The organism is Serratia fonticola, assembly GCF_001006005.1.
Taxonomy (GTDB): domain Bacteria; phylum Pseudomonadota; class Gammaproteobacteria; order Enterobacterales; family Enterobacteriaceae; genus Chania; species Chania fonticola.
In genome coordinates this window covers 747557-862899 of record NZ_CP011254.1, presented here as the reverse complement: position 1 = coordinate 862899, position 115343 = coordinate 747557, and the positions used below count along the sequence as shown (strand labels likewise).

Here is a 115343-nt window from a genome sequence, read left to right as displayed (position 1 = left end):
CTGATGAGTTTGGCTGTTCTGTGTTTGCCCAGGCAGCGCGTATACCAGTGTAGGATCGTACTGGCGCGGGGTATCATATCGTACGTGCCCATGCCTTTATTAGGCCTGCATTGCGAGGTTTAGGGCGCGGTTGGTAAAAGAGCCTTATAAAGGTGCATGTGAGAAACCTCCGGCTATGCCGGAGGATATTTATTAGCTTTTTCCGTCTTTGGCCACGTCAAATCTTAACGTTTCCGTAACGGTTTCAAATCCGTCGATGTTGGTTTCTGTCCAGTTCGGCGGGAAATTTTCCGCATCACTATCGATATAATCCGTAACCGGATTGTTCTCAACATCAGCCTGAGGGGTAAAGTTCCTCCGTGTGTGAACAGTTCCGCTTTACTGTAAATTCGCTGTGGACGGCACCGCCCCGCCGCGTCAGCCGTTATGGACGGCGGACAACCTGGGCTTCACACAGCATCCTGTGCGCCAGCGTCAACTTTATCACCCCATCCTCCTCCAAAAAATGCCCCCCGCTGTCGTGACGTTTCAAGCCCGCTTCCAGTACATAGAACGCCCTGCGAGCCCCGTTGAATGCCACTTTCCAGTCTATCTGCTGCCCCCGCACCGGCGCGGGGAGCACCCGTTCAAGCTGGCGCAGGTTGAGCGTAAACTCGCGCATCATGTTCATGACCCCCATGCGTTCATGTTCGCTGATCCGCCCCCCGTCGGTCAGTGGCTGCAATATCCCACCCAGTGTCCTTTTCAGCACGCTATAATCCATGAATAAATGGCCGAACAGCGTCTGCGGTGTATGAACTTGGGTATGGATGATAAAAGGCAATGCCCCGTGGCGTAAGATATACTGATACAGCCCCGTGATGGCCATCGTCGGCTTGATACCCAACCCCCGCAAGATGATGTCCACATCCTCTTTCAGGGCCTTGTCCAGCTTTATCCCAATCTGGGCTTGTTCATTCATGATATATTCCTTGCTCTCCCTGACTTATTCTTTCTGCTTATTCGTAAATGATATTCAGTGTGGCCGTGGTACTTATTTTTCCTTTTCCTGCGGCGGTGAGATTATAAGGATAATAATAAGCCCCCATCTGGAGTGTAAATTGAGGCTCAAGAGGATGACCTGCCGTAATAGTAAACAGTGATGTTGCATTGCCTTTATGGGTATTGGATGAAGACATGGTAACAGGGAGGGCTGGTTGGCTGGCCTGTACCAGACGAATACCTATTCCTTTTGCTGAATCCACGCCAGTATCTATCATTACGCTACTATCGGAAGCCAGCAGGTTATTGCTTGATAAAAACATGTCAATACCACGATCGGTGGTGCCGTTCTCCAGTCGGTTATCGCAGCGCATATTCAAACTGAACGGGGTATATCCAGGACGATGTTGATCGGCTAACTGGGCAAGACCTAATCGGGGTAATTTAACCATCAATCCTGCATTTTCAAACGAGCAGGTTGTGGCTTTCGGTTTGTAGATAATATTGACAGGTTGCATATACATATCACGCTGGTCTGTCGGCCATCCATTGCCCAGCAGCCAGGATAAAAATTTTCCCGCCTGGACGATGGGCCAGGTAATGATTTCCCAGAGTGTCATGCCCGTCCAGTCTGAAACCATCATGGAGTTATCGATATAATAATGTTCCGCTGCGGTGGTACTCCCTGATTTCTTTACCAAGGCGGCTTTAATGGTATAGCCAATATTCAACTCCGTGGCGGAATGTTCACCTTTTTCCGGGAGAGTGATCTCTTTTCTTTCTGGTGCTGATGTTTGTATTCTCACCCAGTGTTTACCGTCGGAAAACCCGACGGTAAGGGTATTTTTTGACGTGTCATCGATGGGGGAGAAATACCCTAAGCGGCTATTGCGACTATTGCAATTAAACAGGCCGGAGAATTGAGTGTGAACTTGTCCAGACCATTCCGGGTTGTTTTCATTGATTTTATCAGATAGGTCAATGGTAATAGGGGGGGCTGTCACCAGAGAATTACCGTAGCATTTCGCGTGGATATCGCCGGCATACAGCGTGGAGATAAATAGAGAAAAATAGATGATTTTCATAAGGACCGCAGATCCGAGATTAATGGCAAAGGGATGTCGATGGAGTAAACACCGCGGATGTCACCGTGATGACGCATTCTTTTGTATCGCGTTTATTGAGTTTTACGGTGAGAGAGGAGGGCGGTTGCGCCATTTTGATATGCAGAATGCTACTTTGGCCGATATAACCGACGGGCTCTCCCGCATGATCGACAACCTCGGCACCGAAAGGCAAAGGAGACCCATCTGGGAACGTGGCTTTCAGGGTATAGGATTGGCGTTGGTCGGTGGCAAATATGACGCGGTTTACGGCCCCACGGAAGGGAACGGTATAGCCGATGTTATTGATTATTTCTGCTCCGGATGACTCGGGGGTATCAGACAGGGTGAGTGAGTTTTGACGATAAGGTGTTGCATAAGGTACCAGGGCCAGGCCCTGTTTGTTGGTGAGGATACTGCTGTCCCCATTGACCATCAGGCCCGATGCCTGAGGGGCGTCAATGATGGTCAGGGTGTGTCCAGTCTCATTGGCGGCGAGCAGGTGTCCAGGAATGGCTACCACGCTGCCGCGTGCACTCAAGCCGGCTTGTCGATAAGAAGTTGCCTCACTGTAGGAGCCGCCCAGCGTAGACAGCGGGGTGCGGTACTGAGTGTTCACACTGGCCATATTGTTGCCGCCAGGTTGATTGGCGCCGGACAGGGTATAACTGAGTTGGTTGGCATCGCCGGATACGCCGCTGATGCTGAGCTGACTTTGTTGGTAACGGCGGTCAGTCATGGCCAGACTGCTGCTTAAATAGGCGGACTTGCCGAAGGCATCAAAGGGAATAGCGACCGACATGTAATAGCGGGTTTCCTCATTGTGGTGGGTATTGCGGATCCGACTCGCAGACACATTATAATCTACAGGGCCCAATGCGTTGGAGTACCCTAACTGGTATTCCCTGCTGTGACCCGGTTCGTTCCAGTAATCACGCTGAGTTCCGGAGAAAAAGAGGGTGCCCAGGTTATCGTCGAGTCGTTGATTCAGGTTCAGGCTAAAAGTATTGCGGGGACGTGCGGAACGCAAGCCGTCCAACGTATTCATATCCAAAGACGGGGTCAGGCCATCGCCGGCAGTCGACGCTTTGGCCGCGTCATCAGAGTATTGACGATAGCCATCGTGGGCATAGAGAGCATCAGTAAAGCTGTAATAACCCCGGGTCGAATACCGGTATGCCGCCAGAGTAAAATTGGTTGCCGTGGTATCCAGGTATTTGCTGTAGGCAATACGGTAGCTTTGTCCCTTTTCGTTACGCCCGTAGAGGTGTGTATTCGCCTGGGTGATGTCGACGGAAAGGGCGCCAATGGGCAGATTCCAGCCGCTGCCGAGCAGGTAAGCACGATAGTCGTCGCTGAACAGGATCCCGGCATAACCGGTGACCAGATTATTTACCCCGTATTGCAGCGAGCTCTGAAGGAACGTCGGTTCATAGTGGGTGTGACTTTGTTTAACCTTACCAGCGACAACATCATAACGGCTCACACCTTGCTTCAACATGTTCGGTACGGAAGAGAAGGGGACGGTAAAGGATTGCTCACTGCCATCCGCTTCTTTTACGACAACGACCAGGTCTCCACCGGATCCCGTGGGCTGAATGCTGTTGAAGGTAAAGGCGCCAGGCGGCACATTTTCCTGATAAATAACGTTCCCCCCTTGAAGCACTTTGACCAGCGCGTTGGTTTGCGCGACCCCCTGCACAACCGGGGCAAACCCTTGTTGAGAATTGGGCAACATATTGAGATCGGAAGCCAGCGCTATCCCTCGCAAACGGAGAGAGTCAAAGAGGTTACCGGGCGAGTAGAAATCACCGCCGGTCAGTGTGGAGGTGAAGGAGGAAAAGCTACGTTGCAGATAACGGGTATTGTTTCGCCATTGACTGCCTCGGTCAGAATGATGAGAAAACGTACTGTTATCACGAAACTGCCATCCCCCGATATTCAATCCGCTATTCACACCGCTGTACAGGTCATCCCGGGCGGTTTGTTCACCGAGTTTAAACCGGGAATGGTAGTAGGTCGTATTATATGAGAGCAGTAAGGCTGATTCCCCTTGCTGCCAGAGTTGCGGGTTAACATAGCCCTTCTCTGCGTGGAGAATATACGCTTGGGGGACCTGCAATCGAAGGCTGAGAGTCGCGGTTTCTTGCTGGAAAGTCCCGCCCTGAAGTAGTGCATTGAGGGATATGCGCTGTGAGGCAGGGCGTCCGGATAATGCCGACAAGTCGATGCCCAGCAATGTGGCATCGCGATAGCGTAACGTGATGTCGTGTGGGTCATCGCCGAATAGTAAGGGGAAGCGGCCTTTCCAGGTGCCATTCACATAAATGTCAAAGGTATGCAGCCCCGGGGGCAAATCAGACTGACGATAAAAGCGCGAGAGATCGGCCTCCCTCGATGCTCCGGCTAATAAGCGGGTATCAAATTCAATTGCCAGAGCCCTGTTCGTGAGCGCCAGCGCAACGAAGGCCAGAAGCGGGGTAATATTATTTTTCATCATCATTGTTGATTAACCTTATCAATGAGACGTCAGAGTTTTTTCTTTATAAGCGCCAAAGTCATCAACATATATCACGGAGAGGCGCTCATTTTTCTTTATTGCGGCCTTGCTTTTGACGATGGCGTGAGAAAAAGGCGCAACCATGGTGGCATCGCTAAGCAGTTTCTTATGATCCGTTCGGTCAATATTGGCCAAGGTGAAATGATAAGGACTGTCATTCTTGATGGTGAGTTGAGTGCCTTGGGCATAAATGGAAATATTATCGGTCATCTTTTCTGGGCGTATTTTTAGCCCCGCAGGTCGATAAAACAGTTTGATCCGTGACTTGACGGCAAGTTGAAGTGTATTGAGACCCCGCATATTTTCTGGTACGGGAGGGATATCAAGAACATTTAAATAAAAAACGGACTCGCGATCGTTAACATGTGGTGTCGAGCTCTTTTTTATGCGCAGTTGTTGTCCGTTTCTGCCTGCAATTCTAACAACCGGAGGTGACAGTAAAAATGGTACGTTAGCGGTTTCTGGTGTGGAGCCAATATCGCCATCATCGAGCCAGGATTGAATAAGTGAAGGTGTATCTCCATTATTGATCAGTTGAACAATAACGTCTTTGTTGGGTTCCTGATAAATGACACGGGTCGCGTTTATCACGACATTAGCATCGGCTTGCCCTATGGCCAAAGCCATCCCTGCGAGTAACATATATTTAATCATAATACTCCCGGTTGTCGGGCTCATCCTGTGAGCCCGACGGATAATGAAATTACAGGTAAGAAATGGTGTACGTGATATTAGAATGTAAGGCCCCGACTTTTGCCGTTGCCGTATTGGTTTTGTAATAGTATGCATCCAATGTTAACGTTTCCGAGTTGGGGTCGGAACTGTCACCTTTGATATCAGTGATAAAAGGCTGATTCAATGGGATGGGGGTGGATGACGTTGTTTTAGCCAGGGAGAACCCGACATTTTTTGCTACTGTGGCATCATTTTCGTTGACCGTATCATTGAGCAGGTATTTCCCGTCGTTAGAAATATTATCTGCGGATGAGAAATATATTTTTAGTCGCTGATCCGCTTCACCAAGACCTGGCGCGCAATTAGAGAATGTCAAGGAAAATGATTTCTTGTTTTTGGTGATAGGCCCAACAACATCACCTGCATCGGTGATGGATATAGGGCTAAGCGCGACGGTTAAATCAGCGCTTTTACCTCCATTGATTGTACAGGTGGTGTCAGTTATTGCCCCTGAAAAAGAGATTATCCCGCCCGAGGAGGTATTATCGGCAAACGCTGAGGATGAACTTAATGCGGTGGCCAGTAATGTCAGAGAGAGTATTTTGTGACCCATATTGACTCCAGTTCCATGTCATGGAATGTGATGTTTACGTAATTAACTAGAAAGGTACGTCACCCTGTTTTCGATGAAATTAATTCATAGCCTGAAGTTAAAAATCGAAAGCGTGGTGTTTTCTTACTGAGTATTGACACGTTTTCTTACTCAGGAAGGCATTATAAAACATATGGTCTTTACATTCATGCATATATCTTATGAATTCATGACATGAAATGTCCTTATAAAACAAAAGGTAATATCATTATTGCAGTGACTTTTTATTTTTATATGTTATTTTCAATATCCTGCATCACGAATATAGATAAAAATCTATATTTTAGTTTCATCTCTTCTTCGGTTACTCTCTGTGTTCGATAATTCCCCTTCTGTTTTCCGTTAATATGCCACTGTCCGGGACTTGTGAGGATCACAATAGAACGGTAACAGACCGGCTCGCGCGTTGTTGTATTGGCACCCTGTGGGCAGATAATTCGGGAGGCATTACACATCACGCGCGTTATTGGTGGGGACGCCAGGGAGAATAGACCGTTTGAGGCCACACTTCATGATGCGTTCAGTGCGGAACCCACCGAATGGCCGCTCCCGCTTAAAACGTCCCGGGCTTGCCCGGGCGCGATAGCGTCATCATCCGATAGCCCTCGGAAAAGCGAGGGCTATCGGATGTGCCGTGATGAGTGTGCATTGTCACCGACGGCGTTATTCGGGGACATGGCTATTGTCAATACGCAACGTATAGACCATGGTCGCGTTGGGGGGCACTTTGGGCGGATACCCGGTTTCTCCATAGGCCAGGGCGGGCGGCACGACCAGGGTCAGTGAACCATGATTGCGCAGGTAGCCTATCGCCTCCCTGAACAGCGGCGGGAAAGCCGCAAGCGGTTGTGAGAGGACCTTTCCGTTGAGCTCCATGTCCTGAATGACGGTGTTGTCGGTCAGGGTTTCTTTTACCACCACGTCAATGATTGCCTCCTTTGCCAGTGCACTGTCGCCAGCATAATCGATTCGATACCAGAACCCCGAGGGAGACTGGGTCGCCCCTTTCTGTTTTTTGAACCTGGCAAGGTAGACGTCATCCTGAAGGCTTTGCGCCTGATGCCGTTTATCACGCGCTGCATTGGCGGTGGCATCGGCTTTTGCCACGAGTTGGGTCAGTTGTTCCTGTGGCAATTGCAGGTGCCCCGAGACGCTGTCGACAACGCCAGCCAACAAGGCAATCTTGTCCACAGGGACGCCCCATTCCTGGCGCTCCGCTATCATCGTCTGGATATCCTGACCCAGCGTCGAGCCTGCCGCATAGGAGAGGCGGGTTTTCTCCTGCGTCAATTGCGCCGGCGTCATGTTCCAGGACGTTCGCTGACGCAATGCGGTCAACTCCGTTTGCGCCTGGTTCGCGCTCGCTTGCAGTTCCGCCTGTTTCTGCTCCGCCTCTTTCAGGGTGGTGCGCAGGGTCTGCACGGTATCCTGGGTCTCACGCAGTCGCCGCGCCTGTATCCCTTCGGTCTTGAGCACCGCCTCTTTGAGTATCCTGACCTGTTCGTTGGCCTGGACTGTCGCGTTGTGTGCCTGCGCAGTCTGCTGTTTCGCCTCGCGAAGCAGGGCCGCCGTGCGTTGTGCGTCGGGTGAGCCACGCCAGGCATCGCCGAGCGTGGCGACCCAGTGTTTTAACGGTGTCAGGTCGGGGTGTGCGGGGGGCGCCACAACGGGTACTGCCGTTTTTTCTGCCCGCAACGCATTGAGCTCCTGGCGAAGCGCCTCCAGTTCTAGGCGTTGATGCGCCAGTTGCTGCTTGCTGGCGAGCAGCAGTTGATGGGGCGTGCCGGTGTTGACGTTCGCGGCCTTGGAGGGCTGTTCATCCGACCGGCGAACGGGATGCACCGTTTTTTTTGTCGTGTTGACGGCTTTCGATGTGGATGTTTTTTCTGGGGGGGCCGGTTTTTCGCTCACCTGTTGCCGGTACTGCTCAGCAAACTGCAATATCGCGGGCACACCGTCGTCCGCAGAGACGCTGCCGGCCAACACCAGGGCCGCGAGGGCCGTGTAATGCGTGGGAAGCCGCCACTTTTTCAGTCTCATTTAACCGGCTCCTCTTTACCCAGCTCAACGCGCTCAGCAAGCCCGGTCAAGACGGCTTGACTGACGTTGGCACACAGGTAGTTGATTTTGTAGCGGTATAGGGCATCCATCGTTTCCTGCGTATTCTCGTTTACCTGAACACGCACACGAGCATACTGTGCGGCGCCCTGCATCAGGCCGTCGAATGCCTGTTGGTATTGCTGATGTTGTTTGGGGGTGATCTTGCGCAAGGCCCCCATTTGTTCCTGGCACAGCGTTAATTGCGCGAGCTCACGCTGTTTAAGTCGCTCTTCTTCGGACTGGGTAGCGCCTGTGGCGGTCGGTTTCCCGGCGGGAGCCGTGCCGGGTTTTGGGGTTTGGCAGGCGACGCCACCGAGGGCAATGAGAAACAGAATGCCCCCGCGAAGGGAGCGATTGAGTGGTGTGTTCATGCGGGTTGCGTATCCTGTTGGGTGGGCGTGTTGTTGTTTGTCATGAAGACCTCTCTGTCGCTGAAGGGGCATGAGGGGAGATACTCCCTCGGGGAGCACCTTGATGCGATTTCTGATAGGGGGGCAACGCCTCGGCGTCGTGGAGGCAGTGCGGTAACCCGTCCAGATTGTTCAACCAGAGACATAATTCGTGATTGCGCGAGAACCCCAGCTTGCGCATGGCGGAACATTTATGGTGGCTGACCGTTTTGATGTGCACGCCGAGCAGTCTGGCTATGTGGTTAGCTGACAGCCCCTGCGCCAGGGCAGCCATAACTTGGCACTCTTTGCGTGTGAGTGTCGGGCGGATGCGCGGGGCATCGCAGATGATGCTGTCATTGTGTTTCTTGACGACGGCTTCAATGACCTGCCGCACGGTGTTTATGCTGTCATGCCGTTTAATGATGCCGGTCTCGTATCGCCTGTGTGAATATGTTCGGTATCGGTGGTTATCCTGGATCCGCAGGATACTCCGCCGGGTATACGTATTCGTCGTGGTCCGACAGGTGTTGAGAAAAGAGGAGAAGTCATCCGTCACGATAAACAGGTCGGCCAAATGGCGCTGATGCTGGGTTAAAAGGGTGACGTTTGTGTGTTTGCACAGGTCCTCGGTCTGCAGCAGGGTGGTGAGGCCCTGTGCAAAAAACTGGTTGGTGTCCTGTATCAGGATGTTGATGTGGGCTTTTTTCATGGCCAGTCCTGGTAATGTTGCGGTGCTGGGGTATCGACTGAGGAGGCAAAACGCCTGTCGGTCGGGAAAAGCAAGGCGGCCTCACGGCGATAATGCTCGGCCGTTGCCGGGTGTTTCTGGTGCCGTAAGATGGTGATCAGGTTGGCATATACGTGCTTGTCGATGCGGTGTTGCAGGTAGGTTTGTGCCCACCGGCTGTAGCCTTCCAACAGCTGTTCATCCCGCGTCCGGTTGTAGGTCATCAGGGCGCCTACCTGTTCATCAAAGGTGATACGTTCCAAAAGCAGATGACGCGCCGGGGAAGATAACGTTGTTAAGGGAGTGACATCTTCCATGCCAAATGTTTCTACTTGCGTGAGCGTCACTTCCCCTTCAATGGTCACCATGGCCAGTGCGGCAATACCCAGTGTCAGTGCCGTCATGGCCAGGTTCAGACGTTGGCTTGCCCTGTCCGCCAGAGTGGGCAGGGTTGACGTAGTTGTGCCGAGGCTGTCCGCCATGGCGAGCAAAAGCAGAAAAATGACAAAATGCAGTGTCGAGAGGTAGAACGGAAACTCCAGCAGGCTGTGGATAGCCATGGGCAGCAGGGCGATACTTAACGCGGTGGCTACCCCGGCCATGCGATGCCCGGCGCGCAGGGCAAGGCGGTCCCGTTTTATCGCCTGGCGGACGATAATTCCCGCGCCGGCGACCATCAGGAGCACGCCGACCAGCCCGACGACTCCGCCCTCAACGGCCCACAGCAAGATTTCGTTGTGGGGATGGCGGGCAATTTCAGTCACCGGGGTGGGGGGACTCTGGTTTACGCGAAAGTGCTGGAAGTCGTACTCGAATCCGCCATATCCCCATCCCAGCAAAGGCCGTTCGGCAATCATGGCCAGGGTGTCACGCAGCATGGTCCAGCGGGCCATGTTGCTGCCCGAGTGGTCTGTCAGCGGAAGCAGTGCCTCTCCGGAGAGCAGCCAGGCACTCCCCAGGGCAACACCACCGGTCAGGGCAGCGACGGCATTGACGGTGTTCGGGGCAGTGATACGGCCAAAACGAAAAAGCAGCAGTACGGCGGCGAGGCCTCCCAGCCAGCCGGCCCGGGACTGAATGCAAATCAACAGGGCCGAGAGCACGACCAGCAGGGCATTGAGGCTGTACTGACGGGCGCGTTCAATCCCCGCGTGTTTTGAGGCCAACCCGGGCAACAGCAACAAGGCAAGGATGAGGGTAACGCCGGTCGCAATAAAGCTGGCAAGCACGTTGGGCTGAAAGAAGGTGCCGTAGATACGGTGACCATAAAGGGGGACCCAGGCATTATCAGGCATGAGCCACTGCTGACCGGCAATAATCGCCTGCATACCAACCAAAAGAAGCACGCCATAGAGGACTGTGAGCAACGTGCATCGGCGCCAGCGTAGCTGCAGGCACGAAAAAAACCAAAGGATACCCAGCACGGCGCCAGCAACCCGCCATGCCGCTCCCGGCACGCGGACATCGGTGGTGTAGGCCAGGGGCAGGGCTAACATCACCATTCCCGCCGTAAAATAGCGCAGGGCAGGCGAGATGAAAATCGCGCGACGGTCTCTGATACGCCAACACCAAAATCCAAGGGCTCCGAGAGAAAGCCCCTGTAATATCAGAATATTGACAAGAAAGGTCACTGTGAAGTCCTCATTCTGTTTTATTCCGTCATGGCGTCTGTCGGTAATTCGGTGCCGAAAATGGTTTCGGGGTATTGCTCCCAATCGGAAACCAGCGAAGTGAATTATTTATGGCACTGTCACTGACGACGATATAATTTTTATTCACCATGTCGAGCAATAAATAACGCGCTCGGTAAATTCCGATATCAATGGCCATAGCCAGTTGGCGCGTAGAGGGCCAGCTCTTTTCCGGGGGTAACGTATGGTTCGTTACAGGGGGGGCCAATTGTTGCAATACATTAAGTAATGCATGTTGTAGCCGAAGGCTTTCTTGGTGAGTGGTTTTTCTCTTTGTCATGTTTTTCGCTCCATGTTTCTACCCCAAAAGTGGTAGAGATCTCGGTGGTTATGGGGCAATCCTGCATTTCACGGATCATTATATCGTTTATTTTGACTAATCAGATCGGTTGATTTGATGTTTGATGTAATTACAGCATAATATATCGCAACAATCATTATCACGATCGGATGTTTCGATTTTTAATGTGAAAGTAAAGCTTGTTAGTTTTATATATTTTTTTTGTTATATCCTGATGAAAATATTTGGTCTAAATGTACTTTCTTGCAATAATTGATTTCAGAACGAGGGTGTCCTTTGTTCTTGCTCTGGATCTATTTTGATATTGTGACGTGAGTCGAATCGTCACTTTTTTATTGCTTTCGGGGTGCATTGCGTAATGGATTATGCAGTCCGAGGTCCGGAATTAAACATCAATCATTAATCATGCTTAGGAAACTATAATGAACCTGAATAAGACACTTCTGGCTGCGGTAATCGCATTTGGCTCTGCCTCAATGGCGCACGCTGCTGACCAAGGACACGGTAAAGTGACCTTCACCGGCTCTATTATTGATGCACCGTGCTCTATTTCCCCGGACACTGTAGATCAGACCGTTGAGCTGGGTCAGATTTCCAACGCGGCGCTGAAAAACGGCGGCAAGTCCACAGCACGTAACTTTAATATCCAGCTTGAAAACTGCTCGTTTGGTGATCCGGCGGCGAAAAACAAGGTGGCAGTCACCTTCACCGGGATGGAATCTGCGGCGGGCAACGGTTTGCTGGGTATCACCGGGACGGCCAAAGGCGCCAGCATTGCCATCACTCAGGGCGATGGTGAAGTGATTAAACTGGGTAAACCGACCAAGCAACAGCTGCTGCAGGACGGTAACAATACCCTGAGCTTCGGTGCCTACATGCAGGGTGACGGTGCCTCTGCCGCCATCACCGAAGGTAATTTCCAGTCCGTCGCTGACTTTACCCTGGCATACAACTAAGTCCGATTTTTCCCTCTATTTTATTTTAAATATTGGCGTGCCTGTGCATGCGGGATCCCCGCATGCCTTTTTAAGACTGATTGCCCAGGAGATGAGTGGAAAATGCCCATTAATAATAAAACGTTAATCGTATTTTCCTGTCTGTTATTTCCCGCCACGTTTTCTTCTCATGCTGCCGCTGGCCTGGCGGGATGGGGACGGGTCAATATGCAGGGAAGCATTATCGATACGGCCTGTGCCATTGCGGTCGAGAGCCGCGAACAAAGTATTGATATGGGGATTATTTCCGTGGCCGATATTCTTCGTGACGGCCAGGGGCGCAGTAAATCCTTTTCTATCCACCTGGTTGATTGTGTTCTGGAGCGTCCGGGAAAAACAGGCTGGAAACAATTCCAGGTGACCTTTGACGGTGATGCCGAAGAGACATTATTTGGTGTTCACGGTGACACGTCCGGCGTTGGTCTGCAGATTTCAGATGGCGTAGGCAATATTGTCTTGCCAGGAAAAGCATTGTCGTTGGCCGATATTTTTCCCGGAGATATGAAGCTGAATTATTCCCTGAAATTGGTGGCCAATAATCACGCGGTCAAGTCCGGTGATTATTTTTCTTCGATACGTTTCAAGCTGGATTATTTCTGAATATTCCGCGCAATGGTTTCTAAAATAACAAGGTAAGGATATGGGATTGTCACCGACAGGAAAGCGGGTTCGTATTCAGGCGCTCGGGTTGTGTGTTTCGCTCGCGCTGAGTACGCCGATGACAGTGGTTTTCGCGGCCGATGACATACAGTTCAATACGGATGTGCTGGATGTCAACGACCGGAAAAATATCGACCTGAGCCAGTTTTCCCGTGGTGGTTACATCATGCCGGGTACCTACGGCATGGTGGTGCACATCAACAAGAATGAACTGCCGGAGCAACAAATTCCCTTTTATGCCCCGAAGGATGATCCGAAGGGCAGCCGGGCATGTATCACCCGGGCGCTGGCGAATGAGCTGGGGTTCAAGGAAGGCGTGCTCGGCAAGGTGACCTGGTGGCACGGTAACACGTGTCTGGACGAGGGCAGTGTGCAGGGGATGGAGGTCCGGGGCGACCTGTCGACCAATGCGCTTTATCTGAATATCCCGCAGGCCTTTCTGGAATACACCGATGAAAACTGGGATCCACCGTCACGCTGGGATGAGGGTATTCCAGGGTTGCTGTTTGATTACAACGTGAATGCACGAAGCCAGCAACAGCTGAAGCAGGGGACGCGCGGGTACAGCCTCAGCGGTAACGGCACGGCCGGCGCCAACCTGGGCGCCTGGCGACTGCGTGCGGACTGGCAGGCCAGCCTTGACCATCAGACCGGGAGTGGGCGGTCGTCCCGTCAACAGCTGGACTGGAGCCGTTATTACGCCTACCGGGCCGTGCCGGCGTTGCGTTCGAAGCTGACAATGGGGGAGAACTACCTGGACTCCAGCATGTTCGACAGCTTCCGTTTTACCGGGGCCAGCCTGGTCTCGGACGACAACATGCTGCCGCCGAACCTGCGGGGCTATGCACCTGAGGTGGTGGGGGTCGCGAAAACCAACGCCAAAGTGGTCATCAGCCAGCAGGGCCGCGTGTTGCACGAGACCACCGTGGCATCGGGGCCGTTCCGCATCCAGGACCTCAACGATGCCGTGACGGGTGAACTGAAGGTCCGGGTTGAAGAGCAGGACGGCAGCGTGCAGGAGTTCGTGGTTAACACCGCCAACATTCCGTACCTGACCCGCCCGGGTTCTGTGCGCTTCAAGCTGGCGGCGGGTAAGCCGTCGGACTGGCAGCACCATTCGCGTGGCCCCATGTTTGGCACCGGCGAGTTCTCCTGGGGGGTGAGTAACGGTTGGTCACTGTATGGCGGTGCCCTGGCGGGCGGCGATTACAACGCCCTCTCGCTCGGGGTAGGTCGCGACCTGATGGCGCTCGGGGCACTGTCGTTCGACGCGACCCAATCGCGCGCCCGTCTGCCACAGGAAGGCGGCACGCTCAGTGGCGGATCGTACCGCCTGAGCTACTCGAAGAATTTCGACGAGTTAGACAGCCAGGTGACGTTCGCCGGCTACCGCTTCTCGGAGCAGGACTTCATGAGCATGAGCGAGTACCTCGATGCGCGGTACTACGGCACCCGTACCGGCAACGGCAAGGAGATGTACACCATCACCTTTAACAAGCACTTCCGGGACTGGGGGCTGAGCAGCTACCTCAACTACAGCCATGAGACCTACTGGGACCGGCCGGCCAACGACCGCTACAACCTGACGGTGTCGCGCTATTTCGACGTCGGGCGGTTCCGTAACCTGAGCCTGTCGCTGTCGGCGTACCGCAACACCTATAACGGTACCCATGACGACGGGGGATACCTGTCGCTGTCGATGCCGTGGGATAACAGCTCGACCGTCAGTTATAACACCTCGGTCAATCGTAATGACACCACCCACCGGGTCGGTTACTCGGAGCGGATTGACGAGCACAACAACTACCAGCTTAACGCCGGGACGTCGCGCAGTGGGGCCAACGTGAGTGGGTATTACAACCACGAGGGTGACACGACGCGTATGAGTGCCAACGCCAGTTATCAACAAGATCGCTACAGCGCCTTCGGCATGTCAATGCAGGGCGGGATGACGATGACGGCTGAAGGCGGGGCATTGCACCGCGCCGGGATGGCGGGCGGTACCCGGATGCTGATTGACACCCAGGGGGTACCGGAGGTGCCGGTACGTGGCTATGGCAGGAGCAGCAAGACCAATGCCTGGGGCAAGGCGGTCATTGGTGACGTGAGCAGCTACTACCGCAACAAGGCCAGCATCGATTTGAATCAACTGGGTGACAACGCCGAGGCCACCACATCGGTGGTCCAGGCCACCTTGACCGAAGGGGCGATTGGTTACCGCAAGTTTGAGGTGATTGCGGGGGCCAAGGCGATGGCGGTCATCAAACTGGCCGACGGCAGCGAACCGCCGTTTGGGGCAAGGGTGCTGAACGCACGCAAACAGGAAACCGGCCTGGTCAACGACGGCGGCAGCGTCTACCTGAGCGGCATCAACGCCGGTGAAACCATGACGGTGCACTGGGACGGGGCGGCGCAGTGTGAAGTGCGGATGCCGACGCCGTTACCGGCGGACATGCTGATGAACACCTTGCTGCTGCCGTGCCATCCGACACATCAGGCTCCGGATAAAACGCGTGGGCCTGCGTTAACTGAAACCCTGTTGAAAGCGGCCGTGGAGGCCGGGGAAGAAAAAAATGCGTAATAACTCGTTGAACATGAATGCCGCTCTTTTACGAACGCCCGCCGTGCCGGGGGCGCTTGCCGTACTGCTGCTGGGTACTCTGGTGGTGCCGCAGGCGCAGGCCGCCATCGCGCTGGACCGGACCCGGGTGGTGTTTGACGGGGGGCAGAACTCGGTGAGCCTGAACGTCAGCAACCAGAACAAGCAGTTGCCGTACCTGGCGCAGGGCTGGATTGAGGACGAGAAGGGTAACAAAATTCAGAGCCCGTTGACGGTACTGCCCCCGGTGCAGCGCATCGAGCCGGGCAAGCCGAGCCAGGTGAAAATCCAGGCCCTGCCGGCGGCGAAGCTGCTCAAGCAAGACCGGGAGACGCTGTACTACTTCAACCTGCGGGAAATTCCGCCGAAGAGCACCAAGCCGAACACGCTGCAGATTGCCCTGCAGACCCGAATCAAGCTGTTCTACCGCCCGGCAGGGATTGCGATGGACAAGAACGGGGCGCCGCCGCAGGAACAACTGACGCTGACGAAGCAGGGGGACAAATACGTGGTCAACAACCCGACCCCCTACTACGTCACGATAGTGGATGCGGGCAGCAACAAAAATGCCGGTATCAAGGGCTTCGAACCGATGATGGTGCCGCCGAAGGGCAGTCTGCCGCTGACGGTGAGTGCCGCCAGCGTGGGGGCCAGCCCGGTGCTGACCTATGTCAACGACTACGGCGGCCGGCCGCAGCTGAGCTTCCGCTGCAACGGCACTACCTGCACCGTCGCGCCGGAAAAACAGGCGTAACCGGATAACCGTGGCCGAAGAGCGGCAAGGCGAGGGAGAAAAGGAATGGGTATGACACACGAGACGGGCAGGGACCGGCAGGGCCCCGTTTGGTCAGACGACCTGAAATATTACGGCACGCTGGGCGGACTGGCGCTGATGGTGCCGCTCACACTGGGCATGATGCTGTGCCTGCTGCCAGCGGCGCAGGCCGGGGCGGATATCGAAGGTAGCTACGGCACCCTGTATGTGCACGGGGCACTGACCGAGAGCGCCTGCCGGCTGGAGATGACCAGTGCCCGTCAGGACATTGCACTCGGCGAGACGGCTACGGGGCGCTTGCAGACCCTGGGCGCCCGGGGCACACCGGTGCAGTTCGAGCTGCGGCTGAGGGATTGCCTGCGCAGCCCGGCCGGCAGCCGGGATGGGCGCACGGGCGGCCTGACCTGGGCAAGCAACCAGCCGGCGGTGACGGTGAGCTTTAACGGCGTGCGCGATGCGGACAACCCGCAGTTGGTGAAAGCCCAGGGCGTCTCGGGACTGGGCTTGCGCCTGGAGGACGAGCACGGCCGCGACGTGCGTCTGGGCAGCCGGGGAGCCCCGCTGCTGCTGACGCCGGGGCAGGACGCGTTAACATATCGCGTGGCGGCAGAGCGTACTCCGGCCGGACTGGTTGCGGGCCGTTATCGGGCCGTGGTGGATTTTCATCTGAGTTATGACTGAGGCAGCCATGAACGGAACACTGCGATACCGGACGTTGGCCTGCTTATTGTGCGGGGTACTGGTCACCTTGCCGCTAAGGGCGGGCGCGTCCAATACGGCCACCATTACCATAAAGGTCACGGTGGTTGCCCCGCCGCCGTGTACCGTCAATGACAACAAGACCATCACGGTGGAGTTCGGCGACGTGATGACCACCCGCGTGGACGGCAATAACTACCGTATGCCGGTGAATTACACGCTGGACTGTCGGAGTGCGTCCGCCAACGCGATGAAACTGCAGGTGCAGGGCAATGGCGCGGCGTTTGACGGAACTGTACTGAGAAGCGACAAGGCGGGCTTGGGCATCAAGCTGTTGCAGGGGAGCAACAAGCTGCCCATCAACACCGCGCTGAACTTCACTTACCCGAACAAGCCCGAATTATGGGCCGTGCCGGTCAAGCAGAGCGGAGCGACCCTGACGGGCGGTGAGTTTGCGGCCACGGCCACGATGAAAGTGGACTACCAGTGACGGAGCTGAGTGTGAGCACAACCCCAAGGATAGTACATACCCTGTTGCTGACCGGCTGCCTGATGGGCATCGCGGGGGCACAGGCAAAGGACGGCGAAGCGGAAATGACGTTTCACGGCACGCTGATAGAGCCGCCGCCATGCACCATCAACGATGGTAACCGGGTCGAGGTGAACTTCGGCGAACGGGTAGGCATCACCAAGGTGGATGGTGCGAACTACCGCCAGGTGATGAACTACCAGATAACCTGCACGGGGGCCGTCAGCGCCGGCTGGGCCCTGACGCTGAGCCTGAGTGGCAACGCGGCGGCGTTCGACAGCGAGGCGCTGCTGACCAGCAAGGACAATCTGGGTATTCGGATTTACCAGAACGACAAACCCTTTACCCCGAACAGCACGTTGAACATCGACCGTACCCGACCGCCGCGTCTGGAGGCCGTGCCGGTGAAGAAAGCAGGCACGACCCTGACTGAAGGGGCCTTTGAGGCCTGGGCAACACTGCGTGCCGACTATCAATAAGGAGTGTGAGATGGAACGCAAAACGGGGCACTATTTTGGCCGGGCTATGAGAGGAGGGGGTCTGGCTCCGCTGCTTGCAGCGCTGATGACGTCACCCGCGGGGGCCGCCGGGGAGAACAACGTTCACCTGTACGGCGCCCTGGTGGCCGAGCCGTGCGTGATTGCGCCGGGGGATGACGATATCCGGCTGGATTTTGGGACGATTATCGACAAGTACCTGTACCTGAACACCCGCACGTTGGGGCAGGCGTTCGAAATACCGCTGGCGGAGTGCGACCTGTCTTTGGGCAACACGGTGACGATTACCTTCAAAGGGACGGAGAACGCGGCCCTGCCGGGCCTGCTGGCCATTGACGGGGGGGGCGGGGCGACGGGTATCGCGATAGGCCTGGAGACAATGCAGGCCAGACCGCTGCCCCTCAACAAGGCCAGTAGCAAGATGGTGCTGCAGCCTGGGGGGAACGTGATTGCCTTGAAGGCCTATGTGCAGGGTGAGCCTCAGGCGATTACCAACAAAACGATAGGGCGTGGGCCGTTTACCGCCACGGCGACGTTCAACCTGGAATATGAATAAGGGGCCTGTCTCACGCGAGGGCGACAGGGATATCCCGTGGGACGGAGCAGCACAACACTGGGAACAGGCGTATCGGTGGTTGTGTCAGCGCCGACAGCATGCGCCGGTCAATGCCGATATCTGGGACTTGCGGTTCAGGTGGCCGCAGCAGCAGGTCCGGTGGCTAAACAGGGTGCTGGCAGGGGAGTACCGGCTGTCACCGATGCAGGTTTATCGGCGGCGGCACAGGTGCTGGGTGCAGTGGTCTGCCCATGATGCCCTGGTGCTGAAGTGGGTGGCTATGTGCATTGAGGCGCACCTGCCCCGCCCCCGGGATTGCCATCACCTGAGGGGGCACGGCGGCGTCAGCGGGTCGACGCAGCAGGTTTCCTCGGCCTGGCGCAATGGGGAATGGCGGTATGTGTACCGTACGGATATCCGGGGGTATTACCGGCATATTTTAAAGCCTCAGGTGGCAGGGCAACTGCAATGGCATGTCCACAACAGGGTCTGCCGGGACCTGTGCCTGCAATGGCTCCATTACAGCATTGAGGACGGCGGTGAGATACACACGCCGGAGAAAGGCATTTGTCGTGGCAGCGCACTGAGCCCGCTCATTGGCGGCAGTCTATTACGGCATGTTGACCATTATTTTGGTGGCAGGGAGGACCTCTTTTATGCCCGCTATATGGACGACTTTATTATTTTCACCCAAACGCGGTGGCATTTACGCAAGGCAATTAAACGTCTGCATGAGTTTTTTGACCTGGGCGGTTTTGAGGCACACCCGAATAAAACACAACTGGGGAGAATTGAAAATGGCTTTGACTGGCTGGGGGTGTGGTATGCCCCCGAAGGGCCCTGGATAGCGCCGAGGGCAATCGAGAACTATCGGGAACGTATCGCGCGGCTTTATGAGCAAGCCCGGTATCGGAAGCTGTCAAAGACAGAGACCGAGCTGCGGGTGCGGGAATACGAGGCCCGGTGGAGTACATGGGCAAAACACCTCTTGCAGAACGCGGGGTGATTGCCTGCTTTTTTTGAAACAAACTACTGGTGTTCTATGAATAAGTTCCTCGCTAGTATCTGGGCTGTCGCGTCAATATGGACAGGGAGCGCCACCGCTGTGATGCATCCTGTTGTACTCAATCCACGTATCACCGCGTGTAAGGATACTACCGCGCAAGGTCCGTGCAGCAGAGACGTGGCTTATGCGATCGATGGGACGACCTTGTCTGAGACTCCTGCTACGACTACTCCTGATAAGACCCAATCGAAGGTCCTGACGCTGTATGGCATGCATTGTGATTTGGGCTCTCGTCTGACTAACACACCATTCTCGAAGTGTTTCTTCACCAACGCACTAGACCATACACCCGGTGTTACTAATTGTAATCTTATTAGTACGGACACATGGGAACTGACACCCGCGTCGACGTGTGCGCCCCGGTCTACAACGTGGGGGTACCACCACGGGGCTGGGCCCGGTGGGGAGTGCCTTGTTATAGCCCAAGATTGGTTAAACGTGGCTTATGAGTTGCATACTATCCATGGTTTAATAAGTGCCGACACTGCAGCGAATTCCGGAAGCACTTTTTGCCAAAAATTCGTTCCGCCGGACGTTCCCTGTGAAATCCTGCTGCCCGGGGAAATCGACCACGGGATTATTCCTACTGACATGGTTGATATGAAAACGGTAACGGGTGGCGTTAAGTGTGGACCGAAACCCGTGCTCTCTGTCGTCGGGGGGTCTAAGGTGACGATCGCTCCTGGGTTAACCACGGACCTATCCTTTGATATAAGCGAAGGCGGTATATTCCGTGCGACCTCCTCACTGAGAGCGGTAAAAGCTGTCGCGGGGACATATAGTCGTGCCGTAGTGGTGCAAGTCTCACCGTATTAGTTAATTACCGGGACGGTAGCACGGCCACGGCGACGGGCCGCCCTGGGGGGGGTAGTGGGCGGACGAAACGGGTGGAGGATGGACTACGGCGGGGCTGAAGTGGTTATTTCGTACTTCTATTTTCGTCGAGGGGATATCAGGTGAGAGCGGGACCACGCCCACGCCTGGTATGAGACTGCGCGGTATGGTCCGGACTTAACGGGCTATCCTGCATGAATAGATGGGGGGCACGGACGATGGGGGTGGTACGTCGTGGTTGACATAGTGGACGCCGTGTGTCGCAAAATTGGGTCCTGGTGATGCTTCGCAATAGGGTGCAAGGTTAAATTAGTCGCCGGTGAATAAGGAATTACCTGACTGTCGTTATGATGGTAGTAGAGAGGAACTCCAAGCGCGAATGGACTCTCGGTGAAGTCGTCTCTCTGGGGTTGAATTATAACAAGATACGAAACGATTTATTCCTGCACCTGTTTATCAAAACACTTTGGGAAATAGGGCTTTCCGTTATTTATACAGAGTGCTTTGGTTGAGCTTTTAACCCAGTTGGGGAAGGAGTTATATGATACTGGTAATACGATGGATTCGTTCGTTTTGTGATGGCTTTCGAAGATATCTATCTCAATGATAGAAACCGGAAAGGGGGTCTAGACTCCGAAAAATCCGTCTGGAACAGATTTAACAATGCTATGCGTTGACCCGCAACGGGGAGCTACAGGGATGTAGCTCATAACCGAACGTAGTTCGATGAAGAGTCCACACTCAGAAAGCAAAAAACCCGCCATAGGCGGGTTCTTCTAAATGATGGTGCCCGGACTCGGAATCGAACCAAGGACACGGGGATTTTCAATCCCCGTGTAGGATGTGGTTAACGTTTTACCAGTTTTTACTATTACTCGAATGATAAATTCGGGTAATAAATATGCATGTAATTTCAATCATTTCCACCAAAGGTGGGGAAGGAAAATCCACCCACGCAGCTAATCTCAGCGGTTTCTGTGCAGATGCCGGTCTCAAGACTCTGTTGATCGACGGTGACTACGCTCAACCGACAGCCTCCAGTTATTATCACCTGCAGTATGAAGCCCCCTGCGGCCTATATGAATTGTTAATGCAGACGGCGGATCTCAACCAACCTCAACAGCTTATTTCTCATACCAGCATTGTCAACCTCGATCTGATCATTTCAAACGATCCCCACGAACAGCTTAAAACGGCCATGATGCACGCGCCGGATGGTCGTTTTCGCCTGCGTAATTTACTGCAACACCCTCTGTTTACCGATTATGACGTGATAATAATCGATTCACAGGGTGCCCGATCCATCATGTTGGAGCTGGTCATGCTGGCAACGAACCATACGGCGCTAGCCATGATCAAGCCGGTGGTACCTGATGTGCGTGAGTTTTTACGCGGTACTATCCCGCTGATGGAAGGGTTGCTGCCTTATAAAGACTTTGGTATCGCATTGCCCCCGGTGAAAATCCTGGTGAACTGCATGGACTACACGGTTCTGGCAAGAAAAGCGCTGGCAGCGATAACACAGATCATTAACGAAAGCTCATACAGTGCCGCTGATATCCCAGTCAGTATGTTGGCAACGCAGATCTACGATTTAGAGGTTTATAAGCTGGGGCACAGCCTGTCTCAACCTGCTCATAGGTTGGAATATCAAACAGATCGTAAAGCCCCGCCTGCAGCACAGTCTATATGTGATCTGGCCTGTGAGCTCTTCCCAGAGTGGAAACCCTTGTTTGATGATGTTCTTGCTCGGGAGGTTCGCGTATGAATCGCAATCAAATTTGGCGTGCCGTCGCTTATTCCACTGATACCTATAAGGGACACGATGAGGTTCATGTGTTCGTTGACGCACCTGATTACGAAACGGCAAAAAGCCGGATTTATGAGCGTCTAGCCGATGAATGGGGGCTGGCGCGGGGTTTTATCGATTTCTGCAATCTTTGGAGTGAATCAGAACTTCGTGATATGGCTGTAGGTCCGCAAACACCGATTGGGCTTCCGTTGCTGGAGTCTGGCGCGAATTATGATCAGGAACCCCTGATCCTGGTCGCTTCTTCCCAACTCCGTGAGGTTCTGGAATGCGCGTTGCGCGAGGTTCAGAGTGAGGATACTTGCCATGCGTAACACTGAACAACGGCGGGTTCTACCGCATTCATTAGAGGCTGAACAATCAGTACTTGGCGGGTTAATGCTGGAAAATGATCGTTGGGATGAAATTGCCCCCATCTTGACGGCAGACAGCTTTTTCTCTCCGCCTCATCAGAAGATTTTTGCCGTTATGCAGGCGTTACTTGGCCGCAATATGCCTATCGATCTCATCACTGTTTCAGAGGAGCTTGAGCGGGGTGGGCAACTTGATATCGCCGGTGGCTTTGCCTACCTGGCCGAGTTGTCCAAAAACACCCCCAGTGCGGCCAATATTGTGGCCTATGCGCAGTATGTCTCTACCAGCAAACAGAAGCGCCAGTTGTTAGCGCTAGGGCATGATCTTGCCGGGCAGGCTGAAGATGCTCGTACAGATGTGGATGAACTACTGGCACAGGCAGAACAACGTCTCTTTGATATCGCCGGTCTGCAGGCGTCCGGCAAGCCGTTTGATCTCATATCATCGCTGGAGACCTATCTTGACCGTCTGGAGTTGCGTTGTAGCAGTGAGGACCTGATCACTGGTACCCCTACGCCTTTTGAGCAACTTAACGGGATGACTAGCGGGCTGCAGGACAGTGATCTGATCCTGTTGGCGGCACGTCCCTCAATGGGTAAGACCGCACTAGCTTTGAGTTTATGTGAGGGTGCCCTGGAGACCCGGAAAGATAAGCCGGTGCAAATCTACAGCCTGGAAATGCCCATCGACCAACTTTTATCACGGTTTATTGCCATGCTGGGGCGTATCCCTTTACAGAATTTACGTAGCGGCAATATGGGCGATGAGGAATGGGCCAGGGTGGGGGAGGCGCATAAAATTCTGCTGGAGTGGAAAGATCGTTTATTCATTGATGACGACAGCTTTATGACACCGTCAATGCTGCGTTCTCGGGTTCGTAAAAACGTTCGAAAATACGGGAAACCGTCGTTAATCCTGTTGGACTATCTGCAGTTGATGCGTTGCCCTGGTCAGGAAAATCGGACACAGGAAATTGCCGAGATTTCGCGTTCCTTGAAGGCGTTGGCGAAAGAGATTGGTTGCCCGGTGGTAGCCCTTTCACAGCTTAACCGTGCCCTTGAGAATCGGATGGATAAACGACCCAATAATGGTGATCTTCGGGATTCCGGCGCTCTAGAGCAAGATGCCGATATGATCGTGTTTATCTACCGTGATGAAGTTTACGACGAGCATACTCCAGATAAGGGCATTGCCGAGCTGATTATTGGCAAGCAGCGCAATGGTCCTATTGGCACAATAAAAGTGAAGTATCAGGCTGAAATAACCCGATTTGAAGATTTCTCGGGAGGCCGCTATGACTTCTAAAAAAGTGCAGACCTTGAGTGAGCAGTTGTTGCAACGGGGACGTTCACCAACGTCCAATGCCGTGGCCGTATTGCCGGTCAGTGAGATGCCAATGGTATTAACGCTGGATCAATTACGGCCCAACCCGGATAACCCGCGTACCACTCGCAATCCCAAATATGACGATATTAAAGCATCGATCCTGGCGCGTGGATTGGATTCAGTGCCAAAAGTGACGAAGAACCCAGACAGCGCCGAAGATGTGTATATCTTCAGTGATGGAGGGAATACACGCTACGCAATTTTGAATGAACTATGGGAAGAAACTCGCGATCAGCGTTTTCTTCGAATTCAGTGCATTTTCAAGCCCTGGCCGGGGCGGTTGAAGTGTCTCATTGGGCATTTAGCTGAAAATGATGTTCGAGGAGACCTGTCTTTTATTGAAAAATCGTTTGGTGTAGCCAATGCCAGAAACATTCAGGAGGAACTATTAGGGCGTGAGGTTAGCCAGAGGGAACTCGCAGAGCTGCTCAAATCTGAAGGGTATCCGATACATTACTCCACTATAAGCCGAATGGAGTATGTCATAAAGCAACTGTACCCCTATCTTCCGAAGGTTTTGGAGTCTGGATTAAGTCGTACCCAAACTCTTCCCCTTATAAATCTCCGTATGGCGGCAGAAAAGGCCTGGGGGGAGTTCAGTGTAAATACTGATGTGGGTAAAACGTTTGATGAGGTGTTTAGTGAGGTTTGTCGCAATCTGGATGATCCAGATCATTATGCCCTGGAAACGTTCAAAGACGAGTTGATCGCGGCATTACTCCAGGCAATACCCAGCTCGGAGATCACTTATGATCGCTGGTTGATTGAACTTGACCCGAAAGAACAGAATCGCCGGAAACTGTTTGGTGAACCCGTGCCTTTACCACAACATATTATCAATGCAGATAAAGGCATCGAAGAAAAAGATGAGTGGGCTACACCCATTGTTGCGCCAAGGTCTTCACTTGCGGTCTCTCCCTCTGATGATCGTCAGATTAAAGACAAGATCCCGACACAACATAGCCAGCCAGTACCAGATATCGATCCTGGTGAGCAGCATAAGGAAGAGCATAAGGAAGAGGAACAGCTTGATTTGTATGGACTGCCTGATAAGCCCAGGGAGTCAACGCTACCGGTGGCCTTCCCATCCTCTGCCTCAACGGGCGGTGTATTGCAAGAGCAGCAAAATAATAACCCGTCTCCCGTGTCGGAAAGCGCCATCTCGGACTCTTCGGTTTCATTCGCCAATACGGGCTTGGAGCCGGTGACCGATATCTGGCACATTTCTGCCCTGCAGGACGATATTGAGCATTTGCAGGACGCGGCTTTTCGTCTGGCGTTTGAACTGGCTGAAGTGCTTGAAGCTGAGCAGGAGCTGTGTGAAGACAACTTGCCTGGTTCGGCGGGGTATCGCCTACGGGTGAATACTCACCAGGCTTCCCCGATAACACGATTGCTGGCAGGGCTATCAGGTGATGCTGCCGTTTCCCTGTCTGCTACTGAACTGGCGAACATATTAATCGGTGCGGAGCAACCGGCTGATTGGCCGTTGCTGGATGATATTCAGGTGGTCAAGTTTTTACGGTTAATTCGCGTGATACGGCGTTTGCGTGAGATCCAACGCCAGTCACAGGATGGGGAGGGTCAAGGATGAGTCAATCACAGCGTCAGGTTCGCCTGGTGAAGTTAATTCGTAAACTGCTGGCGTTAGCTAAAAGTAACAGTAATGCCCATGAGGCCGGGCAGGCCTTATCCCGTGCTCGAAAGTTGATGCAAAAATATGGTATCAGTGAACGGGATGCTGAGTCTTCTTTGGTGCAGGAGTCTCAGACGCAGGGAGCCCCGTCCGATGCGGTGAAAGTCCCTCAGTGGATGAACAGCCTGGTCTGGCTCATGAATCGGGTATTTGGTTGTCGTGCTTATTATAGCTGGCAGCAAGCATGGTCTGGCGATAACCATCGTGTCGTGGTGTTCTGCGGTTTTGGTGAGCGTCCAGCAGTGGCTGCGTATTCGTTTGATGTCCTTTCCCGCCAACTGAAAATGGCAACAATTGCCTACCTTAAGACACAAAGCAAGCGTCTTAAACTGGCAACTCGCCGTGCTCGTGCCGACCAATTTCGCGAGGGGTGGGTTGAAGGAGTTCGCCGTGTCGTCGTTGATTTTGGTCCCTCTCAGCAGGAAGGCCAGATTATGGCGCATTACCTTGAATCTTTGTCGTTAGATCAGACCAAACTTCGGGAGGCCAGGGAATGTCGCGGGGCTGATATTGCCAGAGGAAACGGTTTCGTCGCCGGGAAAAATGCTCGGTTGTATCACGGTGTCGATGGCGCAGATCAAGGAAAACTGACGTGTAAACCTGAGGTGCCCTATGAATAAGGATAGATCAGGTATCACGCTGGTCATGCTCTGTATTGTGGCGTGGGTGATTGATTTAGGGATGCTTTTGGGAGGGAACTACTTATGAATCCGCAAACCGGTATGACGACAAATGTGCTGTTGACTCAAGTCTTGATGGAACTGAAGTCAGGCAATATCCGGCGTTGCGAAGCGATGGGGTTGACGCTGGAGGAGATCCAGGAACTGAACCAACTGACGGTTGAAGATTTGCATTACCTGGTTAATTCTTCAGTCTCAATACTGACGTTCCATATCAATCACACTAATCTCAACATGATGTTGGCACAGGCCCGGCAGGAGCAGGTACGGGTACAGCGAATAGACCGTGCTTTGGCTCTTGGCGGGTCGATAGAAATGACGCAGTACTATTTCGGGTTGACGGCGGCAGAGGTCAGTACCCGTCGTCGCCTTGCTGGGATACCCACCCGGCAGGGTCGTAATCAAACGCCTGCCGAAGCTGAAGAAGTATCGATTTGGGAGCAGTGGCGTGCTGCCAAGATAGACAATTTGGATTCGCTGGAAGCGCTGGAAGTCATGATGTTGATTGCTGAACAACAAGATATTGCCTTAACGTCTGTGTGGACGCTGGTAAAAGGCTGGGTTGAGCAACAGCGGAGAGTGGGTTGATGGCCTTGGCAGTAGACAGTGTCATACAACATACATTAAGCAAGATGACAGCCCGGATTGTGCAAAAGGCACAGTCTGGTGCTGTGACAAATGAACAAAGTGGTTTGCTCTATCTGGGGAATGTGCATGATGCCATTCCCCGGCAGCTTTATATGGATAATCGTCTATCGCCATTGGATAAAACCGCCTGGGTGATGATCCGTCTCTATGCGCAGCAGAATGACGGTGCTGTGTTCCCAACCTATGAAGAACTGCAGTTCCAACTCGCCTCTCCCCATTCAGGTAAAGCCTCCCGAGAAACAGTCAGTCGTGCTTTGCTTATGTTACGGCTCACGGGCTGGCTCAGTTTGTGCAAGCGCGTTAGAGATGACGGTGGCCGTGTTCGTGGCAACATCTATGCACAGCATGATGAACCGTTGGGATTATGTGATGCTGAGCATTTTGATCCGGGCTGGCTGGATGCGGTGGCGCAGGCCTGCCAGCACGGTAATAAAACTATCCGGTTAACGGCGCTGTCCGTGTTGAGCGAGATCAAGCAGGATACGTCCATGCGTCACCGCCACTCGCGTATTGCGTTAATCGAGGCCCGCTTGTCTTCGCCACAATCCCCCCAGAATTTGGCCTTGCGGCAGCAGGCTTCTTCGCCGGGTTCGGTTTCCGAACTCAGTCAAAAAATGCCTTCCCTCCCCCAAAGATCACCGGGTTCGGAAACCGAACTCAGTACCAATGGAGGGACTGTTTTACCGAGTTCGGAAACCGAACTCAGTCTAGAAACAATGGGTTATGACAGAGTTCGGAATCCGAACTGTTACGTACGTAGTTTTACACAGGGTGTAAAAGATACATACGTAGGGGCATCAGGAAAAAACGACAATCGGCTTATCTGGCCGTCAGTGCTGATTGAAAATCTGACTACGTTTGACCGGGATAACGTGGAGCAGCAACTGCAGGTGTTGCCGGAGTTAGGGCAGCAGATCTTGGATGAGGTTGCGGATCGTGTCGGTACTGGTGAGATCAAAAATGTTATTGCTTACCTGCTTGCCACGTTAAAACGGGCTAGGAATGGACAATTCAATTCGACCGCTGGTGTGGCTAAACGAGTGCAGCAGCCAAAAATACAGCCTGTAGAACCTGTTAGGTTTCAAGCCCAGGGTCAAGGGAAAAGCCAGAGAGCATCAGCGGAAAGCATTGCTCGGGTGATGGTAGAAATACGCGCCGCTCGTTGCGAGGTACAGCGGTGATTAAAAATCATACAGTGTTGCGGGGCGCAACAGTGGCTAAAAATCATACAGTGTTGCGGGCGAAGTAGATGTAAAAAGAATTGTAACGGTTGGGAAAATACTTTCTCGTTGTTGGAGCGGGCGCAGATCTTTGACTATCTCACTCTGCGTCAACTATCAATAGAGGCTGTTATGACTGATAATGCAGAGAGAAAGGATGGTAAGAAAGTAGGCTCACTACATTCAGAGCTGAGGATTGATTTGCATACCTTCTACGCCATCAGTACGTGGGAAGGTAGAGGGAAGAGCGAGAGGAAAGGTAAAATTATCGGGATGTCACAATTTTTCCGCCTGGTATCTAATATCAACCGAGATTCTCTTGCCGATAACCCCTATGCGGATGCTGTAATGTATCAACTAGAGAAATTGATTGATGATGCTCATCTGAATATTCAGAAATTTCTAACCGAAGCTGATTGTCATATGAGTCAGCAATTTCCTGGTATTACATTATCCAAAACGGTATCCGATATTCCCCTGAACATCGGGGTTCATAGCCATACTCCTCTAGGGTATCGTTGCGTTTACCTTCTTGTCGGCTTTGACCAACTGGCGCTGAAGTTATTCCAGGCTCATCATTACGGGTTTATCTCTCTGCAGCATCGTGACTATCAGTTGCGACAGGGTGGATACCAAATTCGAAAAATATTTTCGGCAGCTCAGAATTACAAATCATTCCCTGTCAGCCGTAGAGATATTGCCATGAAGGCTGAGATCACACACCTGGCGCAGCAGTATTTTGGTGATGTAGATCGTGGGGTGCTATTAGGTAAAAAACGCTCTCGTTTCTCACCAGCAGTAAATGCTGAGAGTCTCCGCTTACTAAATAATCGATTGCGGCATAAATCCAGGGATCATAAGGGAGAGGGAGACATTGATAAACAAGGAGATAAGAATGAAAGGAATGGGTCAAAGTCACTTTTATAATACCGCTGGTGTGGTGCTATCTGCCATTTTATTGGGGGGTGTGCAGGGAGCGATGTTGCCGAGTTGAACAAGAAAGTCAGTGATATGAGCTACAGCTTACTTTCACTGGGTAAGAAAACGGACAGCAATGAGAATAGTGGTTTGCCTACGTTGTCCAAGAATTCACCGATTGTTGATAAACAAACCATTCGGGAACTCGCAGTTCCGGTTGACGTCGATACGGCGGCGGCAAGGGTAAAGAGGTATTACAATTTCACCTCCAGTGATGCCGTGAACACCCTTAAGGGGCAGGGCTTGGAAGGCAGTATGAAGGCGGCAGCGATTACTCAGGGGGGGTATGCCTGGGATGCGCAACCTGGTGCTTACTATAAGATGGGCAGGGATTGGGGCGCAGATGAGGGGATTGAGGACAATATCCTGATTGAGCTTGAGAAAAATGGTGCGGGGAGTCGTATGTATATCACGTTCCGCTCCAGTGAAGCCTCACATGTCACTGAGGCTTATACCGGCAAACTGTTTGCCGAAGTAAAACAGGTCGCGGAAGGTAAAATCCGCTAACAGTGTCTGCATCCTGTGATGGTCCGGCTGGGCCATCACCGAGTTTTCTTTTTTCACCTGTCATTTTTATTGCCATGCCCTTTTGGGTAGGGCGTTGTGCATGCTGAATCTGGCGGGTTCGCTTTCATGGAGAATGGAATGAAACTCTTTTTGTGTGAAAAACCCAGCCAGGGACGGGATATTGCCGCCGTACTGGGCGCAACGGAGAAGAAGGGCGGTTATCTGTCGGGTGCAGGGGTAACGGTAACCTGGGGGTTTGGGCATCTGCTGGAGCAAGCCAGCCCCGATGTGTACGGCGAACAGTTTGGTAAACCGTGGCGTGCAGAGGTGTTGCCGGTGTTGCCCACGCAATGGAGAATGCAGGTCAAACCCGAATCCAAAGCGCAGTTTGAAGTGATCCGAAAACTGTTACTCAAGGCGGATGGTGTTGTGATTGCGACAGATGCCGATCGTGAAGGTGAAGTGATTGCCCGTGAAATCCTCGATTATTGTGGCTATCAGGGTAACATCGAACGGCTTTGGCTTTCGGCGCTCGATGAGACCAGTATTCGAGCTGCACTGGCCGCGATAAAACCGGGACATGAAACCTATCCTTACTATCTTGCGGGGCTTGCCCGTTCGCGTGCTGACTGGCAGATCGGCATGAATTTGACCCGACTGTATACGGTCAAGGCCCGTGATAGCGGTTACGGTAATGTGCTTTCTGTCGGGCGGGTACAGACACCGACACTCAATCTTGTTGTTGAGCGCGACCGGCACATCGCGGGTTTTGTGCCAAAGCCCTTTTTTGTGGTCGCGTTGGCGCTGGCGTCTAATCAACAGGCTTTCCACGCGCAGTGGGTGCCAGCGGCAACGTACTGCGATGAGGAAAAGCGCTGTATTCAGCAAGGGGTTGCACAGCAGGTTGCCCAGCTCTGTCAGCAAACGGGTGTTGCCTCGGTCACCGAGATAGAGACCAAACGTGAAACCGTTTCGGCACCGCTCCCGTTTGATCTGGGGACGTTGCAGCAGCAGTGCTCAAAGCGCTGGGGGCTCGGTGCTCAGCAGGTGCTGGATATTGCCCAGGCGCTGTATGAAACCCATAAAGCGACAACTTACCCGCGTACAGACTGCGGGTTTCTGCCGATCTCGATGTTGTCTGAAGTGCCTGCCGTTTTTTCTGCCCTGGTAAGAAGTGACCCTGCGCTATCGACAATGTTGGCACGATTGCAGCCAGATTTTGTTTCCCGCGCCTGGAACGATAAGAAGATCACTGCTCACCACGGTATTATCCCCACCAAACAGCAGTGTGATCTCGGTAAAATGAGTGAGGTAGAGCGTCAGGTCTACCAAGTGATCAGACAGCACTATCTGGCGCAGTTTCTGCCGGTTTATGAACAGGATGCAACCCGTGTGTCATTGCTTTTCGGCGGTCAACTGTTTAAATCCCGTGGTAATGTGGTGGTGGTGCCAGGCTGGAAAATCCTGTTTGAGAAAGAGCCGGAGGGCGATGAGGCGCAAGATGATACCGATAATGCGCAACTTCCTCCTCTACAGAAGGGATTGGAGTGTCGGGTGACGGGGGCAGCCATGAAGCCCCAGCAAACCAAACCACCGGAGCATTATACGGAGGGTACCCTGGTTGCGGCGATGAAAAATGCGGCGCAGTTTGTGACCGATCCCCGGCTGAAGAAAATCCTGAAAGAGAACGCAGGGCTGGGGACGGAGGCGACTCGGGCCGGTGTCATCGAAACCTTGCTGGCTCGTGGATTTATCGTGAAAAAGGGTAAATCTCTGCGTGCAGCCGTAGTTGCCGGTGAACTGATGGATGTGTTGCCAATGCCGTTGAAAGATCCGGGTATGACCGCCCTTTGGGAGCAGGCGCTGGATGATATCGCCGCAGGAAAGATGTCACTGGATGAATTTATGGCTAAGCAGTCAGCCTGGACAGCACAGTTGGTCGAGAAAGGGCGTCATCAGGCGGTCAGCATCACCGTCCCCCCTTCGCCGCCGTGTCCTGTGTGTGGTGGTGTAACTTTGCAGCGTACAGGAAAATCAGGGAGCTTTTGGGGATGTCTGCGTTATCCAGACTGTAGCGGGATAGTGAGTCACCCTCAACGGAACAAGCGGCGAGGTTTCCCGAAAAAGAAAGTGTGTTGAGGTAAAACTAATAATTCATTGCACTCGGTGCGGGGAGTTTGCTATTTTTCCGTGGCTTCTGAAGCACCCCGTGATTACTGCGGTCACCAGTAATAGACATCATTCTTTTTACCTGGGGAATGGATGTATAAGACGCAAAGTCTCAGTGAAAAATGCGTCGGGTTCGAAGGCTCGGCCTCTGAGTAGATGTATAATTTACAACAGCCTGTGGTGCAGGCATGGCGGGAACGTGTCGGGAAGATACTGTTCCCGTTTTTTTATGTGGTATAGGGAGTGTTTGTATGAAGTTAAGTCATGATTTCAGTGGGGCTTTGAGAACGTTTGCGTACTTCATGGCAAGTGGAACGCATTACATGCTTAAAGATGTGGATTACCTCGATTTATATGGAACAGAACCGAGTGCAATTGAGATGGTCTTCGCAATATTTGCGAATGTAATAGAGATTGATGATGAAGGCAATGTGCTAAATTTCACGTATGCCCAAAAAAGAGCGACTGATTACCTGAAGTCTTATTGCGAGCCATCCTTCCAAGTCATGCCGCCGCTTGAGGACTGGGAAATGGAGCTCTATTGTCCTCCCTCCCCCGGAACCAATTTATTGGGCGAATAAATGTAAAGCCTAATTGATTTGGTAAAGTGTTGACTTCTTTTTTAGTTCATTTAAATAATGATTGGGCTTACTCGTTGTTTCTGACAACAGCCAATGTCCTGGTGATTTGAGAAGGACGCCCTCGGGCAATCACAAGCCAAAGTGACCCTAACCTGAGAGGTCGCGCTTTATAGCGGTAACCCCCCTGAACCTTTGAAAGCGGGGATCGCAATCACTGCGATGAAGGTTGATCTTACCCAACTCAACAGACAGTCAGCGTCTTCATGCTGATACCCTGCGGGAAAATCCCGTTGGGGATGTTTCTCTGCATATCGATTTATTCCCATGGAGAAACACCATGTCTCAAGCGACCCAATCTACTGTTACCCACAATCAGACCGGCTATTTCAATCTGCATGTTGATGGTATGGGGTATCTCAGCAATATCCGTGAGATCACTACGGCCAATGGCTCATTCCAGACTTGCGTGATCAATGCCTTGCACGGCTCAACTGAGAAACCTGATTACACGCGATTCGATGTGACAATTTCCGGCAAAGAGGCCAGTAGTCTTATCCGGCGTTGTCAGAAATCCGTCGATGAAGAGAAGAAAGTGCTGGTAGGCTTTAAGCTCAGTAATCTGACAGCGGATGTATTTACGCTCACTAAAGGTGAACACGCAGGTGAACCTCGGCCTACTTTGAAAGCCAGATTGATCAAGATCAGCTGGATTAAGGTCGGGCAGGAAATGGTTTACAAAGCAACAAAAGCAGTACCAACACCAGAGGCTCCGGCCAGTACCACAAAAAAACAATACCCAGACAATACATTTTAGTTTGTCCATGTAGCACCATCCTTTTGCGCCAGAGTTTCTCTGGCGTTTTTTTATTTTCGGGAAATGAGTTGTTCGTTGAGGGATGACATGAAGATTCGCACAGTGAGCACGTCTTTTTGACTGTTTACTGAGGATATTCATGAAACCACACTATGCTTTTTCCCTTTGTCTACTGGCCGCTGCGGTTCTGAGCGGGTGTGCAAAATCGCCAAAAAGCCTGCAGCGCGACCCTGTTTCTCCGGTGGTCGGTGTCACCCTGTCCAGCAACGTACAATCTGCACAGCACGATGTGTTTGCTACCCCGTTAGAGGTGGTTCGCTACGACCGCTATCTGTTGGTCAGTACCTCGCCTACATTGGCACAACGAGCTCCGCTTGAGCAGGTAATTGATATCCGCATCCCGGCGTCAGTGACGCCAACGGTAGCGGATGCAATGCGCTATGCACTGCGCCAGTCAGGCTTCAGCCTGTGCAGTATTACCTCAGCCAATCGCGTGCTCTACAGCCAGACCTTACCCGGCGTGCAGTATCAACTGGGGCCAATCCGCTTGGTTGAAGCCCTGCAAATCCTAGCCGGTCCAGCCTGGCAGTTGGACGTGGATTCGGTGCAACGCGTGGTTTGTCATTCACTGCGTGAAGGATTCCGCTTGCCGGCAGAGCCGACACCTGCGCCTATCGTCAGCAGCACCTTTCTGCAACCGCCTGTATTGCAGACCGTCACCCCGGCAGTGCCCCCTCAGCCCACCCCGGCCCCCACCCGGCAAAGGATGCTGAAATGATTGAGTTGAAAGGAAAGAGCTGGGATAGCGAGTCTGTGCGTCCAGGCAAGGTGATGCAGCTGTTGCGCTACAGCGCCTTTACGCTCCTGGTGCTGTCTGTCACCGGTGTGGGGATCAAGGTGATGAGTCAGTCGGCTGAGATAGCTTCGCTGCAGATGGCGCTGGGGCAAGTGCCGGGCCGGGATGCGGTGCAGCAGGAGTTGGACAAGCTAAACGAGCAGGTCATCAGCAATAACGAGACGTTGAAAACGCTGTCAGCCTCACTGTATACGATGAAGGCGGCACCGGCGGTGGATAAACCGGCGTTTGAGCAGTTGGCGCAGCAGGTTCGTACACTTGAGACAAAAGTCAGCCAGCCGGTGTCGTCAGATTCGCTGCAGGGTGTGCAGGCCACGATGGCACTCCTGCAGACGCGTGTTGCTACTCTGGAGCAACGTGCCAATGTCGCGCAAACCCCTTCAGTTCCCTCTGCCACCATTCCAGGATCAACTCCTTCAGCAGTCAAAAAAACAGCAACCCGCAGCACCAGCGTTCGGGCGGTGACAGCACCTTTTCGCCTGACCAGTATCGAGCGGCGGGGAGGTACGGTGTTGGTCGCCGTGGCTCCGCTGCAGGCGTTCAATCTGGCTGATATCCGACTGGTTGAAACCGGCGAAACCGTCCAGGGCTGGACACTGTTGTCTGCCGGGTGCAATCAGGCCCAGTTCAGCGTCGCAGGCCGGACGCAGACGCTGACCGTTCAATAAAGGAGGTTCAGGATGAAATTGACATCAATCGCGCTGGTATTGGGCCTGGGTATGACCCCGCTTTTCCCGGCAACAGCCGCATTGCAAACCGAGCAATCCCAACTGGGAAACACCGCCAGTGTCAGTACCACCCTGCAGGCTCTGGAGGAAGAGCAGTCGAAAAAAAGTGCGCAGGAATGGGGGCTGACAACCGAGGAATGGCAACGTTATCAGCAGTTGAGTAAAGGACGGCGGGGGATTTTATCGCCTGGCTTAGATCCGATCACCACGCTGGGTATCGAGGCGCGGACGGAAGAAGAGCGCCGCCATTACGCCGACCTGTCGGTTAAGCAAGACTTTCAACGGGTGGAGGCCGAACTGGCATTCCAGCGTGAAGTGAATGCCGCCTGGGTGCGTGTTTATCCCGGTATCCTACCGGTGCAATCTGCTGGGGATGCCAGGCAGGGCAACGGGCGACTGGCGTTGTTTGTCCGGTCGGACTGCGGGGTTCCTTGTGAAACCAAGGTCGCTTCGCTGTTGGCGACCCAACGCCCGCTGGATATCTATCTGGTGGGGAGTGGTGGGAAAGACGAGGCAGTGCGGGACTGGGCGCGAAAACTGGCTATCCCAGTTGAGCGTGTGAAGGCAAAAACGCTGACGCTCAATCATGACCGGGGGCAGTGGATCAAGTTCGGCCAGGGACGTATGCCGGTGGTACTGCAGCAGGGGGAAAACGGATGGCAAGTTACCGCGTATTGAGTGCGCTGGCGCTGCTCTTGTGCAGTACGGGCAGCCTGGCAGCCGTATCTTCTCAACAAATACCGTCAGGCTATTACCAGGTGGCGGTACAAGAGCGGGTGCCCGCCGAGGCGTTGTACAGTCTTGCCCTTACGGAGTCGTCCAGAAAACTTCCTCACGGCGTTCGTCCCTGGCCGTGGACCATTAACGTAGCAGGAACGGGGTATCGCTATGCGACTCGACAGGAAGCCTACCAGGCCTTGCTGGGGTTTATGCGCAGCCATTCACTGAAGCGCATCGATGTCGGAATTGCCCAGGTAAACCTGGGTTGGAACGGTCACCATTTTCGCTCTGCCTGGGAGGCTTTTGATCCGTACACCAATCTGCATGTGGCGGCCCGTATTCTGCGGGCCTGTTACGACAACAAGCCGGGGAGCTGGATAACGGCAGCCGGGTGTTATCACCATCCGGCAGGCGGTCAGCCTGCCCGGACCTATCAAGCTATCGTCAAACGGCATTTGAACCGCCTACAACCGGCTACCGGCGTACTGGCATCGAATGTCATCATTGAACCTGCTGCAGGAGCTGCGCCATGAATCCCCGTTTATTGACCCGTCTGAGTGGTGTGCTGGTATTGGGTATTGCCAGTTTTACCGTGCAGGCCAAGCTCACGGTCGTCGCCGATTTGGGCGGCCAGTCTACGGCAACGTATTTCGAGGGCATCAACAGCCAGGGAAGGGGAGTGGAGCCGGAGCCTTTTTCCGCGCCGGTGATGGCGATGACGGCGTTACCGGTCACGACCCCCGAACTGACGCCGGGCAAGGTAGAGTCCAAGGCGCTGAGTCTGTCGGGTATGCGCCCGATTTTTTTGATCGGTGACGATGAGCTTTCACGCCGTTGGCTGTCGCTACGCCGGGATATCCTGGGGCAGTTAAATGCCGTAGGCCTGGTGGTGAATGTCGCCAGTGAGGCGGCGCTCAATGAGCTTAAGAAACATGCCGAGGGGCTTGATCTGGTGCCGGTGTCGGGCAGTGATCTGGCGAAGCGCCTGGGGCTGACCCATTACCCGGTGCTGCTAACGGAAAAGGGACTGGAGCAATGAGATCGGGCCTGATGTTGGAGAGCCTGGGACCGGTGGTGTGGTGGCTGCTTTTGCTGAGCGTACTGAGCTGGATAGCGCTGCTGATTGGTGCGGAAGTCAGTCGCCACCGGCGTTATCAGCGTCAGGCTCAACGTATTCTGGCGCGTCTTCCCCAACTGGCCGGTAACGGCCAGCGTCTGAATTACCTGCGCAAAGTGAACCCCTATGTGTTTGAAGAGTTGCTGCTGACTGCATTTGAACGCCGGGGGTATCGCATCAAACGCAACTGGCGTTACAGCAGTGATGGTGGACTGGATGGGCAGGTATGGATTGAAGGTCAACGTTACCTTATCCAGGCCAAACGCTATGCCTGTGCGATCACCCCGGATCATGTGGCTGAGTTCGGGGTATTGGTGCGCAGTGAAGGTTGCCGGGGACTGTTTGTTCATACCGGACGCACTGGCCCTAAAAGCCGCGCCATGCTGGCGCGGATCCCCGAGGTTGAATTGTTCAGCGATCAATGCCTGCTGGACTTACTGGTAAAGGATATCCCCTTATGAGTGACCGCTATGTGATTGAGGCAATGCTGCGGCCCGCTGTTGAACTAAATACGGCAGTGGTGGCTGCCTGTGCCAGCTATATCTGCGCGACGGCTCCCTGGGCTGTGGCGTTGGCCCCGACGGTCAGTTACGTCACTGCCGGTGGTTTTGCCTTGTTCGCTCTAAAGCGTACGCGTGAGGGGCTCAGGGTACTGCGCTACCGGCGCAATATCCGCCGTTTACCGCGTTACGTGATGACCAGTGCCCAGGTACCGGTAAGTCATCAGCGTCTGTTCCTGGGGCGAGGTTTTCTGTGGGAGCAAAAGCATACCCAGCGCCTGCAGGCAACACTACGCCCCGAAGTGGAGCGTTATGTAAATCCCCCGGCGCTGTACCAGGCGGCTCGCCGTTTTGAGCAACGCCATGAATATCGTTATCCCGCCCTGTGCAAATGGCTTTCCAGCCAATCAGCACTCAACCCGGTGCGACCGTTGCCGGATGTCGGCGGCAAGCCCGCGTTGCATGGTATAGAACCTGATGAGGTCAATGTATCGCTGAGTCTGCTGGAGCGGGTCGGGCATATGTTGGTGCTGGGCACAACACGCGTGGGCAAAACCCGACTGGCAGAGCTGCTGATCACCCAGGATATCCGGCGTGGCAATGTCACCATCGTATTTGACCCAAAAGGGGATGCGGATTTGCTCAAGCGTATGTATGCCGAGGCTCATCGCGCTGGCCGTGCCAGCGAGCTGCAGGTGTTCCACCTGGGGTGGCCGGATATCAGTGCCCGCTATAACGCTGTGGGCCGTTTCAACCGTATTTCAGAGGTTGCCACCCGAGTGGCCGGTCAACTGGAAGGGGGCGGTAATAATGCGGTGTTTCGGGAGTTTGCCTGGCGGTTTGTCAACATTATTGCCCGTGGCCTGGTCGCTCTTGGGCGACGGCCTGACTTTGGTCTAATCATGCGTTACGTCAATAACATCAGTGATCTGTATGAAGAGTATGCCGAGTTCTACCTGACGCAGAACGCCCCTGCGTTGTGGGGACAGATTGAAAACTTGGTGCCCATTATTGATGAACGTGATGTACCACGCCATATGGAGGGGCGCTCTATGCGTGTGGTGGCGATTGAGCAGGTGTTGGGCAGCGATGAGGGTAAACGGATTTACGATCCTATCCTGGATGGCTTGCGTTCGTCCGTTCGCTACGACCAAAAATATTATGACAAGATCGTCGCGAGCTTGTTGCCGTTGCTGGAAAAACTGACATCCGGCAAGACTGCGCAACTGATCTCCCCGGACTATACCGATCTGACCGATCCGCGCCCTATTTTTGACTGGCAGCAGGTGATCCGCAAAAAAGGTATCGTTTATATCGGTCTTGATGCCTTGTCAGATCCAGAAGTGGCTGCAGCGGTAGGCAACAGCATGTTTGCCGACCTGGTTAGCGTAGCTGGTCATATCTACAAGTTTGGTATCAACGATGGGCTGCCAGGAGGTGAAGGGAAGAAAACGCCGATCAGCCTGCACTGCGACGAGTTTAACGAGCTGATGGGCGATGAGTTTATTCCGCTTATCAACAAAGGTGGTGGGGCTGGTATTGAGGTCACGGCCTATACTCAGACCCTACCGGACATCGAGGCGCGCTTGGGCAGTGCCGCCAAAGCAGCCCAGGTGGTGGGGAACTTCAACAGCCTGGTGATGCTGCGTGTGCGGCATACCGAAACGGCAGAGTTGATGACAAAACAGCTTCCTGAAGTGGAGGTGTACACCAAAACACTGGTGTCCGGGGTAACGGATATCTCCAACCCGGAGATGGGCAGCGATTTTACCTCCAATACTCAGGACAGGGTCAGTTCAGTGCGTACGCCACTGATCACCCCTGCCAATGTGATCAACCTGCCTAAAGGCCAGGCCTTTGCCTTGCTGGAAGGGGGCAAACTGTGGAAGATCCGTATGCCGTTGCCAGCGGTGGGGAATGATGCCTTGATGCCGGAAAGTCTGGGGAAGATTGCTGAGTATATGAAGAAAAATTATCGCACGGGGGATACCTGGTGGTCGGGCGCTGCATTGCCGGGAGACCGGGCACCCGAGATTGACAATAACGTGGTTTGATGAGGGAAGTGCAATGAAACAACAGTATCGTGTCAGTGCTGTACTGGCATCCAGTCTGGGGCAGTCTGCCGAGGTGCCCCACGATATCATGACGGTGTTGAAGGCCCGGCATTGCTCAACGCCGTTTGCCCCGGAGATCGTGACAGTGTTGAGTGAGCTAGGGTATGACGCACGACGAGAGCAGGAGCCGTGCCCGGCCAACCAGGTGGGGATCTGGATCACGGTCAATACCGAGCCCATGCTGCTGCAGTGTGAGCTGGAAGTCTTGGGGCTACATTAAGGGGCAGGGTAATGGCACAAGCATCTTCTTCCCCGCAGCCAGTTCAGCAAAATCTGCCTGCTAAACGGCACAGTTTACTGATGACAGTCCTATGGGACATGCCTTGGCGGGTTGTTGGCATGTTACTGGTTTCCCTGTTGTTCAGCCTGATAGTGGAGTACATCGGTATTGCCTTCTTTTGGCCGGAGCAGGGCGCTGAACACAGCCGGGCGGTGATGGTGACGGAAAGTGGCTATTTTGCTGAAGGCTTTACTCGCAGCCTGCTGCTGTCTGCGCCGGTGACCACGGTGAGTACCTGGATAACCATCGGTTACCAGTGGCTGTTTGTGAACAGCGGTTTTCTGGGGTGGCTCCAGTCAGCGCAGTCAAGCAACAGCGGCAATGCGCTGACGGATGGCCTGAATGTCGGCGGGGCCTGGCTGATACAGGTGGCGCGTGAATACCTGATGGCCTCGATGTATGTCACGCTGGTTTTTCTGATGCGGGTCACCATCCTGATGCTGTCGGTACCGCTGTTTGTTCTGGTGGCCCTGGTGGGGATTGTTGACGGTATGGTGAGGCGAGATCTGCGGCGCTACGGCGCGGGGTATGAGTCGAGCTTTCTGTATCATCACGCCAAGCGGTTTGTGAAACCGGCCGTCTATATTCCCTGTATCCTCTACCTGTCCGCGCCGTTCTCAGTGTATCCGAACTTACTGCTGCTGCCTGCTGCGCTACTGATGGGATTAGCGATTTCCGTGACGATGGGGAGTTTTAAGAAATATCTTTGAAGGACAAACATAGCCTCCAGTCAAAGTGGAGGCTATATAGGTTTTAGTTATATAAACAGATATCTTTTTTAAATATGATGTTCTTAAATAGTCCAGACACCAGCATCATCAATAAAGTAGCTTCCTACACCAGCTGTTGATGAATTAATCTCGATCTGGAAATGTGTAGCCCATGCTGGCTTTGGTGATTTAAAGCTCTGCATGGTCATGTTTACCCAGTCAGTAGCCTCAGATAATTTAATTGTTCGGTAACTAATGCTATCGGAAGTTTTATGGATGACGGGTCTGCCGAGTTGGTCAAAATAGCTAACTCCTACCCATTTAAGTAATACGTTAATATTGCCAGTGATACCAGCAGATTTTACCCATAGAGTAGCACTTGGCTGTTGATAGGCTGCAACCGGTACTATACAGGATATACCATGATTAACGCCCCTAATAGTGCTGGTAACTTCCAGTACCTGTTTTCCACTTCTAGGAGTGGTATTTGTATTGTTATACAACTGAATATTCTCAGCTGTTGTACGGCTTTCTATCTTCCCATGATGACGTGAGATATACCAATCACAAACATTGGTGCTCTCATTACATCCATCGATCATTAGGTTCTGGACTTGTGACTGAATGACTGTGGTATTAGTATTACCACTGCCATTTAGGACTCCAGTGTTCCTAATGGAAAATACCCCGTCGCCACAATTTAACCTTCCAGATGCCGTTTTTATGTTATAAAAACTGGTCTTGTCGAAATAAACGCCATCACCACCGAGATTTGAATTAACCAAATAATCCTGCAACAAGCCTTCGTTTCGCAGGCAAACCATAGTCACACTATTGAGCTCTATACGACAGGTTTGTGTGGAACCACAGACATAAGGTGTATCTTTGAGTTGGTTGCTTTTATTTTCAAACTCCTGGTGGCCACCATAAAACACAATCGCTCCAGCCTTACTAACGGCTACTTGGCCGACATAATCGACACTGCAATTAATCAAATTAAAACGGCCATTGGGGTTTCCATTGTAAACTGCTATCCCACCTGATGTGGCGAGCGTGCAATCACTGAAGGTGATATTCTCTCCGTAGTTGGTGTAACCATGTGGCATTTCTGCATGGATTCCGCAACGTGCAATATTAGAATGGTGAATAGAGATGATATAGGCGTTTTGACGAAATGACATGCCAACACCAAATCTTTGACAGGTTAGTGATGCAACAGAAAAATTACCTAATGAAGCCTCTGGGCTATCAAACAAAAAAGCAGTTACTTGAGTGTTGTTGCCGGGGCCGATGACGTTGATTCCAACAGCTCGATGACCTGTAATAAAAGGGATGTTGGCTATATTCGCTTTACCTGAATGGTAAAAACGCAGAAAATAATTGCCTGTAACATCAGGAATGCCGCTGGCATCGATGCTGGTCCCTTCGGCTGAACCACATAATGTCACCCATGCTAGGTCGATATCAGTTTTCGCTGCATTCCAGGCGGAGAAATTGCGAGTCAGCCTAATCTCTGTTCTTTTCTTAATAGTGTTGATGATAAAGGATTGTGCGGCTAAGAGTTCGTCACGTGAACTTACTAAAATATATCCATCATCAAGATAGTTGTTCAGTTTAAAGCTTCTGTTGACTTGATTAATATAGTTGACATTCGAAGCGTCAATGTCTGTGGTTGATGTTGTCATGTGTCTTTCCTCGTGTAAAAAAGTGCTTTTAAACAGGGGGGGGCTGATGAAATAGAATAACTTCTGTATGGTGATATAGCACTCATCACATTTTGTGCTGGCGCTCAGTAAACATATATATTCGTTTATCCCAGTTATTCTCTCCGCCTGCGGGACACATAGATGCTGTACAGTATGTCCCATGTTGAACCCCCAAAATTTTCAACATCCCCTTTCTAGTTGTTTGCTGACCCTTTCCCCCCTTTTCGCCAAGCTCTGTCCTGCATCTATTACTCGAAAAGGAGGTATCCATGCACACAGCACCACTGCGGGCGTTGTGTCTCGCAGGCAGTCTGTTCACCGTGTTGTCCGTTCAGGCCGGTGAGAAAGACGAGTTGGCTCTGGTCATGAAGCAACTGGACCAGGTACAGGCCAGCCTGGATCGCGCCAGAGTGGTTGCGGTCCAGGACGGTCAGGCCGGACGTTTTCATTTTGACTACCTGAGGGCCACACAGGACGTCAATACGATGCGTCGGGGGATTGAGTTCTACCTCGAACCTTCCCGCGCTCAACCCACCACATCGTCAGTCTCCGGGCAATACCGCCAGGAGCGTCGGTAATGAATGAAGCACAGACCGCCGCGTTTAAAGCCGCTGCTGGCAACGTCGAGCCTGCCGTCCTGAACCTGCTGTTTATCGGTTCATTGATAGCGCTGTTGACGTTGTGGGCGGGGTGGGGATTTGTTCACGTTTATCGGGGTTATGCGGCAGGCAACATCAAAGGTGCTGCAGTTCAACGCTTCGTAGTCCGTGTCGTCATTCTACTGTTGGTCAGTCTGTATTTGTTCGCCAGTTAATCATTTATCTCTTCTTAATTTGTAAGGAAACAACCATGAATCTGCAGTCTATCTTCTCTTCCGCCCGCCGTGTTGCGCAGCGCGTTCGTCAGTCCACCGCGCTGCTGACCTTGACGGCGGTTACCTCAGCCGAGGCGGCTTTACCGACCGTTGAAGGCCCTAAAACCAGTACCGACAGTTCATTCTACGGCCAGATTTCTGGCTATGTGAATGATGGCATCGTGCTGGGCGGGTTGATCCTGGCTGCCGTGGCATTGCTTGTTGTGGCTAATGCCATTATTGCCACCTTTGCAGAGGTTCAACAGGGGAAATCCACCTGGGCCAAATTCGGGATGCTGGTCGTGGTGGGTATCGTGCTGGTTGTCGCGGTCATCTGGCTGGCAACCAAAGCGGCTACGGTTGTCGTGGGCTAAGGCAGGTACGGTATGGCGACCATCTCGTTTTTGCCTGACAGGCTCAATGCCGAGCCTATCGTGTTCAAGGGCTTTACCACGCCAGAGCTGTTTATGACGGCAGGGTTGAGCGTACTGGGCGGCCTGGTGGTCGCCATACCCGTTGCCCCGTTTATCGGTTGGCTGGCTTTTCCTACCGTCAGTTTATTGATGCCACTGTTTACGGTGTTTTTCGGTGGCAAGTTGATGTCCCGCTTCAAGCGTGGCAAGCCGGAGAACTACCTGTATCGGCGTGTTGAGCTGTGGCTGAGCCGCCAGCGGATGGGCAATCCCCACTTGATACACCGTAGCCAGATCTGGGCGTTGCGCCGTTCAACGCCGGTCATTCGCCAGTGTCAGGAGGAGTTTGATGAGTAAGTACAGAAGTGCGGTCAATGCGCGTGACCGCCATATTTCCACTCTGCGCGGAGCCTGCGGGGTGTTGATGGTTCTGCTGATGGTGGCGCTCGCGGGGTGGATGTTGTCGCCGCGCAATCTGACCGTTCATAACCCGCCCGACCTGCGCTCGGGCTCGACCCGAGCGTGGTGGGAGATTCACCCGTCCACGGTTTACAGTTTTGCCTTCTATATCTTCCAACAGTTGAACTCCTGGCCGAAGGACGGCAATACCGACTACCCGTACCGTATCAGTACGCTCTCTGCGTACCTGACGCCGACCTGTGAAGAGTGGCTCAACAAGGATGCGAAACAGCGCAAGTCTGCCGGGGAGTTGCGTGAGCGTGTCCGGGGGATCTCTGAAGTCCCTGGGCGCGGTTACAAGGACGACAGTGTCACGGTGGTGAGCCGCGATAGCTGGATTGTACGCCTGGATCTGGTGGCCGACGAGTATTACCACACCGAACCGGTGAAACGCGCCCTGGTGCGCTACCCGCTGAAGATTGTGCGCTGGGATCAGAACCCGGAAGCCAATCCCTTCGGTCTGGCACTCGATTGCTATGCCGATATTCCGCAACGCCTGGAGGCGGCTCCGGTCGCGCCGGTTGAGAAGAAAGGACTGTTCTGATGCGTATAAAACATTGTCATTATCTGCCGCTGTACCTGGCATTGTTGGGGGCTGCAGGTACGCTGGGTGTTCCTCTGCCGGTCGAGGCAGTAGAGCTGATGAAGTGGGAGCGTATCCCGCTGCAGGTGTCGCTGACCGTGGGGCAGGAGCGCATCGTGTTTGTGAACAAGAACGTCCGGGTCGGTTTTCCCCCGGAGCTGAACGGCAAACTGCGGGTGCAGAGTACCGGCGGTGCCGTGTACCTGCAAGCGAGTAGCGCCTTTGCCACCACGCGGTTGCAATTACAGGATGTGGAAAATGGTGAGCTTATCCTGCTGGATATCACCGCTCTGGAGGGCAAACAGGTGCGTGAGCCGGTGAGCTTGGTTTACCAAGGCGAAGTCTCCAGTGCTGCAGCCAGCAACAAGACCTCAGTCAGCCGCGATGAGACTGCGACGTCCAGGAGCAAGACGTCTTCGAAAGAGAGGGCTTCACGTATCACCACCCCGTTGCCGATTGCGCTGACGCGCTATGCGGCACAAAGCCTGTATGCCCCGTTACGTACCCTTGAACCGTTGCCTGGTGTTCATGCCATTTCGCACGGCCTGTCATCAAACATTACCTCACTGCTGCCCTCTGAACCGGTCACGGTACGTCCTCTGGCCGCATGGGGAGTGCAGGGGTACAACGTGGTCGCCCTGAAGCTGACCAACCAACGGTCGGGAAAAGTGGTGCTCGATCCGCGCCGCCTACAGGGTACTTTCCATTCGGCGACTTTCCAGCATCGCTGGCTGGGTGCAGCCGGTACGCCGGAAGATACCACCACGTTGTACCTGGTGATGCAGGGACGCCCGGATGCGGCATTTCTGCCGGAGCCGGTGGCCCCGATCATGAAGGGCAAGGCGCGAACCGCGTCAGGAGGGCAGGCCCATGCAAATTAAATCCAATACCTTGCTGAAAGTCCTGGTGCCGGTGGTGCTGTTTATTGCCATCACCATTGGGGTGAAATCCTGTGGTTCAGGCCCGGCACAAGAATCATCGGCAGTGAAGTCGGGCACGGTGGCCGATTTGACCGAAGAGGAGTTGCAGATCCTCGGTATTGAGGGGGATACCCCGGAAGATACCCTGCGTACCCTGGTGGCGCGTTTGAAGGTTATCCAGGACAAGCAGACCAGTCTGGAGCGGCAGAACGTCACGTTGTCAGAAGAGAATGCCACCCTCAAAGAAGGCGGGGCGAATGTCGATAAACGCATTCGTGACGCAGTTAATGTGGCAAAGCAGGAAGAGTCACAAGCCCGGCAGAAACTCCAGGCGGAACAGCAGCGCCTGGCAACGCTGATTGACAGTCTGAAGGGAGGCACGTCAGGTCCGGCACCGTCTGCCGGTGTATCTGGGCAGGGACATTCGGGGCAGGGTGACCTGCCCATTGGTCTGGGCCTGGAGGGCAGTGACGGGGCGGTGGGCACCGTGAGCGGTGGTGTGATGTGGATTGAACCACAGGACGCCGTACAGCTTGACCGTAATGGTAAACCGGTCATTGGGGCCGCTGCCGTGGGCACGGCGGCAGGCACCGGCAGTTTTCAGTTCCCGAGTTCGTTTGCCAGCCTGAATGATAATGAAATTTCCCGCCAGAAAGCCGAGCTGGATCGGGTGGCGAAAAATCAGCAAGCCATCGAGGAGGCGACCCCGGTGTATACGTTGCCGGAAAACTCAACGCTGATTGGCAGTCGCGGCATGACAGCGTTGCTGGGCCGGGTGCCGATTGATGGCAAAGTGACCGACCCGTATCCGTTTAAGGTGCTTATCGGCAAAGAGAACCTGACGGCTAATGGCATCGAGCTGCCTGACGTGGAAGGGGCGATTGTCTCCGGCACCGCCACCGGCGACTGGGTGTTGTCCTGTGTCCGGGGTGAAGTGCATTCCATTACCTTTGTGTTTTCCGATGGTACCGTGCGCACTGTCCCATCGCCTGCGAAATCCAGCGACAGCAGCAATGGTAAGACGAATGGCGGCAGTATCGGTTGGTTATCTGATGAAAGTGGGGTGCCGTGTCTGTCCGGGGAACGTAAATCCAACGCCTCAACGTACCTGCCGACCCTGTTCGCGCTGTCCGGTGCCGGTGCGGCGGCGGATGCGATGGCGAACAACCAGACCACCACCTCGGTAGATGGCACTACGGTGACCAGTACGCTGACCGGCAGCGCCGGGCAAGCGGCACTGGGTAAAGCTTTGTCTGGTGGCACCAATGAATTGGCTTCCTGGGTGAAAGCGCGTTACGGGCAGATGTTTGATGCCGTGTATGTGCCACCGGGTGCGCAAGTAGCCGTCCATATTACCCGTCAGATCCCAATTGATTTTGAGAAGCAAGGCCGCAAGGTCCGGTACGATTTTGATATCAGCCAGCAGCGTGAGCTGGATTGAGGAGGGAGAATTGATGAAACAGCACGTTTTACCGTTATTGTACCTGGCCGTGTTGCTGACTGGCTGCAGTACCACCAAAGATGAAATGCTGCCGCCGGGGAACTCGACCATGCTGGAGCTCTGGCAGAACAAGGGCTCATCAACCCGCACGGCCACCGAGGCTCGTACTATCTTGCGCCGGGGATTGACCGATGATGACCAGGCTGCGCGTCATGCCCTCGAGGAGAGTTATACCCGAACGGCAGAAAACGAGATCCAGCAGGTGTTCCCGCGTCTGCCGAACCCCGATATGGTGATCTACATCTATCCGCACATGGCGGGAAATACGCCCGCACCGGTACCGGGTTACAGCTCGGTGTTCCCGTTTTACAGCCTGGTGCAGTATGCGCTGCCGGGTGAACGCACGGAGGCGCTGTAATGTTCTCATTGTTCAGCAAGAAGAAAATCGGCAGGCAGGGTCCCGCTGTCGCTGAAGATGACGGCCAGGATAAGACGGTCTTGGCGCGTGAGCCGCAGGTAAAAGCGGGCAAACTGACGGTGGCCGAGGAAAAGGCGCTCTACCCGAACAACCCGACCTTTGTGGACTACCTGCCGTGGGCAGAATACCTGCCGCGAAGCCAGTGTGTACTGCTCGATGACGGGGTGTCGGTGGGGGCGGTGTTCGAGATTGTGCCAGTGGGCACTGAAGGCCGGACGCCGGAGCGGCTGGAGGAGATCCGCGATGTGGTGGAAGACGCCCTGCAGGACAGTTTTGAGGAGCGAGACTCGCACCCGTGGGTGGTCCAGTTCTTCTGTCAGGATGAAACCGACGTCACCGAATACCTGGACCAGTTGCGTGGCTACGTTAAACCCTGGGCGCAGGGAACGGCGTTTACTGAAGCCTACCTTACCGAGATGGAACGGCATATGCGTGGTATTGCGGTACCCAAGGGGCTGTTTATCGACAAGGCGATCACCGGCGCACCCTGGCGCGGCCAGCAACGTCGTACCCGGATGGTGGTCTACCGTTATGTCAATCCGGCCCTGCGCGAGCCTCATGCCCCCGAAGAGGCGTTAAATCAAGTCTGTGAGCGGATCTCGTCAGCGTTGGCCGGGGCGGGTGTCGTGGCAGCCCGTCAGAATGGGCAACAGATCCACGCCTGGTTACTGCGCTGGTTTAACCCCGAACCTGACTGGGTCGATAAAGAGACCTTATATCGCACGGCAGCGCACCAGGATAATGAAGCCGGAGTGTTACCAGTAGAGAATGATTTTAGTGAAACACTGCTGTTTTCGCCGCCGCGCTCTGACGTGGAGCGCGGCGTGTGGTGGTTTGATGATGTTCCCCACAAGGCCATCACCCTAGACCGGTTACGCCGGGCACCCACTGTGGGACATCTCACCGGCGAGACGCGCAAGGGTGAGAATATCAATGCGCTGATGGATTTATTGCCGGAAGGAACGGTGGTCTCGCTGACTCTGGTGGTGCAGCCCCAGGACGTGTTGGAAGAGCGATTTAATCACCTGGCGAAGAACGCCATTGGCGAGAATACCGAGTCTGAGCGGGTACGTGAAGATTCGGAGACAGCCAAGCGTTATCTGGGGGAAAAGCACAAGCTGTACCGGGGCAGCATGACCTTCTATCTGAAGGCCCCGACCGTCAAGGTGCTGAATACCCGTCAGCGTGACCTGACGGCGGTGTTGCTGAATGCCGGGCTGCAGCCGGTGAAGCCGGAGTTTGATGTCGCCCCGCTCAATGGCTACCTGCGTGCCTTGCCGATGTGTTTTAACCCGATGCACGACAAAAAGCACTGGTATACCCGGCTGACCTTTGTCCAGCACATGGCTAACCTGTTGCCGGTGTTTGGTCGGGATACCGGTACCGGGCACCCGGGCTTTACCTTCTTCAATCGCGGCGGCGCACCGCTGACCTTTGATCCGCTCAACAGTCAGGATCGCTCCAAGAATGCCCACCTGGTGCTGTTTGGTCCCACCGGTTCGGGGAAATCGGCCACATTGAACAGCCTGTTTGCCCAACTGATGGCTATCCACCGCCCCCGGCTGTTTATTGCCGAAGCCGGTAACTCGTTTGGTCTGTATGCCGATTACTGTGAGGAGCTGGATCTGACGGTGAACAAAGTCAGCATCAAGCCAGGTTGTGGCATATCTCTGGCTCCGTTTGCCGATGCGCACCGGTTGATCGAGACGCCTGCGGCGATGGTGAGCGAAGAGGAACTGAGTGAGCGTATCGAGACCGATGAGAGTGATGAGGAGGATGACGATGAGGAGCGTGACATCCTGGGTGAGCTGGAGATTGTGGCACGGCTGATGGTCACCGGCGGTGAGGCCAAGGAAGAGGCCAAACTGGAGCGGGCTGACCGGGGCATGATGCGTGAGGCTATCCTGGTGGCGGCAAAAGCGGCCTATGACGAGGGGCGGCAGATGATCACCGGCGACCTGCAGGCGGCGTTGTACCAGTTTGCTGCTGATCCGGCACGGCCTGAGGTTCGCCGCACCCGTGCGCAGAATATGGGGGAGTCGCTGGGCGTGTTTATGCAGGGGTTTCTAGGCGAGCTGTTTGATCGCCCAGGAGAGAACTGGCCGGAGGCGGATGTGACGTTGATTGACCTGGGCACGTTGGCGCGGGAAGGGTATGAGGCGGCACTGGCGGTGGCTTACACCTCGTTGGTGAACACCATCAACAACATTGCCGAGCGCGATCAGTTTCTGGACCGTGAAATCGTCTTTGCGACCGATGAGGCGCACATGATCACGACCAACCCGCTACTGGCCCCGTTCGTGGTCAAGATAGTGAAGATGTGGCGAAAACTCGGTGCCTGGCTATGGCTGGCCACGCAGAACCTAGAGGATTTCCCCAATACCTCGAAGAAAATGCTCAACATGATCGAGTGGTGGCTGTGCCTGGTGATGCCACCGGAAGAGGTGGAGGAAATCGCCCGCTTCAAGAAGCTGACGGCGGAGCAGAAAGCCATGCTGTTGTCGGCGACCAAAACCCCGCGCTGTTATACCGAAGGGGTGGTGTTGGCGAGCCGTATTGAGGCGCTGTTTCGGGCGGTACCGCCGAGCTTGTACCTGGCGCTCGGGATGACCGAGAAGGAAGAGAAGGCGGCCCGCAAGGCGATTATGCAGGCGCAGGGCGTGACGGAACTGGCGGCGGCGAAGCAGATTGCACATCAACTGGACGTGGCTCGCGGTATCGCTAAGGCGGTGGCATGATGCAGTTGAAAAATAGGGTACTGGACATTGTTGCCGGTGAGGGGAACGTCTGTGGGGTGTTGTTTGAGGCCCCGCCGCAAGGTAATCCGCGTATCAGTGAGGTTCATGCCGAGCAGTTGGCGGAGCTGTGCGACCACATCCGGGCACGTACCCCGTCAGTGCTCACTATCACCTGCTCACCGCACCGGGTGGGGCATCACAGTTGCGTGGCAGTGAAACTGGCCGGTGCCGATGACTGCGTTAATCTGCTGTTGACTATCACCGGCACGCTATGCTGGCCGACCTCGCAGGATTATGCCCAGGCTCCGCGCTGGTATATCAACCTGCCGGATGCGGTCGATGCTGTGTACCTGGTGATGCAGTTGGAAGAGCGTCTAGGTATTCAATCATCGTAGCCTTTCTCGCAAACCGGTCAAATGACCGGCTAGCTGTACTGACTCCTACTTAATCTGACACTACTTTGGAGTCAATCATATCTTGCAATCAGCTCAGTGTTAAAAATGGAAGTGTATTGGGGAAGAATCATGTACTGTGATAGCATACGCTTGTTTGCAGAACTAGCATATAAAATGGAGTATAAGTGAAGAAAGAAGAAGGTATCTCAAAGTATAAGCTTAATAAAATCGCCACTGAGTCATTGAGAAATACTATCCGCCTTCACTTTGATTCAATATTGCTCTATGAGAATGGATCTTATCCAAGTGCATTTCAGCTTTCTGTCTTGGCTCTTGAAGAATTCTCAAAGGCCAACTGGGTAGATCACTACATCTGGACATCTGAAACTAATGAAGGTTACCCAAATGCTGAATTCGAGCAGGAATGGTTAAAACTTCTGTATCTACATCCAAAGAAACAGTGGAACTTTGTAGCAAGAGAAATACATGATTACTCTCCAATTTTTATTTCTCTGGTTCAGAGCAGGAAACTAGAAGAGAAAAAACAAAATGCTATATATGTTGGTTTGTCTCGTGCCAAGGGGGGGATTGATGTGGGTAGTCGAGTTTCTACTCCGTGGGAAATTAAAAAAAAGGATGCAAGGCAGTTTATTTCGATAATCAATGATGAATTGATTAGGATATATTCAAGGATTGAAAAGGATGGTTTTTATTTTGAAGGTGTGCAAGGCATGAATGGTGTTTTTGGCTGTGAAATTTATAATAATCTTTTGAAGTGGCCTCACGAAAGTGGAATGAAAAATAATGACTGGAGAAAGAAAGATGGCCAGCAAGGCTAACTGGTGAATTAGTTTTTCGCTACGTACGATATTTATCTCAGAGTGCGGGAGTTAAGACCACTCCTCGCTCACAACAGCCCAACATCCCTTTTTGACGGCTTGGTGCCTTATGCGGGTATTAGAAATGATTTAGTGTTTTGTTAAGGCGTAAATACCCTTTATCAATACCCGAAAAACGCAACGTTTAGCAAAAAAACTAATCGTTGCGCATTACACCTAAGTGGTTTATTAAACCCTTTTTTCTATTCCGCCGAGAATCTCAATCTTTTCAAACGCATTCTTATCGTGGCTAAACTAACAGGATCTATTGATTTTACATAGCGTCCATAAGAGTCCAGTTCAGATATTAAATCTAACAACTCTTTCAAAACAGAATGTTCAATTTGAATATCTTCACGCAGTTTCATCTGTTTTCTTTTCATGCCCATAAGTGTGCTCGCAAAGGGAAATATCATCACAATGCTTGAGGTGAAAAGAATAACAAAAAAATAACGATAATACTCATACTGTGTTATGTTGAGAGAGAATGCTATTATTGCTAAGGCATTTGCATAAAAATAAAGCGCCCCATATAGCCAGTAAGTTTTTTGTTTGGTTTTACTTATTTCTATGTTTAAATATTTTACTTTATTTGATGCATCCTCCGCTAATGATAAAAGTTTGTCAAGTTCTTCCACAGTGGTCTTTTTTTCATAAGGCGATGAATAAATATCTTTATATGAATCATTGTCCATTTGAAACCTCCGCCATTATTAAAGCGAAATTTTTCATAAATTTTGCTGGCTCATCAAATGTTTCAAGAGAAGGTGTTTGTTTTTGCCCGGCCCATTCATACGGTCTTGGCTTAGGGCAAACTGGTACTACTCGGCACCTGAGATGATTGGAGCCGACTCTAGCCATAAGCCGGTTAAGTGTTTCTACAAAAGGTCCTGAACCGTCTGGGTGATAATATCCCTTGGCTTTTGCTAAATCTGAAAGGAATAAATCAGCTTTGTTAACAGCAATAATGATCCACTTTGGCCCACGCCCATTGGCACAAGCATTAGCTATTAAATCGCAAACCCTTCTGAACTCTTCTAACTCTTTCTGTAAATTATAATCACGGACCGCTTGGATTGAGTCAACTCCTGATTCAACTAATTTTTGTTCAGCAACGGATGAACGTATTGTTGTGTAACCATAATCTACAACGTGCACTACGCCTTCTAAGTTGGAGTGCTTGTGAAAAGCTTCATTCAGCGCAATCTCCCGTGCATGTATGTCTTGTCCTGGTACAACTGAAAATACTTTAGTCCACTCTCCAACTGTAATCGCTTTTTTTTCAACCATCGTCGAAGCGTTCGGTTCTTCCCATTCTTGATCTTTTACTTCGCCATGATGGCAAGTGGTTAAGACTGTCTTACCTGCGCCAGCACCTCCAGTTACAACTACATTTGTGTCACCAGTTCCGATAAAAACTAGCAACTTTTTCCACCATTTGTTAATGATCTTTTTGTTTTGGTAGATTGTAATCGGTGCTCGCACCGCTGTAGGCAAAAAATCTGTCCAGTCAGCCATAATTAATCCCATTTTCAAGCTATAAACCAAACTATTGTAATAGACTTCAATAGGTCAGTCACCTTTTACTGAGCTAATAAAATTAGCGACCCTGGCTCCTTAAGCCGCAGTAATCACTATAGATGCAGTGATGACGGCGTGAATTGCTATGGCAAATCTAGACATTTCAGGGCTGTTGCTGCTTTGAGCGGTTTTGGACAGAAAATGTGCTCGCTTCTCGCTCTTAGCAGATTTACTCACCTTTCATTATAGGGCTGGTCAGATTTTTCAGCTTCTCACCCAGAATCACTATCTTGATCAACTATCAATAACGATCTCAGTGGTTACCCTCCCAAATTTCCCCCAACGCATTTAGAGTTGTTTGCTGTTTTTGTCGCCAGCGCACGTCACCCTGCGGTTTTGTCCCACAGGAGTGAGATGTGATGAAGAAATGCAACGTTGTGTTCCTGCTGGCTATCGGGTGCGTTGCTGTGTCGGCACAGGCGGCTACCGTGGTGTACACCGACAGTCAGCATCCCCCGGCTGGATTAGGCTCCGGGCATCAAGTGATTTACCTAGATGCACCGGAGGTCGTCCAGCGCGAGGTATTCGGTGAGTTGTCGGCTGACCCGCGTCAGGCTGAGCAGCAGGCTAAAGTGGTACTGCAGTCCCCGGACTGGCAACAGAAAGTGCAACAGATAGCGCAGGCCTACCAGGGAGTTATCCAGGCCTACGGTCTTGGCTTGAAGAAGTACCCCGCAGTGGTATTTGACGACCTCTATGTCGTGTACGGCACGGCAGACATTGCCCTGGCCGAAGCGAAATTGGCCCAGTACCAGGGGGCGCAATGAAACGACTCCCCTCTCGTCATAAGTTGGCGACGGCTTTGTTGCTGTGTAGTGCGGCACAACCGTTGACGGCCAGCGCCATCAACTCGGCGCAAATCATTGCCAGTGCCCTTTCCCCAACCTGCCTGGAGTACCGGGTGGTCGGTATTTGTTACTGGCTGTTCTGTACTCCCTGGGGATGTAAGGTACGAACCTCCGTCAAGGTGAAGCACTACATCCCCAATGCCGTGGTATCCAGCTACGCCCAGACTGGGGAGAACCCCTGGTCTGAAGTCGCGATGTTGGGAACGGGCATTCCTGGGGTGGCTGAAGGCGGTGGCCATAATGAGCAGAAGCGTGTGCAGCGTAAAGACAACCTGCGTTTCAAGAACGCCGATGCGATTGGTCACCCTGCCTTGGCTGCTCCTTCATTTAACAACTTTTTGGGGGTGATGGGTTACACCTGTCCAAGTTCAGCCACGGCGTTTGTGCCGTATTTCCTCAGTACCCTGGATGCCTTGATGTGGCGTACCGGCCTCCCGGAGAGCCTGTACCCAGAGGCTCTCACGCCAGGACTGCGGGAGGTCGGCTCCAGCCTGAATATGTGGGGCAATGTGTATCCCCGCAGCGGATTTGTTACTCAGGTGGATGACTACAAGGCGGCGGCTGTTGTCGCACAACGTACGGCAGACATCATCACGCGCACCGGGCAGGTACATGTCTACAACCCGATGACGGCCAGTAAACGTGAAGGTTACTGGCCGCCGGGGTCGGTGACCGAAAACACTGGCACTAAAAACCATAAATGGCAGCGCTTGGCCCCTTCTATCTCTTCTTCCTGTGCCGTATTCCCAGACAACAGCAACCCGATAGCAGCGGATGGGGCTTACGCCTGGGCGTTGTGGCAACCCTATTCCTGTTGCCAGAAGCGTGGACAAAGATTTCTGTACAGCACTGATTTTTAACTTAAGGGAGTGTACGCAATGACATTCAAGGCAATTTTAAAAGCCGGGGCACTGGCAGGTGTAGCTCTGCTTTCCCTGAATCAAGCCGCTTTTGCTGCGTTTGATATCACGGCAGAGGAGGCTAATACCGGTTACGGCAAGGGAATGAAGGGGGCGATAAACGACAATCTGTTTTATTCCATTGGTGGGGGTACGGTGATATCCCAACCCCCCAGTAGCAACAACATGGAGAAAATCGGGCTCGGTATCAGTTGGAACAACGATCTGATGTGCGGCAACTTCGATTTGAGTACCACGGTCAAGAACCAGCTCAACGGGGCGACGGACGGTTTCAAGAACATGATGGGGGATGTGATTAACGGGGCTACCGGCGCGGTTGCCAGCCTTCCGGCGATGATCATCCAACGAGCGAACCCCGGACTGTACGAGCTCCTGACCAATGGTGTCCTGCAGGCCAATGTGGCGTTCGACAAGGCCCAGCTCAACTGTCAGACGATGTCGAAGAAACTGGCTGATTACTCCTTGTCAGGCAAGTTGACGCAAACGGCGATTGGCGAGGAATTTCAGAATGTCATTTCCAGTACGTCTGATGCGATCCGTGCAGATAACAGCTTGAAGAAATCCACGGGTAAAGAAGGGGTGAAATGGGTGGGGGGGCAACAGCGAGGAGGGACGGGGCAGAAGGCTATCAAACCCACGTATGACATTGCCAAAGCAGGTTACAACATCCTGAATAAACAGTCTGCCACCAGTGATGCAGCGGTGAGTTCATCGGCGTGTAATGGCTCGTTATGTCAGAAGTATAAAACCAGTGCTGAAGCAGCAGATGCGGTATCGAAAGTTCTGGGGGATCGCGCGCTACGCACTTGTGTGAGTGGCAGCGAGTGCAACAGCGGTGGGCTGGAAAATGAGCCGGGTACCTCTACACCGGGTGAGGGCTTTTCTCCCATGCTGGAAAAAACCACCAAAGAGAACCAGGAAACCCTGATCAAGCTGGTGAACGGTAATCTGGCTCCCAATGCGACCAATCTGGCAACGTTGAAAACCGGCGATCTGGCCGTGACTCGCGGAGTTATCCAGGCCCTGAAGGATGACCCGGACAATGGTGCTCTGGTGCAGCGCCTGGCCGGGGAACTGGCAATGGCTGACACCATCACGACGGCATTGGCGATGCGTCGGATGTTGATGGTGGGGCAATCAGAACCGAGCGTGGCAGCTCAAGAGCCTATTGTAGCGGAATCTGATCGGCGTCTGGAGTTTTTAGACCGGGAGATCCAGGCGCTGAAAAATGAGATGGAGATACGAAAATCCATCAGTAACAATTCCATTCTGGTGGCGATCACCCGTCAGGAGGCGCGTGAGGTGGATAACAGCCTGCGTCAGGATCGTCAACAAAATGACAGTGCTGTCCAGGGACTCAGCAAGTCCACGGAGGAATAATCATGGTGATTGCAAGAGTTTCGAAGGCCGAAAGCCCGTCCAAGGAAAGGGGGCCGCGCCGGTGGCGTAAAACGGTCGGCTTTATTGCTGGCATGGTGGTTATTCTGGTTCTGGGAGGGGGAGCTACGGCATTGGGGCTGTATCTTGCCGGAAATGAGACCGCATTGACAGACTGGCTGCAGCAGGCGCGTGTGCCGCTGTTTATCTGGCGCGTGATGCTGTACGGCACCGTGGCTGCAATGTGGTTTCACCGAGTCCGAGCAACGTTGCTGCGTCAGGCTCCCTCGCGGGGCGTAGTTTACCGTATTGAAGTGATGATGGTATGCCTGGCTCTGCTGATTGAATTCACCAGTTACCGTTGGGGGATGTGATGACGACGGACAGTTATCTGGAATTCTTCCTGGTGTTCCTGGGGTGGCTGATTAATAACGCCCTGTGGATCATCATTACTACCACCGGACTGTTTGCCTTGCCTCTGGCTCTGAAGGTGGCTGGCGTCTGGCTAAAGGTGCGCACTGAGGGGGATGACGAGGGGAACAAGGGGGCGCTGGCGCTCCCCCGCATTGAGCAGGTGCTGTATGTGGCGTTCGTGGTGATTATGTTCTGTGCCATGCCGTTCAAGGAGGTGGATCTAACTGTGATGAAGTTTGATCAGACACGCTCCCGGCAATGCGGCACCAATGTGCCCAAACCGGAGGAATCTGGGTATGGCGGGTTGTTGACCGACTTTAACGGCCAGGTTGCCCAGGTACCGATGTGGTGGTATTTGGTTCACAACCTATCAAAAGGGGTGACACATGCGGCCATCGCGTCCATCCCCTGTGGCATGGAACTCCGCCAACTGCGCTTTGAGGTGCAGCATACCCAACTTATTGATCCGGTGATCCGTCAGGAAGTACAGGAGTTTGCCAGCCAGTGTTATGCCAAAGCCTATTTCAAGCTGAAATCCACCAATAGCCAGCTCAGTGACGCCACAATCAATTCGGTGGGTTGGATAGGTTCAAGCTACTTCCTGAATACCGGCGGTTACTATGACTATTACACGTCTACCTTACCCCGTTCGCTGTGGCCGTACAGAGAGAGTCGGGATAGCGGTTATCCTGATGTAGGACGTGGGGGATATCCCACCTGCAAGGAGTGGTGGAACGCATCCGGCATCGGGCTGAAAAGTCGGTTGGCGGGGGCATATAACGTTAAAGTCGCCAACCGGATGAAGTTCGTTGATGGTGAAAACTGGGAGGAAAACCTGTTGCGTTGGCTGGTTAGCCCGCAAAATACCCTGATGTCTGGTGGTCACGAAACTTATCTGGCGGGAAGCCAGCGGGGTACTGGCATAGACCTTGATACTAGCTTCAAGCAGATGATCAGTGGTCTGGGGGCATTTTCGGCTCAAGCGACTCAGCTACCAGCGTTCGATGCGCTGCGCCAGGCGTTGCCGATGGTGCATGGCATTTTGATGATGGCGATGGTGATCTGCATCCCTCTAGTAATGCTGTTCGGTGCCTATGACCCCAAGGTGGTGGTAACGCTGACTTTTGCCATGTTTGCGATGATATTCGTGACGTTCTGGTGGGAACTGGGCAGTTGGCTTGACGATCGGCTAATCGAAATTGTGTATACCGGCGCTCGCGGATATTATAACTGGTTCAGCAGTGTTGGGGCCGAAGGCTGGATCATGAACCTGGTACTGGGGTCGATGTTTGTGGTGCTACCTGCATTTTGGTTTGGAGCGGTAAGCTGGAGTGGTATAAGTATTGGGGGGGCGATATCTCAAGCAATAAATAAATCAAGTGAGGGAAGCCAAACTGCTGGAGCTAAGGGAGGGAAAATCGCTACTGATATAACTAAAACAGCAGTAATAAAGGGCATGAAATAGAATCAATATCTTGTAATCTAGGTAATGGCTGAGGCGTTTCAGCTATTACCTAGTCTTTATTCATCATCGTCACTTCTAATATCACCAACGTAAAAACCATATCCACTATGCCCATCTCGCCATCCATCTTTATGACCATTTTCTAAGGGGGCATTTGATGTTTTGCTTGAACTCGCTGTAAAAATAAATGCCGAGACAGAAAACACCATTTTGACAGCTTCCACTAACCCTTTAGCGATAACGCTCCAGATATCATCCTTTTGATTTGATGCTTTTTTGGTCATGGTCATTAATCTCCTGCGTTTTGTTACTATTACATTACGGCAGATGTGATGCCAGGACAACCTGGGTTGTGTGTTTGTCATTTTCATTTGTTTTTTTCATTGTTGAATTTTATTTCAAATGATTGGCCGTTTTTATTGTAAGTAAATTCTGATTTTCTCCCAATCTCCTGTTGGGCACTATTCATTGCTACGGGTTGATTGAATTCATTGAACTGGGCATGATTTTTTAGATAATTAATCATTCCCTCCCAACTGGAGTCCATAGCAGAATCTTCATTTATCTCTTCTATTTTTTTTATTAGTAAGCTAAGTATCTGGCCTTTTGACATATCATGTGATTTTTTGTAGAGTTCAGTAAGGATTTTTATTATTATTTTTTTCTTGGGGGAAATAGCCTGGTATGCATTTTTTAGTTCATTGTTTTCTTGTGTTAGTTGGGATATCTCACTATCTTTTTCTTTACCTTTTCTATAAACTCTATACGTGGTAAATAGACCGCTAAAAAAAGCACCTGCAAGATAGGATAGTATGGTTATTCTATCTTTATAATCAGCTGATATAGTTGGGGTGTTTGTGTTTATATATGATACAAGCATTATAGGAACGGCTACGGCAAAAAAAGATGCAATCCACCCAAAAATGAATATTAATATTTCATTGCTTTTTATTGTATCAGTTTTTTTCTGCTTCATTGTCACCGGCCACTGAAAGAAATACACTGGGGGCATCTATTACAATAGACAAAGATAACATGACTCTCTTTAATATAAAGTTTTTATTTCTAGTGTCTTCTTGCGAGATAATTTCTTCTCTTGAGAACATAAATTTGAAGGCTGTATTACCTATAGCTATACATTTTGTAGCGACAGCATAAGTATTAAATTTATTTGAAAGTTCGAAAGCATTCGTGCTTTCATCAATCTCACCAAGCTCACTAAAGTTTACGGGGTTGTTTACATTTATAACGTAGTGATTTCCAAATGCTTTTTTTATCATTACTAGGAATATTTCTTTTTTGTATTGTATTTGTAGGGCTATAGTATCCTGTAATTTTTCTTTGTTAATGATTTTTACTTCTTTTGCTGATCTTATTGCTTTTTCGATGAAAAGTATTTCGCTATCCATATTTTTCCTTGTTTAACTCATTGGTTGGCCTGTGTGCTACGTATGATAAAAAGCGCTTAATGTACTAATTAGCAAGAGCTCTTTAGTATCTTAAAAGTAATTGGTTCAAATGGAGCACATTTACATTAACCAAATTACTCTCTTTTAGTATAGCTGAAAAAGGGTAAACCCTTCAAGAGGTTTGAGGGCCAAGGAGGTAAAAGATACGTTAATTAGTTGCAAAAATCGAAATAGAGACAGGGAACATCAACATAGTCGAAAACAGGTATTTGAAACCATTTTTGAGAAATTAAATTACCATAACTTATTGTATTTAATTGGTTTTTGATGAAATTACTTTTTTGCGCCGCTGAAAATCTCTATGAAATAGGAAAGTACAAAAATAGACTCGCCGTGTAATGCTCTCCAATTGGAGGAGTATAAAATCGGAAACCAAATTGGCGGAGAAAAAAGCCATTGAGAGCTTGTCAATGTTGAGAAAATAAATTGAGTTATGCACATATCCACGGTCAGAAAAGCCAGTGAAGCCGGGGCCACCCAGCACCCCGGCAAACGGGAGCGGTCTGTGAGCGGGGCAAGCGAACAGACTCTGGCGGTGGGTATGTGCAAAACTCCGTCTCTTTTGCTGCATATATCCCCGCCTTGTTTCTGTTGAAGATTTCTGGACTCTCCTTTATGATCCCCCTGTTCTATCGTTGTCGATGACAACAGTCAATGCTTCAGCGCAAGGAGTGCGCAGGTGATCTGAGAGAAGTGCCCTAGGGCGATCACAAGCCAAAGTCATACGGAGAGAAGCGTGGTCTGAGACTGACGCTTTCGAGCGACCACAGCCAATGCGACCTTAACCTGAAAGGACGCGCTTTAGAGCGGTAACCCCCCTGAACCTTTGAGAGTGGGGATCGCAGTTTATTGCGATGAAGGTGCGTTTATCCACTCACAGACAGTCAGTTTCATCACGACAACTGACACCCAGCGGGAAACTTCCCGGTGGGATAGTTTCTCCATTACCAGGAGAAACATTATGTCTACGCCCTTATCTTTTTGGATCGACGTCCAGCAACCCCGGCAACATTTGCGGCGTTCTGCTATGCCAATCGGAACATTTGGCATCTGCAGAAGCAGCATTTGGCGCGGGAGCTGCGCAGCGCGTCACTTGTGTAATTGCGAAGCATATACCAAGTGACGCGCAAAGCGCATAACGGACAAACCCACGTAATACGGGCTTTACCAACGTCTTCTACGCTCTGACCGACACGTAGTACTCTGGTCGAACCACGGACTATGGACCATTCAGCGCATGTGAAATGACATTTTTCCAACCATCGCGTCGTAAATACGGGGTAACCCATGAAGGCGCTTATTTATGTAATGAAGGAGAACAATCGACTCGGTAACGATGGCAACATTAGCGAAAGCTGATGGATGGAGGTGACCTGGCAGTAGTCAGGTACCGGCGAAAGCCGCAAGCAGCTCAGCGAGCTGTGGATACCTCACAAGAACTCAACATTTTGCCACTCCGACGCACAGTTATCAGTCGAGCCGCAGGAAGCGCAAATCACACCGTGTCGTCGGGCCAGGATGTATCACCGTCGTGCTGAACGTTGTTCAGACGTTTTGGCGTACATCAAAAATGCAGTTCGGTACGTCCTTCATCCCTCGGGGCGAAGGCGGTAATGTCGTACGTTTTTCATGACGAAAGGAGGAGGGAATGTCGAGAGCCAATAAGCAGTTAAGCAAGCAATTAATCACGCTGGCTCGAAAGTCGGGTGGGAGTTTTAAAACCGTTTCAGATCGCGCCAGAATAGCGTCGCGTTTCGCCGAAAGTATGTTGAAATTAAATATCCAGATCCGAGATGTCAATAATTTAAAAACTAATCATGTTGAGCTCTATATAAAGAATCGTCTGTCAGAAAATATCTCCAAACGTACTCTGCAAAATGAAATGGCGGCTATTCGGGCGATGTTTTCTACTGCTGGCAGGACGAAACTCGCCGATCCAAGTCATGAAAGATTAAGTAATTCGGCTCTCGGCTTATCTGGGGCTAGTCGTGACGGCTCTAAAATAGCTATTACAGACGAGCGCTATCACGCAGCGCTCGCCCATATACGTGATAAAGACGACGGTGTCGCCGCTGCAATGCAACTGGCTCGTTATTTAGGATTGAGGACGGAAGAAACGGTTCAATCTGCCAAATCATTAAAGACATGGCGGAAGGCATTAAATAAAGGTGATGAGCGTATACGGATTATATTCGGAACCAAAGGTGGACGCCCGAGGGATACCACAGTTGTAGATCGCGAAACGGTTATTCGTGCAGTCAATGAGGCGATAAAATATGTTGATACACACAATGGACGTTTAATAGACAAACCTAGTCTGCATTCTGCTATTGATCGGTACCGAAATACGCTCAAAGAGGCAGGGTTAACGGGGAAAGAATCTCCGCATAGTCTGCGTTATGCCTATTCCAAAGAGGCTACGGACTATCATATGAGTAAAGGATTAAGCCGGAAAGAAGCAGAGGCAATGGTATCGATGGACCTGGGGCATGGTGATGGGCGCGGGCATTATGTTGCCAGAGTTTATAATCGAGTGAGTGATGATGAGTCTTAATAGTGAGAACGGCAAAATACATGCAGAAAGGGGCTTGTCGAGTATGTTTTATTTATGTACGATTTTAACCGTTAAACCGTTGTCTCTGACAACAGCCAATGTCCTGGTGATTTGAGAAGGACGCCTTCGGGCAATCACAAGCCAAAGCGACCCTAACCTGAGAGGACGCGCTTTAGAGCGGTAACCCCCCTGAACCTTTGAGAGCGGGGATCGCACTTCACTGCGATGAAGGTGACTTGTCCAACATGCCTTGATTGGCATCCTATCTGATTGACTCATCCCCAAGGGAACATGCTTCCCTCCAGGGGATAGATGTTCCCTTATTTTTTGCGTAAGGAGACATCTATGGATTCACAAAAAGAACTGGCATTCTTACCGGTATCTATCACGTTATCTGCATGGGATCGCGCCGTAGACCGCTTCAGCATTGCTGAGTGGGAACGTCGGCAACTTGCGTTGATAAAAGCAGCGCAGGACGCCTGGAACAAGCGGTCGGTTTCTTCCGATACAACCGTGACATTTTCGCTAACCCTATTTGTTCGTCTGGGCGAGGAAACAACCGAACTTACAGAATATTTCACTGTGAAGTATGACGATTACAAACTGATAATTACTTCAGCGAGCTAATGGCTCTTATATCTGCCAGGGAGAATTTTTCCCTGGTAGATATCCTTTAACCTATTGGGGGGTAGCTCTCCCACAAAGGGACTACTCCCTGTCATGTTTGATACGGAGTGACTTATGACAACCTTTGTTCTTGTTGCGGAATACCGGAATGCGACGGACCGTATGTTTACCTTGGCTAATGCTCACTTTTGCGCATGTGTCGGGAATGATGAACGACGGTCATGGCGTGGTTGTGCGCAACGTCATCTTGCTGAACTGGAAAATCTAAGTTGTAAGCGAGCGAGTGAACGGGATCGGCGTTGTTTTAGCCATGCCAGCCGTTTATTGCGGGAGCGTATACCGATGGTCAGTGAGCAAGGTGAAATATTGTCATCGAAAGGTGTGGTGGGCCAGGCCTAGCTGTGGCCACCATTGCGATAACAAGACAGCACTGCCCTGGTGGCTAGTATTTGTATCTTTACAGGGCGTGTCCCCTCAAAGGGCGGGTCCTGCGTTTTTAACAAGGACTTGGAATGACACAGACAAGATCGGCAACACCTGTCGTTACCTTGGAAAACATTGATTGGGACAACGGCTACAACGGGTTTGTCTCACTCATGATGCAACAGGGTTTTTCTCCAGATAAATCATTTATTGCAGCAGCCGCGTTTACTCGATTGTGCTATGGCTATGCTCGGAAATTCAGCCAGGATTATCAGGGTGACTTTTGGTGCTGGTATACGCAGTCTGATGAGGGTTTTTTCATCTGTCCGCAGACTGAGAAAATCTACCGGATTGAGGTTCATTCGGACTACTACCGTGGTGAGATGAGTACCCAGGCACTAGGAATAACGGTATCACTGTATGTACTGTGCATTATGGCAGAGTCGGGCCATGAATTTTTTATCGAGAGCTACCATCGACTGCGTGGCTTTGCGGTTCGACACCCTGAATGGGCCGCTATTGGTGGCGCGATTGACTGATCCCCACGGTTACTAAGCCTTTTACTCACCCCATAGGGACTGACTTCCCTATCGGGGGGTAAGTCCCTTTTTTAATTCTAGAGGACTTACCATGATGACGATAAACCAGACCAACAGCACTTTTTCTCTCGATGATCTATGTGAACTGGCAAACCTTGAAGGTGAATTACGGGCGATTGCCGCATACGAGAAATTAGGCATTGGCAAACAGCCGGATGAAGACGGTTTTACCGATAATATCTGGACGGTCGCCTGGCTAGCACAAGAACTTGCTAAAAAATGTGGGTTGGAGCCATACCGCTATACCCATAATTCATGCAAGGTTTTGTTCGACGACATTGTTGCCTTAGGCAGAGCGGTTTGCCCTGGAGCCTGGGACCACTTCTTTAATGTGGGTCAGGAGGAAGCAAGGGCGATTTTAGAGGGATGGTAATGCGCCGGTGTTACTTTTTCACCCATATCAAAACGATCCCCCATGAGGCTTGGCGCGAGCTGTGCCGTGCCGTAACTCGAGTGCATCATGGGGTACGCAACGAGGCGGGTTTTCGCTGGCTGGGTAAACCTTTGACTGTCTTTGACCTTAGTGGCACAAAACCGCTGAGGTATGACGACAGTCTGATTGGTGTCGGCATTATCTCCTTTAATGGTGATGATGCCGCAGGCCTGTCAGGCGACCCCTTTTGCCTGCTTCGGTCGTTATCCTCCGAACGACGGCAAAGTCAGTGTGATACCGGTCATCACCCTTACGATTTTTTGGTGATAGCGGTGTTGCTGCTGGTTAATCACTATTGCCCTACATGTTACGTCATTCATTCGACGGTCGGACGTGCCGAGTGGCAACAGGTTTCTGATTGGTTAGATACCCACCTTCACTTGGCGGTGACGTTACCACCAGGACTTTAACACACTGACGCTGTTATCGATTAACGCGACTTTAGCACTAACAACCCTTACGGGGATTTACTCCCGTAAAGGGGGAAGTCCCCGTTTTTTATGGCGAGGACTGACCATGACAACGAAACAACCCCGGCAAAAGGCAACTTCACGTTCACGTCACCAGGATAAGGTGGATCTGTTCCAGGTGGTGACGGATAAAATCATCGCGGTGCTGGAAAAGGGGACATCTCCCTGGCGCAAACCGTGGCGAACCGTTGCCGGTGGCATGAGCGGGTTACCGGCCAACGCTATTACTGGACGGGCTTACAGCGGTATCAATGTGTTGTTACTGTGGATCGATGCGGCGGACAAGGGGTTTACCTCTCACCGTTGGTTGACGTTCAAACAGGCACAGGACGCTGGTGGTAACGTTCGCAAGGGCGAGAAATCGACGCTGGTAACCTTGTTCAAGCCGTTTGAGAAGAAAGAGACGGATGAGCAGGGCAGGCCGATGTTTGATGAACAGGGGAACGCTGTTGTTTCCCAGCGGAATTTCATGACCAGTTTTCATCTGTTCAACGTTGAGCAGTGTGAGAATTTACCCGAGAAATTGCTGACGCCGGTGAGTGTGGCCGGTGATACTGAGGAAACACCCGAGCAACACGATATTGAGCGTATCCAGCGGGCAGAACAGGTGGTTGCCTGCAGTGGCGTACCGGTGGTACACCGGCATCAGGATCAGGCGTTCTACAGCCCTAGAGCCGACCGTATCACGGTGCCAGAAGCGGTGCAGTTCAACTCCCCTGCTGATTACTACAGTACGCTGCTGCATGAATTGGTGCATTCCACCGGACATATTTCCCGACTGGCGCGAGAAGGTATCACGTCTTCTTCACGCCGGTTCGGGGAACCGGTTTATGCGTTCGAAGAGCTTGTGGCGGAAATCGGTTCGGCATTTTTGTGCGCTGAAGTGGGTATCCAGGGGGACGTTCAGCATGAGAGTTATATCGCATCATGGCTGAAGGCACTGAAGGAAGACAAGAAGGTTATCTTCCAGGCAAGCCGTTTTGCCCGTGAAGCCTTTGAGTACCTTATTTTACGTGAACAGGCCCTGGCTGCCGCTTGAGCGGCTATTGGAGGAGGACTCGATGGACACTGCAATTCGTGAATACCAGACGATAGCGGCCTATTTGCTGGAAAAACATTTCGGGCTGACGCTGAACGATACCAACCTGCATGACGATGCCGTTGTGCAGGAGCTGGTCGAGCTTAACGTACCGGTGTTTGAAGCGATTAACCAACTGGTGGATAAATATCACCTGGATCGGATAGACCTGAATACCTGGTCTCCCCGGAGTCCCTTGTTGACCCCGAGCAACTTCTTGGGTGCCGTATTGGAAATTGTGCCAGAAAAAGTCCAACTCGTCTGTATCGATGAGAGAGGCGACAAACTTACGCGGCACTGATTTTACACAGGGTTACTAAGTTAACCTGCCACTCCCCAGGGGAAACATCTCCCTGGGGGGATGTTTCCCTCTCTTCAGGAAACATCTCTATGACAAACCACAATCCGCATGTTGCGGAGTTTATTGCATTATTTAACCAAACTGCTCGCTATCATCATCGTTACGAGGTCTTTCGGGATTTCGTACAGATGGCCGCGTGTGCAGTCCATAATCAGGTGGCTTTTTCGCAGTTGCTTGAGGATGAGTACCTTACCTTGGTGAAACGGTATGAGCGTGATGACGTCAATCGTATGGGGAAACTGTTGGGCATTCTCTGCAACGGCCTTGGCCAGCAGCAGCCGATTTACGATGATATGCTTGGCAGGATATTCATGAACCTCGAACTGAGTGACGCACGACGTGGGCAGTTTTTCACGCCGTTTGACATTTCGCGGATGATGGCAACGCTGTCAGTTCAAGATCTGGAGAGCAAACTGAAACAAGCGACGTTCCTGACCGTGGGGGAACCAGCTTGCGGTGCCGGAGGTATGGTAATCGCAGTGGCCGAACAGTTTAGCCTAGCGGGATACCCCCCTTGCCAGCATATGTTTGCTTCCTGCGTTGATATTGACCCTGTAGCTGCAGCCATGTGTTTTTTGCAGTTGGCGTTGTTGCGGGTACCGGCAGAAATCATCACCGGCAACTCGTTGACGATGCAATATAATCGGGTTCTACGAACGCCAACTTACTATCTGAATGGTTGGTCAGTACGTTTAGAAAGTAAAGAAAAATCAGTGGGATAATACTTGGTTCGGCGCCCCAGCAACATAGGGGCGTTTTTATTAGAAATTGCTAATTAGAGCTTTCCTTAACTATCTCACTTGTTTAGAAAGATAGTAGGCATTTTTTTTGAAATGCTATTCTGGATATAATTCAGGTGTTCGTTATTGAACGTCTTATTTCTAAGTCGCGATTCTTTTCTTCTTCAATACGAATAAGGAAATTATAAAGAGGTGCCAACTGAGTGAAGGCCTCAGCTAGTGTGTTGACCAAGGTATGATCAAATATTTCAGCGATGTCATTATTTTCTTTCATTACAGAAAAGGATTTTTTGTTATACCAAATGGCAATTCTTTCGGGCTGGTTTGGTTTTAGTGGACGTTTGTAAGAGTCACCAGTTAGCGTAAAGTTTTGTAAAAGATGTGAAGTGGCATTCAAAAAGTCTTTTTCTCGACAGGAAATGCTTTCCCTTACGCGATCCATAGTTTCACGTGTTGCAGCATAATAGCCTAATCCATAATAAAAAGCATGGGGTCTAATTTCGAAGAAAAAAACCGGTGAATCAATCCAATTTTTTTTATCACGCTTAAATGTTAACCACATTCTATCCCGGAAACGCGATTTGTCTTTTGAAAATCGAGTGTCACGATAAATACGAGAAATGGTCTTTCCTATTTTTGGACTCACCTCAATATTTTTGTCTATTTCTTGTACAATGGGTGTTAGTGACTTAACAAGATGTTGGAAAGGTTCTAGTAAATATTTTTCATATGCCGTTTTGTTATTTTCATACCATTCCTTGTTATTCTGAGATTTGACCTCGGTTAAGAAAGCTATGCTTTGACTGCTGAACATGTTGCATGGGGAATTAGCATCATTCATGGCGTAGCACTCCATTCATCATTTTTCATGTTAAACATATCTCATGTAATAACTTAAGCAAAGTATTTCAATCAAAAAATATGCTATGAATCTGTTTTTTTGACCTGGATCAATAAATTGTGATATATGCGCATGTTTTATAGACACTATAAGGTTTTTGAGGCAATTTTATTTTGTAATAAATAATTGGTTTCACTATCTGGCATTAGTGTGATTGGCATTAATTACTAATGATTTCTTTCTAATGCATAAGTATTGTGAATGGTTTTGAGGGTGGAGAATTGGTTACCTGTATGAGGTAAGCGCAGCATTTGTGACTATGCTTATTGTAAAAAACAAAGCATATTCTTTCATAATATAATGGTGATTTACTTACTTAGGACAAGGTTTCATAGGAGAAATAGTATGTTCAAACCTAACAGTGTTATTTTATATGTTGACGACGTAGATGCCAGTACTGCATTTTATAAAGCTATCTTTGGCGAAGATCCAATCGAAGCTTTTCCTGGGTTTTCAGTGTTTTCGCTAAAAGATGGCTTTATTTTGGGGTTGCAAACCAAGCACGATATTGAACCAAAACCCCAGCCAGCATTCGGCGGGTTTGAGTTGTGTTTGAGCGACATTTCGATCGAAGAGGTCGATGCCATTTTCAATGACTTTAAAGCACGTAATGTTCCGATGGCGCTACCGCCAACAAGACTTGAGTTTGGATATACTTTTGTTGCGTTAGATCCTGACGGACATCGAATCCGTCTGTGTGCGACAGATACTAGTGGGATTGAGAAATTGTAAGTAGCAGGACCGATTTTCATATACAAGTGTTGTGAATAGTATCTGTTTTTATAATGATTATTATTCCTGAATTGGGATGAATATCGGTCCATAACATCATGATTATAATCAAGGAAACATATGTGAATAAAGTATGGTTTATCACTGGTGCGGGTCGTGGCTTTGGCCGCGTCTGGACTGAGGCCGCCCTAAAGCGTGGGGATAGTGTAATCGCAACGGCGCGTGAGCCGGAAAAATTAACCGATCTTGTTACTCAGTTTGGCGATAATCTCTTGCCGGTGATGTTGGATGTGCGCGATCGTGCCGCCGTTTCTGCAGCGGTAGATACTGGCTTTCGCACCTTCGGACGCATTGACGTAGTGGTAAATAATGCTGGGTACGGCCTGTTTTGCCCTCTGGAAAACGTGCCAGAAAATGATGCAAGGCAGATTACTGAAACTAATATACTGGGTTCGCTCTGGGTTATTCAGTCGATACTACCGTATATGAGGCAACAGAGGCATGGGCATGTTATTCAGATTTCGAGTATAGCCGGTTTAATGGCACTACCTGGTATGGCCATGTACAACGCAACTAAGTGGGCGCTAGAAGGAATGGTTGAAACGCTTGCGAACGAGGTGAAAGAATTTGGTATCAATGTCACATTGGTTGAACCTGGTCCCCACCTTACCGATTGGATCGGCAGCTCGGCTGTACGTCCGGAACGTGGAGAAGCTTACCCTACACATGAGCAGATGATGCAACAGAGTTGGCCACACATGGTACCGGCTGATCCTAGCCATGCAGTAGAGCCAATGCTTAATTTGGTGGATACGAATACACCGCCGTTACGGATGTTATTAGGTGAGTCATTGAATGACATGATTATCCAAGAGGGACAACGACGCCTAGCTGAAATCGAATATTCATAAAAGAATACCGGTATATCTCATACTGTCTTACAGGAGCTGTAATGATGGAAAATAATATGCGTAAGAACAATCGTAACATTGTTGAGCAATATATGAATACTTATGGTCAGGCGCGTTTATCCAGACATGAGCTATTTGATGAGGAGGGATGCGGAGGACTTTGGACTACGGATACAGGAGAGCCAGTTGTTATCAAGAGTAAAAAGCAACTGGCTAAACATGCACTCTGGTCGCTGGACTGTTTTCCAGACTGGCGATGGTACAATGTACAGATATTTGATACGCAGGATCCGGATATTTTTTGGGTTGAATGTGACGGGAAAGGTGAGATTAATTTCAAAGGTTATCAGAAAGGTTTTTATCAAAATCATTTTATTCATTACTTCCAATTTAAAAATGGTAAAATAATTCTTCAACGTGAGTTTATGAATCCTTGTCAGCAATTCCGTGCTCTTGGAATTGATGTTCCAAAAATAGTAAGGGAAGGCATCCCAACTTAATATTTTTTTAAATTAAGGTCACTCAATCTTTATCGCTTATTTATGTGATTAATTTTTGCGTTATTATAAGACTTGAGGAATGACGGATATGGCTATACCTGAAATTGAAAACTATGATCTTGCTTCTCTGGTGTTAACGGAACCCAATAAGGTGGACTGGTTAATCTCTCCTTCGAGGGGGATTCTTTTGGTCCATGATATGCAAAATTTTTTCCTTAACCCCCTACCTGAATTATTACGTAATACCTTATTGGAAAATTGTAAACGGCTAATTAACTGGGCCAGGGAAAACTCAATTCCCGTGGTCTATACCGGCCAGAAAGGTAGTATGAGCGCTGAAGAGCGTGGCTTGCTTTATGATTTCTGGGGCGCTGGCATGCAAGCTGATCCGATACACACGGCAATAACGCCATCATTGTTACCTCAACTGGGAGAGCCTGTGCTAAAGAAATGGCGATATAGTGCTTTCTTCTCTTCCGAACTCGCCGATATATTCGCTGCCCAGAAACGTGATCAAATCATTATATGTGGTGTTTATGCGCAAATCGGTATTCTAACTACTGCTCTGGATGCCTATTCCAGAGATATCGAAGTTTTTTTAGTGCAGGACGCGATAGCTGATTTTTCACAGGATGCACATCAACGTATGTTGGCTTATGCCGCGTCGTGCTGTGCATCGATATTATCGGTGGGAGAGGTATTAGCATGAGTACAGATATGGCGATTACCTCCTTACTCCAGCATGGCAGCAAAAATGAGTCGTTTGCTCTGTTATTCAGATGCGGGCGCGGCGCTGCTCCTGAAATAGAAGTGATTGTGGGAGATGAGCGGCATCTGAACAGTCTTCAAGATTTATCTGAATTACAGACAAGTTATCATGACAGCGATGATCAACAAATGTTGCTAGTCGCACCTTATCGACAGATTGTAGAGCGAGGCTATGCTGTTAATGACGACGCTAAACCGCTCATCGCTCTCGTCAATACGCGCTATAGCAAAGTACCACTCCATGAAGCATTGGCTCTGCTGCCTGATAGTTCATTGAAGGTCAGCAATACTGCTTTTGAACCTTGCGACGAAGAATATGCTCGAATAGTAGCTCGAGTCATTCAGCAGGAGATCGGTTCCGGACAAGGAGCCAATTTTGTTATCCGCCGCTCCTTTACCGCTGCTTTCACTGATTATGCTTGTGAAACAGGGTTAACTGTCTTTAAAAATCTGCTCCTGCAAGAAAGCGGCGCTTACTGGACCTTCTTCATTAAATGTCAGGACGTGACGCTTATCGGTGCATCTCCGGAACGCCATATCACTTTGCAGCAGCAGCGTGTCTCTATGACGCCGATCAGCGGCACATATCGATATCCTCCGACCGGGCCAACCCGTGAGGGGCTCATTGACTTCTTATCTAATGAGAAAGAGAAGGACGAGTTATCGATGGTGCTAGATGAAGAGTTGAAGATGATGACCCGCATCTGCGACGCCGATGTCAAAACTTTTGGCCCATTCTTAACACCCATGTCGCATTTGGTACATACCGGATATCGGCTTGAGGGGCACTCATCGCTGCCAGTACCTGCGATTTTGCAGCACTCAATGTTCGCTCCGACGGTTACTGGCAGCCCATTGGAGAACGCGACTCGAGTCATCGCTAAATATGAGACATCTGGGCGAGGCTACTATAGCGGTTTTGCCGCATTGCTGGGTTCTGATGGTGGTGAGCCGACGATCGATTCGGCGATCTTGATCAGGACGAGTGAAATTGAATCGACAGGTAAATTGACCATGGGGTTGGGGGCAACGTTGGTGCGTACTTCAAATCCCGCCTCCGAAGCGGCTGAAACTCGGGCTAAAGCCGCTGCGCTGCAGTGTGCTATGGGGCTGAAAGGTAGTTCCCCCTCTATTTTCCAAGACGAGGAAGTCGCTGTCGCGCTGCAAAAACACAATCATCGCCTAGCTGCATTCTGGTGTGATGATGTTGCCAGTGTGAGGCCAATACGCTGCCAGGGGAGGGTACTCCTAGTTGATAATGAAGACGCTTTCACCTCCATGATGGAGTATCAGCTGCGTTCGATGGGATTCAATGTCCGTCTTGCACATTACACTTCCCCCCTCCAACTCAACTCACATGAGCTGTTGGTTATCGGTCCCGGGCCAGGAGATCCGCGCGATCTAGGTGATGAACGGGTAGCTCGTAGCCGCAAGCTAATTCTGGATGCCATACAGAGGGAGCAACCCTTTATAGCGATATGTTTTGGTCATCAGATCCTATGTGCAGCACTGGGATATCCGATCGTCGCGCTAGATTCGCCCAATCAAGGGATACAAAAAGAAATCACCTTCTTTGACAAAGTTGAAAGAGTCGGTTTTTACAACACGTTCACAGGGCTGGCTGCCAGTAATGCGATGGCCTGTGAGTATGGCGAGATCCGCGTCGCACGAGATGAAGCTACTGGCCAAATTTATGGTCTTCGCGGACCACATTTTTCATCCATGCAATTTCATCCCGAATCTGTACTGACAATTGATGGACCACGGATCCTCTATGAATCGATCAAGCAGGTGGTGATGTCATGATAATGGAATGCGTATGGTGGGAATTAGCGCCGGGAGAGCTGGGCATTGAGCAACTACAAACGCAACTAGAGCAAATAGATCTCGCCGTTTGGCAGCGGATCGAAACGTTACATAGCAAATACTGGATTATGAATGAGACTCCGCCACGTTGGGGGGCGGTGATGGTGTGGCGTGGAGATAAACCAGATCTTTCTTTATTGCCGTTAAATGTGGCTGCCGAGGCTATCGGGCGACCGCCGGATGTACGAATGCAGTTTAGTGTGACGGCATCTTGTCTAAATGAATCGATTATCACGCCATGGGCGTCTCTGATAAGTAGGGAGGGAACATGCACCATTATGTCATCGTAAATGCGTTCAGCGATCGTGTGTTGGCGGGGAATCCAGTCGCTGTATTTTTTGATTGTGACGATCTAGAGCCGGAAACCATGCAACGCATAGCCGCTGAAATGCGGTTATCGGAATCTACTTTCGTGTCACGTCCCCGCAGCGGTGGTGATGTACACGTTCGTATTTTTACCCCAGTGAATGAACTGGGTTTTGCCGGTCACCCGTTGTTGGGTACGGCGCTGGCGCTGTCCCTTAGACTGCAGAAAACGACACTGAATATCGAAACTGCGAAAGGCGTTTTCCCCTTTGCGTTGGAATACACCAAATTAGGCGGTGATCTCCCAGTTGCACATGTCGATATGCGCCAACCATCCCCCGTAATCCAACCCTATACACAAGTTGAGGCGCTTCTTAATGCGCTTGGTTTGTCACATAGCACGTTGCCAGTTGAACAGTACGATGTCGGACCGCGCCATGTCTTTGTTGGTGCAGCTGATATGGCGACGCTGACGGCACTCAACCCCGATCAGCGCGCATTAGCGGAACATGAAAATATGGCTGCTCTCTGTTTCTGTCGCGACAGGGATACCTGGCGCTTGCGAATGTTTTCACCTGCATATGGTGTAGTTGAAGATGCTGCGACCGGCTCTGCCGCCGGGCCTCTAGCGCTTCACCTAGCCCGGCATGGTTGGAGCGACTATGGTCGGTCGTTGGAGATTTGGCAGGGGATTGAGATAGGGCATCCGTCAAAAATGTACGGTATGGCGCAAATAAATGGTGCGAACTACCGACTGCATGCTGGTGGCCACGCTATCCAGGTTGCACAGGGAACTTACGCGATTTGAAGGGGAAGAGAATATGGGGAGCAGTGCATTCGAAAGTGTTAGCGGCAAAGTAGATACGGAATTTCCACCCTTCCATTCACAAGTAAACCAGCCAATTGAACTTGCCTGTGCTTGGGTACAGGAAGCGATACGTGAAAAGGTCAGAGAACCTCGAGCGATTGTACTAACTACTGCTAATGCCCAAGGAGAAATGAGTTCGCGCGTTATGGCGATTCTCGATTTTTCAGGGAGCGGCATTCTATTTGCCACCCACAGTTGTAGCCGCAAGATTCAGGATATCAATAGTAATTCCCACGCATGTGCCCATTTCTACTGGAAAGAACTGGGGCGGCAATTATCGGTCAGCGGCAAAGTGATCAAGTTACCGCACGCTACCGCCAGAACTGTGTGGGAAAAACGGCCGATTCCGTTGCACGCGATGTCGACTGTTTCTCACCAAAGCGAACCGTTGCTGGATAGCGATGAGTTGCGTAGATCGGCAGAAGCCCTTGAAGAGGCTGGCGCATTGCCCTGCCCTGAACGTTTCTCCGTCTACCAGTTGGTTCCGCAGGCGCTGGAGTTTTGGGCCGCCAGTTCGGATCGCCTACACCGGCGTTTGCGAGCCGAATATCACCGGAACGAATGGCGCAGCGCTTGGCTACAACCGTAACAATGGGAAAAGATGATGAATTTACCTGACTTTACCTCCCACTTGACGGGAATGATGAAATGGCATTTTTCACCACAAACCGGTGCGCCGTTCTGGCTAGATATGCGTCAGAGGTTCGATTTTGATCCGCTGCATGACATTAATACTTTCGAAGATTTAGCGCATTTTCCCGATGTTGCCGACAGTTTGCGCGACGTTCCCGTCGAAGCTCTGATTCCGCGTGGGCTGCATGACGCAACCATTGCGGGTGTTTTTGAAAGCGGTGGCACTACCGGAAAACCCAAACGCATCGTGGTGTTCCAACAATGGCTAGATGAGCTGGTGGACTGGCGGCTGTGCGATCGACAGTTTGGTGGTGATAACACATCCGGCAATACGTTGGCGCTGATTCCTACGGGGCCACATATCGTCGGCGCAATCAACTCCCGCCGCGCGAAGGCGAAAGGTGGACTGTGTTTTACCATCGATCTGGATCCGCGCTGGGTTAAAAAATGCATCCAACAAAACAATATGGCAGGGATGCAAGCCTATGCTGCACATATCGTCGAGCAGGCCGAGGATATCCTTTACACGCAATCTATCCAGTACCTTATCGCCACACCGCCGATTCTGGAACGAATGGCGCAGCGCCCCGCGCTGGTTGCTCATTTAAACAGAACGCTGAAGGAGATAACTTGGGGGGGAACCCAAATGGATCCCGACACCCTTACATTCCTGCAAACAGAAGTGTTTCCGACAGTGCCGATCACTGCCAGCTACGGTAGCACGATGATCCTGGGTGAAGCTAAAGCGCGTTGTTCAGTGGATGCCGCCAGCCCGGTTATTTTCGACAGTTTTGCGCCCTATATCATACTGGAGGTGGTCGATCCGCAAACGTTGAACCCCGTGAATTTTGGCGAACGTGGGCGGGTGGTTATGCATCATCTAAGTCGTTATGCCTTCTTCCCCAATACTCTGGAGCGGGATACCGCAATTCGTCTGCCGCGAAACGATGATTTCCCCGGTTCATCGGTCAGCGACGTCGGCCCGTTGCCGACTATTGACGGGCGGGCGGTGATCGAGGGGGTCTATTAAACATGAATATTCCTCTTGAGCCGTTAGCGGCTACCACAGATCGGCGGATTGAGGCCATAGCATTGGGACGTACGTATACCACACAACGACGTGCCATAGTCCACGATCTGCTCAGTATCCCGGTTGCGGAGATGACTGTCGCTCCACCTATTTATATCCATAAGGCGATCAGCTCGATGAGAGAAGCACCCTCGCTCTCTTTGGCTGAGATTCATGCCGCGATGGCACGTGCAGCGGATAGCTACCAATATGACACGATCGCGGGATTATCGCCCGATGAATACTCTAGGTTGTTGCAGCGCACGACCGGTTTGCCTGAGACGGTGACGCAAAATGCTTTGGCCACGGTCGCGGATGCTTTGCGAAATATGCCGGATATTATCAACGCTGGTAGACCACAAGGTGCTAGATGGTCATGGGATGATGCGGACGCGTTGGCTGGCTACAGCTTATTCAGCCGTAAAGGTGATGTTTTTGCAGTACTGGCCGCAGGCAATGGACCAGGCATCCATGCGTTATGGCCACAAGCAGTAGCATTAGGCTACCGCACTCTGGTCAGGCCCTCGACCCGCGAGCCGTTCACGGCGCAACGCGTGATATGCGCGATGGTACAAGCAGGTCTAGAGCATTATGTTGCTTTGATCCCCACGGATTATCGTGGGGCGGATGAGTTAGTCGCTTCTGCCGATCTGGCATTGGCATATGGCGGGCAAGACATTGTGGATAAATATCGCCACCATCCTCAAGTGCGTGTGCAGGGACCCGGACGTGCCAAGATTTTAATTGGCGCTGACGTTTGCATGGAAGAAGCTGTATCACTGGTGGCAACATCAATGACTGATCTTGGCGGTGCCGCTTGTGTGTCGGCCAGCGCGGTTATGGTAGAGGGGGATGTGAGCGATTTTTGTCGGCGTTTAAGGCAGACGTTGCAACAACTGCCGGAGAAGGTGCTGCCGCGAGCTTCACAACAAACGGTAGACTGGTTGAACAGCGTAATTGATACGCCTATTGAAGCTAGCTTGATGTCTGAAGGCTATTTGCTCCGTCCTGTAGTTACCGAAGTCGCTGAACCTGACGATCCTCGGATTCACCGCGAATTGCCTTTCCCTTGCGTTACAGTTGCGCCTTACCATCCAACGCGCAGCGCTCAGATACTGTCTGGTTCGCTAGTCGTGACGGTATTTTCACGTCAACCCCAACTGCTGAAGTCGATTATAGCCGATGCTAGCATCAGCAATGTCTATGTCGGTGATATTCCCACAACTTGGATGTCCCCTTTGGTTCCCCACGACGCTTACCTGAGCGATTTCCTAATGTGCAATCGGGGATTCCGCATAGCTGCATCCTGGATTGAGGCTGAAAGTAAAGGAGAGAAACTGTGAATATGCCTTATGCGATGATTTTTGGACCTGCGGATGTTTCCCACATGATGAAGGACATGCAGCGTCTTTATGATATTCACCCACAGGTTCGTACTCGATTCGGGCAGGTCGCGAGTTCCGCTGGCATAGATGTCGATGTGATTTTACGCAAGACGCCGTTGCTTGATGGCGTTTCATGCATGCAAGTGGTTTCGCTAGGGCTGCTTGCCGGCATGCTGGGCATCGCCGATGGCATTATTGAACAACGTGGGACGCCTAGCTGCGTCGGTGGCATCAGTTTGGGAGAAGTGGTCGCGCTCTGCGTAGCTGGCTCATTAACACTGGACGATGCGACGGAACTGATCCGCCTGAGAGTCGATATACCCGAGTCTGAGGAAGAAACGGTAGGGTTTGTCATGCTGATGGAAGAGAGCGATCGTGCTTTTTATCACCAGCCGCCAGCGATGCGCATCGCGGTCGATTACGGTCTGATTCACCAAGGCATCGGCTCTCTGTTGATGGTTGCCGGTTTGCGTCGGATGTTGGAGGGGCGAGGACAGGAAGGTTCCGGCGTGCTGGAAGTATTACCGCCAGAGTTGTGTAACTCAGCATACCACACCCCTTATCGTCGGCGGATTGCTGGGCAGATTGAGGAATATCTGCATGGATGCACGTTGCCTGCTCCTGTTTACCCAGTAATGACCTGTCTGTCGGGATTGGGGGTAGTTAACGATTCGCAGGGAATAAAAGAGATGTGCTTGCGTGGTGAAACAGAAACCTTGTCTGTTCCGATGATGATTCAGCAGATGCAACACTTTGATGTAGCAGAAGTCATCTGCATCGGACCGTTTTTACGCAGTCTCAATATGGATTTTGGTGGTATACCGGCTTCATTTCGCGATGAACAGTGGGTCGACGATATATCTCTGTCGCCCTCGACAATCTCATAACGACGTAAACGGGTTTATTCAATGAGTTGCCAATAGGAGCACACATGTCACACACGATGACAGGAAACAACCGAGTAACTTTCACCGAAACCGGCAATGTGGCTGAGTTGATTCTTCAATCAATTATTCAGTATCCAGAGAGAACAGCACAAATCAACGGCGAAATCCGTATGGATTATGCAGAGTTCGAACGACATGTTGTCGCCGTACAACAACAGCTAACGCGAGCTGGTGTGGAGCGTAATGATGTCGTTGGCCTACTATTGCATCGCGATCAGTGGCTGATTCCGGCAATGATCGCTACCTTGGCTCTTGGGGCGACGTTTGTCCCTCTGGATCCCGCTTATCCGCTGTCCAGATTGGAGCGCTACGTTGATGTAGCTAAACCGAAAATGCTGCTCGCTCATCCTGAAGAGAGTGTTCTGGCGGAAAAATTGAATAATAACGTCATTTATCCCTCGCTTACCACGACAGGGAAGATGGTTTGTGTTGCAAGACAGTGTGATGAAGTTGCTTATATTCTGTTTACCAGCGGTTCGACTGGGCAACCCAAGGGCGTCAGTATTAGCCATCGAGCATTGCACAATTTCTTAATCGCTATTGCAGATCGGCTGGAGGTTCAGTCGTCACATGTATTTCTGGCACATACGACTGTGGCTTTTGATATCTCCATTCTTGAGTTGCTGTTGCCGCTTAGCGTTGGAGGGACTGTTTTGCTGGCGAGTAACGACGACGTGAGCACCATTGAAGGCATTCTTCCGCTGATCGAGAAAAGCCATTTTGTTCAAGCTACTCCCAGCTTATGGAAAATTTTGTGGGCGACAGACTGGAGGCCTGATTCGTCAGTGACGCTGTTATCCGGTGGAGAGGAGCTACCGATAGGGCTGGCGAAAAAATTGAATCAGACATGTGGCCGGTTATGGAATCTGTATGGTCCGACCGAGGCGACGATATGGACTTCGTGCGAATGTGTTGAGCGGGATGCGGATTACATTTCTATTGGCGAGCCTTTGGCGAATACTCAATTGCATGTGCTTAATGAGGTGCTTGAGCCTTGCGAGCATGGCGAACTCTACATTTCTGGTTATGGTTTGGCGCAAGGTTATCACGGCAACCGCGAAGGAACGGAACAAGTATTCATCACTCATCCGAAAACTGGCATGAAGCTTTATCGCTCAGGCGATCGCGTCCGCTTGCGCGAACAGGGAAGAATTGAATGGCTAGGACGCGGGAACGGAGAGATTAAAATCCGTGGCAATCGTATTGGCGTGAGCGAAATAGAAACGGAGTTGGAAAATATCCCAGGTATCGCTGGGGCGGTGGTGCTGGCTAGACGGTTTGAAGGGCGTGGGGACGATATGCTTACCGCATACGTCGTTAGCCAGGCTCCGTTGACTAAAGCGTCGTTGGAAAATATGTTGGGTGAAAGGTTGCCAGATTATATGGTGCCGGATCTGTTTGTCGTGTTACCTGAATTTCCTCTACAACCAAACGGTAAGTTTGACAAAAAATCCTTGCCAGACCCGAGTTGGAATAACACGTTGCACCATCATACTGATAGCGCTACATCCGCTCAGGGTAATGCCCAGCTTCAAGCTATTGCCGCGACGATTTGCCAGGTGTTCGCCACCGCGTTAGGCTGCAAAGAGTTTGATGAGGCATCGAGCTTTTTTGATCGTGGCGGCAACTCGGCACTAGCCTTAATTTCTTCAGGCATTATCAGTGCTAAGTTGAACAAAAAGATCCCGGTATCGTTGATCGTAAGTGGCGAAAACCCCAATGCGATTGCTAAGCAAATATTGCAACATACCTAATGGCGGAAATTTAATATCAATACATCCAGAACACTATCCAAAGATTATGCTAAGGAGGGGTAATGAACATTGAAAAGCAGTTGCGTGAAATATGTCATTTCATTAATCAGGAACGAGTGTTAACGTTAAGTGTCGCTGCTGAAGGTGTAGTCTGGTCAGCAAGCTGTTTTTATCAATTTCAGAAAGACCAGATGGCGTTATATCTGATGAGTGATATCAATTCACGCCACTCCCAGTTAATGCTGAAGGCACCGATGGTTTCTGGAACTATTATTTCATCAGCGAGTTCTATGATGTCTATGAAGGGAGTGCAATATCAAGCCCACATTACGCCTTTGTCCGATGAACATGAAGAACAGGCACGGAGCTTCTATTATGAGCGTTATCCAATTAGTCGAGTTATGGCTTTTAAAATATGGAGGCTGCAATTGAGAGAAGTAAAGCTGACACAAAGGCGTATGGGCGTGAAGCGGTGCCTGCATTGGGTATGTACACAGAAACTTGAGGTGCTCTCTCAATGAAAAAAAAGAATATCGCCATTATCGGCGGCGGCGCAGCAGGGACTGTAGCAGCTTGGTTATTGCGTGATAAACATAATATAACGTTATTTGAGGTAAACGATTATATCGGCGGACATGTTTATACTTGCCATATTGATACTAATGAACACGGCCGTATCCCCGTAGATATGGGGGTGGAATATTTTAACGAGCGGATTTCACCAAACGTATTTAATTTGCTGAAGTATTTAGGCATTGAAAACTACGTGGCACCTTCATCATTCCATGCTCGCTTTCCTGGGGAGGCGCAATACTGGAGCAATGTTCATTTGGATGGCCCTTTACGCCAAGCCATGCAGGATGAGTTTAGTCGCTTTCAACTGGGAATGTCGGAGGTTATTAGTTCCGGCGAAGAACGTTATAAAACAATGTCGATTTCGGATTATCTTGATGAGAACAGTTATTCGTCAAGGTTTATCTACCAAGCACTCTACCCGATGATCAGTATTTCGACTGGTTGTAATGTCGACCTGTGCAGCTATCCGCTGATGTTTTTTGCAATTTCGTTCAATGCAAATTTGGTTTCGTTTTTTTCGCCCGGTTATTGGCGCAAAGTGGAAGGCGGTATGAGCCGCTATCTACAAACTCTGGCAGACATGTTAGGGGAGAGCTTAAAGCTGAACACACCTGTGCAGCGAGTGAAACCCTATGGCAAACGTGTTGCGGTATACTATAAAGGAAAAGAAGAAGTATTCGATGCAGTTATTTTCGCTACTTCGGCAGAGGTCACCTTATCCCTATTGGATGAAGCAACGACAAAGCAAAAGGAAATTCTTTCTCATTTCGCCTACCACGATATAGAAAGCATTGCCCACCATGACACTCGCTACTTGGGTGAGAACGTGGTACCACACTATTTCAATTTCCGGCAATTTACTGACATCCAGCCGAGAACGCCAGCCGGAAGCGTCACACGGGTGATTAACGCGCTGTCGCCGTACAGGAATATTATCGAACCGCTGCTGGTAACTCTCGATCCCAAAGTGCCCGTCGATCCGCTAAAGCTGGTAAGAACCTGCCGTTGGCGTGTGTCTAAGCAGCAACCCGACGATTTCTTGCATAAGGCCCGTTTAGGAGAAATACAAGGCGGCAACAACATGTGGTTTTGCGGCGTAGATACCAGTTTGGGCGGGCATGAAGGGGCAGTAGTTTCTGGAATGGTAATCGCCGACCGGTTAGGTGCTTATTACCCTTATAAGCATGACCTGTTGGCGTATATTCAATTCAAAGTGACTAAAGATATTATGGGCGTTAAAACACGCGGAGAGGGAGTGAAAGATATGCTGGCTAGCCTATTATTTATCATAGCCAAAAAATTCTCTCTTCATAAAAGCCTTTCTTACAAGTTTATTAAGGATTTTATCGTATAAACATGTACACCAGTGTTTGCATTAAGGAACGTTATGTACAAAATAGATGAGTTCTGTATTGATAGTTTAGAGACACCAAGTAATCTAGCAGCTAGATTACCAGCCCCTGTAGAGGTAATTGATAATGTCATTACAGCACGTAAACGGATCGAGCGCATTCTTTACGGGGAAGATAAACGTTTACTGGTCGTCATTGGCCCATGTTCGATTCATGATCGGGGGGCTACGCTGGATTATGCCAGGCTGCTGGCTGCGCAGCGGGAGCTCTATCAGGATAGGTTGGAAATCGTCATGCGTACCTATTTCGAAAAGCCACGTACTGTTGTTGGCTGGAAAGGGTTTATCTCCGACCCTGCGTTAGATGGAAGTTGTCAGGTCAACCGCGGCCTTGAAATGGCTCGTAAACTGCTGTTGGATATTAACCAACTCGGGTTGCCAACTGCTACAGAGTATTTAGATGTGGTTGTGGGAAGGTATATTGCTGATTTAATTAGCTGGGGTGCTATTGGTGCACGCACTACTGAAAGTCAGGTACATCGGGAAATGGCGTCGGCACTATCTTGTCCAATAGGGTTTAAAAATGGCACCGATGGCAATGTCGCCGTTGCTATTGATGCAATTCGCGCAGCCCGTGCCAGCCATACCTTTTTCTCTCAGGATAAACATGAACAGATGGCGGTTTATCTAACCAGGGGCAACGCTTACGGGCATCTCATTTTGCGTGGTGGTAAAACTCCGAACTACCATGCGGCAGATATTGCAACTGCGCACGACAAGCTGCGGGCATACAGTTTACCTGAATATCTGGTGGTCGATTTTAGTCATGGGAACAGCCAGAAAATAGCCCGTAATCAATTGGTTGTCGCCGAGGATGTTTGCCAGCAAATTCGCACAGGATCGGCTACTGTGGCTGGTATAATGGCGGAAAGTTTTCTTGTCGAAGGTACACAACCAGTAACCTCGGGCCAAGCGTTGACCTATGGGCAATCGATCACGGACCCTTGTCTCAACTGGGAGGATAGTGAGCACTTGCTTGCCATGTTAGCTGATGCTGTCGATACCCGTTTCTAAGCGTACCTGTTATATCTATCGGCAAATACTACTTGGTTTTATAGTCTAGGCATCGTTTTATCAGTCTTTATAGGTAATCAATAAACTGATGACTCATGAGCGTTCCCTTGACCCCACATTGTGATGGTTACCTCCGGTAAATGTTGTGTTTGGCATTTTGCGGGAATAACCGCAAGTTGCAAATTGTGGGTGGGCTCCTCCGTTCTGGCTAAGGCTCAGTAATCGTTTTCAGTAGTAATATTTGTCGTAGAACCTGGCAGAAGTCATCACCAGTAACTCGCTGGTGGTGAAATATAACCGGGTTCTGCGAACGCCAGATTACTATCTTTATTGGTGGTTAGTACGTTTAGAAAGTAACAGAAAATCAGTGGCATAATACTGATTTCAGCGCCCCGGCAACATTGGGGCGTTTTTCTTGGAGTTTAATTTTAAATTTTCATATTAGAGTTGTTTGTTGCTGTAGCACTCTATCTTTATAGAGTGAGGCTCCTATTTCTTAGGAAAACAGGACTACGTTATGCGACTTCCTTTCGAACTCAACCCGCAGATTTTTCAGACCGATCTCGCCGAACAAGAGGCCTTGGAGATGCAAGAGCAGCAGCGGATCGCAGCCTTATTGCAGTTGCCTTTGGAGATGATTGTGGGCGATGCTTTGTACTGGATGATGGGGGAGAATGAAGCTGCGATACATCAATATTGGGTAGAAAAACCTTGGAAAAAGGGCATAGAGGATGACTTATGTTGAAGTCTCTCCTGAAGTATCTGCCCGTTCCATCAGTCAAGACAGTTAACGACGAAAAAGCTGCCGCGGCGCAGTCATTGTCACTCCATGTGCCAGACGGTTATCATGCTCCTGTGTCGGCCTGTGAGTTGTTGGCTCCACTCCGGCGAGGGCAGTGGCTGCAAATGTTATGGGATTATTCATCACTGCCAAAAGACCTATACCAGCAGTATTATCTGCAGCCGTTGGAGCATTGCGTTGCTTTAATGCAGCAGTTCCCTGCAACGGAGAACGATCACCATGCGTATCTGGGGGGCATGGTGGATCACCTGCTTGAAACAGTGGCTTATGCCGCTCGGCTATCCAAAAATTATCTGCTACCGGTCGGGGCCCCACCGGAAGAACAGGCCTCACAGAGTACCGCTTGGAATGCGGTGATTGTCTATTCAGCAATGCTGCAATCGCTAGACAGGTTATGCCAAATTGAGGTTGAGTTGGAGAGTGGGCAGCGTTGGGTGCCACTCAAGGCTATGCCGGACGAACCCTATCGTTTTCGTTTCAAGCCGGTTACTGATTCGGCGCAGGCGCGAAGTTTGAGTGCGATGCTGGCCTGGAGAGTCATTCCTGATGAGGTATTGCTCTGGTTGGGGGCCTGGCCGGAGTTGCTCAACACGCTATCGTTATATTTGACGGGATTTCGCAATGAGTCAGGAATAGTCAATGCCATAGTCTTGGATGCTATCAGCAAATCGGTAGGAAAACCGGGACCTGACATTGCCAATATGGCTTTGGCACCAGTACAACCTGTTTCACTCGATTCTGTATCTTCCAAGCCACTGCATTTTGCCTCCCAACTCGTTGAGGGTGCTTTGCCCGAATCATCCGTTTTCGCTCTTGATAGTGCCGTAGTTGATGAAAAGGATATAGCGCCTGCTTTGCTTGAGGAGGATGTGGCTGGAGATTTATTGAATGTTATGGAGTTTTCTAAGCCGAGTGATTTGGTATTGGACGAGGGGGCGGTATCGGCTCAGCCGGTCCAGTCAACAGAAGCGCTGGCAATAACGGAATCGGAAAATATTCCCTCTCCAGAGACTGATGGAATTGGTGAGGGGTTTTGGCAATGGCTCAAAGAAGGGTGTTGCTCAGGAAAATTTTCAATTAATACGGCCAACTCTCGAATACATATCATCGCAGGTTATGTCTTTATCCGTTCGCCAAACATCTTTCATCAGTTTTTAGCAGAAAATCACCAATCTTCCGCAGATAAAACCAAATTACAAAGCGCGTTTGAACGATTAGGCAGACATCGACAGGATAAAGGCGTGATGTATACCTGTCATGTATATCAAGACAAGGCTAGGGAGGGAAAATTTCAGAAAATGACAGGCTATCTTATCGTCGCCAAGAAGCTTTATGAAAATCATCACATCCCTGAGGATAATCCGTCTATGGTGGTAAAATCTTAACGCCCTGTGTACAACCTTATCCGACAGTCGGCTTTGAGCGAGGAGCAGATTTTGCCTCTGTGTAGAGAGATATTGGGAGGCATATAAAATTGAATGTTCTGTTTTTACGGGGTGCTTACAAAAACTGCTGAGGTCTTTTTCGTAGCGAATTAACACCATGGCAGGCACGTTGTGAAGAAATTAATGAACGGATTAGGGACGGTATTATTAAGTCTAACGGCTCTTCAATATAAGGGGTGGGGCTGAGAGTTCTATTTATTTCTCAGCCCAATAATATTATATGGTATAAGGGGAATTAGAATTAACCCAATCAATGCAGTATTTTTCAATCCTCCATTTATCCATTTCCTTAATACCATTTTCTACGAACGCACCAATTGCTTTTTTATACGGCTCACAAGCTGCTGTTTGTCCATAATAATATGGTGATGTCGACTCCCAAGAATCAAGGGCGAATTTTAAAAAATAATAGCTTGCGAGATTTTCACCCATTGCATGTAAACTTTCAAATATCCATTTTGAAACATGTCCGAAATTTATCAGGCGATTTGCATCATTTTCTTGCATCACGCAATAAAATGATTTGTAGTAACAAGTCAATGCATCGGCATGATTGTTATTCAATGCCAAGCATTTTCCTATGTTGCCATAAGTTGATGCACTAAACTTATCAGTTATCTTCTCGCTTTGATCGAGTAGTGTTTCAAGAGAAATATTTTTGGTGAACAGTTTTAGCGCTTTTGAAATGTTTTTAGGTTCACCACTATCTCTTAGGCTAAGTGCGTATGTATTTTCTATATGATATTTATCTGGCTGGTTGGTTCTTTCCAACAAGTAAAGAGCCTCTTCGCATATATTAATTGCAGTATCGTATTTTTTTTCAGCCCATGATGAAAATGCTTTCATTTTACATAGTTGTATATATTTTTCGTCTTTCCCTTCCACTACGCTTTCGAATTTTTCGATGCAAAGATTGCAGGTGGCTATATCTCCATATTCGGCAGCCATAGATGATGCATCATTAAGGAACACATCTAAATTCGCAATTTTTGATATGCTATTTTTCGACCATGAAAATGAATTCAGAAATATTTTACATACGCGGAGATATTCTTCAGTATAACCAGCAGCATTAATTGCTGAGTAAACCTCCTTTAAGGAGTTAATAGCTTCTTGATAATCAGCTGCGTTTATAGCAAGTTCTGCCTTGTTTGTGAAGCCAGATAATTCCTTGAAGTTAAGTTTATGGCTCAACTTCTCCTTTAATATAATTAGGAATTTGTCATAATATTTTATAAGTAAATAGATATACTTACTGCGTTCACCAACATAATGATTTTTTCGGACAAATTCTTTTACTAATGGATGTAGCTCAATATAATCACTGTTTATTTTCTTTATGATTAAGTTCAAGTTAGATAATGTTTTTAATGACTTACTGAACTTATTGTAATTCAATTCATCACGAAGTATTTCTGCATAATCCTCCGCAGTTTCCGAGCGGACAGCTTCTGCAAGTGTTTTTAATAGCTTTTGATCTCGTTCATTTAATATACTCCAAACTTTGTTAAGAATAGTTTCTGCTAGTAATGCTGAATCTGTGGAGTCGCTAGAGATAGACGAACCAATATTGCTTAAAAATTGCTGCAAGCTGCCTTCTCCACGCAAAGCCTGAGCCATGATTAGATTTAACCAAAGAGCATGGCCTTTAGTTAAATTATGCGCGACTTTCGCATAATGCAATCGTTTTTCCTTACTTAAAGGTATTTCAGGTTTGTTAAATAGCTCTATTGTGTTAGCTTCCGTTAATCCTTTTAAAGACAGCTGAATGAAATCAACCGTTGCATATTGAATAAATGGACGACAAGTAAATATAAAGATAGATCGATGATCGAACTTCATTGCTGCTTTGAAAAACTTACCGATCTCATTAATCGGCTCTAAAGTTTCCATATCAATATAGCGGTCAACATTATCTAATATAAAAAGGCCTTTTTTATTTGACAGGTTATTGAAGAATATCTGAATGAGGGCTTCATCATCCAAACCACTTAGGCTATTCAAATTAAAGTCAGAAGAGACAAGACGGATCATGGATAGTATTTTATAATGGAAGTTGTGTTCTTCTTCCTTAAAATCTCTCCAGTCATAAATCGAATAATCACCTGAAGTTTGCAGCATTGAAAAAGCTTGAGAAGCTAGAGCTGATTTACCTTCACCGCCGAATCCGGTGATAAAAATCACTTTGTAATATTGTCTTTGAATTGCTTGCAACTCTCTTTCTCTTCCAACCCAAGACGATACTAGTGGAGGAATATCACTTCCATCCATCTCTGCGGAAGATAATATATTAGTGAAAAACGGTGCGCTTTTTTCTGTAACTTCTTTTGTTTTTTCTAATGAATATGGGGAGAGAGTCGCTAGCTTGTTAAAATAAGCGGGTAGTTCATCGTAATTGGATAGTTTGATGGTTCTAATGCCGGGTATTTGTATTTCATTAGTGGAAATGATAAAGTTGTTTTTACCAAATCCATTATATTTTTTTTGAATGTAGTCAAATAGTTCTTTGACATAGGGATCTTGAAACGAAAAACCTACAAATAAGCATGTATTTTCTGAAAGTAATTTTTGAAGTTGAAATACCCCGAGTGATTCATTTTTATAAAGTTCATCAAACTGGTTGGTGAAAATTATGCATTTATCGGCTTGGTTGATATCTCCATGTATTTTTAGTATAAATTCGTCATGATCATCTATTTTGGATAAATTATATTGACTGTCATGAGTAATGATGTTTTCAATTGAACTGTTACTCTCGATGAGTTTGTCGAAATTTGTGGTTATTATTTTTCGACTAATTTCACTTAGGGTTCGGTGTATTTTGCTTTCATTGTCCTTTATTTTTAATTTTCGTTCAAAACCTTCTAGAATTATTTTTTTATCATTCTGTATTTTGTCAAGAACCTCTAGCGGGGTCATTACGTCGTTTTCTAATGCAGAATAAAACCCGGTTGCTTTTGATATTGTTTTTATGTTTTCAGCAAGTATCTCCATTGTTATTTTTTTCCAATCAGGTAAACCTGCTGATCGGGAAAGCCCTGCACCAACAAAGATAACAAGTTTTTTTTCATTGATTGAATTTTTAAGAAACTCAGGGATGAGGTCTTTGTCCTTGTCGAAATCCATTTTTCACCTAAAAATATGTGACGTGGTAGATGTTTTATATCATAAGTATTTTTGGTTATGCACGCAATGCTTTCCCCGCCACGCCAGCCCGCTTTATGGGGCGCTTTGAATGCAACTGCAACAATCATCTAGCTCTGTACCTGATGGTCCGGTAGAGTCGTGCCTGAAATGCCATCACAGACAGTGACAACACCGGAGTTAACGCTTTCAATCATGCGGTGCTTACGAGCTGGGATCAGGCGTCCAGCTGATATCGCACATTTCCTTATTTGTGTTACTTTTTTCTGTGGGAAACTGTTTTAATCGCTAAAAGTGATTATCCAATTCCCCACTAATTTTCATTAGTCAACTATCAGAAATTGATATCATCTACATATTAATCAAGTATTTTATGTCAATTAGAACCCGTGGGGCAATGACGTGCTCCACACAGGCTAAATACTATGATTGTAGGCAACGCCCGCTTCAGGCACAAAGCAGCCTGTCAGATTGAGTTTGGCTTTGTGCCGTAGCAGTGTTAGGTCAAGTTTAAACTCATACAGCTCAATGAAGCTGTTGGCTTGCGTCTGGAACAAAGCGTTCCATAGGCAAGCCCCGTTTCTCCGTTTCATCATCAGGAGCATTCTTTTCTAACTGTTGTTACTCTCAGCCAAAGCCTGGCGCAGCATTAATTTTGCCCCCCAGACGGTGAGATCGGTGATCTCATCTTTGTTTAAGCCAAAGCTGTCCTTGAGCACAGTCAGTGCTTCAGTTCCGTAGAGAACCGACATTAACATCACCAGTTTTTGGCGCGTTTCTTCTGGAAGCTGGCCCTCAAGTGGCGACAGGGCTTCAGACAAGGCAGCCTTTCGGTTACTCTTTTTGAGAGATCCTATTTCTTCGCTTTCCGAGTTGTCTGAGATTGAGGCTTGCCAGCGTTGCTGGGAAATGCGCATGGCATCACGCATCAGCGCTTCATGCGTATCCAGTTCACCGAATCCCCAAGTGAGCAGTTTTTCTACATTTTCTTCAGCAGTGTTGTCCATTGCGGGTTTATCAAATGAGTTGATCACCTGCTTGACCACGTACTCGACGAACTCACTGTGTGTTGAGAAATAGCTTTTGAGCGTGACTTTGGCGTACTCGGCCTCTCGCGTGATTTCTTCTGAAGAGGGGAATTTTTGCTCTTGATATAGTTTGAGTGCCGCACTGGTCAAGCGTTCCAGCGTTCTGCGTCTTACTGGCGAGAGGTTGTTCTCATCAAACAGAATCATTGTGATGCCTCATTTTTGCAACAAAAACATCCTAAAGGATAAAAATATCTTGCGAGATATAAAATATTAGCCTAGCTTTATATTGCACTATCTCAACAAATCTTTCACGTCTTACATGGAGTGAGTCGTCTATGGCGAAATTTGTGTACATCATAGGGACCGCAGATACCAAGCTTGAAGAACTGCTTTGGTTGAAGTCCTGTCTGCGTTCTGCAAGTGTAGATTCTCATGTTATTGATGTTTCTACCGGTTCATCCAATGCATTTCATACAAACAATCAAGTAGATATCAATGCGACGCAGATTGCGGCCTACCACCCTGATGGTATAGACGCTGTTTTCTGTGGTGAACGAGGGAGAGCTGTTACAGCAATGGCTACCGCGCTGACCCATTTTTTGCGGAACACGGTGGATGATATTTCCGGTCTTATCGGTATTGGGGGATCAGGAGGAACGGCATTGATAACGTCTGCTATGCAGGCAATGCCTATCGGTATTCCCAAATTAATGGTGTCCACTATGGCATCGGGCAATGTTGGGGGGTATGTCGGTGGTGTCGATATCGCCATGTTGTATACCGTTACTGACCTCAGTGGATTGAACTACTTGTCACGTACCATATTGGCTAATGCGGCCAATATGATAGCTGGTGCCGTTAACAGTGCTATTGAACATGATCACGCCAGAAAACCGGTTTTAGGCCTGACGATGTTTGGTGTAACAACACCCTGTATCAATCAATTGATTGCATCGTTGGGTGAACAATTTGATCCATTGGTCTTCCATGCTACCGGCAACGGTGGAACCAGTATGGAGCGGTTGGTTGAAAACCGTGAAATTGTCGGCGTTCTCGATATCACGTTGACCGAAGCGGCAGATTTGCTGTTTGGTGGTGTTCTTGCCTGCCCGGAAACACGTCTTGACTGTATCGCACAAACGCAGACGCCGTGGGTAGGGAGTGCTGGAGCACTCGACATGGTTAATTTCAGTGGTCGGGACAGCATACCTGAGCGTTATGCTCATCGGCAGTTTGTAGAGCATAACGCTCAGGTGACGCTGATGCGCACAACACCAGAGGAAAACTACCAGCTCGGCGTCTGGATTGGCAACAAGCTTAATCTCTGTGAAGGGCCGGTACGCTTCATCATTCCAGAAGGCGGATTTTCGGCATTAGATGCTCCAGGGCAACCGTTCTTTGATCTACAGGCAAGGCAGGCTTTTGCTGAAGGATTGGAGTCAACGGTTGTCCAGACGGCACAACGCCAGATTATCAAAACGCCTCACCACATCAATGCACCTGAGTTTTGCTCGCTTGTGATTGCGCAGTTCCAGAATGTCATGCAACACCAAGGAACTGAACATGATTCAACACCAGGGAAACCTTTATGAAAAATTACGATACAGTGAAAATGAAGCTGCAACAGAAAGTTTTGCGCCAGGAGCCTATTATCGGTGCTGGAGCAGGAACCGGCCTGTCTGCACGTTGCGAAGAAGCTGGCGGTGTAGATTTGATTGTGATCTACAACAGTGGCCGTTTTCGGATGGCAGGGCGTGGTTCGCTGGCGGGATTGATGCCGTACGGTAACGCCAACCAGATTGTGCGTGAGATGGGTAATGAAGTGCTGCCAGTGGTAAAAGAAACGCCGGTGCTGGCCGGTGTTTGTGGAACAGATCCCTTCTGCAATATTCCGTTGTTCTTGGACGAATTGAAAGTGCAGGGCTTTGCCGGTGTCCAGAACTTCCCTACCGTCGGGCTGATTGATGGGAATTTCCGCAAGAACCTGGAGGAAACGGGGATGGGTTATGGCCTGGAGGTGGAGATGATCCGCCAGGCGCACGATAAAGGGATGCTGACCACGCCGTATGTCTTTAGTGAGGAAGATGCGGTAGCGATGACTGAAGCCGGTGCGGATATCATTGTGGTACATCTGGGATTAACGACCGGAGGTGATATTGGTGCAAATACTGCGCACAATCTGGAGTCTTGTGTCCCAGTGATCAATGCCTGTGCCGCAGCGGCAAAAGCCGTGCGTGGGGATGTTATCGTGCTGTGCCACGGTGGGCCCATCGCAGAGCCGGAAGATGCAGCTTATATTCTGTCGCATTGTTCTGACTGCCACGGGTTTTACGGTGCCAGTTCGATGGAACGTTTACCGACAGAAGTGGCGATTAAGAATACCATTAACGCATTTAAGAAAATAAAACTGAATTAATATCCAATATATTAGCTCAGTCAATGGAGTGGAAAGTTAAAGCAACTATTTGAAGGGTATTCAATATAACGCCCCGGCAGTTATGGGGCGTTTTCTATGAAAGAAAGTTTTAAATATCAATATAGAGTTTTTTGTTGCAGCCGTCATTTTTCCTCATAGAGTGGAGCGCCTGTTCACTATCAGGATACCCCATGCTATGAATTCTTCCGGCGGATACAACCTTGCTTCTCAACCGCTTGATGCAGTCTATGTTCGAAACAGGCGGCCAGCACCAGTCTGGCAAATGGATATTGCTGAAATGTTTTCTCATTTCTTGCAGGTAGTTCTTTGATTATTTTATGGATAAAATCTGGGGAACATCTGGTGACTTGTGAACAATTATTAACATTCGATGCGCTGTTAGACCATTATTTTTTCAGTCACGCTGTCCGTAATGACACTGAGTGGAGTTATCGAAAGGTGGTGAGAACCTTTATACGGTTTACTACCAAAATGCCGAATGAGGTCGATAACAGGCTGGTGCTTGAATGGCGCAGGTACGTCCTAAAAGAGCAACAATTACAGGCGACGACCTGGAATAACAAAGTAACGCACATGAGGGCGCTGTTTAATTTCGGGATGAAGTGCGGGCTGTTGCAGCATCAAGATAATCCCTTTAATAAAGCGGTGGTCCGGGCAGGGAGGAAAAAGAAGAAAACCCTGACTGAAGGGCAGGTGGAGGCCGTGTATCGTTTGATGGCGCAGTATGAGGAACGTGAGCGGTTGCAGGCCAGTAGCCTGGCAGTGAACTGGCGGGTTCATGCCTGCCAGCCAGCCTGGTTCTGGCTGACGGTGCTTGATACTCTTAGTTATACCGCGATACGTCAAAACCAGCTTCGTCACATACGTATCTGTGATGTGAATCTTGAAGAGCGCTGGTTGGACTTGATTATCGCCGGTGCGAAGAATCATCGTGAGCTGCGTATTCCCATCATTAGCGAGCTGTTTCCCCGGTTGGAGATACTGGTGATCCGTTCACTCGAGGCCGGTGCTGAACTGGAAGAGCAGTTGTTCAATGTGAACCGCTTTGATGTGGGACGCAGGGTGAAACAACAGGGGGAAATGACTGATATGGGCATCTATCCTATCCGGGCCTTTTTTCGGCGTCTTTCGCGGGAGTGCAGGTTTACAGTCAGCCCCCACCGATTTCGGCACACGGTAGCGACCAACATGATGAAATCCCCGGATCGCAATATTCAGGCGGTAAAGCGCCTCTTGGGGCATTCCAGTTTGCGTTCTACGCTGGAGTACATTGATGAAGATGTGGAGAGCTTGCGGGATATTATGGAGCAGGAGTTCAAGCGTTAGGCGAACGGGCACAAGGGGGACAAGGTATCTCCTTGACACAGTTTGACATTTGCATACGAAATCTGTAAAAATTGAACGCGAAAAATCCCGCCTACACGAATAGGCGGGACTATCAAGAGCCTTTTTACAACAACCGGGTAATGGTATCACTGAGTGAAACCTTTCAACTACGCCTGCGGTTATTGCGTGTTCTGACCCATTTTCGTACCTGCCAGGTTTTCGTCCTGAAATCTTGACAAGCGCTTCTGAATATGGTGCCCGGACTCGGAATCGAACCAAGGACACGGGGATTTTCAATCCCCTGCTCTACCGACTGAGCTATCCGGGCAACGGGGCGCATTAAACCGTATTTGGCCCTGTGTCGTCAATGGGTTTCTGTCACAAAGCCGAGCGATTGCTCTAATTTCAAACAAGGGCAGGGCTACCTTCCTGCGCCAGCATTCTCCCTTTTCCCCCAAAATGCCCGATACCAGAGATCGAAAAACTCACCCCAACAATGTTCATCCCTGCCTATTCCCTAATCAAGTTAATGTTAGTGATAAGTACAACATGTTACATATATGTATTTTAAGGCTATTGTCATTTTTAAATGTGATCGGTGTAACTTTAATAACATATTGTCTGTGTTATGTTTCGATAATAACATCATTAGTTCCCGGCAAACGTCAGGGTACAAGGCTCGGCAACGGAACGTAAAAGTTCACAGATAATTTTGGGGAAAAGATGAAATATATCATAGGGATAGTGTGTATCGTTACTATCTGTATTTTGGCACTTTTAGTGAGCAACGATCGCAAAAACATCCGCTATCGTCCGATTTTCGTCATGCTGGCCTGCCAGTTTTTGATGACCGCACTGCTGCTTAAGACCGACGTAGGCAACAAAGTGATTGGCGTGATCGCCGGGGTATTTGGCAATTTACTGTCCTATGCCAACGAAGGGGTAAACTTCGTCTTTGGTGGTTTGGTGAATCACGGCGAGATCTCTTTCTTCCTGTCCGTTTTGCTGCCCATCGTGTTTATCTCCGCGCTGATCGGCATCCTGCAACACTGGCGCATCCTGGGCTTTATCATCAAGTACATCGGCCTGGCGCTGAGCAAGGTCAACGGCATGGGGCGCTTGGAATCCTATAACGCGGTGGCTTCGGCGATCCTCGGCCAGTCTGAAGTGTTCATCTCGGTGAAAAAACAGCTCGGCCTGCTGCCGGAGCACCGCCTGTATACGCTGTGTACCTCAGCCATGTCGACGGTCTCAATGGCGATTGTGGGGGCTTACATGGTGATGCTCGATCCACGCTACGTGGTGACTGCCTTGGTGCTGAACCTGTTTGGTGGCTTTATCATGGCGTCGCTGATCAACCCTTATCAGGTCAAGCCTGAGGAAGACATTCTGGATGTCATTGAAGGGGAGAAGCAGAGCTTCTTCGAAGTCTTGAGTGAATACATCCTCGATGGCTTCAAGGTGGCGATTATCGTTGGCGCGATGCTGATCGGCTTTATTGCGCTGATCACCATGGCTAACGCGCTATTCACCGCTGCATTTGGCATTTCCTTCCAAGGCGTGTTGGGTTACGTGTTCTCTCCGCTCGCTTTCCTGGTGGGTGTGCCGTGGAACGAAGCAGTGCAGGCCGGTGGCCTGATGGCAACCAAGATCGTCAGCAACGAATTTGTTGCCATGCTCAACCTGTCGCAGGGTGATTACAACTTCTCTGAACGTACCATGGCGATTATTTCGGTGTTCCTGGTGTCGTTCGCCAACTTCTCCTCTATCGGCATTATTGTCGGTGCCATCAAGGCATTGGATTCCAAGCAAGGTAACGCCGCAGCCCGTTTTGGCCTGAAGCTGCTTTACGGCTCCACGCTGGTCAGCTTCCTGAACGCCGCCGTCGTAGGTTTCTTCTTTTAATTATCTCAAGGCCACATCGAGAGGTTGTGGCCTGCTATCGCTATAACAATAAGGAATATGTGATGAAAATGACTTCTCCCCTCAAACTATCGTTATTGGCCCTGTTGGTTGCAGGCGCTGCGCATGCCGCAACGGTGGATCTCCGTATCATGGAAACCACCGACGTTCACGGCAACATGATGGATTATGACTATTACAAAGATAAAGCCACCGCTCAGTACGGTTTGGTGAGAGCGGCCACGTTGATTGATGCTGCCCGCGCGGAAGCGACCAACAGCGTGCTGGTCGATAACGGCGATATCATTCAGGGTAGCCCGATGGCGGACTATGCCGCAGCCAACCTGAAAAAGGGCGATGTGCATCCGGTTTATCAGGCGATGAACACCCTGGATTATGCGGTCGGCAGCCTGGGCAACCACGAGTTCAACTACGGGCTGGATTACCTGAAAATGGCGATTAGCGGGGCCAAATTCCCGTACATCAACGCCAACGTCTACGACGCCAAAACCAACAAGCCTTATTTCAAACAGTACCTGATCGTGGAAACGCCGGTAAAAGATACCGAGGGTAAAGAGCATAAGCTGCGCATCGGTTATATCGGCTTTGTACCACCACAGGTAGTGCTGTGGGACAAGGACAAGCTGTCGGGCAAGGTGATTACCAAAGATATTACCGAAACCGCCAAAGAGCTGGTGCCACAGATGCGTAAAGAAGGGGCGGATATCGTGATTGCTATCGCCCACTCCGGCATCTCTGCCGATCCTTACAAAGCGCTGGCAGAAAACTCGGTCTACTACCTCACGCAGGTTCCAGGCATCGATGCCATTACCTTTGGCCACTCTCACGGTATTTTCCCAAGCAAGGATTTTGCCGCTATTCCTGGGGTAGACCTTGAAAAGGGTACGGTCAACGGTGTACCTGCAGTCATGCCAGGCCACTGGGCAGATAACCTGGGGGTGATCGATCTGGTGCTGGAAGGGGAAACCAATAAGTGGAAAGTGGTCTCCAGCCGTGCAGAAGCGCGCCCAATCTTTGATAAGAAGAATGACAAATCGCTGGTCGATGCCAAGGCCTCGTTGGTGAAAACGCTTGAGCAGGCACATAACGACACCCGTGAGTTCGTTAACAAGCCGATTGGCACCATTGCCGAAGATACCAATACCTATCTGTCGTTAGTGCAGGATTCCTCGGCCATCCAGATCATCCGTGCGGCGCAGAAAGCCTACGTTGAGCACTTTATTCAGGGCGATCCGGATCTGGCTGATATCCCAGTTCTTTCTGCTGCGGCACCGTTCAAGGCGGGTGGCAGGAAGAACGACCCGGCGGCCTTCGTTGATATGCGTAAAGGGCCTCTGAGCTTCCGTAACGCGGCCGATCTTTACCAGTATTCCAACACGCTGGCGGCAGTGAAAGTGAAAGGCAGCGATCTGAAAGAGTGGCTGGAGTGCTCTGCGGGCATGTACAACCAGATCGACGTGAAAAGCGATAAGCCACAGTCACTGCTCAACTGGAACGGTTTCCGGGCCTACAACTTCGATATGTTTGACGATCTGAGCTATCAGATCGACGTGACCCAGCCTGCGCGTTATGACGTGGATTGCAACGTGATCAATCCACAGGCCCAGCGTATCAAGTCGCTGACCTATAAAGGTAAGCCGGTGGTGGCAGACGCGCCATTCCTGGTTGCCGTGAACAATTACCGGGCATTTACCGGCAAGTTCGCCGGTACGGGTGAAAAAAATATCGTTATCTCTTCGCCGGATGAAGTGCGCACTATCGTAGCCAACTACATCTCCGAGCAGACCAAACAGCATGGCGCATATAAGCCAGAGGTAAAAAACAACTGGCGGATCGCGCAAATTACTGCGGATAAGCCGTTGGATATCCGCATCGAGACCTCACCAAGCCAGAATGCGGCTGATTACATTTTGCAGTCCGCACAGCATCCAATGACGCTGGTAGGAAAAGACGATATCGGCTTTGCCGTTTACAAGATTGATTTACAGAAATAAAGAGCCGGGGAATGACAATGAGAATGGTTGATATCATCGCCAAAAAGCGCGATGGAAAAGAGCTGACTACGCAAGAGATTGAGTTTTTTGTTAACGGCTATACCCGGGGAGATATTCCGGATTACCAGGCCAGTGCGCTGGCGATGGCGATCTTCTTCCAGGATATGAACGATCGTGAGCGTGCCGATCTGACCATGTCGATGGTGAACTCCGGTGACGTGATCGATCTCTCGGCGATCGAAGGCGTCAAGGTAGACAAGCACTCCACCGGCGGCGTGGGTGATACCACCACGCTGGTGCTGGCACCGCTGGTAGCGGCGCTGGATATCCCGGTGGCGAAGATGTCGGGCCGCGGCCTGGGGCATACCGGTGGCACTATTGATAAGCTGGAAGCGGTAGCCGGTTTCCACGTGGAAATCTCCAGCAAACAGTTTATCGAGCTGGTGAACCGCGACAAGGTGGCGGTGATTGGCCAAACCGGTAACCTGACCCCGGCGGATAAGAAGCTGTATGCGCTGCGTGATGTGACCGGCACGGTGAACTCAATTCCGCTGATTGCCGGTTCGATCATGAGCAAGAAGATTGCGGCGGGTGCCGATGCCATCGTGCTGGACGTGAAAACCGGTGCCGGTGCGTTTATGAAAACCACCGAGGATGCCGTCGAGCTGGCCACGGCGATGGTGCGCATTGGTAACCACGTGGGCCGTAATACCATGGCGGTGATCTCCGATATGTCGCAGCCCTTGGGCTACGCCATCGGTAATGCGCTGGAAGTGAAGGAAGCCATCGATACGCTGCGTGGCGAAGGCCCGGAAGATCTGACCGAACTGGTCATGCAGTTGGGTAGCCAAATGGTCGTGCTGGCGAAGAAGGCCGATTCGTTACCGGCTGCGCGCGCCATGCTGCAAGAGGTGATCGATAACGGCAAGGCTCTGGCCAAGTTCCGTGACTTCCTGGCCAACCAGGGCGGCGATGCTTCAATGGTGGACCATCCAGAGAAGCTGCCGCAGGCTAAATACCTGATTGAAGTCCCCGCCAAGCAGGCCGGTGTGGTAGCCAATATCGTGGCCGACGAAATCGGTGTGGCAGCCATGTTGCTCGGTGCCGGTCGTGCCACCAAGGAAGATGACATCGATCTGGCCGTGGGCCTGATGATGCATAAAAAAGTCGGCGATCGGGTCGCCATCGGTGACTCACTGGTAACGATCCATGCCAATCGCCCGGATGTGGCGAACGTCATGGAGAAAATCTATGACAGCATTACCCTTGCCGATAAGGCACAAGCGCCAAAACTGATCCATACCATTATTACAGAATAATAATATTAACCGTGTGTCGCCCTGGTTGCAGGGTGACACATTTTCAACATTATCTAGAAATCATTTAATTAAAATAGTTCTGGGTGAGTAGATAGAAAACGGGATTTTTCTATGTATCAAATTAATAAATTTAAAATTAAAAAACCTCTGGCACTGTTTGCACTGATGTTCTCTTTACCCCTCAGCGCAGAGGAAATAAAGGTAAGCGATCATCTCTTCTCAAGTTTTATTAACGATAGCCACGCAGACCTTTCTTTCCGTAACGTGTTTAAAAATTTAAGCACCGAGGATTATGGGGAGCGCTCCATCCAAACGGCCTGGGGGCAGGGGATCACCCTTGATTATCAGTCCGGCTATTTTGCGGATATGTTGGGAGTAGACGCTTCTTATTATGGCGTGATTAAGCTGGCCGCCAGCGATGATTTCTGGGGCCGTAGCGTGTTGTATAACGATAACGGCCAGGCGAAAGGTTTCAACAAGATTGGTCAGCTCTACCTGAAAGGGCGTTTGGGTGATGATGATACCTATCTGCACCTTTATTCCGGTTGGCAGCAGATTAAAAAATGGGGAGCACTCAATAACTCCACGCGTGCCATTCCAAGTACCTATCTGGGCTTGCGTGGCGAAGCGGCTACCGGGCCTGTTCGGGTTCGCGGTGCCTACGTGACCCGTTATAGCGACAGGGATTCTCCGGATAAGATCCATTTCCGCACTGCGGATAAAAAGGAGATCAGCAGCATTGCGACCGGTGAATTGAGCTATAGCGATCACGGCTATAGCGCGCTCTATTTCCTGGGTGAAAGCCATAACTATATGCAACGTCACGGGGTGGAGCTGGGTTGGCAACCGGCGTCCTGGGCAGAGAATCGCCTCAAGTTTGCCAGCCAGGTATATTACAACCATGGTTTGCAAGACTGGACCCGCATGTCTACCCGTCACAAGACGTTCGATGATGATGCCTACCATTATGCGATGTACGCCGAATGGCGCGCCGAGCGTTGGAAGCACAAGGTTGGTGCTTCATACACCCGGGCCTCACTCGATAATGGCAACGGGTTAGGGCGCTTTGAGTGGCACTTGGCCAAACACAGCCGCGGCACCTTTAACTCCATGGCCGACAGTTGGGGTAACGACTATGTGGGCGATAAGGAAAAGATGCTGGCCTGGACCTTCGGCTATGCCGTTACGCCAGAAGTTGAGTTAGGGATGGTCACCAACTATGGCTGGGGGATGAAGTACCGTGGCCATAGCATCGAGCGTGGTGAAACCCTGGTTTACTCCCGTTGGACGCCGTCACAGCCTGCGCTGAAAAATCTGGCGTTCCAGCTGTCCGGTGGCCCATCCTGGAACTACCAGAGCCAGAACAACCAGCCGAAACTGACCTCGGATGGCAAGCCGATGCGCGCTCAGAACCACTCGATTGAGTTCCAGGTGGATTACAAGTTCAACCTGTTCTAATCAACGCCTGCCTGGCCGTGTGGGAAACCCACACGGCATCACTAAATAATTATGCATTAATAGTAACTATTAACCGGCTTGAACCCTCGAAAAAAACGTGTAATCATTGCGCGAATTCCCCATTTCATCACAGAGGAGTACAGGCATGACGGGTTTAACCACCTCAGCGCAACTGCGCTCCAGAAGTCTGATGACGCCCTCACTCCGAGTTTCCTTAACGCCATTTATGCGAACACCGCTGCCCTTTATGCGGTAAAGCTAGCCAATGCTCGCTGTTAGGCATGATTAAAAATAGAGCTGCGGCTCTGATTTTACTGATGTCTATCGGACGCTGCCGATCCCAGTCCCCGATAGTTGTCTGATGCCTACCCGCATCGGCCGGTCATGGTTGCGCCTTGGCTCATCACTTTGCCGGGATAACCAGGGTTATCTCATTATGTGCCCAGTGGCACACCCTCATCCTTAACCGTTTGAGACTCAGCATGATGAAAGAATTGAAGATAGCAACCAGCGCCAGCCTGGTAGCCAGCATTGAAACCCTGCGCGAAATCGTGCGCGTGGGGCAGACTGACTATACCGATGTGGCGGCTGCCGTGGTCTCCGTTAGCGATGTGGATGCCGGTATTCTGGCAACGCTCAAAGCGACCGGCTTTGAGATCCCGACGTTTGTTGCCGTTGAGGGGGATGAGCAGCTCTCCCCGGATCACCTGCCGTTGATTACTGGCGTATTTGCCTTGGCTGCCGCGACCAAAGCGTTTTACATGGCGCAGTTGGAGGCCGCCGCCGATGCCTACGAGCAGGCGCTGTTACCGCCGTTCTTCAAAACGCTGAAAACCTACGTGGAGATGGAGAACTCAACCTTTGCCTGCCCGGGCCATCAGGGCGGGGAGTTTTTCCGCAAACACCCGGCAGGGCGCAAGTTTTTCGAGTTTTACGGTGAAACGATTTTCCGTTCGGACATGTGCAACGCCGATGTGAAGCTGGGCGATCTGCTGATCCATGAAGGCTCGGCCAAGGATGCGCAAAAACACGCGGCGAAAGTGTTCAACGCTGATAAAACCTACTTCGTGCTGAACGGTACTTCGGCCTCCAATAAAGTGGTGACCAACGCGCTGCTGACGCGTGGCGATCTGGTACTGTTCGATCGCAATAACCATAAATCCAATCACCACGGTGCGTTGATCCAGGCTGGGGCGACGCCGGTGTATCTGGAAACCGCGCGTAACCCGTTTGGTTTTATCGGCGGCATCGATTCCCAATGCTTTGATGAAGCTTACCTGCGCGAGCAGATCCGCCATGTTGCCCCAGAAAAAGCCTCTGCGGCACGGCCATTCCGCCTGGCGATCATTCAGCTCGGCACCTATGACGGCACGATTTACAACGCCCGTCAGGTGATCGATACCATCGGCCATCTGTGCGATTACATCCTGTTTGATTCGGCCTGGGTGGGGTATGAAGGCTTTATCCCGATGCTGAAAGAGTGCTCGCCGCTGCTGTTGGAACTGGATGAGCACGATCCGGGTATTTTCGTCACGCAATCGGTGCATAAGCAGCAGGCCGGGTTCTCGCAGACTTCGCAGATCCACAAGAAAGACGATCACATCAAAGGCCAGAAACGCCACTGCAACCACAAGCATCTCAACAATGCGTTTATGCTGCATGCCTCAACCAGCCCGTTTTATCCGCTGTTTGCCGCGCTGGACGTCAACGCCAAGATGCATGCCGGTGCCGCTGGCCGCCGCATGTGGATGGAGTGCGTCAAGCTGGGGATCGACACGCGTAAACAACTGCTGGCACGCTGCTCGCAGCTGCGGCCCTTTATTCCGCCGCAGGTGGCAGGCAAGAACTGGCAGGACTACGATACCGACCTGATCGCCAACGATGCACGCTTCTTCAACTTTGTACCGGGCGAGCAATGGCACGGTTTTGCAGGCTATGCACAGGGGCAGTATCTGGTCGATCCCTGCAAGTTGCTGCTGACCACGCCGGGGATTGATGCGGCCACCGGTCAGTACACCGAGTTTGGTATCCCGGCAACCATTCTGGCCAACTTCCTGCGTGAGAACGGCATAGTGCCGGAGAAGTGCGATCTCAACTCGATCCTGTTCCTGCTGACCCCGGCGGAGAACCCGGCGAAAATGGATCATCTGGTGGATATGCTGGTGCAGTTCGAGCGTTACGTCGAGGCAGATGCGCCACTGAGTGAGGTCTTGCCGACGGTCTATCGCAAGAATCAGCAGCGTTATGCAGGCTACACCCTTCGTCAGCTGTGCCAGGAGATGCACGATCTGTACGTCAGCTTCGACGTGAAGCAGTTGCAAAAAGAGATGTTCCGTCAGGATCATTTCCCGCCGGTGATGATGAATCCGCAGGATGCCAACGTCGAGTTTATCCGCGATAACGTTGAGCTGGTGCCGATCGCTCAGGCAGCCGGGCGCATAGCGGCAGAAGGTGCCTTACCTTATCCACCGGGCGTACTGTGCGTGGTGCCAGGCGAAGTGTGGGGCGGCGCGGTACAGCGTTACTTCCTGGCGCTGGAGGAGGGCATCAACCGCTTGCCTGGCTTCTCACCGGAGCTGCAGGGCGTGTACATCGAGAAGAAAGATCACGGCTGGAAACGGATTTTTGGCTATATGATCAAGCCGTAAAATCGCAACCAATTTGCCTTGCTGTAGGGGCGCCGCATGCTTAGCCGTATGCCGCCCCGTCTATCTTGCATGACAAAGACGGATGTCACCGCTACATTGAGTAGAGTGGTATGACAACGAGTCCAACGATGAAAGATAGAAAATACGCCGCCTGGGTTGCCAAAGAAAAAAGAAAGTCCACGTTTCACAGTTTTGACTGGTTTTTGCTGGTTAACGCCTTGTTCTCTTTCTACCTGTTCCTACAGCGTCTGGGGTCAGGGCTTTACGAGTCGTTAAGCCATTTGCTACGTTCAGCTCCGGCGATCACCGGCGTGATGTTGGTCGCCTTCGTCACCTATGTAGTGTTGAGATTATTACGGCCATACGGTGAGAAAGCCCGCTGGTGGGGGTTGATCGCCAGTGTGACGGTTTTGTCGCTATGTTGGTGTGCTGCCTTTCATCACCTGATTGTCATGGACAACGTTACCCTGGTCTACCCCTTGCTGATTGGCTTGGTGTTTGCCTCTCTGATCCCCTTTTACCTCTCTCCTTTGCTGCTGTGCCTGTTTACGATACCGATATTGGTGATGTCCATCAGCGAAAATATTATCCTGCGCGGTGCGGCCTCTGTGGCGAACGTGTTCTCTTATTTGCTGATGCTGTTTCTGATCTACTCGGCCAAACGCATGTTGGAGAAATGGTTTATGTTGGCCATCGAGCGGGAAAGGGAGAACAAGCAACTGATTGACCGCCTGGGGAAATTGGCTAATCGCGATCCGCTGACCGGGCTGGCCAATCGGCGCTATTTCAGCAACTACTTCGACTCGGTGTTTTCTCGGGAGGCGGAGAGTCGGGAACCTTTCGCCATCATCCTGCTAGACGTGGATTTCTTTAAAAAATATAACGACCATTACGGCCACCAGATGGGGGATGAGTGCCTGATCCGCCTGGCCGAATGCTTTGAAAGTAGCGTACGTCGTTCACAGGATCTGGTGGCTCGTTACGGTGGAGAGGAATTTATCATTCTGCTGCCAAAAGCCGATCGTGCCGAGGCGATAGCGGTGGCTGAAAGGATCAAGTCTCAGGTCGCGGCGATCGCGATCCCGCATGAAGGCTCCGACGTTGGGCAATGGGTCACGGTGAGCCAGGGGATTGCATTATGGCGAGCAGACGTGGGGCGTGAGCAACTGGTAGAGATGGCCGACAAGGCTCTGTATCAAGCCAAGGCTAATGGACGCAACGGCTATACATTGGCGGAAAAAGGGTAGCTCTCAAGTCCAGTCTTTGCCCCTCACCCCAACCCTCTCCCTGTACAGACCGGGGACATCATGAACACTTGTTCGGGGACATGGTAGACACTTACAACATAGGTATGAGTACTTCTGAGTGGAGCTGCTTATGCCGTGGAATGAGAGATCTGCCATGTCATTACGTACCGAGTTTGTGCTTTTCGCCTCGCAAGAAGGCGCTAATATCCGTGCGCTATGCCGTCAGTTCGGCATAGCGCCTGCTACCGCATACAAGTGGTTACATCGCTGGCAGTCTGATGGGCGGGCCGGTCTGAACGAACGTTCTCGAGTGCCACACCATTCCCCTTCCAGAACACCCGATATCGTTGTCCAACACCTCCGCGCTGCGCATCTGGCCCATCCGATGTGGGGGGCGCGCAAGCTCAAGCGGTGGCTTGAGATGCAGGGGCATACGTTACCTGCCGCCAGCACCGTGCATAACCTGATGCGCCGCCATGACCTGCTACCGGGTGGCCCATCACCAGCGCCCACTGTTGGACGCTTTGAACATGATGCACCGAACCAGCTCTGGCAGATGGACTTTAAAGGCCACTTCCCCTTCGCCGAAGGGCGTTGCCATCCGCTGACCCTGCTGGATGACCATTCACGCTTCTCGCTCTGTCTGGCGCACTGCCCAGACGAACGACGCGTCACCGTGCAGTCTCAGTTGGTAGCGGTGTTCGAACGTTATGGCTTGCCGGAGAGAATGACCATGGATAACGGTGCGCCCTGGGGCGACACGACGGGCAGTTGGACCGCACTGGAACTGTGGCTGATGCGTCAGGGTATCCGGGTGGGTCACTCGCGGCCTTATCATCCTCAGACTCAGGGTAAGCTGGAGCGCTTCCACCGCAGCCTGAAGGCAGAGCTCCTGCAGGGGCGGTGGTTTACCCATGCCACGCAGTTGCAGGAGGTGTTCGACGCCTGGCGAGAAATCTACAACCTAGAACGTCCACATGAAGCCCTGTCAATGGCGGTACCGGCGTCCCGTTATCAGCCTTCATCGCGACAGTACAATGGTAATCCAGCGGCAGCCGAGTATGACGAGGGGGTCTTGGTCAGGAAAGTGGATGTCAGTGGAAAACTGAGTCTGAAAGGGATGAGCCTGAAAGTGGGCAAGGCCTTTATCGGTGAATATGTCGGACTGAAGGAAAGTGAGAGGGAGGGGTACTACGAGGTATGGTGGTACAGCACGAAAGTGGGGACGATCGACCTGAGAAATAGGTCGATCATCATGGGTAAAGGATGTTAAAAAGTGTTCACCATGTCCTTGAACACCTGTTCACCATGTCCCCGGTCTGTACACTCCCACAGGGAGAGGGAGCTGACCGGAGTGGTGGTTAGGTGTGGCGTAAAGCTGTGGCATGTTCGATTTGATGTGGCGGTTGGATACTGGAGTTAAGTTGTTGCACGTTCGGTCCCCTTATTTTTCGGGAGAGGGAGCTGACCGGAGTGCTTGGTTGGCCTGTGCTGCTCCGGTAAATGCGGAGTAAGAAGAACGAGGATGGGGGTATGACGCAGAAAAATCAGCGTACTCGATCTGTCCCCAAAAAGGAGTTGGTGCTGTGCTCAGATGTGGAAGTTATTCCGTAAGAAGGTGATGTCGAGGACGAATACCGTAGTTAAGATCTAGCACGGTCGGTCCCCTCTCCCTGTGGGAGAGGGTTAGGGTGAGGGGAAACATGTCTCCCCCCAGCCCCGTATTTTCCCACCAGCGATTACTTCCGCCGGTAGTTTTTCTGCGCGTTGTTAACCTTCACCAGATAACGGCGTGATTCACCCGCCGGATGCTTGGTGGTCAGGGTTTGATAAATATCACCAGGTTGCATGCTGTTGATGATGGTTACCGCCTTGGCCTTGTCACTATTGAACACCCGCAGCACGCTGCCAGCCCCACCGTTATAAGCAGTGATCACCGCATAACGGCGTGAGGTCGGGTTCTGGATGCCGCCCAGGTAGTTGTTCTGCAAGATAGCCAGATAGGCGGTACCGGTATCAATGTTGTTCTCCGGATCGAACAGGTAGCTGCGGCTTGGCGTACCCCATTTACCTTTGCTCTGGAACACGTCTTTACCGGCGGTATGTTGCACCACCTGCATCAGGCCCAGCGCGTCGGAACCGCTTACCGCATACGGGTTAAAGCTGGATTCGGTCTGCATAATCGCCAGGATCAGCGACTCTTCGACGCCGTATTTCTCAGACGCCTGGCGAACCATCGGCAGATATTTGTGTGCACGTTTATCCAGGTGGTTAGGCACCAGTTGCATAGTCACCGAGTAGATCACGTGCAGGCCCGAGGTGCGCCTCTTTAGCTTGTTTTGCAGCAGGTAGTCGGCGAAGTGCGCTGCCCGCCATTCCCAGCGGATGGGTTGGCCCTTGTTATCCAGCACCTGGCCGTACAGGAACGGCTCTTTGCTGATCTGGATATCATTGGCGTCGGAATAGAGGTCGATCGAGCCTGGATCGTCACCCATCAACAGGGTGCTGATCACCGCCTGGCGCAGATGAGCCGCCGGATCGGTGGTGGCGATGGTTTCGATAGTGATGGTGCCCGAATCAAAGTTGATGTGGCTACGGGTCTGATATTGGTCGGTATATTTGACGTAGTCCTTTGGCCCGGCGATCAGAACTTCGCTCAGCCCCCAGATGTTCTCGATATTGTGGGCAAATTGGCCCATCAAAATATCAAAGGCGTTGGTGTCTTTGACATAGGCTTCCGTGACCACGTCGTTTTTTTTGCCGGAACAGGAGATCAGCAAAGGCGCTATCACTAGCAAAGCTAATATTTTCTTCATCTTGTTAAAGCCGTATACGCGAAGAATTAAACAGGGGGAAAGGGCCAGCGCTGGCCCGGAAAATCTTATTCGCTCGGTGGCGTATAGCCTTCGATGTGGACCTCATGTCCTTCGAACAGGAAGCGGACCATCTCTTGTTCCAGCAGTTTGCGGTCATCCACGTTCATCATGTTGAGCTTTTTCTCGTTGATCAGCATGGTCTGCTTCTTCATCCATTCTCCCCAGGCTTCCTTGGAGATTTCGTTGTAGATGCGCTTGCCGACTTCCCCTGGATAGAGCTGGAAGTCTTGCCCATCGGCGTCACGCTGCAGGAAGGTACAAAAAATGGTTCTGCTCATGCTAATTCCTCGTCAATGGCGCTGTTGCCAAATAAACCGGGTTGGGTCGGGGACTGTTTGGCCAACTGCTGTAGCAGGCGCTCAACCGGCGCGGCCAGCCCGACCGAAGGGGGCTGCGTTAAGTTATACCAGAGACCGGAACCCGCATCCATGGCGCTACCCGCTTTGTCGATGTTCAGCCACATAGGCACAATATCCAGATGGAAATGGCTGAAGGTGTGGCGGAAGGCGGTCATTTGCTCTATACGGCTACCTTGCAGGCCGCGTTGTTGCAGCCAGAGTTCCAGATCGATCCGCGCGCTAAACTGCGGGAAGCAGAATAACCCGCCCCATAGGCCAGCTCCTGGTCGCTGTTCCAGCCAGACGCCATCGCCCTGTTGTAGCATCAGGAAGTAGGCGGTTTTTTCCGGCAGGGTTTGCTTGGGCTTTTTGCCCGGGTAGTTGGCCCAACTGCTGTTGCCGTTAGCGATGCAGCCGACATTGAGCGGGCATAGCTCACATTTCGGTTTACTACGGGTGCAGACCATCGCTCCCAGATCCATCATCGCCTGATTGAACTGGCCAACCCCTTTTGCTGGAGTGACCTCTTCGCTGATCTCCCATAGGCGATTTTCCACCTCTTTCTTACCCGGCCAGCCAGCTATGGCGTAGCAACGGGCCAGTACACGTTTGACGTTACCGTCGAGGATTGGATAGTGCTGCCCCTGGGACAGAGAGAGAATGGCACCGGCGGTTGAACGGCCTACGCCAGGCAGAGCGACAATTTCTTCAAAGGTTGTCGGGAACTCACCGCCGTGCTGTGCGACAATGGTCTGCGCCGCTTTATGCAGGTTTCTGGCGCGGGCATAATAGCCAAGCCCGGTCCACAGATGCAGGACTTCATCCTGCGGCGCTTCGGCCAAGGCTCTCACGTTCGGAAAGTGTGCCATAAAGCGCTGAAAATAAGGAATAACGGTGGCAACCTGAGTTTGTTGCAGCATCACCTCAGAGAGCCATACTTGATAAGGCGTTTTATCGAGTTGCCACGGCAGCGTTTTACGGCCATAGCGTTGGTACCAGTCAAGCACTACGTGCGAGAACTGTTGTGCTTGCATCATGAGCGAGTTCGCTATCCGGCAGATAAATAATGATGCGCGATTGCAGCATAGAGTGATGGTGCTGTAAACCGGAACTTTCCGCAGTAGCACATCCGGTATGATGATGAACGCTTGCTAAAGCAAGGTATCTTTGCATAATGCGCGTTCCCCTAATTGGCAGCCAAATAGACAGAAAGCACTATGATTAATGACGTCATCTCCCCAGAATTTGATGAGAACGGCCGCGCGATGCGCCGTATCCGCAGTTTTGTTCGCCGCCAAGGGCGGTTGACCAAAGGCCAGCAGCAGGCGCTGGACAACTATTGGCCGGTGATGGGCGTGGAATATCAGGCTGAACCTGTCGATATCGCCGCGCTGTTTGGCCGTGAAGCGCCAACCGTGCTGGAGATTGGTTTTGGCATGGGGGCATCGCTGGTCACCATGGCGGGCAATAATCCGCAGCAGAACTTCCTGGGGATCGAGGTTCACTCGCCGGGCGTGGGTGCTTGCCTGGCCGATGCCCATGAGGCGGAGTTGGCCAACCTGCGGGTGATGTGCCACGATGCGGTAGAAGTTTTGCAGAATATGATCCCGGACGCTTCACTGGATATGGTGCAGCTGTTCTTCCCGGATCCGTGGCACAAGGCGCGCCACAACAAACGCCGCATCGTACAGACGCCGTTTGTTGAGCTGGTGCTGCGCAAATTAAAAGTCGGTGGCGTATTCCATATGGCCACCGACTGGCAACCCTATGCGGAACACATGCTGGAAGTCATGAACAGCAGCGCAGGCTACCGTAATCTCTCTGAGAGTAATGATTACGTACCGCGCCCGGACTCGCGTCCGCTGACAAAATTTGAATTACGTGGCCAGCGTCTGGGACATGGCGTTTGGGATTTGATGTTTGAGAGGATGGAATAATGGCTAATTATAGTAACCAAACCATTTTTTCGTGATGAGTCAATAGGGATATTTGCGCATTAAATTGATTTTAAAATGAGTGTCATGTAACAGTGACACTCATGGAGTTAACTAGTTAGACAAAAAGAGAAAAAACACCATCAGCCAAAATTATTGAAACCATGAAACCAGGCGATAAAGACAAAGCTGACACAGGCGAAAATCGAACATTACGGATCACTTGTGGAGTGACCCCGAACCCGTAGACAAATCTGGCCTATATTTTGAGAATAGGAGGAGTCTATGGGCACACCCCAGGCCATCAGCGTCTGAATATCCAGGCCCAGCGCAACCCACGCCGCGTAGGACAGGCGTACGTTATCCTACACCAATTGGATTGGGGTGATATTCCACGATGATCGTTTGCGCACGTCATCGAGTTCTGCCTGTGTCTGTTGGGTTATCGTTTTCTGTTTTGCCAGCTTCTGCTCATTGTCCTGCTGGGAGGTGCGTAAGCCTGCTGGTCCTCTCGCTGCCGTTGTTCATGGGCCTCCTCGGTTTGTTGCGCCCTTGCGGTCTGCTGTGTCGCCTGACGAAGCAGGGCGGCGCTGTGTAGCGCATCGGGCGAACCGCGCCAGGCTTCGCTCAGCCCGGCAACCCAGCGTTGCAACAGGTGCAGCTCGGGCAGTGAGTTGGGAGCCATGACTGCGGGGAACGCCGTTTTTTCAGCCCGTAGCACGGTAACCTCCTGACGCAGCGCTTCTAGTTCGAGTCGTTGGTGCGCCAGTTGCTGCCTGCTTTGGACTGATGTCGCGGACATATTCCCCCTGTAGGGGAAGCCGGTCAGGGCGGCTTTTTCTGTTGGGTGGTCGTTTTCGGCGCGGGCGATTTTTCGGTGCTTGTGGGGGCGGCAATCACCGGCTGTTGGCGTTGCTGCTGATACTGCTCGGCAAACTGCAACAGTGCCGGCACGTCGTCATTTGCCGGTCATCACCAGGGCCGTCAGCGCCATGTCCCCCAGGTTAGCAAGCACGTTTTGCGCCTCATTTAACCGGTTCCTCTTTCATCTGCTTCCCCTGTTCGGCCAGCCCGATCAATACGGCCTGGCTGACACCGGCACATAGGTAGTTGATTTTGTAGTGATACAACGCATCCTCCGTCTCCTAGGTCGTGTCATTGACTCGTGCTTGCAGACAGGCATAGTGGGACTCGCTGTTCATCAGATGATCAAAGGTCTGTTTGTACTGTTTGTACTGTTGGTATTGTTTGGGGTTTATATTTTGCAACACCCTTAATTGTGTTTGGCACTGCGTTAATCGCTCAGTCTCACGTTGTTTGAGTGGGGCGTTTCCAGCGCCCGCCTGCTTTGCGACGGCGGCACGCGAGTCGGGCTTACTCGCCTTTGGGGGCTGGCAGGCTGAGGTACCCAGCGCGAGCAGACACAGAAGGGCGGTACGAAGTGTGCGAAGGAGCGGTGTGTTCACTCTGTTTACGTATCCTGTTAGCGGAGGTGTTGGGTGTTTATCGTGGTGACGCCACCCGTCACTGCGTGGTGGCTTGCAAGGGGTCACGTCCTGGAGGGGCCCTTCCCATCGCCTGAGGCCGGTATTGCCCGGTGGCGATGTAGCCGCACAGGAGTCAATGCATTCTGGTTGTGCAACCAAAGATACAGGTCGTGAACGCGGGCGAGCCCCAGCTCGCGCATGGCGGCGCACTTATGAGCGCTGACCGTTTTGACGCTCAGGCCATACAGCCGGGCTATCCGGTTCGGTGTCAGTCCGCGGGCCAGGGCGGATAAAATCTCGCGTTGCCTGGCAGTTAGGTTCGGCCTGCCAGGCAACGCTTCTCTGGTGAGGCCGTCATAGTGCCTTGCGAACATCAGTTCAATCATCGCCCGCACGGAGTTGATGCTGTCGCGACGATTGATGACACCGATGTCGGGCTGGACCCGAGAAGCTGTCTGGTAACGGACGCGGTCCTGGATAACGAGCATGTTATGCCGGCCTTGTATCGCAGGAGGAGAGTCGGTCCTGATGTGCGTACGGGCATCATTCGTGACAATAAGAACGTCGGCCCTATGGCGGTGTGCGGGGGTTAAAAACGTCACGCTGGTATTCCTGCGTTGGCACTCCGCGTGCAGCAGGGCGGTAAGACCCTCGGCAAAATACCGGTTGGTGTCTTGTATGAGGATGTTGATATGATTTTTTTTCATCGCCTGTCCTTACTACTGAGTGTGGTCGTCATGTCGGTTGAAGGAGTAAAACGCACGTCGGTGGGGAAAAATACGGCCGCTTCGTGACGATAACGCTGAGCTTTTTCTGGGTATCCCTGGTGCTGCAATATGGTTATCAGACTGACATAGACATTCTTGTCGATACGGCGCAGCAGGTAGCTCTGAGCCCACTGGCTGTAGCTTTGCAGCAGATGTTTATCCCCGGTCTGGTTGTAGGCCATCAGGGCCCCTACCTGTTCATCAAAGGTGACTCGCTCCAAGAGCAGGTGACGCGATAGTTGGGGTAAGGTGTTTAAGGGCGTCACGTCTTCCATACCAAATCGTTCCACTTGCGTGAGCGTTATTTCTCCACGGAGGGTAAATCCGGCCAGCACGGAAACACTCAGTGCCAATGCAGCCATGACGAAACTCAGTCTTGTGCTTGTAGTGTCCAACAATGTGCGCTGCGTCCGTACCGATGTGCCGATACAGTCGGCCAAGGAGAGCAGTAGTAGGAACGTGACAAAATGCAGCGTCGAGAGGTAGAACGGGTACTCCAACTGGGTATGAGTGGCCATCGGCAGAGCTGTAAGGCACAGCGCAGTCGGTACTCCGGCCATGCGATGGCCGGCACGCAGAGCGCTGCGGTCTCGTTGTATGGACTGACGGACAATCACACCTACGCCAGCCAGCATCAGGCCCACTCCGGTCAGTCCAATCCCGCCGCCTTCCACAACCCACAGCAATATTTCGTTATGGGGATGGCGGGCAATTTCGGTCACCGGGGTTGGCGGCACCTGGTTGACACGAAAATGCTGGAAGTTGTACTCGAACCCACCGTAGCCCCATCCCAGCAACGGTTTGTCGATAATCATGGCAAGCGTATCGCGCAGCATGCTCCAGCGAGCCAGGTTGCTGCCGGTGTGGTCCGCCAGTGGCAGGAGGGTATGACCGGAAAGCAACCAAGCGCTTCCCAGGGCAACCCCTCCACTCAGTGCGATAATGGCACCCCGGGTATTCGTGGTGTTGATACGACCAAAGCGAAAGAGCAGCAACACTGCGGCGGCGATGCCGCCCAGCCAGCCGGTCCGTGACTGAATGCACACCAACAGTGTCGTGAACCCAGCCAGCATACCGAACAAGATTGACCGGCGTATGCCATTCAGGCGAGCGGGGCGCGCCGCCAGGCCGGGCAACAGCAGCAGTACAAGAGTTAGGGTGATACCGGTGGCGATCAGACTGGCGAGGACATTGGGCTGAAAGAAAGTGCCATAGACCCGATTGCCATACAGTGGAACCCAGGCACGGTGAGGCATCAGCCACTGCTGACCGGCAATAATAGTTTCGGCAGTAACCAGAACAAGCACGCCGTAGAGGGTTGCGAGCAGCCTGTGTCGATGCCATTGGAGTTGCAGGCAGGAAAGAAACCAAAAGGCTCCGAACGCCACTCCGGCGACCCGCCAGGCCGCCGTCGCAAACCGCATATCCGGGGTATATAACAAGGGAAGAGCCAGTATCGCCCCCCCAGCAGTGAAACAAGCCAGGGTTGGCGAAACGAAGATGGTACGGCGACGGACTGCACGCCATAGCCAAAAAACAAACAATCCCAGCGACAACCCAAGTGTCATCAATATGTTGACGTGAAAAACCACGTTGATTCCTTTATTTATTATTTTGTCTATTCATAGGTACGGTTATTAGATGGCTGCTTACACTGCGTTGCGAACACTATCTGGGTGATATCCGGTCCCTCATTTTTAAGATGTGAATAAAAATAAAACTGATTACCTCTTGGTATATGATGGCAAAGGTGATTATCGGAACGCAATTTAATAATTATAATTTTTATTTGTTTTTTATATTAAGTTTATTTTTAATTTAATTTTTTTAACTAAGTGCTATTGTTTTGATGGGTGCGCGGCTTTGCTAGGTGGCGAGCCTCAATTATAGAAATTAAGGCTCTCTGTGATGCTAGTCTTGTATGGTGCAAACAAAGATAGGGTTGTCTAATGCCTTGATAATTAAGGCGTTTCTCTTAAGTTTTAAACTTTTAATATAGATTGGTAAGTCTCTGGTTATAGGTAGTGCGTATTTATTCCACAAATCGGCAGGAACATTATCTCTGGGGTATAGAGATTCTTTAGTAATAGCAATAGTCGATGTGTTTTTTATTGGGCCTTCTTGTTTGGTTAGAAGGATTCTCCTGGTGATTGTATAACTTTCATTTGAATGTTTAAACGTGCCAAATAAGAAAATTTCGCTTTGATTATCATCATCATTGACTACATCAATATCCACGTTGAGCTCAACTTTCATACCATCCTTTAATGTGTATTTTGTCACTTCGTGAGTATAACACCGCTCCCATTTCTGCGTTGAGGTATTTAAGTATAGAAAAAAAAAGCTCAAACCCAAGGTGATAGCAATAAATACAGCTATAATGTATTTTTTCATTTTAATTTACTCGATCGATTTATAGTTGTTACAGGACACATATATTCCATTTTTTCCGATATTGCAAACAGCTATGAACGTCATTTTACCAATTTCATTTCTGGCTCGGTATTCCATATAGTAAACATCGCTATTAATGTTAGAGCATTCTATACCTTCTTTATCAAGAATATTATTTATTTTATTTTGCGCATTAATATATCCGTATTCATTGTTTAATGCATACACATTACACTTATCTTGGGTAAATATTAATGCGGGTTCTTTGTTCCTGCTTTTTAATGTAATGACGAAGATGACCACAATACTAATAGCTAAAATGAAAAGTGATGCCAACTTCACATGGTTCCGTGGCCCTTTCTTTGACAGCAGAGGAACATGTTTCAATTCATCATTTTTATTCGTGTGAAGGTTTATCTCTCGCATATCTATGTCGATGGAGGGGGGCTGATCTATTTTTTTAATGGATTTTAGTTCTGGGTGGATCTCTGCATCCATTTTGAAACCTATCCTAGATATCGTCATGATAACATCTTTGCTTCCACCCGCAGTTTCAAAGGCTTTTCTGAGTTCACTAATGTGATTACTCAATGTTGCACTGGAGGGTGAAAATCCATAATCTTCCCAAACTCTTTTTATGAGTACTTCACGGGTTAGCACTTCTTTATTATTTTTTATCAACTCGGTTAATAGTCGAGCCGCAGGCTTAGATAACCCCACTGTTAACTCATCGTTGTTTTTCAGTAGTAATAGCTTGTTTTCAGGGTCGAAGACGATAGTTAAGTTTATGATGAATCTCATTTTTAAATACTCATTCTTATATTTCTAAAGGCCTTTTCTGGCAATAGGAATTATCTTGCTTTATTAATCTAGGTGTGTTCCTGGGAATAGTCAATTATTTTGTGATCATTGCATTAAGGGGATAAGAACGGCTGATTTATGAAATAGTTATTGGGGGTGATTTATGGCCTCATTTCGTTTTTTTATTCTGCATTTTTGTTTTTCATCTTTAGCTTGTGGTTAATAATTCTAATTTTACTGCATTTTAAAGATTAATTGTCTGTTGTTGTTTTTGTTTGTTATCATTTTTCTCGTCGCCGCTTGCCCTCGTTGTGGCTGGCGCTCGACATGCTGTGACTTGCTTGTGGACGCTTTTTTACTGACAACCTAAATCACTCAGGAGGGGGTAAATGAGTATCTCTACAATCAGCAGGTCTGAGCAAGTCGAGGTGGCTTGCATTATAAGTTGGCGACTCAACTCAATAAAAAATTTCTTAACAAGGGTGTAAAAATGAAAGCTAACAAAACTCTATTGGCTGCTGTGGCAGTATTTGGTCTGTCTTCTCTGGCGCACGCCGCCGACCAGGGTAACGGCAAAGTGACCTTCACCGGCTCTATTATCGATGCGCCATGTTCTATCGCCCCGGACTCTGCCGATCAGACTATTGAGCTGGGTCAAATTTCCAAGGTTGCACTGAAAGACGGTGGCAAATCCACGCCGCGTAACTTTGATATCCAACTGGAAAACTGTTCAGTCTCTGAAAAGGATAGCCAGAACAAGGTTCAAATCACCTTCACTGGTATGAAGTCTCCAGCTAAAAACGGCCTGCTGGGTATCACTGGTTCTGCGAAGGGTGCCAGCGTAGCTGTTACCGATGGTAGTGGTGCAGTGATTGAACTGGGTAAGCCAAGCACAGCCCAGGAATTGTCTGACGGTACGAACACCCTGAGCTTCGCTGCGTACGTGCAAGGTGACGGCGCTTCTGCCGCCATCACCGAAGGTGAGTTCCAGGCGGTGGCTGACTTCACCCTGGCATATAACTAAGTTCGTTACTTGCCCCTTTGTTTTATTTTAAATAGTAGCGTACTGATGCATGCGGGTCATCCGCATGCATTTTAAAAACTCTTGCTAAAAAGAATATGGAAAATACCTATTAATACGGAACCATTAATTGTGTTTTTCTGCCTGTTATTTCCTGCTGTTTTTTCCTCTAATACGACTGCCGGCCTGGCGGGATGGGGGCGGGTCAATATGCAGGGCAGCATTATCGATACTGCCTGTACCATAGCGGTAGACAGTCGCGAGCAAATTATCGATATGGGTGTTGTCCCCGTGGTCGATATTATTCGTGATGGCCAGGGGCGTAGCAAATATTTTTCTATCCACTTGGTTGATTGTTTGTTGGAACGCCAGGGGAAAGAAGGTTGGAAGCATTTTCAGGTGACCTTTGACGGTGATGCAGAAGCGGGGTTGTTTGGTGTTCACGGTGATACTTCAGGCGTTGGCCTGCAAATTTCTGATGGGTTGGGGAATATTGCCTTGCCTGGGGAAGCGTTGCCTTTAACCGATGTTGTTCCCGGTAACCTGCGGATGGATTACTCACTAAAACTGGTAGCTAACAACCATGCCGTTAAATCCGGTGATTATTTTTCCTCGATACGTTTCAAGCTGGATTATTTTTGAATGTCTGCCGGGATAGTGGAAAGGATTATTAAAATAACAAGGTAAGAGTATGGAATTGTCACCGACAGGAAAACGAGTTCGAATTCAGACTGTGGGGCTGTGTATTTCGCTCGCAATGAGTTCACCGATGACAGTGGTCTATGCAGCCGATGATATTCAGTTCAATACGGATGTGCTGGATGTCA

The 115343-nt window shown here is 50.8% G+C and carries 112 protein-coding genes and 1 tRNA gene (1 of these 113 cut by a window edge); 84 read left to right on the top strand and 29 right to left on the bottom strand.

Going from position 1 to position 115343, the window contains the following annotated elements; translation table 11 throughout:
• Positions 1-424: 424 nt before the first annotated feature.
• From WN53_RS03760 to WN53_RS27070, 10 genes are all read right to left on the bottom strand, one after another.
• Positions 425-961: a type II toxin-antitoxin system RelB/DinJ family antitoxin gene (locus WN53_RS03760; protein WP_024483874.1), complete on the bottom strand. Its 537-nt coding sequence runs from the start codon at positions 959-961 to the stop codon at positions 425-427.
• Positions 962-998: 37 nt separating this feature from the next.
• Positions 999-2066, bottom strand: coding sequence for a fimbrial protein (locus tag WN53_RS03755; RefSeq protein WP_024483873.1), 1068 nt, complete (start codon positions 2064-2066; stop codon positions 999-1001).
• A 19-nt stretch (positions 2067-2085) separates the two neighbouring features.
• Positions 2086-4587, bottom strand: a complete 2502-nt coding sequence (locus WN53_RS03750) for a fimbria/pilus outer membrane usher protein (protein WP_024483872.1) — start codon at positions 4585-4587, stop codon at positions 2086-2088.
• Positions 4588-4602: 15 nt separating this feature from the next.
• Positions 4603-5298 carry a fimbrial biogenesis chaperone gene (locus WN53_RS03745; RefSeq protein WP_024483871.1) on the bottom strand — a complete coding sequence of 232 codons (696 nt, stop codon included), beginning with the start codon at positions 5296-5298 and terminating at the stop codon, positions 4603-4605.
• Positions 5299-5347: 49 nt separating this feature from the next.
• The gene (locus WN53_RS03740; RefSeq protein WP_024483870.1) at positions 5348-5932 is read right to left on the bottom strand and encodes a fimbrial protein; all 585 of its coding nucleotides are present in this window, start codon (positions 5930-5932) and stop codon (positions 5348-5350) included.
• Positions 5933-6634: 702 nt separating this feature from the next.
• Positions 6635-8011, bottom strand: a complete 1377-nt coding sequence (locus tag WN53_RS03735) for an FKBP-type peptidyl-prolyl cis-trans isomerase N-terminal domain-containing protein (RefSeq protein WP_024483869.1) — start codon at positions 8009-8011, stop codon at positions 6635-6637.
• Positions 8008-8442: a hypothetical protein gene (locus WN53_RS03730; protein WP_024483868.1), complete on the bottom strand. Its 435-nt coding sequence runs from the start codon at positions 8440-8442 to the stop codon at positions 8008-8010. Before WN53_RS03730 ends, WN53_RS03735 begins: the two co-directional genes overlap by 4 nt.
• A 40-nt stretch (positions 8443-8482) precedes the next feature.
• Positions 8483-9172, bottom strand: coding sequence for a helix-turn-helix transcriptional regulator (locus WN53_RS03725; protein WP_024483867.1), 690 nt, complete (start codon positions 9170-9172; stop codon positions 8483-8485).
• Positions 9169-10821: a PglL family O-oligosaccharyltransferase gene (locus tag WN53_RS03720; RefSeq protein WP_024483866.1), complete on the bottom strand. Its 1653-nt coding sequence runs from the start codon at positions 10819-10821 to the stop codon at positions 9169-9171. Before WN53_RS03720 ends, WN53_RS03725 begins: the two co-directional genes overlap by 4 nt.
• 28 nt (positions 10822-10849) lie before the next feature.
• Complete coding sequence (locus WN53_RS27070; RefSeq protein ID WP_071784946.1) at positions 10850-11161, bottom strand: hypothetical protein; 312 nt, start codon at positions 11159-11161, stop codon at positions 10850-10852.
• A gap of 443 nt (positions 11162-11604) precedes the next feature.
• Between WN53_RS27070 and WN53_RS03715 the strand changes: the two genes are divergently transcribed.
• From WN53_RS03715 to WN53_RS03565, 30 genes are all read left to right on the top strand, one after another.
• Positions 11605-12138, top strand: coding sequence for a fimbrial protein (locus WN53_RS03715; RefSeq protein WP_024483865.1), 534 nt, complete (start codon positions 11605-11607; stop codon positions 12136-12138).
• 102 nt (positions 12139-12240) lie between these two features.
• On the top strand, positions 12241-12777 hold the full coding sequence (locus WN53_RS03710) for a fimbrial protein (RefSeq protein ID WP_024483864.1): 537 nt from the start codon (positions 12241-12243) through the stop codon (positions 12775-12777).
• A 40-nt stretch (positions 12778-12817) separates the two neighbouring features.
• Complete coding sequence (locus WN53_RS03705) at positions 12818-15418, top strand: outer membrane usher protein (RefSeq protein ID WP_080949236.1); 2601 nt, start codon at positions 12818-12820, stop codon at positions 15416-15418.
• Between the two features lie 13 nt (positions 15419-15431).
• A complete protein-coding gene (locus WN53_RS03700; protein WP_046808420.1) occupies positions 15432-16190 on the top strand; it encodes a fimbria/pilus periplasmic chaperone in 759 nt (252 codons plus the stop codon).
• A 45-nt stretch (positions 16191-16235) separates the two neighbouring features.
• Positions 16236-16892 carry a fimbrial protein gene (locus WN53_RS03695; protein ID WP_390901728.1) on the top strand — a complete coding sequence of 219 codons (657 nt, stop codon included), beginning with the start codon at positions 16236-16238 and terminating at the stop codon, positions 16890-16892.
• Positions 16893-16899: 7 nt separating this feature from the next.
• Complete coding sequence (locus WN53_RS03690) at positions 16900-17400, top strand: fimbrial protein (RefSeq protein WP_046808013.1); 501 nt, start codon at positions 16900-16902, stop codon at positions 17398-17400.
• Between the two features lie 11 nt (positions 17401-17411).
• Complete coding sequence (locus tag WN53_RS03685; RefSeq protein ID WP_024483860.1) at positions 17412-17918, top strand: fimbrial protein; 507 nt, start codon at positions 17412-17414, stop codon at positions 17916-17918.
• Positions 17919-17928: 10 nt separating this feature from the next.
• Positions 17929-18492, top strand: coding sequence for a fimbrial protein (locus tag WN53_RS03680; protein ID WP_024483859.1), 564 nt, complete (start codon positions 17929-17931; stop codon positions 18490-18492).
• A gap of 235 nt (positions 18493-18727) precedes the next feature.
• On the top strand, positions 18728-19498 hold the full coding sequence (locus WN53_RS03675) for a reverse transcriptase domain-containing protein (protein WP_235166939.1): 771 nt from the start codon (positions 18728-18730) through the stop codon (positions 19496-19498).
• A gap of 1795 nt (positions 19499-21293) precedes the next feature.
• Positions 21294-22160 (top strand): ParA family protein, encoded by an 867-nt coding sequence (locus WN53_RS03665; protein ID WP_024483856.1) that lies wholly within the window; start codon positions 21294-21296, stop codon positions 22158-22160.
• Complete coding sequence (locus WN53_RS03660; protein ID WP_024483855.1) at positions 22157-22516, top strand: hypothetical protein; 360 nt, start codon at positions 22157-22159, stop codon at positions 22514-22516. The genes WN53_RS03665 and WN53_RS03660 overlap by 4 nt, the downstream gene beginning before the upstream one ends.
• The gene (gene dnaB-PI / locus WN53_RS03655; RefSeq protein ID WP_024483854.1) at positions 22509-23861 is read left to right on the top strand and encodes an SPI-7-type island replicative DNA helicase; all 1353 of its coding nucleotides are present in this window, start codon (positions 22509-22511) and stop codon (positions 23859-23861) included. Before WN53_RS03660 ends, dnaB-PI begins: the two co-directional genes overlap by 8 nt.
• Positions 23851-25536, top strand: coding sequence for a ParB family protein (locus WN53_RS03650; protein ID WP_024483853.1), 1686 nt, complete (start codon positions 23851-23853; stop codon positions 25534-25536). Before dnaB-PI ends, WN53_RS03650 begins: the two co-directional genes overlap by 11 nt.
• The gene (locus WN53_RS03645) at positions 25533-26258 is read left to right on the top strand and encodes a DUF2786 domain-containing protein (RefSeq protein WP_024483852.1); all 726 of its coding nucleotides are present in this window, start codon (positions 25533-25535) and stop codon (positions 26256-26258) included. The genes WN53_RS03650 and WN53_RS03645 overlap by 4 nt, the downstream gene beginning before the upstream one ends.
• A gap of 84 nt (positions 26259-26342) precedes the next feature.
• On the top strand, positions 26343-26906 hold the full coding sequence (locus WN53_RS03640; RefSeq protein WP_024483851.1) for a DUF2857 domain-containing protein: 564 nt from the start codon (positions 26343-26345) through the stop codon (positions 26904-26906).
• Positions 26906-28147, top strand: coding sequence for an STY4528 family pathogenicity island replication protein (locus WN53_RS03635; RefSeq protein ID WP_024483850.1), 1242 nt, complete (start codon positions 26906-26908; stop codon positions 28145-28147). Before WN53_RS03640 ends, WN53_RS03635 begins: the two co-directional genes overlap by 1 nt.
• A 171-nt stretch (positions 28148-28318) precedes the next feature.
• Positions 28319-29113, top strand: coding sequence for a PFL_4669 family integrating conjugative element protein (locus WN53_RS03630; protein WP_024483849.1), 795 nt, complete (start codon positions 28319-28321; stop codon positions 29111-29113).
• 63 nt (positions 29114-29176) lie between these two features.
• Positions 29177-29671, top strand: coding sequence for a hypothetical protein (locus WN53_RS03625; protein WP_024483848.1), 495 nt, complete (start codon positions 29177-29179; stop codon positions 29669-29671).
• 138 nt (positions 29672-29809) lie between these two features.
• Complete coding sequence (locus tag WN53_RS03620; protein WP_024483847.1) at positions 29810-31810, top strand: DNA topoisomerase III; 2001 nt, start codon at positions 29810-29812, stop codon at positions 31808-31810.
• Between the two features lie 281 nt (positions 31811-32091).
• Complete coding sequence (locus tag WN53_RS03615) at positions 32092-32421, top strand: DUF7677 family protein (RefSeq protein WP_024483846.1); 330 nt, start codon at positions 32092-32094, stop codon at positions 32419-32421.
• A 337-nt stretch (positions 32422-32758) separates the two neighbouring features.
• On the top strand, positions 32759-33235 hold the full coding sequence (locus WN53_RS03610) for an STY4534 family ICE replication protein (RefSeq protein WP_024483845.1): 477 nt from the start codon (positions 32759-32761) through the stop codon (positions 33233-33235).
• A 139-nt stretch (positions 33236-33374) separates the two neighbouring features.
• Positions 33375-34013 carry a PFGI-1 class ICE element type IV pilus protein PilL2 gene (gene pilL2 / locus WN53_RS03605; RefSeq protein WP_024483844.1) on the top strand — a complete coding sequence of 213 codons (639 nt, stop codon included), beginning with the start codon at positions 33375-33377 and terminating at the stop codon, positions 34011-34013.
• Positions 34010-34759 (top strand): hypothetical protein, encoded by a 750-nt coding sequence (locus WN53_RS26725; RefSeq protein ID WP_024483843.1) that lies wholly within the window; start codon positions 34010-34012, stop codon positions 34757-34759. The genes pilL2 and WN53_RS26725 overlap by 4 nt, the downstream gene beginning before the upstream one ends.
• Positions 34760-34771: 12 nt before the next feature.
• Positions 34772-35497 (top strand): TIGR03759 family integrating conjugative element protein, encoded by a 726-nt coding sequence (locus tag WN53_RS03595; RefSeq protein ID WP_037411602.1) that lies wholly within the window; start codon positions 34772-34774, stop codon positions 35495-35497.
• Complete coding sequence (locus WN53_RS03590) at positions 35476-36072, top strand: transglycosylase SLT domain-containing protein (RefSeq protein WP_024483841.1); 597 nt, start codon at positions 35476-35478, stop codon at positions 36070-36072. The genes WN53_RS03595 and WN53_RS03590 overlap by 22 nt, the downstream gene beginning before the upstream one ends.
• A gap of 20 nt (positions 36073-36092) precedes the next feature.
• Positions 36093-36578: an integrating conjugative element protein gene (locus WN53_RS03585; protein WP_046808418.1), complete on the top strand. Its 486-nt coding sequence runs from the start codon at positions 36093-36095 to the stop codon at positions 36576-36578.
• Entirely contained in the window at positions 36575-37117 is a 543-nt protein-coding gene (locus tag WN53_RS03580) for a restriction endonuclease (protein ID WP_024483839.1), read from the top strand. The genes WN53_RS03585 and WN53_RS03580 overlap by 4 nt, the downstream gene beginning before the upstream one ends.
• On the top strand, positions 37114-39210 hold the full coding sequence (gene traD / locus WN53_RS03575; RefSeq protein ID WP_024483838.1) for a type IV conjugative transfer system coupling protein TraD: 2097 nt from the start codon (positions 37114-37116) through the stop codon (positions 39208-39210). Before WN53_RS03580 ends, traD begins: the two co-directional genes overlap by 4 nt.
• 13 nt (positions 39211-39223) lie before the next feature.
• Positions 39224-39490: a hypothetical protein gene (locus tag WN53_RS03570; RefSeq protein WP_024483837.1), complete on the top strand. Its 267-nt coding sequence runs from the start codon at positions 39224-39226 to the stop codon at positions 39488-39490.
• Positions 39491-39501: 11 nt separating this feature from the next.
• Complete coding sequence (locus tag WN53_RS03565; RefSeq protein ID WP_024483836.1) at positions 39502-40260, top strand: TIGR03747 family integrating conjugative element membrane protein; 759 nt, start codon at positions 39502-39504, stop codon at positions 40258-40260.
• An 83-nt stretch (positions 40261-40343) separates the two neighbouring features.
• Here WN53_RS03565 and WN53_RS03560 read toward each other — a convergent pair whose 3' ends face one another.
• A complete protein-coding gene (locus WN53_RS03560; protein ID WP_037411600.1) occupies positions 40344-41945 on the bottom strand; it encodes a hypothetical protein in 1602 nt (533 codons plus the stop codon).
• Between the two features lie 290 nt (positions 41946-42235).
• Between WN53_RS03560 and WN53_RS03555 the strand changes: the two genes are divergently transcribed.
• The 11 genes from WN53_RS03555 (at position 42236) to WN53_RS03505 (ending at position 51085) form a co-directional block, all read left to right on the top strand.
• Complete coding sequence (locus WN53_RS03555) at positions 42236-42544, top strand: integrative conjugative element protein, RAQPRD family (RefSeq protein WP_024483834.1); 309 nt, start codon at positions 42236-42238, stop codon at positions 42542-42544.
• Positions 42544-42780 carry a TIGR03758 family integrating conjugative element protein gene (locus WN53_RS03550; RefSeq protein WP_024483833.1) on the top strand — a complete coding sequence of 79 codons (237 nt, stop codon included), beginning with the start codon at positions 42544-42546 and terminating at the stop codon, positions 42778-42780. The genes WN53_RS03555 and WN53_RS03550 overlap by 1 nt, the downstream gene beginning before the upstream one ends.
• A gap of 35 nt (positions 42781-42815) precedes the next feature.
• Entirely contained in the window at positions 42816-43193 is a 378-nt protein-coding gene (locus tag WN53_RS03545) for a TIGR03745 family integrating conjugative element membrane protein (RefSeq protein ID WP_046808012.1), read from the top strand.
• Between the two features lie 12 nt (positions 43194-43205).
• On the top strand, positions 43206-43589 hold the full coding sequence (locus WN53_RS03540) for a TIGR03750 family conjugal transfer protein (protein WP_024483831.1): 384 nt from the start codon (positions 43206-43208) through the stop codon (positions 43587-43589).
• Positions 43582-44235, top strand: coding sequence for a PFL_4703 family integrating conjugative element protein (locus WN53_RS03535; protein ID WP_024483830.1), 654 nt, complete (start codon positions 43582-43584; stop codon positions 44233-44235). The genes WN53_RS03540 and WN53_RS03535 overlap by 8 nt, the downstream gene beginning before the upstream one ends.
• A 98-nt stretch (positions 44236-44333) precedes the next feature.
• A complete protein-coding gene (locus tag WN53_RS03530) occupies positions 44334-45155 on the top strand; it encodes a TIGR03749 family integrating conjugative element protein (RefSeq protein ID WP_235166941.1) in 822 nt (273 codons plus the stop codon).
• Positions 45145-46635 (top strand): TIGR03752 family integrating conjugative element protein, encoded by a 1491-nt coding sequence (locus WN53_RS03525; RefSeq protein WP_024483828.1) that lies wholly within the window; start codon positions 45145-45147, stop codon positions 46633-46635. The genes WN53_RS03530 and WN53_RS03525 overlap by 11 nt, the downstream gene beginning before the upstream one ends.
• Positions 46636-46648: 13 nt before the next feature.
• A complete protein-coding gene (locus WN53_RS03520; RefSeq protein ID WP_024483827.1) occupies positions 46649-47053 on the top strand; it encodes a TIGR03751 family conjugal transfer lipoprotein in 405 nt (134 codons plus the stop codon).
• The gene (locus WN53_RS03515; protein WP_024483826.1) at positions 47053-49851 is read left to right on the top strand and encodes a conjugative transfer ATPase; all 2799 of its coding nucleotides are present in this window, start codon (positions 47053-47055) and stop codon (positions 49849-49851) included. The genes WN53_RS03520 and WN53_RS03515 overlap by 1 nt, the downstream gene beginning before the upstream one ends.
• The gene (locus tag WN53_RS03510) at positions 49848-50246 is read left to right on the top strand and encodes a hypothetical protein (protein ID WP_024483825.1); all 399 of its coding nucleotides are present in this window, start codon (positions 49848-49850) and stop codon (positions 50244-50246) included. Before WN53_RS03515 ends, WN53_RS03510 begins: the two co-directional genes overlap by 4 nt.
• A gap of 185 nt (positions 50247-50431) precedes the next feature.
• A complete protein-coding gene (locus WN53_RS03505) occupies positions 50432-51085 on the top strand; it encodes an AbiV family abortive infection protein (RefSeq protein ID WP_024483824.1) in 654 nt (217 codons plus the stop codon).
• A gap of 242 nt (positions 51086-51327) precedes the next feature.
• Here the strand turns inward: WN53_RS03505 and WN53_RS03500 are convergent, their stop codons facing one another.
• The gene (locus WN53_RS03500; protein WP_024483823.1) at positions 51328-51819 is read right to left on the bottom strand and encodes a hypothetical protein; all 492 of its coding nucleotides are present in this window, start codon (positions 51817-51819) and stop codon (positions 51328-51330) included.
• Positions 51809-52642 carry a hypothetical protein gene (locus WN53_RS03495; protein ID WP_024483822.1) on the bottom strand — a complete coding sequence of 278 codons (834 nt, stop codon included), beginning with the start codon at positions 52640-52642 and terminating at the stop codon, positions 51809-51811. Before WN53_RS03495 ends, WN53_RS03500 begins: the two co-directional genes overlap by 11 nt.
• Positions 52643-53064: 422 nt before the next feature.
• Between WN53_RS03495 and WN53_RS03490 the strand changes: the two genes are divergently transcribed.
• Genes WN53_RS03490 through WN53_RS03470 form a run of 5 tightly spaced genes read left to right on the top strand, consistent with a single transcriptional unit; the run spans position 53065 to position 57729 of the window.
• Entirely contained in the window at positions 53065-53472 is a 408-nt protein-coding gene (locus tag WN53_RS03490; RefSeq protein WP_024483821.1) for a TIGR03757 family integrating conjugative element protein, read from the top strand.
• A complete protein-coding gene (locus WN53_RS03485; RefSeq protein ID WP_024483820.1) occupies positions 53469-54413 on the top strand; it encodes a TIGR03756 family integrating conjugative element protein in 945 nt (314 codons plus the stop codon). The genes WN53_RS03490 and WN53_RS03485 overlap by 4 nt, the downstream gene beginning before the upstream one ends.
• A gap of 18 nt (positions 54414-54431) precedes the next feature.
• Entirely contained in the window at positions 54432-55853 is a 1422-nt protein-coding gene (locus tag WN53_RS03480) for an integrating conjugative element protein (protein ID WP_046808011.1), read from the top strand.
• A 2-nt stretch (positions 55854-55855) separates the two neighbouring features.
• Positions 55856-56224, top strand: a complete 369-nt coding sequence (locus WN53_RS03475; RefSeq protein WP_024483818.1) for a hypothetical protein — start codon at positions 55856-55858, stop codon at positions 56222-56224.
• Entirely contained in the window at positions 56224-57729 is a 1506-nt protein-coding gene (locus WN53_RS03470; RefSeq protein ID WP_024483817.1) for a conjugal transfer protein TraG N-terminal domain-containing protein, read from the top strand. Before WN53_RS03475 ends, WN53_RS03470 begins: the two co-directional genes overlap by 1 nt.
• A 56-nt stretch (positions 57730-57785) precedes the next feature.
• On the opposite strand, the gene WN53_RS03465 is transcribed toward WN53_RS03470, so the two are convergent.
• The 3 genes from WN53_RS03465 to WN53_RS03455 all read right to left on the bottom strand — a co-directional run bounded on the left by WN53_RS03465 (position 57786) and on the right by WN53_RS03455 (position 59138).
• The gene (locus tag WN53_RS03465) at positions 57786-58013 is read right to left on the bottom strand and encodes a DUF3742 family protein (RefSeq protein ID WP_152526580.1); all 228 of its coding nucleotides are present in this window, start codon (positions 58011-58013) and stop codon (positions 57786-57788) included.
• Between the two features lie 83 nt (positions 58014-58096).
• Positions 58097-58705, bottom strand: coding sequence for a hypothetical protein (locus WN53_RS03460; RefSeq protein WP_046808010.1), 609 nt, complete (start codon positions 58703-58705; stop codon positions 58097-58099).
• Entirely contained in the window at positions 58686-59138 is a 453-nt protein-coding gene (locus WN53_RS03455) for a hypothetical protein (RefSeq protein WP_046808009.1), read from the bottom strand. Before WN53_RS03455 ends, WN53_RS03460 begins: the two co-directional genes overlap by 20 nt.
• 1708 nt (positions 59139-60846) lie before the next feature.
• Between WN53_RS03455 and WN53_RS03445 the strand changes: the two genes are divergently transcribed.
• The 7 genes from WN53_RS03445 to WN53_RS03415 all read left to right on the top strand — a co-directional run bounded on the left by WN53_RS03445 (position 60847) and on the right by WN53_RS03415 (position 66465).
• Complete coding sequence (locus tag WN53_RS03445; RefSeq protein ID WP_024483811.1) at positions 60847-61752, top strand: integrase domain-containing protein; 906 nt, start codon at positions 60847-60849, stop codon at positions 61750-61752.
• Between the two features lie 345 nt (positions 61753-62097).
• Positions 62098-62379 (top strand): hypothetical protein, encoded by a 282-nt coding sequence (locus WN53_RS03440; protein ID WP_024483810.1) that lies wholly within the window; start codon positions 62098-62100, stop codon positions 62377-62379.
• 512 nt (positions 62380-62891) lie between these two features.
• The gene (locus WN53_RS03435) at positions 62892-63341 is read left to right on the top strand and encodes an antirestriction protein (protein ID WP_052754305.1); all 450 of its coding nucleotides are present in this window, start codon (positions 62892-62894) and stop codon (positions 63339-63341) included.
• 91 nt (positions 63342-63432) lie between these two features.
• On the top strand, positions 63433-63774 hold the full coding sequence (locus tag WN53_RS03430) for a hypothetical protein (RefSeq protein WP_024483809.1): 342 nt from the start codon (positions 63433-63435) through the stop codon (positions 63772-63774).
• A 576-nt stretch (positions 63775-64350) separates the two neighbouring features.
• On the top strand, positions 64351-65343 hold the full coding sequence (locus WN53_RS03425; protein WP_024483808.1) for an ArdC family protein: 993 nt from the start codon (positions 64351-64353) through the stop codon (positions 65341-65343).
• 22 nt (positions 65344-65365) lie between these two features.
• On the top strand, positions 65366-65683 hold the full coding sequence (locus WN53_RS03420; protein ID WP_024483807.1) for a TA system toxin CbtA family protein: 318 nt from the start codon (positions 65366-65368) through the stop codon (positions 65681-65683).
• Positions 65684-65772: 89 nt separating this feature from the next.
• Positions 65773-66465: an N-6 DNA methylase gene (locus WN53_RS03415; protein ID WP_024483806.1), complete on the top strand. Its 693-nt coding sequence runs from the start codon at positions 65773-65775 to the stop codon at positions 66463-66465.
• Between the two features lie 130 nt (positions 66466-66595).
• Here the strand turns inward: WN53_RS03415 and WN53_RS03410 are convergent, their stop codons facing one another.
• Entirely contained in the window at positions 66596-67324 is a 729-nt protein-coding gene (locus WN53_RS03410; protein ID WP_024483805.1) for a DUF2461 domain-containing protein, read from the bottom strand.
• A 405-nt stretch (positions 67325-67729) separates the two neighbouring features.
• Between WN53_RS03410 and WN53_RS03405 the strand changes: the two genes are divergently transcribed.
• From WN53_RS03405 to WN53_RS03325, 16 genes are all read left to right on the top strand, one after another.
• Complete coding sequence (locus WN53_RS03405; protein ID WP_021179632.1) at positions 67730-68116, top strand: VOC family protein; 387 nt, start codon at positions 67730-67732, stop codon at positions 68114-68116.
• A gap of 122 nt (positions 68117-68238) precedes the next feature.
• Positions 68239-69027 carry an SDR family NAD(P)-dependent oxidoreductase gene (locus WN53_RS03400; protein ID WP_099049898.1) on the top strand — a complete coding sequence of 263 codons (789 nt, stop codon included), beginning with the start codon at positions 68239-68241 and terminating at the stop codon, positions 69025-69027.
• A gap of 41 nt (positions 69028-69068) precedes the next feature.
• Positions 69069-69527: a PhzA/PhzB family protein gene (locus WN53_RS03395; RefSeq protein ID WP_174469073.1), complete on the top strand. Its 459-nt coding sequence runs from the start codon at positions 69069-69071 to the stop codon at positions 69525-69527.
• A gap of 88 nt (positions 69528-69615) precedes the next feature.
• The gene (locus WN53_RS03390; RefSeq protein WP_099049897.1) at positions 69616-70236 is read left to right on the top strand and encodes an isochorismatase family protein; all 621 of its coding nucleotides are present in this window, start codon (positions 69616-69618) and stop codon (positions 70234-70236) included.
• Positions 70233-72101, top strand: a complete 1869-nt coding sequence (locus WN53_RS03385) for an anthranilate synthase family protein (RefSeq protein ID WP_046808008.1) — start codon at positions 70233-70235, stop codon at positions 72099-72101. The genes WN53_RS03390 and WN53_RS03385 overlap by 4 nt, the downstream gene beginning before the upstream one ends.
• Positions 72102-72429: 328 nt before the next feature.
• Complete coding sequence (locus WN53_RS03375) at positions 72430-73275, top strand: PhzF family phenazine biosynthesis protein (protein WP_024483802.1); 846 nt, start codon at positions 72430-72432, stop codon at positions 73273-73275.
• Entirely contained in the window at positions 73205-73924 is a 720-nt protein-coding gene (locus WN53_RS03370) for a pyridoxal 5'-phosphate synthase (RefSeq protein ID WP_315902239.1), read from the top strand. The genes WN53_RS03375 and WN53_RS03370 overlap by 71 nt, the downstream gene beginning before the upstream one ends.
• A 12-nt stretch (positions 73925-73936) precedes the next feature.
• Positions 73937-74998 carry an AMP-binding protein gene (locus WN53_RS03365; protein WP_021179638.1) on the top strand — a complete coding sequence of 354 codons (1062 nt, stop codon included), beginning with the start codon at positions 73937-73939 and terminating at the stop codon, positions 74996-74998.
• A 2-nt stretch (positions 74999-75000) separates the two neighbouring features.
• Positions 75001-76380, top strand: a complete 1380-nt coding sequence (locus WN53_RS03360) for an aldehyde dehydrogenase family protein (RefSeq protein WP_024483799.1) — start codon at positions 75001-75003, stop codon at positions 76378-76380.
• The gene (locus tag WN53_RS03355) at positions 76377-77309 is read left to right on the top strand and encodes a hypothetical protein (protein ID WP_024483798.1); all 933 of its coding nucleotides are present in this window, start codon (positions 76377-76379) and stop codon (positions 77307-77309) included. Before WN53_RS03360 ends, WN53_RS03355 begins: the two co-directional genes overlap by 4 nt.
• A 44-nt stretch (positions 77310-77353) precedes the next feature.
• A complete protein-coding gene (locus tag WN53_RS03350) occupies positions 77354-79123 on the top strand; it encodes a non-ribosomal peptide synthetase (RefSeq protein WP_024483797.1) in 1770 nt (589 codons plus the stop codon).
• Between the two features lie 62 nt (positions 79124-79185).
• Positions 79186-79644, top strand: a complete 459-nt coding sequence (locus tag WN53_RS03345) for a PNPOx family protein (RefSeq protein WP_024483796.1) — start codon at positions 79186-79188, stop codon at positions 79642-79644.
• Entirely contained in the window at positions 79641-81053 is a 1413-nt protein-coding gene (locus WN53_RS03340) for an FAD-dependent oxidoreductase (RefSeq protein WP_024483795.1), read from the top strand. The genes WN53_RS03345 and WN53_RS03340 overlap by 4 nt, the downstream gene beginning before the upstream one ends.
• Before the next feature lie 33 nt (positions 81054-81086).
• Positions 81087-82124 (top strand): 3-deoxy-7-phosphoheptulonate synthase, encoded by a 1038-nt coding sequence (locus WN53_RS03335; protein ID WP_024483794.1) that lies wholly within the window; start codon positions 81087-81089, stop codon positions 82122-82124.
• Between the two features lie 517 nt (positions 82125-82641).
• Positions 82642-82869, top strand: a complete 228-nt coding sequence (locus WN53_RS03330; RefSeq protein WP_024483793.1) for a hypothetical protein — start codon at positions 82642-82644, stop codon at positions 82867-82869.
• A complete protein-coding gene (locus WN53_RS03325) occupies positions 82863-84311 on the top strand; it encodes a TraI domain-containing protein (protein WP_024483792.1) in 1449 nt (482 codons plus the stop codon). The genes WN53_RS03330 and WN53_RS03325 overlap by 7 nt, the downstream gene beginning before the upstream one ends.
• 276 nt (positions 84312-84587) lie before the next feature.
• Here WN53_RS03325 and WN53_RS03320 read toward each other — a convergent pair whose 3' ends face one another.
• Both WN53_RS03320 and WN53_RS03310 read right to left on the bottom strand, forming a co-directional pair.
• Positions 84588-87497: an SIR2 family protein gene (locus tag WN53_RS03320; protein ID WP_046808007.1), complete on the bottom strand. Its 2910-nt coding sequence runs from the start codon at positions 87495-87497 to the stop codon at positions 84588-84590.
• A gap of 629 nt (positions 87498-88126) precedes the next feature.
• Entirely contained in the window at positions 88127-88750 is a 624-nt protein-coding gene (locus tag WN53_RS03310; RefSeq protein ID WP_024483789.1) for a hypothetical protein, read from the bottom strand.
• A 131-nt stretch (positions 88751-88881) separates the two neighbouring features.
• On the opposite strand from WN53_RS03310, the gene WN53_RS03305 reads away from it, so the two are divergent.
• From WN53_RS03305 to WN53_RS03295, 3 genes are all read left to right on the top strand, one after another.
• Complete coding sequence (locus WN53_RS03305) at positions 88882-90138, top strand: Tm-1-like ATP-binding domain-containing protein (protein WP_024483788.1); 1257 nt, start codon at positions 88882-88884, stop codon at positions 90136-90138.
• Positions 90135-90962, top strand: a complete 828-nt coding sequence (locus WN53_RS03300) for a phosphoenolpyruvate hydrolase family protein (protein WP_024483787.1) — start codon at positions 90135-90137, stop codon at positions 90960-90962. Before WN53_RS03305 ends, WN53_RS03300 begins: the two co-directional genes overlap by 4 nt.
• A 327-nt stretch (positions 90963-91289) precedes the next feature.
• The gene (locus tag WN53_RS03295; RefSeq protein ID WP_024483786.1) at positions 91290-92309 is read left to right on the top strand and encodes a tyrosine-type recombinase/integrase; all 1020 of its coding nucleotides are present in this window, start codon (positions 91290-91292) and stop codon (positions 92307-92309) included.
• Positions 92310-92561: 252 nt separating this feature from the next.
• Here the strand turns inward: WN53_RS03295 and WN53_RS03290 are convergent.
• Positions 92562-92637: transfer RNA gene (locus WN53_RS03290), tRNA-Phe, on the bottom strand.
• A gap of 395 nt (positions 92638-93032) precedes the next feature.
• Between WN53_RS03290 and WN53_RS03285 the strand changes: the two genes are divergently transcribed.
• The 7 genes from WN53_RS03285 (at position 93033) to WN53_RS03255 (ending at position 104171) form a co-directional block, all read left to right on the top strand.
• Positions 93033-94214, top strand: a complete 1182-nt coding sequence (locus WN53_RS03285; RefSeq protein ID WP_024483785.1) for a NupC/NupG family nucleoside CNT transporter — start codon at positions 93033-93035, stop codon at positions 94212-94214.
• A 68-nt stretch (positions 94215-94282) separates the two neighbouring features.
• On the top strand, positions 94283-96226 hold the full coding sequence (locus tag WN53_RS03280; RefSeq protein ID WP_037411610.1) for a bifunctional 2',3'-cyclic-nucleotide 2'-phosphodiesterase/3'-nucleotidase: 1944 nt from the start codon (positions 94283-94285) through the stop codon (positions 96224-96226).
• An 11-nt stretch (positions 96227-96237) separates the two neighbouring features.
• Positions 96238-97545: a pyrimidine-nucleoside phosphorylase gene (locus WN53_RS03275; RefSeq protein ID WP_218918945.1), complete on the top strand. Its 1308-nt coding sequence runs from the start codon at positions 96238-96240 to the stop codon at positions 97543-97545.
• Between the two features lie 111 nt (positions 97546-97656).
• Positions 97657-99003, top strand: a complete 1347-nt coding sequence (locus WN53_RS03270) for an OprD family outer membrane porin (protein WP_099049896.1) — start codon at positions 97657-97659, stop codon at positions 99001-99003.
• A 485-nt stretch (positions 99004-99488) separates the two neighbouring features.
• Complete coding sequence (gene speF / locus WN53_RS03265) at positions 99489-101651, top strand: ornithine decarboxylase SpeF (RefSeq protein ID WP_024483781.1); 2163 nt, start codon at positions 99489-99491, stop codon at positions 101649-101651.
• Positions 101652-101779: 128 nt separating this feature from the next.
• Entirely contained in the window at positions 101780-102898 is a 1119-nt protein-coding gene (locus tag WN53_RS03260; RefSeq protein ID WP_024483780.1) for a GGDEF domain-containing protein, read from the top strand.
• 130 nt (positions 102899-103028) lie between these two features.
• Positions 103029-104171 carry an IS481 family transposase gene (locus WN53_RS03255; RefSeq protein ID WP_046807997.1) on the top strand — a complete coding sequence of 381 codons (1143 nt, stop codon included), beginning with the start codon at positions 103029-103031 and terminating at the stop codon, positions 104169-104171.
• Positions 104172-104637: 466 nt separating this feature from the next.
• On the opposite strand, the gene mltC is transcribed toward WN53_RS03255, so the two are convergent.
• The 3 genes from mltC to mutY form a co-directional block, all read right to left on the bottom strand.
• Positions 104638-105714, bottom strand: a complete 1077-nt coding sequence (mltC, locus tag WN53_RS03250; RefSeq protein WP_024484084.1) for a membrane-bound lytic murein transglycosylase MltC — start codon at positions 105712-105714, stop codon at positions 104638-104640.
• Between the two features lie 65 nt (positions 105715-105779).
• On the bottom strand, positions 105780-106052 hold the full coding sequence (locus WN53_RS03245; RefSeq protein WP_024484083.1) for an oxidative damage protection protein: 273 nt from the start codon (positions 106050-106052) through the stop codon (positions 105780-105782).
• Positions 106049-107149, bottom strand: coding sequence for an A/G-specific adenine glycosylase (gene mutY / locus WN53_RS03240; RefSeq protein ID WP_024484082.1), 1101 nt, complete (start codon positions 107147-107149; stop codon positions 106049-106051). Before mutY ends, WN53_RS03245 begins: the two co-directional genes overlap by 4 nt.
• A 180-nt stretch (positions 107150-107329) precedes the next feature.
• Here mutY and trmB point away from each other — a divergent pair, with 180 nt between their 5' ends.
• Positions 107330-108049, top strand: a complete 720-nt coding sequence (gene trmB / locus WN53_RS03235; protein WP_024484081.1) for a tRNA (guanosine(46)-N7)-methyltransferase TrmB — start codon at positions 107330-107332, stop codon at positions 108047-108049.
• Positions 108050-108488: 439 nt separating this feature from the next.
• Here the strand turns inward: trmB and WN53_RS26720 are convergent, their stop codons facing one another.
• The 4 genes from WN53_RS26720 to WN53_RS03215 form a co-directional block, all read right to left on the bottom strand.
• Positions 108489-108848 carry a hypothetical protein gene (locus WN53_RS26720; RefSeq protein ID WP_024484080.1) on the bottom strand — a complete coding sequence of 120 codons (360 nt, stop codon included), beginning with the start codon at positions 108846-108848 and terminating at the stop codon, positions 108489-108491.
• 23 nt (positions 108849-108871) lie between these two features.
• Positions 108872-109000: a hypothetical protein gene (locus WN53_RS29030; protein ID WP_255417706.1), complete on the bottom strand. Its 129-nt coding sequence runs from the start codon at positions 108998-109000 to the stop codon at positions 108872-108874.
• Positions 109001-109595: 595 nt separating this feature from the next.
• On the bottom strand, positions 109596-110240 hold the full coding sequence (locus WN53_RS26715; protein ID WP_024484079.1) for a helix-turn-helix transcriptional regulator: 645 nt from the start codon (positions 110238-110240) through the stop codon (positions 109596-109598).
• Positions 110237-111556, bottom strand: coding sequence for a PglL family O-oligosaccharyltransferase (locus tag WN53_RS03215; protein WP_158645262.1), 1320 nt, complete (start codon positions 111554-111556; stop codon positions 110237-110239). Before WN53_RS03215 ends, WN53_RS26715 begins: the two co-directional genes overlap by 4 nt.
• Between WN53_RS03215 and WN53_RS28560 the strand changes: the two genes are divergently transcribed.
• Positions 111548-111739, top strand: a complete 192-nt coding sequence (locus WN53_RS28560; RefSeq protein ID WP_158645261.1) for a hypothetical protein — start codon at positions 111548-111550, stop codon at positions 111737-111739. The two genes, WN53_RS03215 and WN53_RS28560, sit on opposite strands and share 9 nt — an antisense overlap.
• Positions 111740-112211: 472 nt before the next feature.
• On the opposite strand, the gene WN53_RS03210 is transcribed toward WN53_RS28560, so the two are convergent.
• Positions 112212-112694 (bottom strand): hypothetical protein, encoded by a 483-nt coding sequence (locus WN53_RS03210; RefSeq protein WP_037411718.1) that lies wholly within the window; start codon positions 112692-112694, stop codon positions 112212-112214.
• Positions 112695-112700: 6 nt separating this feature from the next.
• A complete protein-coding gene (locus WN53_RS03205; protein ID WP_024484076.1) occupies positions 112701-113495 on the bottom strand; it encodes a winged helix-turn-helix domain-containing protein in 795 nt (264 codons plus the stop codon).
• 490 nt (positions 113496-113985) lie between these two features.
• Here WN53_RS03205 and WN53_RS03200 point away from each other — a divergent pair, with 490 nt between their 5' ends.
• From WN53_RS03200 to WN53_RS03190, 3 genes are all read left to right on the top strand, one after another.
• Complete coding sequence (locus WN53_RS03200) at positions 113986-114519, top strand: fimbrial protein (RefSeq protein WP_024484075.1); 534 nt, start codon at positions 113986-113988, stop codon at positions 114517-114519.
• Positions 114520-114648: 129 nt separating this feature from the next.
• Complete coding sequence (locus WN53_RS03195) at positions 114649-115158, top strand: fimbrial protein (protein ID WP_037411715.1); 510 nt, start codon at positions 114649-114651, stop codon at positions 115156-115158.
• 49 nt (positions 115159-115207) lie between these two features.
• Positions 115208-115343, top strand: partial view of an outer membrane usher protein gene (locus tag WN53_RS03190; RefSeq protein ID WP_024484073.1) — the beginning only. The gene runs 2471 nt beyond the window's last position; only the first 136 of its 2607 coding nucleotides appear in the window; its start codon is at positions 115208-115210; its stop codon lies beyond the right edge, outside the window.

Coding starts and splice junctions, on each gene's coding strand:
- WN53_RS03500 (WP_024483823.1), bottom strand. CDS start 51,819: ATGGACAATGATTCATATAAAGATATTTATTCATCGCCTTATGAAAAA.
- WN53_RS03430 (WP_024483809.1), top strand. CDS start 63,433: ATGATGACGATAAACCAGACCAACAGCACTTTTTCTCTCGATGATCTA.
- WN53_RS03395 (WP_174469073.1), top strand. CDS start 69,069: ATGATGGAAAATAATATGCGTAAGAACAATCGTAACATTGTTGAGCAA.
- WN53_RS03375 (WP_024483802.1), top strand. CDS start 72,430: ATGCACCATTATGTCATCGTAAATGCGTTCAGCGATCGTGTGTTGGCG.
- WN53_RS03665 (WP_024483856.1), top strand. CDS start 21,294: ATGCATGTAATTTCAATCATTTCCACCAAAGGTGGGGAAGGAAAATCC.
- WN53_RS03520 (WP_024483827.1), top strand. CDS start 46,649: ATGAAACAGCACGTTTTACCGTTATTGTACCTGGCCGTGTTGCTGACT.
- WN53_RS03305 (WP_024483788.1), top strand. CDS start 88,882: ATGGCGAAATTTGTGTACATCATAGGGACCGCAGATACCAAGCTTGAA.
- WN53_RS03635 (WP_024483850.1), top strand. CDS start 26,906: ATGGCCTTGGCAGTAGACAGTGTCATACAACATACATTAAGCAAGATG.
- WN53_RS03275 (WP_218918945.1), top strand. CDS start 96,238: ATGACAATGAGAATGGTTGATATCATCGCCAAAAAGCGCGATGGAAAA.
- WN53_RS03560 (WP_037411600.1), bottom strand. CDS start 41,945: ATGACAACATCAACCACAGACATTGACGCTTCGAATGTCAACTATATT.
- WN53_RS03760 (WP_024483874.1), bottom strand. CDS start 961: ATGAATGAACAAGCCCAGATTGGGATAAAGCTGGACAAGGCCCTGAAA.
- WN53_RS03425 (WP_024483808.1), top strand. CDS start 64,351: ATGACAACGAAACAACCCCGGCAAAAGGCAACTTCACGTTCACGTCAC.
- WN53_RS03570 (WP_024483837.1), top strand. CDS start 39,224: ATGAAACAACAGTATCGTGTCAGTGCTGTACTGGCATCCAGTCTGGGG.
- WN53_RS03510 (WP_024483825.1), top strand. CDS start 49,848: ATGATGCAGTTGAAAAATAGGGTACTGGACATTGTTGCCGGTGAGGGG.
- WN53_RS03475 (WP_024483818.1), top strand. CDS start 55,856: ATGGTGATTGCAAGAGTTTCGAAGGCCGAAAGCCCGTCCAAGGAAAGG.
- mltC (WP_024484084.1), bottom strand. CDS start 105,714: ATGAAGAAAATATTAGCTTTGCTAGTGATAGCGCCTTTGCTGATCTCC.
- WN53_RS03435 (WP_052754305.1), top strand. CDS start 62,892: ATGACACAGACAAGATCGGCAACACCTGTCGTTACCTTGGAAAACATT.
- WN53_RS03320 (WP_046808007.1), bottom strand. CDS start 87,497: ATGGATTTCGACAAGGACAAAGACCTCATCCCTGAGTTTCTTAAAAAT.
- WN53_RS03255 (WP_046807997.1), top strand. CDS start 103,029: ATGCCGTGGAATGAGAGATCTGCCATGTCATTACGTACCGAGTTTGTG.
- WN53_RS26725 (WP_024483843.1), top strand. CDS start 34,010: ATGATTGAGTTGAAAGGAAAGAGCTGGGATAGCGAGTCTGTGCGTCCA.
- WN53_RS03495 (WP_024483822.1), bottom strand. CDS start 52,642: ATGGCTGACTGGACAGATTTTTTGCCTACAGCGGTGCGAGCACCGATT.
- WN53_RS03465 (WP_152526580.1), bottom strand. CDS start 58,013: ATGACCAAAAAAGCATCAAATCAAAAGGATGATATCTGGAGCGTTATC.
- WN53_RS03705 (WP_080949236.1), top strand. CDS start 12,818: ATGGGATTGTCACCGACAGGAAAGCGGGTTCGTATTCAGGCGCTCGGG.
- WN53_RS03530 (WP_235166941.1), top strand. CDS start 44,334: ATGAAGTGGGAGCGTATCCCGCTGCAGGTGTCGCTGACCGTGGGGCAG.
- WN53_RS03260 (WP_024483780.1), top strand. CDS start 101,780: ATGAAAGATAGAAAATACGCCGCCTGGGTTGCCAAAGAAAAAAGAAAG.
- WN53_RS03730 (WP_024483868.1), bottom strand. CDS start 8,442: ATGAACACACCACTCAATCGCTCCCTTCGCGGGGGCATTCTGTTTCTC.
- traD (WP_024483838.1), top strand. CDS start 37,114: ATGAGTGACCGCTATGTGATTGAGGCAATGCTGCGGCCCGCTGTTGAA.
- WN53_RS03525 (WP_024483828.1), top strand. CDS start 45,145: ATGCAAATTAAATCCAATACCTTGCTGAAAGTCCTGGTGCCGGTGGTG.
- WN53_RS03650 (WP_024483853.1), top strand. CDS start 23,851: ATGACTTCTAAAAAAGTGCAGACCTTGAGTGAGCAGTTGTTGCAACGG.
- WN53_RS03390 (WP_099049897.1), top strand. CDS start 69,616: ATGGCTATACCTGAAATTGAAAACTATGATCTTGCTTCTCTGGTGTTA.
- WN53_RS03630 (WP_024483849.1), top strand. CDS start 28,319: ATGACTGATAATGCAGAGAGAAAGGATGGTAAGAAAGTAGGCTCACTA.
- WN53_RS03745 (WP_024483871.1), bottom strand. CDS start 5,298: ATGATTAAATATATGTTACTCGCAGGGATGGCTTTGGCCATAGGGCAA.
- WN53_RS03545 (WP_046808012.1), top strand. CDS start 42,816: ATGAATCTGCAGTCTATCTTCTCTTCCGCCCGCCGTGTTGCGCAGCGC.
- WN53_RS03385 (WP_046808008.1), top strand. CDS start 70,233: ATGAGTACAGATATGGCGATTACCTCCTTACTCCAGCATGGCAGCAAA.
- pilL2 (WP_024483844.1), top strand. CDS start 33,375: ATGAAACCACACTATGCTTTTTCCCTTTGTCTACTGGCCGCTGCGGTT.
- WN53_RS03370 (WP_315902239.1), top strand. CDS start 73,205: ATGGTGCGAACTACCGACTGCATGCTGGTGGCCACGCTATCCAGGTTG.
- WN53_RS03460 (WP_046808010.1), bottom strand. CDS start 58,705: ATGAAGCAGAAAAAAACTGATACAATAAAAAGCAATGAAATATTAATA.
- WN53_RS03550 (WP_024483833.1), top strand. CDS start 42,544: ATGAATGAAGCACAGACCGCCGCGTTTAAAGCCGCTGCTGGCAACGTC.
- WN53_RS03440 (WP_024483810.1), top strand. CDS start 62,098: ATGGATTCACAAAAAGAACTGGCATTCTTACCGGTATCTATCACGTTA.
- WN53_RS03715 (WP_024483865.1), top strand. CDS start 11,605: ATGAACCTGAATAAGACACTTCTGGCTGCGGTAATCGCATTTGGCTCT.
- dnaB-PI (WP_024483854.1), top strand. CDS start 22,509: ATGCGTAACACTGAACAACGGCGGGTTCTACCGCATTCATTAGAGGCT.
- trmB (WP_024484081.1), top strand. CDS start 107,330: ATGATTAATGACGTCATCTCCCCAGAATTTGATGAGAACGGCCGCGCG.
- WN53_RS03620 (WP_024483847.1), top strand. CDS start 29,810: ATGAAACTCTTTTTGTGTGAAAAACCCAGCCAGGGACGGGATATTGCC.
- WN53_RS03540 (WP_024483831.1), top strand. CDS start 43,206: ATGGCGACCATCTCGTTTTTGCCTGACAGGCTCAATGCCGAGCCTATC.
- WN53_RS03245 (WP_024484083.1), bottom strand. CDS start 106,052: ATGAGCAGAACCATTTTTTGTACCTTCCTGCAGCGTGACGCCGATGGG.
- WN53_RS03725 (WP_024483867.1), bottom strand. CDS start 9,172: ATGAAAAAAGCCCACATCAACATCCTGATACAGGACACCAACCAGTTT.
- WN53_RS03455 (WP_046808009.1), bottom strand. CDS start 59,138: ATGGATAGCGAAATACTTTTCATCGAAAAAGCAATAAGATCAGCAAAA.
- WN53_RS03710 (WP_024483864.1), top strand. CDS start 12,241: ATGCCCATTAATAATAAAACGTTAATCGTATTTTCCTGTCTGTTATTT.
- WN53_RS03690 (WP_046808013.1), top strand. CDS start 16,900: ATGAACGGAACACTGCGATACCGGACGTTGGCCTGCTTATTGTGCGGG.
- WN53_RS03365 (WP_021179638.1), top strand. CDS start 73,937: ATGATGAATTTACCTGACTTTACCTCCCACTTGACGGGAATGATGAAA.
- WN53_RS03285 (WP_024483785.1), top strand. CDS start 93,033: ATGAAATATATCATAGGGATAGTGTGTATCGTTACTATCTGTATTTTG.
- WN53_RS03280 (WP_037411610.1), top strand. CDS start 94,283: ATGACTTCTCCCCTCAAACTATCGTTATTGGCCCTGTTGGTTGCAGGC.
- WN53_RS03595 (WP_037411602.1), top strand. CDS start 34,772: ATGAAATTGACATCAATCGCGCTGGTATTGGGCCTGGGTATGACCCCG.
- WN53_RS03565 (WP_024483836.1), top strand. CDS start 39,502: ATGGCACAAGCATCTTCTTCCCCGCAGCCAGTTCAGCAAAATCTGCCT.
- WN53_RS03310 (WP_024483789.1), bottom strand. CDS start 88,750: ATGATTCTGTTTGATGAGAACAACCTCTCGCCAGTAAGACGCAGAACG.
- WN53_RS03535 (WP_024483830.1), top strand. CDS start 43,582: ATGAGTAAGTACAGAAGTGCGGTCAATGCGCGTGACCGCCATATTTCC.
- WN53_RS03325 (WP_024483792.1), top strand. CDS start 82,863: ATGTTGAAGTCTCTCCTGAAGTATCTGCCCGTTCCATCAGTCAAGACA.
- WN53_RS03345 (WP_024483796.1), top strand. CDS start 79,186: ATGAACATTGAAAAGCAGTTGCGTGAAATATGTCATTTCATTAATCAG.
- WN53_RS03645 (WP_024483852.1), top strand. CDS start 25,533: ATGAGTCAATCACAGCGTCAGGTTCGCCTGGTGAAGTTAATTCGTAAA.
- WN53_RS03515 (WP_024483826.1), top strand. CDS start 47,053: ATGTTCTCATTGTTCAGCAAGAAGAAAATCGGCAGGCAGGGTCCCGCT.
- WN53_RS03750 (WP_024483872.1), bottom strand. CDS start 4,587: ATGATGATGAAAAATAATATTACCCCGCTTCTGGCCTTCGTTGCGCTG.
- WN53_RS03350 (WP_024483797.1), top strand. CDS start 77,354: ATGTCACACACGATGACAGGAAACAACCGAGTAACTTTCACCGAAACC.
- WN53_RS03680 (WP_024483859.1), top strand. CDS start 17,929: ATGGAACGCAAAACGGGGCACTATTTTGGCCGGGCTATGAGAGGAGGG.
- WN53_RS03755 (WP_024483873.1), bottom strand. CDS start 2,066: ATGAAAATCATCTATTTTTCTCTATTTATCTCCACGCTGTATGCCGGC.
- WN53_RS03695 (WP_390901728.1), top strand. CDS start 16,236: ATGGGTATGACACACGAGACGGGCAGGGACCGGCAGGGCCCCGTTTGG.
- WN53_RS03485 (WP_024483820.1), top strand. CDS start 53,469: ATGAAACGACTCCCCTCTCGTCATAAGTTGGCGACGGCTTTGTTGCTG.
- WN53_RS03700 (WP_046808420.1), top strand. CDS start 15,432: ATGAATGCCGCTCTTTTACGAACGCCCGCCGTGCCGGGGGCGCTTGCC.
- WN53_RS03300 (WP_024483787.1), top strand. CDS start 90,135: ATGAAAAATTACGATACAGTGAAAATGAAGCTGCAACAGAAAGTTTTG.
- WN53_RS26720 (WP_024484080.1), bottom strand. CDS start 108,848: ATGTCCGCGACATCAGTCCAAAGCAGGCAGCAACTGGCGCACCAACGA.
- WN53_RS03200 (WP_024484075.1), top strand. CDS start 113,986: ATGAAAGCTAACAAAACTCTATTGGCTGCTGTGGCAGTATTTGGTCTG.
- WN53_RS03335 (WP_024483794.1), top strand. CDS start 81,087: ATGTACAAAATAGATGAGTTCTGTATTGATAGTTTAGAGACACCAAGT.
- WN53_RS03205 (WP_024484076.1), bottom strand. CDS start 113,495: ATGAGATTCATCATAAACTTAACTATCGTCTTCGACCCTGAAAACAAG.
- mutY (WP_024484082.1), bottom strand. CDS start 107,149: ATGATGCAAGCACAACAGTTCTCGCACGTAGTGCTTGACTGGTACCAA.
- WN53_RS03735 (WP_024483869.1), bottom strand. CDS start 8,011: ATGAGACTGAAAAAGTGGCGGCTTCCCACGCATTACACGGCCCTCGCG.
- WN53_RS03360 (WP_024483799.1), top strand. CDS start 75,001: ATGAATATTCCTCTTGAGCCGTTAGCGGCTACCACAGATCGGCGGATT.
- WN53_RS26715 (WP_024484079.1), bottom strand. CDS start 110,240: ATGAAAAAAAATCATATCAACATCCTCATACAAGACACCAACCGGTAT.
- WN53_RS03615 (WP_024483846.1), top strand. CDS start 32,092: ATGAAGTTAAGTCATGATTTCAGTGGGGCTTTGAGAACGTTTGCGTAC.
- WN53_RS03405 (WP_021179632.1), top strand. CDS start 67,730: ATGTTCAAACCTAACAGTGTTATTTTATATGTTGACGACGTAGATGCC.
- WN53_RS03610 (WP_024483845.1), top strand. CDS start 32,759: ATGTCTCAAGCGACCCAATCTACTGTTACCCACAATCAGACCGGCTAT.
- WN53_RS03590 (WP_024483841.1), top strand. CDS start 35,476: ATGGCAAGTTACCGCGTATTGAGTGCGCTGGCGCTGCTCTTGTGCAGT.
- WN53_RS03330 (WP_024483793.1), top strand. CDS start 82,642: ATGCGACTTCCTTTCGAACTCAACCCGCAGATTTTTCAGACCGATCTC.
- WN53_RS03580 (WP_024483839.1), top strand. CDS start 36,575: ATGAGATCGGGCCTGATGTTGGAGAGCCTGGGACCGGTGGTGTGGTGG.
- WN53_RS03660 (WP_024483855.1), top strand. CDS start 22,157: ATGAATCGCAATCAAATTTGGCGTGCCGTCGCTTATTCCACTGATACC.
- WN53_RS03445 (WP_024483811.1), top strand. CDS start 60,847: ATGTCGAGAGCCAATAAGCAGTTAAGCAAGCAATTAATCACGCTGGCT.
- WN53_RS03470 (WP_024483817.1), top strand. CDS start 56,224: ATGACGACGGACAGTTATCTGGAATTCTTCCTGGTGTTCCTGGGGTGG.
- WN53_RS03740 (WP_024483870.1), bottom strand. CDS start 5,932: ATGGGTCACAAAATACTCTCTCTGACATTACTGGCCACCGCATTAAGT.
- WN53_RS03480 (WP_046808011.1), top strand. CDS start 54,432: ATGACATTCAAGGCAATTTTAAAAGCCGGGGCACTGGCAGGTGTAGCT.
- WN53_RS27070 (WP_071784946.1), bottom strand. CDS start 11,161: ATGACAAAGAGAAAAACCACTCACCAAGAAAGCCTTCGGCTACAACAT.
- WN53_RS03340 (WP_024483795.1), top strand. CDS start 79,641: ATGAAAAAAAAGAATATCGCCATTATCGGCGGCGGCGCAGCAGGGACT.
- WN53_RS03555 (WP_024483834.1), top strand. CDS start 42,236: ATGCACACAGCACCACTGCGGGCGTTGTGTCTCGCAGGCAGTCTGTTC.
- WN53_RS03270 (WP_099049896.1), top strand. CDS start 97,657: ATGTATCAAATTAATAAATTTAAAATTAAAAAACCTCTGGCACTGTTT.
- WN53_RS03420 (WP_024483807.1), top strand. CDS start 65,366: ATGGACACTGCAATTCGTGAATACCAGACGATAGCGGCCTATTTGCTG.
- speF (WP_024483781.1), top strand. CDS start 99,489: ATGAAAGAATTGAAGATAGCAACCAGCGCCAGCCTGGTAGCCAGCATT.
- WN53_RS03410 (WP_024483805.1), bottom strand. CDS start 67,324: ATGAATGATGCTAATTCCCCATGCAACATGTTCAGCAGTCAAAGCATA.
- WN53_RS03415 (WP_024483806.1), top strand. CDS start 65,773: ATGACAAACCACAATCCGCATGTTGCGGAGTTTATTGCATTATTTAAC.
- WN53_RS03640 (WP_024483851.1), top strand. CDS start 26,343: ATGAATCCGCAAACCGGTATGACGACAAATGTGCTGTTGACTCAAGTC.
- WN53_RS03215 (WP_158645262.1), bottom strand. CDS start 111,556: ATGCCTCACCGTGCCTGGGTTCCACTGTATGGCAATCGGGTCTATGGC.
- WN53_RS03490 (WP_024483821.1), top strand. CDS start 53,065: ATGAAGAAATGCAACGTTGTGTTCCTGCTGGCTATCGGGTGCGTTGCT.
- WN53_RS03210 (WP_037411718.1), bottom strand. CDS start 112,694: ATGAAAAAATACATTATAGCTGTATTTATTGCTATCACCTTGGGTTTG.